The 111,349-nt window shown below is 64.2% G+C and carries 107 protein-coding genes, 3 tRNA genes and 1 pseudogene (1 of these 111 cut by a window edge); 47 read left to right on the top strand and 64 right to left on the bottom strand.

The genetic code is table 11. The features are described from left to right. Positions 1–184, bottom strand: the beginning of a protein-coding gene (locus AC3WOB_RS17400) for an arabinose transporter (RefSeq protein ID WP_492275712.1). It extends 1,016 nt beyond the left edge of the window; 184 of the gene's 1,200 nt are visible here — the first part of the coding sequence; its start codon is at positions 182–184; the stop codon falls past the left edge of the window. 149 nt (positions 185–333) lie between these two features. Here AC3WOB_RS17400 and AC3WOB_RS17395 point away from each other — a divergent pair, with 149 nt between their 5' ends. Next, positions 334–999, top strand: coding sequence for a TetR/AcrR family transcriptional regulator (locus tag AC3WOB_RS17395; protein ID WP_492275711.1), 666 nt, complete (start codon positions 334–336; stop codon positions 997–999). Between the two features lie 65 nt (positions 1,000–1,064). Here AC3WOB_RS17395 and AC3WOB_RS17390 read toward each other — a convergent pair whose 3' ends face one another. The 7 genes from AC3WOB_RS17390 to AC3WOB_RS17360 form a co-directional block, all read right to left on the bottom strand. After that, the gene (locus tag AC3WOB_RS17390) at positions 1,065–1,574 is read right to left on the bottom strand and encodes a nucleoside 2-deoxyribosyltransferase (protein ID WP_492275710.1); all 510 of its coding nucleotides are present in this window, start codon (positions 1,572–1,574) and stop codon (positions 1,065–1,067) included. Positions 1,575–1,579: 5 nt separating this feature from the next. Then, positions 1,580–2,149, bottom strand: coding sequence for a flavin reductase family protein (locus AC3WOB_RS17385; protein ID WP_492275709.1), 570 nt, complete (start codon positions 2,147–2,149; stop codon positions 1,580–1,582). A 10-nt stretch (positions 2,150–2,159) separates the two neighbouring features. Then, on the bottom strand, positions 2,160–2,618 hold the full coding sequence (locus tag AC3WOB_RS17380) for a nuclear transport factor 2 family protein (RefSeq protein ID WP_207467113.1): 459 nt from the start codon (positions 2,616–2,618) through the stop codon (positions 2,160–2,162). Between the two features lie 134 nt (positions 2,619–2,752). Continuing rightward, positions 2,753–3,364 (bottom strand): NAD(P)-dependent oxidoreductase, encoded by a 612-nt coding sequence (locus AC3WOB_RS17375; RefSeq protein ID WP_013390814.1) that lies wholly within the window; start codon positions 3,362–3,364, stop codon positions 2,753–2,755. A 265-nt stretch (positions 3,365–3,629) separates the two neighbouring features. Further along, positions 3,630–4,559: a 2-dehydropantoate 2-reductase gene (gene panE / locus AC3WOB_RS17370; protein ID WP_207467115.1), complete on the bottom strand. Its 930-nt coding sequence runs from the start codon at positions 4,557–4,559 to the stop codon at positions 3,630–3,632. A gap of 50 nt (positions 4,560–4,609) precedes the next feature. Continuing rightward, positions 4,610–5,539, bottom strand: coding sequence for a DedA family protein/thiosulfate sulfurtransferase GlpE (locus AC3WOB_RS17365; protein ID WP_492275708.1), 930 nt, complete (start codon positions 5,537–5,539; stop codon positions 4,610–4,612). A 134-nt stretch (positions 5,540–5,673) separates the two neighbouring features. Then, positions 5,674–6,315 carry a hypothetical protein gene (locus AC3WOB_RS17360; protein WP_207467119.1) on the bottom strand — a complete coding sequence of 214 codons (642 nt, stop codon included), beginning with the start codon at positions 6,313–6,315 and terminating at the stop codon, positions 5,674–5,676. A gap of 730 nt (positions 6,316–7,045) precedes the next feature. Here AC3WOB_RS17360 and AC3WOB_RS17355 point away from each other — a divergent pair. From AC3WOB_RS17355 to AC3WOB_RS17335, 5 genes are all read left to right on the top strand, one after another. After that, a complete protein-coding gene (locus AC3WOB_RS17355; protein WP_207467121.1) occupies positions 7,046–8,077 on the top strand; it encodes a BMP family protein in 1,032 nt (343 codons plus the stop codon). After that, on the top strand, positions 8,074–9,603 hold the full coding sequence (locus AC3WOB_RS17350) for an ABC transporter ATP-binding protein (RefSeq protein ID WP_492275707.1): 1,530 nt from the start codon (positions 8,074–8,076) through the stop codon (positions 9,601–9,603). The genes AC3WOB_RS17355 and AC3WOB_RS17350 overlap by 4 nt, the downstream gene beginning before the upstream one ends. 49 nt (positions 9,604–9,652) lie before the next feature. Further along, the gene (locus AC3WOB_RS17345) at positions 9,653–10,726 is read left to right on the top strand and encodes an ABC transporter permease (RefSeq protein WP_013390808.1); all 1,074 of its coding nucleotides are present in this window, start codon (positions 9,653–9,655) and stop codon (positions 10,724–10,726) included. 10 nt (positions 10,727–10,736) lie between these two features. Then, complete coding sequence (locus AC3WOB_RS17340; RefSeq protein WP_013390807.1) at positions 10,737–11,687, top strand: ABC transporter permease; 951 nt, start codon at positions 10,737–10,739, stop codon at positions 11,685–11,687. Positions 11,688–11,898: 211 nt separating this feature from the next. Then, on the top strand, positions 11,899–13,179 hold the full coding sequence (locus tag AC3WOB_RS17335; RefSeq protein WP_013390806.1) for an amidohydrolase family protein: 1,281 nt from the start codon (positions 11,899–11,901) through the stop codon (positions 13,177–13,179). Between the two features lie 30 nt (positions 13,180–13,209). Here AC3WOB_RS17335 and AC3WOB_RS17330 read toward each other — a convergent pair whose 3' ends face one another. The 4 genes from AC3WOB_RS17330 to AC3WOB_RS17315 all read right to left on the bottom strand — a co-directional run bounded on the left by AC3WOB_RS17330 (position 13,210) and on the right by AC3WOB_RS17315 (position 17,566). Beyond that, on the bottom strand, positions 13,210–14,043 hold the full coding sequence (locus AC3WOB_RS17330; protein ID WP_013390805.1) for an AraC family transcriptional regulator: 834 nt from the start codon (positions 14,041–14,043) through the stop codon (positions 13,210–13,212). Between the two features lie 79 nt (positions 14,044–14,122). Continuing rightward, a complete protein-coding gene (locus tag AC3WOB_RS17325; protein WP_013390804.1) occupies positions 14,123–15,196 on the bottom strand; it encodes an extracellular solute-binding protein in 1,074 nt (357 codons plus the stop codon). A gap of 104 nt (positions 15,197–15,300) precedes the next feature. Then, positions 15,301–16,464, bottom strand: coding sequence for an alpha-hydroxy acid oxidase (locus tag AC3WOB_RS17320; RefSeq protein WP_492275706.1), 1,164 nt, complete (start codon positions 16,462–16,464; stop codon positions 15,301–15,303). 205 nt (positions 16,465–16,669) lie between these two features. Then, complete coding sequence (locus AC3WOB_RS17315) at positions 16,670–17,566, bottom strand: phytanoyl-CoA dioxygenase family protein (protein ID WP_207467133.1); 897 nt, start codon at positions 17,564–17,566, stop codon at positions 16,670–16,672. Positions 17,567–17,725: 159 nt separating this feature from the next. Between AC3WOB_RS17315 and AC3WOB_RS17310 the strand changes: the two genes are divergently transcribed. Next, entirely contained in the window at positions 17,726–18,022 is a 297-nt protein-coding gene (locus AC3WOB_RS17310; protein ID WP_013390801.1) for an acylphosphatase, read from the top strand. 78 nt (positions 18,023–18,100) lie between these two features. Here AC3WOB_RS17310 and AC3WOB_RS17305 read toward each other — a convergent pair whose 3' ends face one another. The 6 genes from AC3WOB_RS17305 to AC3WOB_RS17280 form a co-directional block, all read right to left on the bottom strand. Further along, a complete protein-coding gene (locus tag AC3WOB_RS17305; protein ID WP_492275705.1) occupies positions 18,101–19,006 on the bottom strand; it encodes an EamA family transporter in 906 nt (301 codons plus the stop codon). 42 nt (positions 19,007–19,048) lie between these two features. After that, positions 19,049–20,104 carry a threonine aldolase family protein gene (locus AC3WOB_RS17300; RefSeq protein WP_492275704.1) on the bottom strand — a complete coding sequence of 352 codons (1,056 nt, stop codon included), beginning with the start codon at positions 20,102–20,104 and terminating at the stop codon, positions 19,049–19,051. 5 nt (positions 20,105–20,109) lie between these two features. Then, positions 20,110–20,844 carry an amino acid ABC transporter ATP-binding protein gene (locus tag AC3WOB_RS17295; protein WP_492275951.1) on the bottom strand — a complete coding sequence of 245 codons (735 nt, stop codon included), beginning with the start codon at positions 20,842–20,844 and terminating at the stop codon, positions 20,110–20,112. Positions 20,845–20,901: 57 nt separating this feature from the next. After that, positions 20,902–21,591 carry an amino acid ABC transporter permease gene (locus AC3WOB_RS17290; protein ID WP_013390797.1) on the bottom strand — a complete coding sequence of 230 codons (690 nt, stop codon included), beginning with the start codon at positions 21,589–21,591 and terminating at the stop codon, positions 20,902–20,904. Between the two features lie 9 nt (positions 21,592–21,600). After that, complete coding sequence (locus tag AC3WOB_RS17285; protein ID WP_492275703.1) at positions 21,601–22,347, bottom strand: amino acid ABC transporter permease; 747 nt, start codon at positions 22,345–22,347, stop codon at positions 21,601–21,603. A gap of 93 nt (positions 22,348–22,440) precedes the next feature. Further along, positions 22,441–23,352 (bottom strand): amino acid ABC transporter substrate-binding protein, encoded by a 912-nt coding sequence (locus AC3WOB_RS17280; protein WP_332014460.1) that lies wholly within the window; start codon positions 23,350–23,352, stop codon positions 22,441–22,443. Positions 23,353–23,523: 171 nt separating this feature from the next. On the opposite strand from AC3WOB_RS17280, the gene AC3WOB_RS17275 reads away from it, so the two are divergent. After that, entirely contained in the window at positions 23,524–24,456 is a 933-nt protein-coding gene (locus AC3WOB_RS17275; RefSeq protein ID WP_013390794.1) for a LysR substrate-binding domain-containing protein, read from the top strand. An 18-nt stretch (positions 24,457–24,474) separates the two neighbouring features. Here AC3WOB_RS17275 and AC3WOB_RS17270 read toward each other — a convergent pair whose 3' ends face one another. Then, positions 24,475–25,149: a flavin reductase family protein gene (locus AC3WOB_RS17270; protein WP_013390793.1), complete on the bottom strand. Its 675-nt coding sequence runs from the start codon at positions 25,147–25,149 to the stop codon at positions 24,475–24,477. A 17-nt stretch (positions 25,150–25,166) separates the two neighbouring features. Further along, on the bottom strand, positions 25,167–25,649 hold the full coding sequence (locus tag AC3WOB_RS17265; RefSeq protein WP_013390792.1) for a VOC family protein: 483 nt from the start codon (positions 25,647–25,649) through the stop codon (positions 25,167–25,169). A gap of 164 nt (positions 25,650–25,813) precedes the next feature. On the opposite strand from AC3WOB_RS17265, the gene AC3WOB_RS17260 reads away from it, so the two are divergent. From AC3WOB_RS17260 to AC3WOB_RS17250, 3 genes are all read left to right on the top strand, one after another. Next, positions 25,814–26,737, top strand: a complete 924-nt coding sequence (locus AC3WOB_RS17260; protein WP_013390791.1) for a LysR family transcriptional regulator — start codon at positions 25,814–25,816, stop codon at positions 26,735–26,737. A gap of 96 nt (positions 26,738–26,833) precedes the next feature. Then, positions 26,834–27,679 (top strand): urea carboxylase-associated family protein, encoded by an 846-nt coding sequence (locus tag AC3WOB_RS17255; protein ID WP_013390790.1) that lies wholly within the window; start codon positions 26,834–26,836, stop codon positions 27,677–27,679. A gap of 53 nt (positions 27,680–27,732) precedes the next feature. Then, the gene (locus AC3WOB_RS17250; RefSeq protein ID WP_013390789.1) at positions 27,733–28,407 is read left to right on the top strand and encodes a GntR family transcriptional regulator; all 675 of its coding nucleotides are present in this window, start codon (positions 27,733–27,735) and stop codon (positions 28,405–28,407) included. Between the two features lie 18 nt (positions 28,408–28,425). On the opposite strand, the gene AC3WOB_RS17245 is transcribed toward AC3WOB_RS17250, so the two are convergent. The 4 genes from AC3WOB_RS17245 to AC3WOB_RS17230 are packed head-to-tail and all read right to left on the bottom strand — an operon-like array spanning position 28,426 to position 32,572. After that, positions 28,426–28,827, bottom strand: a complete 402-nt coding sequence (locus AC3WOB_RS17245) for an ectoine synthase (protein ID WP_013390788.1) — start codon at positions 28,825–28,827, stop codon at positions 28,426–28,428. A gap of 29 nt (positions 28,828–28,856) precedes the next feature. Then, a complete protein-coding gene (locus AC3WOB_RS17240) occupies positions 28,857–30,206 on the bottom strand; it encodes an amidase (protein WP_013390787.1) in 1,350 nt (449 codons plus the stop codon). Then, positions 30,190–31,698 carry an amino acid ABC transporter permease/ATP-binding protein gene (locus tag AC3WOB_RS17235; protein ID WP_013390786.1) on the bottom strand — a complete coding sequence of 503 codons (1,509 nt, stop codon included), beginning with the start codon at positions 31,696–31,698 and terminating at the stop codon, positions 30,190–30,192. The genes AC3WOB_RS17240 and AC3WOB_RS17235 overlap by 17 nt, the downstream gene beginning before the upstream one ends. Positions 31,699–31,720: 22 nt before the next feature. Further along, entirely contained in the window at positions 31,721–32,572 is an 852-nt protein-coding gene (locus tag AC3WOB_RS17230; RefSeq protein WP_013390785.1) for a transporter substrate-binding domain-containing protein, read from the bottom strand. A 436-nt stretch (positions 32,573–33,008) separates the two neighbouring features. On the opposite strand from AC3WOB_RS17230, the gene AC3WOB_RS17225 reads away from it, so the two are divergent. Beyond that, on the top strand, positions 33,009–34,133 hold the full coding sequence (locus AC3WOB_RS17225) for a hypothetical protein (protein ID WP_148260572.1): 1,125 nt from the start codon (positions 33,009–33,011) through the stop codon (positions 34,131–34,133). A gap of 66 nt (positions 34,134–34,199) precedes the next feature. On the opposite strand, the gene AC3WOB_RS17220 is transcribed toward AC3WOB_RS17225, so the two are convergent. The 6 genes from AC3WOB_RS17220 to AC3WOB_RS17195 all read right to left on the bottom strand — a co-directional run bounded on the left by AC3WOB_RS17220 (position 34,200) and on the right by AC3WOB_RS17195 (position 40,183). Further along, positions 34,200–34,670 (bottom strand): DoxX family protein, encoded by a 471-nt coding sequence (locus AC3WOB_RS17220; RefSeq protein ID WP_013390783.1) that lies wholly within the window; start codon positions 34,668–34,670, stop codon positions 34,200–34,202. An 11-nt stretch (positions 34,671–34,681) separates the two neighbouring features. After that, entirely contained in the window at positions 34,682–36,568 is a 1,887-nt protein-coding gene (locus tag AC3WOB_RS17215) for an amidohydrolase (protein WP_492275950.1), read from the bottom strand. Between the two features lie 128 nt (positions 36,569–36,696). Next, positions 36,697–36,960 (bottom strand): XapX domain-containing protein, encoded by a 264-nt coding sequence (locus tag AC3WOB_RS17210; RefSeq protein WP_492275702.1) that lies wholly within the window; start codon positions 36,958–36,960, stop codon positions 36,697–36,699. 41 nt (positions 36,961–37,001) lie between these two features. Beyond that, on the bottom strand, positions 37,002–37,706 hold the full coding sequence (locus AC3WOB_RS17205; RefSeq protein ID WP_492275701.1) for a pirin family protein: 705 nt from the start codon (positions 37,704–37,706) through the stop codon (positions 37,002–37,004). Between the two features lie 81 nt (positions 37,707–37,787). Then, positions 37,788–39,380, bottom strand: coding sequence for an MFS transporter (locus tag AC3WOB_RS17200; RefSeq protein WP_492275700.1), 1,593 nt, complete (start codon positions 39,378–39,380; stop codon positions 37,788–37,790). 116 nt (positions 39,381–39,496) lie between these two features. Beyond that, the gene (locus AC3WOB_RS17195; protein WP_492275699.1) at positions 39,497–40,183 is read right to left on the bottom strand and encodes a hydrolase; all 687 of its coding nucleotides are present in this window, start codon (positions 40,181–40,183) and stop codon (positions 39,497–39,499) included. A gap of 319 nt (positions 40,184–40,502) precedes the next feature. Between AC3WOB_RS17195 and AC3WOB_RS17190 the strand changes: the two genes are divergently transcribed. Then, positions 40,503–41,426: a LysR family transcriptional regulator gene (locus AC3WOB_RS17190; protein ID WP_492275698.1), complete on the top strand. Its 924-nt coding sequence runs from the start codon at positions 40,503–40,505 to the stop codon at positions 41,424–41,426. Between the two features lie 72 nt (positions 41,427–41,498). Here AC3WOB_RS17190 and AC3WOB_RS17185 read toward each other — a convergent pair whose 3' ends face one another. Genes AC3WOB_RS17185 through AC3WOB_RS17150 form a run of 8 tightly spaced genes read right to left on the bottom strand, consistent with a single transcriptional unit; the run spans position 41,499 to position 48,067 of the window. Next, complete coding sequence (locus AC3WOB_RS17185; protein ID WP_237709964.1) at positions 41,499–41,924, bottom strand: RidA family protein; 426 nt, start codon at positions 41,922–41,924, stop codon at positions 41,499–41,501. After that, positions 41,902–43,128: a pyridoxal phosphate-dependent aminotransferase gene (locus tag AC3WOB_RS17180; RefSeq protein WP_013390775.1), complete on the bottom strand. Its 1,227-nt coding sequence runs from the start codon at positions 43,126–43,128 to the stop codon at positions 41,902–41,904. Before AC3WOB_RS17180 ends, AC3WOB_RS17185 begins: the two co-directional genes overlap by 23 nt. Further along, positions 43,125–44,249, bottom strand: a complete 1,125-nt coding sequence (locus AC3WOB_RS17175; protein ID WP_492275697.1) for a threonine ammonia-lyase — start codon at positions 44,247–44,249, stop codon at positions 43,125–43,127. The genes AC3WOB_RS17180 and AC3WOB_RS17175 overlap by 4 nt, the downstream gene beginning before the upstream one ends. A gap of 23 nt (positions 44,250–44,272) precedes the next feature. Further along, the gene (locus tag AC3WOB_RS17170; RefSeq protein WP_492275696.1) at positions 44,273–45,001 is read right to left on the bottom strand and encodes an amino acid ABC transporter ATP-binding protein; all 729 of its coding nucleotides are present in this window, start codon (positions 44,999–45,001) and stop codon (positions 44,273–44,275) included. Between the two features lie 26 nt (positions 45,002–45,027). Then, entirely contained in the window at positions 45,028–45,690 is a 663-nt protein-coding gene (locus AC3WOB_RS17165; RefSeq protein WP_013390772.1) for an amino acid ABC transporter permease, read from the bottom strand. Beyond that, entirely contained in the window at positions 45,687–46,403 is a 717-nt protein-coding gene (locus AC3WOB_RS17160) for an amino acid ABC transporter permease (RefSeq protein ID WP_492275949.1), read from the bottom strand. Before AC3WOB_RS17160 ends, AC3WOB_RS17165 begins: the two co-directional genes overlap by 4 nt. A gap of 22 nt (positions 46,404–46,425) precedes the next feature. Next, the gene (locus AC3WOB_RS17155) at positions 46,426–47,313 is read right to left on the bottom strand and encodes an amino acid ABC transporter substrate-binding protein (protein WP_013390770.1); all 888 of its coding nucleotides are present in this window, start codon (positions 47,311–47,313) and stop codon (positions 46,426–46,428) included. 16 nt (positions 47,314–47,329) lie between these two features. Beyond that, complete coding sequence (locus AC3WOB_RS17150) at positions 47,330–48,067, bottom strand: HAD family hydrolase (RefSeq protein WP_013390769.1); 738 nt, start codon at positions 48,065–48,067, stop codon at positions 47,330–47,332. A 101-nt stretch (positions 48,068–48,168) separates the two neighbouring features. Between AC3WOB_RS17150 and AC3WOB_RS17145 the strand changes: the two genes are divergently transcribed. Beyond that, positions 48,169–48,864, top strand: a complete 696-nt coding sequence (locus AC3WOB_RS17145) for a GntR family transcriptional regulator (RefSeq protein ID WP_013390768.1) — start codon at positions 48,169–48,171, stop codon at positions 48,862–48,864. 197 nt (positions 48,865–49,061) lie between these two features. Here the strand turns inward: AC3WOB_RS17145 and gyrB are convergent, their stop codons facing one another. The 3 genes from gyrB to dnaA all read right to left on the bottom strand — a co-directional run bounded on the left by gyrB (position 49,062) and on the right by dnaA (position 54,180). After that, positions 49,062–51,509, bottom strand: coding sequence for a DNA topoisomerase (ATP-hydrolyzing) subunit B (gene gyrB / locus AC3WOB_RS17140; RefSeq protein WP_013390767.1), 2,448 nt, complete (start codon positions 51,507–51,509; stop codon positions 49,062–49,064). A 95-nt stretch (positions 51,510–51,604) separates the two neighbouring features. Next, positions 51,605–52,714: a DNA polymerase III subunit beta gene (dnaN, locus tag AC3WOB_RS17135; RefSeq protein ID WP_013390766.1), complete on the bottom strand. Its 1,110-nt coding sequence runs from the start codon at positions 52,712–52,714 to the stop codon at positions 51,605–51,607. Between the two features lie 2 nt (positions 52,715–52,716). Further along, complete coding sequence (gene dnaA, locus AC3WOB_RS17130; protein ID WP_013390765.1) at positions 52,717–54,180, bottom strand: chromosomal replication initiator protein DnaA; 1,464 nt, start codon at positions 54,178–54,180, stop codon at positions 52,717–52,719. Positions 54,181–54,575: 395 nt separating this feature from the next. Here dnaA and rpmH point away from each other — a divergent pair, with 395 nt between their 5' ends. The 5 genes from rpmH (at position 54,576) to AC3WOB_RS17105 (ending at position 58,831) form a co-directional block, all read left to right on the top strand. Further along, entirely contained in the window at positions 54,576–54,710 is a 135-nt protein-coding gene (gene rpmH, locus AC3WOB_RS17125; protein ID WP_003816025.1) for a 50S ribosomal protein L34, read from the top strand. 49 nt (positions 54,711–54,759) lie between these two features. Further along, a complete protein-coding gene (locus AC3WOB_RS17120; RefSeq protein WP_013397083.1) occupies positions 54,760–55,131 on the top strand; it encodes a ribonuclease P protein component in 372 nt (123 codons plus the stop codon). Continuing rightward, complete coding sequence (gene yidD, locus AC3WOB_RS17115) at positions 55,128–55,400, top strand: membrane protein insertion efficiency factor YidD (RefSeq protein WP_013397082.1); 273 nt, start codon at positions 55,128–55,130, stop codon at positions 55,398–55,400. Before AC3WOB_RS17120 ends, yidD begins: the two co-directional genes overlap by 4 nt. A gap of 48 nt (positions 55,401–55,448) precedes the next feature. Beyond that, positions 55,449–57,125: a membrane protein insertase YidC gene (gene yidC, locus AC3WOB_RS17110; RefSeq protein WP_013397081.1), complete on the top strand. Its 1,677-nt coding sequence runs from the start codon at positions 55,449–55,451 to the stop codon at positions 57,123–57,125. 257 nt (positions 57,126–57,382) lie between these two features. After that, on the top strand, positions 57,383–58,831 hold the full coding sequence (locus AC3WOB_RS17105) for a catalase (RefSeq protein WP_013397080.1): 1,449 nt from the start codon (positions 57,383–57,385) through the stop codon (positions 58,829–58,831). An 81-nt stretch (positions 58,832–58,912) separates the two neighbouring features. Here AC3WOB_RS17105 and AC3WOB_RS17100 read toward each other — a convergent pair whose 3' ends face one another. The 14 genes from AC3WOB_RS17100 to AC3WOB_RS17035 form a co-directional block, all read right to left on the bottom strand. Beyond that, positions 58,913–59,791: an ABC transporter permease gene (locus AC3WOB_RS17100; protein ID WP_013397079.1), complete on the bottom strand. Its 879-nt coding sequence runs from the start codon at positions 59,789–59,791 to the stop codon at positions 58,913–58,915. Positions 59,792–59,802: 11 nt separating this feature from the next. Then, the gene (locus AC3WOB_RS17095) at positions 59,803–60,636 is read right to left on the bottom strand and encodes an ABC transporter ATP-binding protein (protein WP_013397078.1); all 834 of its coding nucleotides are present in this window, start codon (positions 60,634–60,636) and stop codon (positions 59,803–59,805) included. Position 60,637: 1 nt separating this feature from the next. Beyond that, positions 60,638–61,681: an ABC transporter substrate-binding protein gene (locus AC3WOB_RS17090; protein ID WP_013397077.1), complete on the bottom strand. Its 1,044-nt coding sequence runs from the start codon at positions 61,679–61,681 to the stop codon at positions 60,638–60,640. Between the two features lie 50 nt (positions 61,682–61,731). Next, entirely contained in the window at positions 61,732–62,637 is a 906-nt protein-coding gene (locus tag AC3WOB_RS17085) for a TauD/TfdA dioxygenase family protein (protein WP_013397076.1), read from the bottom strand. Between the two features lie 146 nt (positions 62,638–62,783). Beyond that, positions 62,784–63,458: a GntR family transcriptional regulator gene (locus tag AC3WOB_RS17080; protein ID WP_492275695.1), complete on the bottom strand. Its 675-nt coding sequence runs from the start codon at positions 63,456–63,458 to the stop codon at positions 62,784–62,786. Positions 63,459–63,541: 83 nt separating this feature from the next. Further along, positions 63,542–64,498, bottom strand: coding sequence for a Bug family tripartite tricarboxylate transporter substrate binding protein (locus AC3WOB_RS17075; RefSeq protein WP_013397074.1), 957 nt, complete (start codon positions 64,496–64,498; stop codon positions 63,542–63,544). A gap of 45 nt (positions 64,499–64,543) precedes the next feature. Continuing rightward, positions 64,544–65,395: a fumarylacetoacetate hydrolase family protein gene (locus AC3WOB_RS17070; protein WP_492275694.1), complete on the bottom strand. Its 852-nt coding sequence runs from the start codon at positions 65,393–65,395 to the stop codon at positions 64,544–64,546. Positions 65,396–65,399: 4 nt separating this feature from the next. Next, positions 65,400–65,795, bottom strand: coding sequence for a RidA family protein (locus tag AC3WOB_RS17065; RefSeq protein ID WP_013397072.1), 396 nt, complete (start codon positions 65,793–65,795; stop codon positions 65,400–65,402). Positions 65,796–66,152: 357 nt separating this feature from the next. Next, entirely contained in the window at positions 66,153–67,352 is a 1,200-nt protein-coding gene (locus tag AC3WOB_RS17060; RefSeq protein WP_492275693.1) for a M20 aminoacylase family protein, read from the bottom strand. 42 nt (positions 67,353–67,394) lie between these two features. Beyond that, positions 67,395–68,411: an ABC transporter ATP-binding protein gene (locus tag AC3WOB_RS17055; protein WP_492275692.1), complete on the bottom strand. Its 1,017-nt coding sequence runs from the start codon at positions 68,409–68,411 to the stop codon at positions 67,395–67,397. After that, positions 68,408–69,415 carry an ABC transporter ATP-binding protein gene (locus AC3WOB_RS17050; RefSeq protein ID WP_492275691.1) on the bottom strand — a complete coding sequence of 336 codons (1,008 nt, stop codon included), beginning with the start codon at positions 69,413–69,415 and terminating at the stop codon, positions 68,408–68,410. Before AC3WOB_RS17050 ends, AC3WOB_RS17055 begins: the two co-directional genes overlap by 4 nt. Positions 69,416–69,426: 11 nt before the next feature. Then, a complete protein-coding gene (locus AC3WOB_RS17045; RefSeq protein WP_013397068.1) occupies positions 69,427–70,347 on the bottom strand; it encodes an ABC transporter permease in 921 nt (306 codons plus the stop codon). Next, on the bottom strand, positions 70,344–71,318 hold the full coding sequence (locus AC3WOB_RS17040; protein WP_013397067.1) for an ABC transporter permease: 975 nt from the start codon (positions 71,316–71,318) through the stop codon (positions 70,344–70,346). The genes AC3WOB_RS17045 and AC3WOB_RS17040 overlap by 4 nt, the downstream gene beginning before the upstream one ends. Positions 71,319–71,325: 7 nt before the next feature. Then, positions 71,326–72,912: an ABC transporter substrate-binding protein gene (locus tag AC3WOB_RS17035; protein WP_013397066.1), complete on the bottom strand. Its 1,587-nt coding sequence runs from the start codon at positions 72,910–72,912 to the stop codon at positions 71,326–71,328. 115 nt (positions 72,913–73,027) lie between these two features. Here AC3WOB_RS17035 and mnmE point away from each other — a divergent pair, with 115 nt between their 5' ends. Next, positions 73,028–74,380: a tRNA uridine-5-carboxymethylaminomethyl(34) synthesis GTPase MnmE gene (gene mnmE / locus AC3WOB_RS17030; RefSeq protein ID WP_013397065.1), complete on the top strand. Its 1,353-nt coding sequence runs from the start codon at positions 73,028–73,030 to the stop codon at positions 74,378–74,380. Between the two features lie 38 nt (positions 74,381–74,418). On the opposite strand, the gene AC3WOB_RS17025 is transcribed toward mnmE, so the two are convergent. Further along, complete coding sequence (locus AC3WOB_RS17025; RefSeq protein ID WP_013397064.1) at positions 74,419–74,775, bottom strand: hypothetical protein; 357 nt, start codon at positions 74,773–74,775, stop codon at positions 74,419–74,421. 42 nt (positions 74,776–74,817) lie between these two features. Here AC3WOB_RS17025 and AC3WOB_RS17020 point away from each other — a divergent pair, with 42 nt between their 5' ends. Then, on the top strand, positions 74,818–75,375 hold the full coding sequence (locus AC3WOB_RS17020; RefSeq protein WP_013397063.1) for a hypothetical protein: 558 nt from the start codon (positions 74,818–74,820) through the stop codon (positions 75,373–75,375). A 24-nt stretch (positions 75,376–75,399) separates the two neighbouring features. Here AC3WOB_RS17020 and AC3WOB_RS17015 read toward each other — a convergent pair whose 3' ends face one another. Further along, positions 75,400–75,735 carry a hypothetical protein gene (locus tag AC3WOB_RS17015; RefSeq protein ID WP_492275690.1) on the bottom strand — a complete coding sequence of 112 codons (336 nt, stop codon included), beginning with the start codon at positions 75,733–75,735 and terminating at the stop codon, positions 75,400–75,402. A gap of 184 nt (positions 75,736–75,919) precedes the next feature. Here AC3WOB_RS17015 and AC3WOB_RS17010 point away from each other — a divergent pair, with 184 nt between their 5' ends. Further along, entirely contained in the window at positions 75,920–76,372 is a 453-nt protein-coding gene (locus tag AC3WOB_RS17010) for a GNAT family N-acetyltransferase (protein WP_492275689.1), read from the top strand. Between the two features lie 56 nt (positions 76,373–76,428). On the opposite strand, the gene AC3WOB_RS17005 is transcribed toward AC3WOB_RS17010, so the two are convergent. After that, entirely contained in the window at positions 76,429–77,796 is a 1,368-nt protein-coding gene (locus tag AC3WOB_RS17005; protein ID WP_492275688.1) for a ClcB-like voltage-gated chloride channel protein, read from the bottom strand. 489 nt (positions 77,797–78,285) lie between these two features. On the opposite strand from AC3WOB_RS17005, the gene AC3WOB_RS17000 reads away from it, so the two are divergent. The 5 genes from AC3WOB_RS17000 (at position 78,286) to AC3WOB_RS16980 (ending at position 83,629) form a co-directional block, all read left to right on the top strand. Continuing rightward, complete coding sequence (locus AC3WOB_RS17000) at positions 78,286–78,963, top strand: response regulator (protein WP_013397059.1); 678 nt, start codon at positions 78,286–78,288, stop codon at positions 78,961–78,963. Then, a complete protein-coding gene (locus AC3WOB_RS16995; protein WP_085947823.1) occupies positions 78,953–80,437 on the top strand; it encodes a sensor histidine kinase in 1,485 nt (494 codons plus the stop codon). Before AC3WOB_RS17000 ends, AC3WOB_RS16995 begins: the two co-directional genes overlap by 11 nt. Before the next feature lie 120 nt (positions 80,438–80,557). Further along, a complete protein-coding gene (locus AC3WOB_RS16990; protein WP_013397057.1) occupies positions 80,558–81,556 on the top strand; it encodes a Bug family tripartite tricarboxylate transporter substrate binding protein in 999 nt (332 codons plus the stop codon). Positions 81,557–81,668: 112 nt separating this feature from the next. Then, a complete protein-coding gene (locus AC3WOB_RS16985; RefSeq protein WP_013397056.1) occupies positions 81,669–82,106 on the top strand; it encodes a tripartite tricarboxylate transporter TctB family protein in 438 nt (145 codons plus the stop codon). Next, entirely contained in the window at positions 82,103–83,629 is a 1,527-nt protein-coding gene (locus AC3WOB_RS16980) for a tripartite tricarboxylate transporter permease (RefSeq protein ID WP_013397055.1), read from the top strand. The genes AC3WOB_RS16985 and AC3WOB_RS16980 overlap by 4 nt, the downstream gene beginning before the upstream one ends. 222 nt (positions 83,630–83,851) lie before the next feature. Here AC3WOB_RS16980 and AC3WOB_RS16975 read toward each other — a convergent pair whose 3' ends face one another. Next, on the bottom strand, positions 83,852–85,018 hold the full coding sequence (locus tag AC3WOB_RS16975; RefSeq protein ID WP_013397054.1) for a pyridoxal phosphate-dependent aminotransferase: 1,167 nt from the start codon (positions 85,016–85,018) through the stop codon (positions 83,852–83,854). A 76-nt stretch (positions 85,019–85,094) separates the two neighbouring features. Between AC3WOB_RS16975 and AC3WOB_RS16970 the strand changes: the two genes are divergently transcribed. The 8 genes from AC3WOB_RS16970 to AC3WOB_RS16935 all read left to right on the top strand — a co-directional run bounded on the left by AC3WOB_RS16970 (position 85,095) and on the right by AC3WOB_RS16935 (position 95,347). Further along, positions 85,095–86,165 (top strand): AbrB family transcriptional regulator, encoded by a 1,071-nt coding sequence (locus AC3WOB_RS16970; RefSeq protein WP_492275687.1) that lies wholly within the window; start codon positions 85,095–85,097, stop codon positions 86,163–86,165. Positions 86,166–86,397: 232 nt separating this feature from the next. Beyond that, on the top strand, positions 86,398–86,604 hold the full coding sequence (locus AC3WOB_RS16965; RefSeq protein WP_006216596.1) for a cold-shock protein: 207 nt from the start codon (positions 86,398–86,400) through the stop codon (positions 86,602–86,604). Between the two features lie 2,539 nt (positions 86,605–89,143). Then, on the top strand, positions 89,144–91,063 hold the full coding sequence (mnmG, locus tag AC3WOB_RS16960) for a tRNA uridine-5-carboxymethylaminomethyl(34) synthesis enzyme MnmG (RefSeq protein ID WP_492275686.1): 1,920 nt from the start codon (positions 89,144–89,146) through the stop codon (positions 91,061–91,063). Beyond that, positions 91,060–91,749 (top strand): 16S rRNA (guanine(527)-N(7))-methyltransferase RsmG, encoded by a 690-nt coding sequence (gene rsmG, locus AC3WOB_RS16955; RefSeq protein ID WP_492275685.1) that lies wholly within the window; start codon positions 91,060–91,062, stop codon positions 91,747–91,749. Before mnmG ends, rsmG begins: the two co-directional genes overlap by 4 nt. Further along, on the top strand, positions 91,746–92,546 hold the full coding sequence (locus AC3WOB_RS16950) for a ParA family protein (protein WP_013397050.1): 801 nt from the start codon (positions 91,746–91,748) through the stop codon (positions 92,544–92,546). The genes rsmG and AC3WOB_RS16950 overlap by 4 nt, the downstream gene beginning before the upstream one ends. 9 nt (positions 92,547–92,555) lie before the next feature. Further along, positions 92,556–93,380: a GNAT family N-acetyltransferase gene (locus AC3WOB_RS16945; RefSeq protein ID WP_492275684.1), complete on the top strand. Its 825-nt coding sequence runs from the start codon at positions 92,556–92,558 to the stop codon at positions 93,378–93,380. 43 nt (positions 93,381–93,423) lie between these two features. After that, a complete protein-coding gene (locus tag AC3WOB_RS16940; RefSeq protein ID WP_492275683.1) occupies positions 93,424–94,350 on the top strand; it encodes a ParB/RepB/Spo0J family partition protein in 927 nt (308 codons plus the stop codon). Further along, positions 94,343–95,347, top strand: a complete 1,005-nt coding sequence (locus tag AC3WOB_RS16935; RefSeq protein ID WP_492275682.1) for an asparaginase — start codon at positions 94,343–94,345, stop codon at positions 95,345–95,347. Before AC3WOB_RS16940 ends, AC3WOB_RS16935 begins: the two co-directional genes overlap by 8 nt. On the opposite strand, the gene AC3WOB_RS16930 is transcribed toward AC3WOB_RS16935, so the two are convergent. Continuing rightward, positions 95,301–96,233, bottom strand: a complete 933-nt coding sequence (locus tag AC3WOB_RS16930; protein WP_013397046.1) for a LysR substrate-binding domain-containing protein — start codon at positions 96,231–96,233, stop codon at positions 95,301–95,303. The two genes, AC3WOB_RS16935 and AC3WOB_RS16930, sit on opposite strands and share 47 nt — an antisense overlap. Positions 96,234–96,349: 116 nt before the next feature. On the opposite strand from AC3WOB_RS16930, the gene AC3WOB_RS16925 reads away from it, so the two are divergent. The 4 genes and pseudogenes from AC3WOB_RS16925 to AC3WOB_RS16910 all read left to right on the top strand — a co-directional run bounded on the left by AC3WOB_RS16925 (position 96,350) and on the right by AC3WOB_RS16910 (position 100,885). Beyond that, a complete protein-coding gene (locus tag AC3WOB_RS16925; RefSeq protein ID WP_492275681.1) occupies positions 96,350–96,937 on the top strand; it encodes a cysteine dioxygenase family protein in 588 nt (195 codons plus the stop codon). Between the two features lies 1 nt (position 96,938). After that, a pseudogene (gene metC / locus AC3WOB_RS16920) lies at positions 96,939–98,081 on the top strand (cystathionine beta-lyase); the annotation flags it as partial. 39 nt (positions 98,082–98,120) lie between these two features. Beyond that, on the top strand, positions 98,121–99,719 hold the full coding sequence (locus tag AC3WOB_RS16915; RefSeq protein ID WP_492275948.1) for a rhodanese-like domain-containing protein: 1,599 nt from the start codon (positions 98,121–98,123) through the stop codon (positions 99,717–99,719). Positions 99,720–99,883: 164 nt separating this feature from the next. Next, positions 99,884–100,885 (top strand): Bug family tripartite tricarboxylate transporter substrate binding protein, encoded by a 1,002-nt coding sequence (locus tag AC3WOB_RS16910; protein ID WP_013397043.1) that lies wholly within the window; start codon positions 99,884–99,886, stop codon positions 100,883–100,885. A gap of 15 nt (positions 100,886–100,900) precedes the next feature. On the opposite strand, the gene AC3WOB_RS16905 is transcribed toward AC3WOB_RS16910, so the two are convergent. The 4 genes from AC3WOB_RS16905 to AC3WOB_RS16890 are packed head-to-tail and all read right to left on the bottom strand — an operon-like array spanning position 100,901 to position 105,458. Then, on the bottom strand, positions 100,901–101,662 hold the full coding sequence (locus AC3WOB_RS16905; protein ID WP_013397042.1) for a DeoR/GlpR family DNA-binding transcription regulator: 762 nt from the start codon (positions 101,660–101,662) through the stop codon (positions 100,901–100,903). 17 nt (positions 101,663–101,679) lie between these two features. Further along, complete coding sequence (locus tag AC3WOB_RS16900; RefSeq protein WP_492275680.1) at positions 101,680–103,362, bottom strand: ABC transporter permease subunit; 1,683 nt, start codon at positions 103,360–103,362, stop codon at positions 101,680–101,682. Between the two features lie 31 nt (positions 103,363–103,393). Next, positions 103,394–104,401, bottom strand: a complete 1,008-nt coding sequence (locus AC3WOB_RS16895; protein WP_492275679.1) for an ABC transporter ATP-binding protein — start codon at positions 104,399–104,401, stop codon at positions 103,394–103,396. A gap of 49 nt (positions 104,402–104,450) precedes the next feature. Further along, a complete protein-coding gene (locus AC3WOB_RS16890; RefSeq protein WP_013397039.1) occupies positions 104,451–105,458 on the bottom strand; it encodes an ABC transporter substrate-binding protein in 1,008 nt (335 codons plus the stop codon). Positions 105,459–105,652: 194 nt separating this feature from the next. Here AC3WOB_RS16890 and hisN point away from each other — a divergent pair, with 194 nt between their 5' ends. The 8 genes from hisN to AC3WOB_RS16850 all read left to right on the top strand — a co-directional run. Continuing rightward, a complete protein-coding gene (gene hisN / locus AC3WOB_RS16885; protein WP_492275678.1) occupies positions 105,653–106,459 on the top strand; it encodes a histidinol-phosphatase in 807 nt (268 codons plus the stop codon). Between the two features lie 57 nt (positions 106,460–106,516). Next, a complete protein-coding gene (locus AC3WOB_RS16880) occupies positions 106,517–107,902 on the top strand; it encodes a glutamine synthetase family protein (protein ID WP_013397037.1) in 1,386 nt (461 codons plus the stop codon). A gap of 31 nt (positions 107,903–107,933) precedes the next feature. Beyond that, positions 107,934–109,322: an aldehyde dehydrogenase family protein gene (locus AC3WOB_RS16875; RefSeq protein WP_492275677.1), complete on the top strand. Its 1,389-nt coding sequence runs from the start codon at positions 107,934–107,936 to the stop codon at positions 109,320–109,322. A 24-nt stretch (positions 109,323–109,346) separates the two neighbouring features. Then, positions 109,347–110,510, top strand: coding sequence for an iron-containing alcohol dehydrogenase (locus AC3WOB_RS16870; RefSeq protein ID WP_492275676.1), 1,164 nt, complete (start codon positions 109,347–109,349; stop codon positions 110,508–110,510). 113 nt (positions 110,511–110,623) lie between these two features. Then, positions 110,624–110,710 (top strand) — tRNA-Tyr (locus tag AC3WOB_RS16865). A 147-nt stretch (positions 110,711–110,857) separates the two neighbouring features. Beyond that, positions 110,858–110,931, top strand: a tRNA-Gly gene (locus AC3WOB_RS16860). A 12-nt stretch (positions 110,932–110,943) separates the two neighbouring features. Then, positions 110,944–111,018, top strand: a tRNA-Thr gene (locus tag AC3WOB_RS16855). Positions 111,019–111,074: 56 nt separating this feature from the next. After that, positions 111,075–111,349: GTP-binding protein (locus AC3WOB_RS16850; RefSeq protein ID WP_492275947.1), on the top strand; the 275-nt coding region annotated here is incomplete at its 3' end.

The following is a 111,349-nucleotide window of genomic DNA, read 5'->3' as shown; positions in this document are numbered from 1 at the left end:
CGCCAACGACCAGCGCCCCCAGCGCCAGCGTTCCATCCACATACAGAGGCAGCACCGGCATGGGCAGGCCGATCATGAAGAACCCGACGAACACCGCCAGCGCCAGCGGCAGCACTTGCGCAAAGACGGAGCGCACGGGCCCCTGGGCCGCGGGCATGGCCCCGGCCGTCGATGAATGCGACATTGAATTTCCTTAAGTGAGAGATGCGCAATCCGGAACCAGTTTGAAAACCGTCGATGGCATAATCGCCGGGTGCGGGCGATGAACCGGATTGCCTGCCGGAAATTTTATGAGCCATTGCTCATATTCGATACTCGCCTTTCACAGTACCCATGACCGCCATCCCACAGCCCCGGAAATCGCCGCGCCAGCTCAGATCCCAGCACACCGTAGAGACGATTCTGCAAGCCACGGCTCGCGTTCTGGCCACCCACGGCTACGCGGGCACCAACACCAACCTGATCGCGGAGACGGCCGGCGTCAGCGTCGGTTCGCTATACCAGTACTTCCCCAACAAGAACGCCTTGATCGCGGCGCTGCATAACCGCCACGACAACCAGATGCTGGACGTGATCGACGGGGTCCTGGACAGCAATCCCGCGGCCACGCTGCGCGAGCGCGTCGCGGCCATCGTCGAAGCGATGCTGCATGCCCACATGCTGGAGCCAGCGCTGCATCGCGTGTTGGAAAGGGAGTTCCCGCTGTTCGACCAGCCGCATGAGCACAGCCGCGCGGACCAGGATATCCACCGGCGCATGCGCCATCTGCTGGAACTACATCGCGCCGAAATCGCGCAGCAGGACCGCGACCTGGCGACCTATGTGGTGTTGCGCATCATGGAGTCGCTGGTGCACGCTGCAGCGCTGGAGCCACCCGCGGGATTTTCGACGCCGCAGCTGGAACAGGCGGTGGTCGACGCGGTGATGGGATACCTGGGTGCACCGACGACGGTCCCCCGCCCGACGCCGCGAAAGACCGCAAAATCCGTGCGCCGCTAACCGCGCATTTCGGGCCGGCGGCGATTGGCCCAGGCTGATGGCGGCATGCGGCCGATGCTGGACAGCTAGCGGCCCGGAGCCCGGGCCATCTCGGCCAGACAATCGGCGGCGCTGCCGGTAACGATGCGGGCGCTGCACGCCAGCATCAGGTTCAGGTTCAGGCCAAAGTCTTCCACGGTGTAGCCCTCCGCATCGACCATGCGCGACATGCCGTCATCGGCCGCGGCGCCCACCGCCACCTGATCGATCAGCGAACCCGCCTGGCCGGTGTAGCCCCATACAGTCTTGCCGCAAGCGATGGCGTAGCCGACTTCGAAGGCCGTGCCGGAATCGGATTCGGCGCCGCGAAACGGATTCAGGTTCGCCATCACCATGTCCGCGCGCCGGATCAGCGCGATGTTCTCACGGTAGATCCATCGCGCCAGCGCCTGGCCCGACAGGTCCCGCGGCGCCTCGTTGTCCAGCGGGAACAGGCCGTCGAACCCGTATGTGGCGCACAGCGCCTGCAAGCGTTTGCCGTGCGCCGCCGCATCGGGCAGGAACACGTCGAAACCCGCCAGATATACGCTGCGCATGATGATTACTCCGGATCGGAAACGTTGAAGGCTTCGCCGGTGGCAAAGAAGGAGCCGCCGGCCACGTAATGCACCGAGCGGCGCTGGGCGTCGGGGAAATGCCAGCGGTTGCCGGAAAACGCTTCCGGCTCGGCCCATGCGGCCACGACCTCGCCGATGAAGAGGTCATAGGCCTGCTGGTTGTGCGGCTCGGGCACGACTCGGCATTCGAGCCAGCCCAGGCAGCCGCTGATGAGCGGCGCGCCAATCTTGCTGGCGGGAAAGGTCGTCAGGCCGCTGGCCTGGAACTTGTCTTCGTCGCGCCCGGAATCGGTACCCACCCGCAGCGTGGCGCGGGCTTGCGCGCGCGACGGGATGCACAGCGCGAACTCGCCCGACGCTTCGATCAGGCCGCGCGTGTAGGTGTTCTTGTCCACCACCACCAGCATCTTGGGCGGGCTGAAATCCAGGGGCATGGCCCAGGCGGCCGCCATGACGTTGCGCGCATCGCCGTGGGCACTGGTCACCAGCACCGTGGGGCCGTGATTCAGCAGCAGGTAGGCGCGGGACAGGTCTACGGGTTCGATGGGGGACATGCGGCGCTTCCTAGAACATGCCGTTCTTGTTGGCGGGGTTCTCGGGGATTTCCTGGCTCACGTCCCAGTGTTCCACGATCTTGCCGTCTTCCACACGGAAGATGTCCATCACGGCCTGGCCGCGGTCTTCCGGCGAATCGCGCCACAGGTTGTGGATAAGCACCAGGTCGCCCTCGGCGATCACGCGCTTGATCTCGACGATGGACTGCGGATGCTGCTCGAAATAGGCGGGAAAGAAATCCACCAGGGGACCGACGCCATCCTGCATGTAGGGGTTGTGCTGGATGTAGTCCGGGCTGACGTACCGGCGCACCGCCTCGTCGATGTCGCGGTCCTGGAACATCATGCGGAAGAACGCCACCACCAGGTCCTTGTTGGATTGGGGCGCGGCTGCGGCGGCGGGCACCGCCGCCAGACAGGATGCGGCAACCAGCATGCAGAGGGCCAACGATTTCAACTTCATACGCATACAGGGCAAACTCAGGGGTTGGAACGCCGGCTGGCGGTGCGCCAGTTTACAAACAAAAACATCGGTTCCGGTCTGTGTCCGGAATGAAAAAGGGGCCTCTCGTCGAGGCCCCTTCAGTCCGTCGACAGTCGGAATCAATAGCCCACGGTGTAGCGGCGGCGCGAATGCTTGGGCGCTTCGAGCTCGTCGACCAGCGCGATGGCGTAGTCTTCCATCGAGATCCAGCTCTTGCCTTCGTCATCGGCCAGCAGCGTATCGTCGCCCAGCCGGAACTTGCCGGTGCGCTCGCCCGGCTCAAACAGCGCCGAGGGCGACAGGAAGGTCCAGTTCAGCACCTTTTCATGGCGCAGCGTGTCCAGGAACACCACGCCGGCGCGCGCCTCAGGCTTGTAGGCGTCGGGGAATTCGGGGGTGTCGATCAGCATCTTGCCGGGCGCAACCAGCAGGCTGCCCGCGCCCCCGACCACCAGCAGGCGCGGCACGCCCGCGTCCTTCACGGCACTCAGGAGCGGCTTGGCGTCCGACGACACGAAGCGCGATGCGCTGATCACGGCGTCATGGCCGGTCAGCAACGAGGTCAGCGCTTCCGGATCAGTGGCGTCGCCCTGCTTGATGGTCAGGCCGAGCTGCGGGTTCACGTCGGACAGGTTGCGGGCGATGCCCGTGACCTGGTGGCCACGCTTGAGCAATTCGTCAGCCACGCGCGAACCCACGCGGCCGGTAATTCCGATCAATGCAACTTTCATGGTCTTGCTCCTTGGGGTAGGGGAGCCAGGGCCGCCGCAACTTGCGGCGCTACGCGCTTTGGCTCAGGCAAAGCCATACTATTCGTTCAAATTCGATCAAAAAACCCGTAAAACCGGATGAGTTTTTTGCATTTTTTGCACCAATAACCAGGAAACCCGGTTGGAACGGGCCGACGGACCCACCCGTCGGACTCCCGGAACCCGCCCTGCCAGTGTGCTCCCGGCGGCCCCGCTTGAACAGGGGCCGCCCCAGGGGCAGAAGCGCTCAGCCAGCGGCGGCGCGCTGCGCCTGGTAGACCTGCAGATGCGCGTAAGCCGTGCGCAGGTAGGTCGCGTCCACGCCCAGGGTGCGGGCGCGCCGCACCATGTCACCGACGATATGATCCGCCTCGACCGGCAGGCCTTGGCTCAGGTCGCGGAACATCGACGCGGTAACGGGCTGGGTACGGTCCGTAATCAGCTTGCGCGCCGACGCGTCGGCCTCCGGCCGCACCGCGTGGCCCGAGGCGGCGGCAACGGCTTGCGATTCTTGCAGCAGCCCGCTCATGATGTCGATGCCGTCGTCGGTAGAGGCAATCTGCCCGACCGAGCCGCGCATCAGGCAGGTAGCGGCGGCCAGCGTCGTCAGGAACACGTATTTTTCCCAGATGTCCTGGTAGATGTCGGTGCTCAGGCGACTGACGTACTCGCCGCCGGCCAGGGCCTGTTCCAGCGCGACGCAGCGGTCGCTGCGGGCAGGGCCGGCACGTTCGCCGAAGACGATGTTGGCGTACTTGCCCAGATGAATCACTTCGCCCTCGGGACCCAAGGTGGCGTTGATCTGGCACAGCCCGCCCAGCACCCGGTGCGGCTCGAACTCGCGGTCCAGCACGTCGTACTGCAGCACGCCGTTCATGATGGGCAGCACCGCGGTATCGGGTCCGACCGCGGGGCGGATGGCCTCGATGGCGCTGGCCAGGTCATAGGCCTTGCAGCTCAGCACCACCACGTCGTAACTGCCTTGCAGGGTTTGCTGCGTGACCAGTTGCGGCTGCAGCGTGGCGTCGCCCAGCGGGCTCTTGATGCGCAGGCCCTGTTCGCGGATCCGTGCGGCGCGCGGTTCGCGCACCAGGAAGGTCACGTCCGCGCCCGCCTGGGCTGCCCGTCCGCCGAAGTAACCGCCGGTGCCGCCGGCGCCCAAGAACAAAATCCGCATGCCTGTCTCTCCTGTAGGCTGCCCGCCGTCTGCGCGGGCTCATGGCGGAATTATGCGCCTTGCGGGGGTAGCGGGTGCTCGTGCTCCTGCCAAGCCTGATATCCGCCGCGCAAGGCCCAGGTCTTGGGATAGCCGGCGGCGCGCAACCTCGACGCCAACAGCGCGGCCGAGGCTTCGTTGGGGCAGGCGCAGTACACGACGATGTCGGATTCCAGCGCCCCGGCGTCCAGCCGGGGCAAGGGCGCCTTCAGGTCCACGGCGATCGCGCCGGGGATGCGCTGCTCTTCGCGCAGCGCTTCGGGACGCACATCGAAAACCAGCGCATTGCGGCCGGCTTGGCGCCACTGCATCAACTCGTCCACCGACAGGCGCGGAATCACGCGCAAGCTGCGCAGCAGGATGCGGCGCCGCAGGAAGCGCGCCAGGATGTACAGCGCCAGCACCGACGCCAGCACGCCCAGTCCCATGGCGCCATAGGTGCCCAGGATTTCCAGGAAGTCGTTCACCACGTTGTGGAACAGGCCGCCCAGCAGCAGGGCCGACCCCGACCAGATCAGCGAACCCACCAGGTCATACCCCAGGAAGCGGCGATAGGGCGTGCCCGTCAGGCCCGCCATGACGGTGGACAGCGCGCCCGCGCCCGGCAGGAACTTGCACACCAGCAGCGCGCGCACGCCGATGCGCAGGTACAGGCGCTGCGTCTGCCGGATGCAGGAATCCTGCGACAGCGACATCTTGCAGATCACGCCCAAGAGGCGCGAACCATAGCGCTGCCCGGCCGCGTACCAGAGGCTGTCAGCCAGCAGGCAAGCGACCGTAGCCGCCATCCAGGGCACGAGCCACCCGCCCGCACCGCCCAGCGCGCCGGCGGCGATCAGCATGGGATAGGCGGGCACCGGCAGGCCGGCCTGCTCGACCAGCACGTTGGCGAACACCAGCCACCCGCCGTACTGTTCCAGCAGCAGTTGTATATCTTGCATGGGGTCTTCCAGCTTGCCGCGCACGCGCGCGGTTCATGCAGGTGATTTTAGGCTCGTGAAACCCGGATCGGCACGCCTGCAACTGCAACGGCCCGTTCCATGCCTCGAATTTCATCGAGCCTGGGCTGCGGCATTCAAATCGCCGCGCATTCAGCCCATCTCGCTGGCAGGGAGTCGTGATGGACGAGCCAGCGGTTGATGCCCGGATCGATCCAGTCCAGGACCTCCTGGATATCGTCGTGAATATCCTTCACCGAAGGCGCTACCCACAGCAACGGTTCATGGTGCATGACTCGGTTTCGCAAGTCGCGAATGCGGTTCAGGGACGAACTGATCGGGCCGCGCTGACGCTTGGCTTTGGGACAGGTGGGAAAGGCCAGGAGGAGACGCCCCCATAACGTGCGCCCATGTTGGGCATTGAACAGCCGCGTCCAAGATCCAAAAGTCAACTCGGCAACAATCTTATCGGTGGTGACGCGTTCCCGGCGTCGTTGAATCTTGCCCCCTGCGTCGCCCACCGCCCTTTGCAACCACTCGAACTCAGGGGAGGGCAAACCATTCCACCTGTCGACGCTTCCCATCGACCTGCTCAAACTTCGATGGATGGCGTTTCGAAGGACTATTTCCATCGTCTGCAAGGCAGGCATCAGCGCCTGCGCCAACAGGACATTGTGATCGTAGGCAACGGCCGCCCGTAACACGTCTCCGCCATAGCTGTTCAGGTAACGCCCCATTCGAGGGGCGGAGAACGCCGTTTCACGCAGTTTCCATTCCATTGGTCCTATTTCTCCTTCCAAGAAGGGCACTCCTGCACGCACCGCCGAAAACTTGGTTGAAAGCCATGCTCAAAAACGCTACAGTCGGCACGCTGCCCTAGAAAAGCCACTCCCAGATGTGAATGCTGGTGATGCAACTAGGTCCGAACGATGGCCCCACCCCGGTGGGGCCTCCCTATTTGAGCAACCGGTTCATCAAATCGGCCCGTGGCGCCCGCCTATCCTCAGACTGGCCCGCACCTGCCCGTTCTGTTTGCTGCGCACCAATACGCGGACCAAATTCAAGTCTCAATGATGCAGCGTCCGCAGGGCCGGCGATCCGTGCCCAGGTGAAATTCAGACACACTGAACTTCGACCTGACACGCGGTCTGTCCACCCCTTGAAACGCCGCGCACCGTCCTGGTGCCACCAATCCCCGCCAGGGTGCCTATAATCCTGCCCGGCCATCAGGTTTCCCCGACTTGTCGCGGGAACGCCCCATGGCATACAAATTGCTTCGCCAGGACTGGCTGCGAACCCGACCATTCGGAGGGGTGCGCCTCCTGGCGCTCCCATCCGATGACCGATCCCAAGCCCTCGTTTCCGTACGCTAGTCCCGGCACGCCTGCCGGCGGCCGCCATATGGAACCGGGCCGCGGCAGCGCGCGCTCCAGGCGCGCGCGGGCCCGTGTGGGACGCGCATCGCCTCCCATCCCCATCCCCTTCCTTCCCTGCGCAGGAGTCACCCGCATGAAAGCCTTTTCCACCCCGTCCGTCGCCGGCATCGCCCGCCGCGGCCTGCTCAAGCTGGCCGCCGCCGCTGTCGGCGCGCTGCTGTTCTCAGGCGCCGCCCAGGCCCAGGCGCCCGCCAAGACCAAGGTCGCCGCCATCTACACGGTGCCGGTCGAACAGCAATGGGTGTCGCGCATCCACAAGGCGCTGGTCGCGGCGCGCGATCGCGGCGAGATCGAATACACGTTCTCGGAAAACGTCACCAACGCCGATTACGAGCGCGTGATGCGCCAGTACGCCGAGCAGGGCAACAAGCTGGTGGTGGGCGAGGCCTTCGCGGTGGAAGCCGCCGCCCGCAAGGTGGCCAAGGACTATCCGCAAACCGCCTTCCTGATGGGTTCCTCGGGCAAGCCGCAGCAGCCCAACTTCTCGGTGTTCGACAACTACATCCAGGAACCCGCCTACCTGACCGGCATGATCGCCGGCGGCATGAGCAAGACGGGCAAGATCGGCCTGGTGGGCGGCTACCCCATTCCTGAGGTGAACCGCCTGATGCACGCCTTCATCGAAGGCGCCAAGGAAGTGAACCCGCAAGCCGAATTCACCGTGACCTTCATCGGTTCCTGGTTCGATCCCCCGAAGGCCAAGGAAGCCGCCTTCGCCATGATCGACAAGGGCGCCGACGTGCTCTATGCCGAGCGCTTCGGCGTGTCGGATGCCGCCCGCGAACGCGGCAAGCTGGCCATCGGCAACGTGATCGACACGCAGCAGCAATATCCGGAGACCGTGGTGGCCTCGGCGCTGTGGAGCATGGAACCGACCATCGACGAAGCGCTCAAGCAGGTGCGCGCCGGCACGTTCAAGGCGGATGACTACGGCCAGTACTCGCTGATGAAGCACAAGGGCTCGTCGCTGGCGCCGCTGGGCACCTTCGAAAGCAAGATCCCGGCCGACCTGATGGCCAAGGTGCAAGCCAAGCAGAAGGCCATCCTGGACGGCGGCTTCAGCGTCAAGGTCAACGACAAAGAACCCAAGTCCTCGGCACGATGAAATCAGCGCCTCTCGCCCTGCAACTGACGGGGATCACCAAACGTTTTGGCAGCCTCACGGCCAACGACGACATATCGCTCACGCTGCGCCAGGGCGAAGTGTTGGCCTTGCTGGGCGAGAACGGCGCCGGCAAATCGACCCTGGTGTCGATCCTGTTCGGCCATTACGTGGCCGACGCAGGCAACATCGAAGTCTTTGGCCAACCCTTGCCCGCCGGCCGGCCCGACGCCGCGCTGGCGGCCGGGGTCGGCATGGTGCATCAGCACTTCACGCTGGCCGACAACCTGACCGTGCTGGACAACATCATGGTTGGTACGGAATCGCTGTGGAAGCTGGCATCCGGCCGCGGCAAGGCGCGCCAGCGCCTGGTCGAATTGGGCCAGCGCTTCGGCCTGGGCGTGGACCCGGACGCACGCGTCGGCACGCTGTCGGTCGGCGAGAAGCAGCGGGTCGAGATCCTGAAGGCGCTGTACCGCGGCGCGCGCGTCCTGATCCTGGACGAGCCCACCGCGGTGCTCACGCCGCAGGAAGTGCAGGACCTGTTCGCCACCCTGCGCGGCTTCGTCGACGAAGGCCTGGCCGTGATCTTCATCTCGCACAAGCTGGACGAAGTGATGGCGGTGTCAGGCCGCGTGGCGGTGCTGCGCCAGGGCAAGCTGGTGGCCGAGCGCGAGACCGCCAGCACCAACCCGGCCGAACTGGCCGAGCTGATGGTGGGCCGCAAGGTCGTCATGCCGCACGCCGAAGCCGTGGCCGCCGCCGAGCAGGCCGCGCCCGTGGTGACGCTGTCGCAAGTGACGGTGCGCGACGGCCGCGACGGCGCCACGCGCCTGGACAGCCTGGACCTGGTGGTCCACAAGCACGAGATCGTCGCCATCGCGGGTGTGGCCGGCAACGGCCAGCAGGCGCTGGTATCGGTGCTGACCGGCCTGCGCCAGCCCACGGACGGCACCATACGCCTGGGCCCCGAGCATGCGGCGGCCCCCACGACGCCAGCCGGCTGGACTGCGGCCCACGTCGGCCGCATCCCGGAAGACCGCCACGGCGAAGGCGTGATCGGCGACAGCCCCTTGTGGGAAAACGCCATCGTCGAAGACCTGAAGGACCCGCGCTTTGCGCGCTGGGGCCTGATTCGGGCGCGCGCCGGCAAAGCGTACGCACAAGCCTTGGCCAAGCAGTTCGACGTGCGAGCCGCGTCGCTCGACGTCCGCACCCGCAGCCTGTCCGGCGGCAACATGCAGAAGCTGATCCTGGGCCGCACGCTGGCGCGCCAACCGCGCTTCATCGTGGCCGACCAGCCCACCTGGGGCCTGGACATCGGCGCGGTCGCCTATGTGCGCGAGCAACTGCTGGCGGCGCGCACGCGCGGCGCGGGCGTGCTGCTGGTATCCGAAGACCTGGAAGAAATCTTCGCGCTGGCCGACCGCATCGCCGTGCTGTGCAGCGGCAAGCTGATCGCCGTGAAGCCGGTGTCCGAATGGACGCCCGCCACGGTGGGCCTGGCCATGACGGGCACGCAGGGATGACAACCCGCTCCCTTCCGCGCGACTCCACCCCCTACCGAGCATTACTCGCATGAAACTGATCCTGGAACGCCGTCCGGAACCCAGCCGCCTGGCGCTGGCCCTGGCGCCTTTCGCGGCCATCGCCTTCACGCTGGCGGTTTGCACCTTGCTGGTGGCCTGGGCCGGCGCCCCCGTGGGCCGCACCTATGCCTTGCTGTTCGAAGGCGCGTTCGGCTCGCGCTTCGCGCTGTCGGAAACGCTGACCCGCGCCACGCCGTTGATGCTGACTGGCCTGGCCTGTGCGGTGGCGTTCCGCGCGCGCTTCTACAACATCGGCGCCGAAGGCCAGCTGTACCTGGGCGCGCTGGCCGCGGTGGCGGTGGGCGGCCTGCATGACGGCACCGGCTTCGACCTGCCGGTGCCCGCGCTGTTTGCCGGCATGATGCTGGCCGCCGCCCTGGCTGGCGCCTTGCTGCTGCTGATTCCCGCCATCCTCAAGACCCGCCTCGGCGTGGACGAAGTGGTGACCACGCTGCTGGGCAACTTCATCGTGCTGCTGTTCGTGTCGATGATGCTGGACGGCCCCATGAAGGATCCCATGGCCATGGGCTGGCCGCAGTCCGTGGCGCTCAACGGCGACCTGGAACTCGGCAAGCTGATCGAACGCACCCGCGCTCACACCGGCCTGCTGTGGGCCGCCGGCCTGGCGCTGGGACTGTGGCTGCTGAACCGCTACACCGTATTCGGCTTCCAGATGCGCGCGGTCGGCGCCAACGCACACGCCTCGCGCTTCCTGGGCCTGCCGGTGAGCCGCGTCATGCTGGGCACCGCCATGCTGTCCGGCGCGCTGGCCGGGTTGGCCGGCGCGATCGAGGTCGCGGGCCGCACCGGCTACGTCACGCTCGACATGTCGCCGGGCTATGGCTACACCGGCGTGGTGGTGGCCATGCTGGCCGGCCTGCATCCGCTGGGCGTGATCCTGGCCAGCCTGTTCGTGGCCGGCATGCTGGTGGGCGCGGACAGCATGAGCCGCGCCATCGCAGTGCCGAACTACATCGCCGACGTCATCGTCGCCACATCGTTGCTCGCCATGCTGGTCGCGACGCTATTCGCGCAGTACCGCCTGCGCCGCAACCGGGCCTGAGGAACACGCCATGGAATGGATGGATCTGATGAGTTCTTCGGCGTTCTGGGTGGCAGTGCTGCGCCTGGCGACGCCGCTGATACTGGGCACGCTGGGCGTGCTGCTGTGCGAGCGCGCGGGCGTGCTGAACCTGGGCATCGAAGGCATCATGGCCGCTGGCGCCTTCACCGGCTGGCTGGTGGTGTACCTGGGCGCGCCGCTCTATGTGGGCGTGCTGGCGGCCGCCTTTGCGGGCGCGGTATTCGGGCTGCTGCACGCAGTGCTGACCGTGCCACTCGGCCTGTCGCAGCACGTGTCCGGCCTGGGCGTCACGCTGCTGGCCACCAGCCTGAGCTATTTCGCCTACCGTGTCACCTTCCCCAGCGTGACCACGCCGCCCACCATCACGCCGTTCGCCGAGATGAAGTTCCTGGACGGCATTCCGTTCATCGGCCCGGTGCTGGCGGGACAGACGCCCATGACCTTGCTGGCCTTGGCCGCCGTGCCCATCCTGGCCTGGGTGCTGAACCGCACGCCGGTCGGCCTGGCGATCCGCATGGTGGGCGAGAACCCGGCTGCGGCCGAAGGGCAGGGCCTGTCGGTGACGCGCCTGCGCATGGGCGCCATCGTCGCGGGCTCCGCGCTGATGGGCGTGGCCGGCAGCTTCCTGACGCTGGCGGCGTTCAACGCTTTCTTCTTCAACATGGTCAACGGCCGCGGCTGGGTCTGCGTGGCGCTGGTCGTGTTCGCGTCATGGCGGCCCGGCAAGGCGCTGCTGGGCGCGCTGATCTTCGCCTTCTTCGACGCGCTGCAACTGCGCATGCAGCAAGGCGGCGCGGCCTTGCCCGGCCTGCCGGAATTGCCGTACCAGGTCTATCTGATGCTGCCCTATGTGCTGTCCATCCTCGCCCTGGTGGTGATGGCGCGCCGCGCCGCGTATCCGCAGGCGCTGATGAAGCCCTATCGCAAAGGCGAAAGGTAGGGGGCCCCCCCGAGCGCTGCGCGCTTCCCCCAGGGGCGTCGCGATGGACCGGCAGAGCCGGCTCCATGCGACCCGGATGGGGGAGCACCAGCTTCATGCCGCCAATGAGCATCGCTTCGGACCGGCTGAGCGTCCCGGATAGGGCGGCGCCGGTTTAATGCAACGAGGGGCGCAGTACCATGAACCACAGAAACCTTCAGCTAGGAACACCATGCTCGACCTGATACTCAGACACTGCACGCTGCCCGATGGCCGCCAGAACATCGACATCGGCATCGCCAACGGCCGCATCGTTGCGCTGGAGCCGGCGCTGAAGGCCGAGGCGGCGCAGACCGTGGACGCGGCGGGCCAGTTGGTGGCGCCGCCTTTCGTCGATGCGCATTTCCATATGGACTCCACGCTGTCCTTCGGACTGCCACGCGTGAACCAGTCCGGCACGCTGCTGGAAGGTATCGCGCTGTGGGGCGAACTCAAACCGCTGCTGACCCAGGAAGCGTTGGTCGAGCGTGCGCTGGCCTATTGCGATTGGGCCGTGGCGCGCGGCCTGCTGGCCATCCGTTCGCACGTGGACGTGTGCGACCCGCGCCTGCTGGCGACCGAAGCGCTGCTGCACGTGCGCGAGAAGGTCAGGCCCTACCTGGACCTGCAGCTGGTGGCCTTCCCGCAGGACGGCGTGCTGCGCGCCCCCGGCGCCCTGGACAATCTCAAGCGCGCGCTGGACATGGGCGTGGACGTGGTCGGCGGCATTCCGCACTTCGAACGCACCATGCAGGACGGCGCGGAATCGGTGCGCATCCTGTGCGAACTGGCTGCTGAACGCGGCCTGCGCGTGGACATGCACTGCGACGAAAGCGACGATCCGCTATCGCGCCATATCGAGACGCTGGCATACCACGCGCAACGCCTGGGCCTGCAAGGCCGCGTGACGGGCTCGCACCTGACGTCCATGCACTCCATGGACAACTACTACGTCTCCAAGCTGATCCCACTGATGCGCGAGGCCGGCGTGGCCGCCATCGCCAACCCGCTGATCAACATCACGCTGCAAGGCCGCCACGACACCTATCCCAAGCGCCGCGGCATGACTCGCGTGCCCGAGTTGCTGGCGGCCGGCGTGCCGGTGGCCTTCGGCCACGACTGCGTGATGGACCCCTGGTACAGCCTGGGTTCGGGCGACATGCTGGAAGTCGCGCACATGGGCCTGCACGTGGCCCAGATGACGGGCCAGGACGCGATGCGCGCCTGTTTCGAAGCCGTCACCACCACGCCGGCCAAGATCCTGGGTCTGGACGAAACCGGCCTGGCGGTCGGCAAGCGCGCTGATCTGGTGCTGCTGCAGGCGCGCGATGCCGTCGAAGCGCTGCGCCTGCGCGCCACCCGCCTGATGGTGCTGCGCGCCGGCCAGGTGGTGGCGACCACGCCGCCCGCCACCGCGACCCTGAACCTGCCCGGCCGTCCGGCCTCGGTCAGCTTCCAGACGCCAGCCCGCTGAGCGCGCAAGGCGCGGCGGCGGTGCCGCGCCTTACTTCAACGGCAGGCAGATGCGCGTTTGCAGCTGCGCCGGCGGCGTGGTGCGCGGATCATTCAGATACTGCTCGAACATCGGAAAATCCGCCGGCACCTCGCCGCTGCCGGGCAGCCATTCCGAGAACATCCAGTTGTAGGGCTTGTCCATCTCGTTGTAGGGCCCGGTGTAGGTCAGGATGGCGCAGCGGCCTTGCGGGATCTCGAAGCGTTCCAGCTCCGCGCCCAGGTCGGCGTCGGGCGCCACCGACATGCCGGCCATGGAACGCAGCTGGCTGGCCGGCACCTGCTCGGGGTCGTCGAAATACACGCCATAGCCAATGGAATCGGGCTGCGCAATGCCGCGGCTCACGGCCAGCATGAAGGCGCGCGAGAACAGCGGGCCGATCTCCTGATAGCTGCCGCGATGCGGCAGGACCGCCAGCGTCGCGCCGGGAAAAGTTTCGATCTTGATGGGATACATGCCTAGCTCCTGGGGGTCGAAGGGACGGGAGCGGACAGCCCGGTATCGCCCCGGCGAGATGCCGAAGGTCGCGCCGAATGCCCGGTTGAACGCCGCGTCCGACTCATAGCCGGCGCGCTGCGCCACCTCGCGCAAGGAAGCCTCGGAATTCCCCAACGCCACCGCCGCGCGGTGCATGCGGATACGCTGCACGGTGGCGTTCACCGTCTCTCCCATCATGGCGCGGTAGACGCGATGGAAGTGATAGGGCGACAGGCAGGCCAGCTCGGCCAGCCGGTACAGGTCCGGGTCGGCGTCGGGGTGGCTTGCCAGCCAGCGCAGGACGGGCTCCAGGCGCTGGCCATAGTGGTTCAGGGTTGCGGGCTTCATGCGGTCTCCTTGGAGAGCAATGTAGCGGGCCGGCCTTTGCAGATTTTGCGCTTTTTTGGCCCACCCGGGACAGAGGCCGTCAGCGCCCGATCTCCCGGTTCCAGCGGGCGTTGAACGCGGGCCGGGTCTCGTTGATCTGGTCCCAGTTCGGTATCTTGGCGTTCGACATATAGCCCTGGAAACGTTGCAGCGCATCCGCATGGTCGGCGGGAGCCAGCACGTTGCGGTTGGACGGGAAGTGCCCGCCCATCTCCAGCGCCTTGGTCTGCGCCCGCTCGGACAGCAAATACAGCGCCAGCTTCTGCGACAGCTCCGGCTGGCTGTTGCCGGCGACGACGCATTCGCCCACCATCAGGATCATCGATCCCTCCCTGGGTTGCGCGTATTCCACGTGCACGCCGCGCTTCTTCAGGCGAGTGATGGCGGTGGGTGTCCAGGGAAACAGCGCCGCTTCGTCGGCCTGCACCATGTCGGCCAGGCGCGCCGAATCCGGCAAGTATTCGCGCACGTTCGGGCCGACCACGGTCGGCCAGTGCGCGAAGCCCGGTCCGTAGTTCCGGTCGTCGCCGCCCAGGATGCGGTTGATCATCAGGAACGTATGCAGGCCAAAGGTGCTGCTCGAGGCCGACTGGACCACGACCTGGCCCCTGTACTTCGGATCGGCAAGGTCCATCCACGAAGTCGGCGGCGCCCAGCCCCGCTCGGCGAAGACCTTGGTGTTGTAGCCCAGGCCGGTCATGCCGATGTCGATCCCCGCGGCCATGCGATCCTTCTTCACCGCGGTGGGGTACAGCTCCTTCAACACCGGATCGTCATTGAGTTGCGCGCACAGCCCCATGGATATCGCGCGCGCCATGACGCCGTCGTCCAGGAACATAAGGTGCAGCCGCGGCTTGTCCTTTTCCGCTTGGGCCCGCGCCAGCACCTCTGTCGATATGCCCGGCTCCACCACAATCCGGACGTTATGGGCGCGCTCAAAAGCCGGAAACACATGCTGCGTGAACACCCGCGCCATGTCGCCGCCGTTCATGCCGACATGCAGCGTGGTCTGCTGCGCCGCGGCCCCGGCCGACAGCAACGCCGCCACCGCCGCGCCCAGCAGCCGCTTGCCCGCGCCCGGGTGGCGTGCCTTGTCTTGTTTGTTACGCGTCATGATGGCTCCTGCGTTTGCTCATGTGCCCTCCCAGAGCGCGCGCCAACGAAAAAAGCCTGGCACGCTACCGTATCCAGGCTTTTTCTCATGGGCCGCCGAACCGTTCAGTTCGGGTAGGTGCCGGGCAGCAGGATGCTGCGGTCGCCGGGCTCGATAGAGCGACGGCCGCACAGCGCCATCGTCGTATCCATTTCCTTGTACAGGATCTCCAGCACGCGTTTCACGCCGGCCTGGCCGTAGGCGCCCAGGCCGTACAGGAAGGCGCGGCCGATCATGGCGCCGCGCGCGCCCAGCGCCACGGCCTTCAGGATGTCCTGGCCGGAACGCACGCCGCCGTCCATCCACACTTCGATCTTGGAACCGACGGCATCGGCGATCGAGGGCAGGGCGGCGATGGACGACATGGCGCCGTCCAGTTGGCGTCCGCCGTGGTTGCTGACGATGAGCGCGTCGGCGCCGCTATTGGCGGCCATCTGCGCGTCCTCGACGTCCAGGATGCCCTTGATGATGAGCTTGCCGCCCCAGCGCTGCTTGATCCATTCGACGTCGTCCCAGCTCAGGCGAGGATCGAACTGGTCGGCCGTCCAGGACGAAAGCAAGGACAGGTCGTCCACGCCCTTGACGTGTCCGACGATGTTGCCGAAGGTGCGGCGCTTGGTGCCCAGCATGCCCATGCACCAGCGCGGCTTGGTCGCCAGGTTGATGAGATTGCGCAGGGTGGGCTTGGGCGGCGTCGACAGGCCATTCTTGATGTCCTTGTGGCGCTGGCCCATGATCTGCAGGTCCAGCGTCAGCACCAGCGCCGAGCAGCCGGCAGCCTTGGCGCGGTCAATGAGGCTGGCGACGAACTCGCGGTCGCGCATCACGTAGAGCTGGAACCAGAAGGGCTTCTTGGTCGCTTCGGCCACGTCTTCCAGTGAGCAGATGCTCATGGTGGACAGGGTGAAGGGCACGCCGAAATCCGCCGCCGCCTTGGCCGCCAGGATTTCTCCATCGGCGTGCTGCATGCCGGTCAGGCCGGTAGGCGAAATCGCCAGCGGCATGATGACATCGTGGCCCACCATGGTGGTGCGCAGCGACCGGCCTTCCATGTTCACCGCCACGCGCTGGCGCAGCTTGATCTTCTGAAAATCGCTTTCGTTGGCGTGGTAGGTGCCTTCGGTCCAGGCGCCGGAATCCGCGTAGTCGTAGAACATGCGCGGCACGCGTTTCTGCGCAATGGCGCGCAGATCTTCGACGCAGGTGATCTTGGAAAGGTTAGCGGTCATGAAGTGGTCTATGGAGTGATGGGGCGCCAGCTGCGGCTCGTTATTGTTAGACGCCGGGCCGCCAGCTGCGGGCAGCTCCAGCGATTGCGCGGGCCCCCCAGGGCCCGCAACGCCGCCCAGTATACGCGCCGAGGCCGGCAAGCGTTGCTTGCCGGCCTCGTTCGCCCCCCTTATCGCAGGGACTCTTGCGGCCCCTGCGCCCCCGTTATCGCGGCCAGACTTTGGACACCGCCCGGATCGTGGCCCAGGCCACCCAGCGCGGGCTGGTCAGCCGCGCGCCCGGCAAACGGCGCATCACGTCCACGGCCAGCCCGCCGCGCTTGTGCCACTGCTTCTTGCGGGTCTGGCTGTCGGTCCAGCGGCCTTCCAGCCACGGGAACTCGCGGCGTCCAGGCTTGTAGACCGGCGGCGTGTTGTAGATCAGGATGTAGGCCAGGCGCGGCGACTGCGAGGTGTTGGGTCCGGTGAAGTGCAGGGTACGGGCGTCGTGCACCGTGATGCCGCCCGGGTCCAACGGTTCCGGCACCGCCTGGTCGCGCGCGAAATCGCCGCAGCATTCCAGCGGATGCAGGGTCTTGTCGCCGCCCGGCGATCGATGCTCCAGCACGTCCCACTGGTTGGAGCCCGGGATGAACTGCATGCAGCCGTTTTCTAGCGTAGCCGGCTGCAGCGCCAGCCAAATGCTGAGTTCGTTGTAGATGAAGTCCGGCGAGCGGAACGCTTCGTCCTGGTGCCACGGGGTTTCCGGTCCGTGCGGGCCAGGCTTGAGCAGGGCGTGCTCGCCGTACAGGGCGGCCTCGGGGCCCAACAGCTGGCGCGCCAGTTCCAGGGTGCGCTCGTGATACTCGGTCTTCAGGAGGCCCGGGGCATAATGGCGCGGATCGTGCAAACTGGGAAACTTGGCGGGTTTGGACGGGTCGTCACGGCTCACAAAGTCATACTGCGCACCCTCGTTGTAGCCGGTCTTGTTCGCAAACAGGTCGAGCAGCGTCCTGCGGATGTAACCCACCTCGTCCTGCGGGCACATGTCGTTCAGGGCCAGGTAACCTTGCTCCCTGTAGCGCGCTGTCTCAGCTTCCGACAACAAACTGGTCTCTTCCATAATGGCTTCTCCAAGCTCTGGTAACGGTGTTCCCGTTGGCACGTTTTGACATGAGCTCTAACGTATCGCCAGGCGACCCCCGGGCCTATAGACCATCCGCCGTAGTCACTACCGTCTACGTACATCGCCGAGCGCGGCGCCTCATCCAAGAGAGAAACAATGCAAGACCCTAAAGCCGATACCCATATCGAGACCGTGCACGTCACGATTACCGGCACCGTGCAGGGCGTGGGCTACCGCCACGCCACGGTGCGGCGCGCCCACATGCTGGGCGCCAAGGGATGGGTGCAGAACCTGCCGAACGGCACGGTCGAAGCCCTGGTGCAAGGCACCGCCGATCAGGTCGACCACATGCTGGAATGGCTGCGGCGCGGTCCCCCGGGCGCCAGCGTGGAAGAGATCACCACCCGCCGGGAGTACACCGATAAGCGTTACATCCGTTTCGAGCAACTCTGAGGCCGCCGGGTCTGCTCGCCGTTACGGCTTAGTCCGCACGGGCGAGGCGGCGCGGGGTAGGGTTCTGGGCAGCCCGAATCAGCGTGTGCGCAGCCAGCGCCCGCCCAGCTGGTTGAAAAGCAGGCCGGCCAGGACGCAGGCCACGCCCAGCCATTGCAGCGGCTCCAGCCGCTCGCCAAAGGCCATCGACGCGGCCCACAGCCCCACCACGGGAACCAGCAGCGAGAACGGCGCGATCTTGGCGGCGGCGTGGCGCGTCAGCAATTGCGTCCATAGCGTGTAGGCCACCAAGGTGGCCAGCACCGCCAGGTACAACACCGACAGGATTTCGCCCCAGCCCATGCCCAGGATCATGCCGGCCACCGGCTCCCAGCCGTCGATCAGCACGGCCAGCAGCAGGAAAGGCAGCACCGGTGCGGCGCTGCTCCAGGCGATGAAGGCAAACGGGTCGTAGCCGGGCGCCTTGCGGCTGGCCAGCCGCACGATGATGTTGGACACGGCCCACATGAACGCGCCGCCCAGCGTCAGCGCAAAGCCCAGCATGGTCATCTGGCCCGGTCCTTCGCCGCGGCCGCCAGCGATGACCGCCAGCCCCAGCGCCGCCACGCCCAGCCCGATCCAATGATGGCGCTGCGCGCGCTCATGCAGCAGGGGCGCGGCCAGCAGCAGCGTGAAGAAAGCCTGCGTCTGGATCACCAACGACGCCATGCCGGCCGGCATGCCGAACTTCAAGGCGGTGAAGAGCAGCCCGAACTGGCCCAGGCCCTGCACCAGCCCATAGGCCGCCACCCAGCGCCAGGGCAAGCGCGGCGCGCGCACGAAGAGAATCAGGGGGAAGGCCGCCAGCGCGAATCTCAGCGCGCCCAGCAGCATGGGGGAAAGACCCCGCATGCCGACTTTCATGGCGACGAAGTTGGTGCCCCAGATGACCACGACCGCCAGTGCGCAGAGATAGTCTTTTCGGGAAAGATGGGTCGTGGTCATGCGGCATTATCGCATCGCGACCGCCCCCCGAAACGGAGCAGATCAGCCGGCGTTCAGCACCGTTTCGAAAGCCCGCACGGCCGCGTCGATGTCGGCGTCGCCGATGTGGCGGTGGGTCACGCAGCGCAACCGCGTACGGCCCCAGGGGCGCACCAGCAGGCCCGCTGCCTGCAGCGCCGCGACCCACTCGGTATTGCTCATGCCGGTGCCGGCCGTCTCTACCTGCACGATGTTGGTCTGCGGTTCAGTGGCCGAGATCGTCCGCCCCAGGCAGTTGATGCCGGCGCTCAGGCGGCGCGCGCGGACGTGGTCCTCGGCCAGCCGCCCGCTCATTGCCTGCACGCCTTCCAGGCCGGCCGCGGCCATGATGCCCGACTGGCGTTGCGTTCCGCCCAACATGCGGCGCAGCACGCGCGCGCGGGCCATGACAGGCTGGCTGCCGACCAGCACCGCGCCAACCGGCGCGCTCAAGCCCTTGGACAAGCACAGGGACACCGTGTCGGCATGGCGGGCGATCTCGCCCGCCGCCACGCCCAGCGCCACGGCGGCGTTGTACAGGCGCGCGCCATCCAGGTGCACGGGCGCGCCTGCCGCTCGCGCCAGGGCGTGCACCGCCTGCATATGGTCCAGCGGCAGCACCGCCCCGGCGGCATTGTTGTGCGAGGTTTCCATCGTCACCAGCGCCGTTTTCAGCCGGTGGCCGCCGGACAGCAGGGCTTCCTCCAGGCGGTTCAGGTCCATGGCGCCGTCAGTGCCGGGCACGCCCAGGTAGAACGAGCCGGTGAACGTGGCGGCGCCGCGCTCGGACGTGTACATGTGGGCAGCCGACTCCAGCACCACCTGTTCATTGCGCTGCGTCTGCGCCAGCACCGCCAACAGGTTGGCCATGGTGCAGCTGGGCACGAACAGCCCGGCTTCCTTGCCCAGCTGCGTGGCCACGTAAGCCTCGAGTTCGCGCACGGTGGGGTCGCCGTCCAGGCCGTCATCGCCGATGGGCGCGGTGCGCATGCGTTCGTACATGGCCGCGGTGGGATGGGTGACCGTGTCGCTGCGCAGGTCGACGGGTGCGCGGGCGGCGGCGGGGTGGGTCTGGGTCATGGCTATCAGTGCTGCAGGATTTTGGAAAGAAACTGGCGCGTGCGCGGCGCACGCTCCTCCACATCGCCGAAGAACTGCTCCTTGTCGCAGTCTTCCACGATCTTGCCGCCGTCCATGAAAATCACACGGTCGGCGACGCGGCGGGCAAACCCCATTTCATGGGTCACCACCATCATCGTCATGCCTTCGGCGGCCAGGTCGGTCATCACGTCCAAGACCTCGTTGACCATCTCCGGATCCAGCGCCGAGGTCGGTTCGTCGAACAGCATGACCACCGGGTCCATCGACAGCGCGCGCGCTATCGCCACGCGCTGCTGCTGGCCGCCCGACAGTTCGCCGGGATGCTTGTCCTTGTGCGCCGACAGGCCCACACGCTCCAGCAGGGCCAGCGCGCGCTGGCGGGCCTCTTCCTTGCCACGCTTGAGCACCTTGAGCTGGCCCAGGCACAAGTTCTCCGTCACCGACAGGTGCGGGAACAGCTCGAAGTGCTGGAACACCATGCCGGCCACCGCACGCAGCTTGGGCAGGTTGGTGCGCGGATCGCCCACCGAAATGCCGTTGACCTGGATCTCGCCCTTCTGGAAGGGCTCCAGCGCATTCACGGTCTTGATCAGCGTGGACTTGCCCGAGCCAGACGGCCCGCAAACCACCACCACCTCGCCGCGGCCCACGGTGGTGGAGCAATCGTCCAGTACCTGGAAGTCGCCGTACCACTTGCTGACCTGCTTGATCGCTATCATCGGGGGCTGGGAAGAGAGTTGCATTGTTGGAACCTGTGGATAACTGGAAGGGCTGCGCTAGCGCAGCACTCGCGTGCGCTTTTCCAGCAGCTTGACCAGGCGGGACGCCGTGAAGCAGATCACGAAATACACCACCGCCACGAACAAATAGAGCTCCACCAGACGGCCGTCGCGCTGGCCGATCTTGGCCGCCGCGCCGAGGAAGTCGGTCAAGGACAGCACATACACCAGCGAGGTGTCCTGGAACAGGATGATGATGCGCGTCAGCAACGCCGGCAGCATGTTGCGGAAGGCCTGCGGCAGCACCACGTAGCGCATGCCCTGCCAGTGGTTCAGGCCCAGCGCCATGCTGGCCGACACCTGGCCGCGCGCGATCGACTGTATGCCCGCGCGCATGATCTCGCAGAAGTACGCGGCCTCGAACAAGGTGAAGGTGATCACCGCCGAATTGAACGCCCCCACGCGCAGCGGCGTGGGCGACCCCACCACCCAGGCGGCGATGTAGGGCACCAGGAAGTAGAACCAGAAGATCACCAGCAAGAGCGGTATCGAACGCATCACGTTGACGTAGATGCCCGCTGGTACCGACAGTATCTTGAAGCGCGACAGCCGCATCATCGCCAGCAGCGTGCCCAACGCCAGGCCCATCACGCCCGCCAGCGCGGTCAGCGTCAGCGTGAACGTCATGCCCGTCTTGAATAGATAGGGCAGCGCCGCCCAGATCACATCGAAATCGAATTTGCCCATGGTGTCGTCCTAGGGCCTTTTCGCCGAACCGATCAGTCCGGGAACCGCAACATGGCGTTCGAGCAGGCGCATGCCCAGCACCACTATGCCGTTGATGATCAGATAGATCACCGTGGCGGCGGAGAACGCCTCGAAAATATGGAAGCTGAACTCCTGCATGGAGCGGGCCTGTCCCGTCAGTTCCAGCAGGCCGATGGTCAGCGCCACCGAGGAATACTTGATGGTGCCCATGAACTCGGAGGTCAGGGGCGGCAGCACGATGCGGAAGGCTTCGGGCAGGATGATGTAGCGGTACACCTGCGTCTCGGTCAGACCCAGCGCGGTGCCCGCCTGGAACTGGCCGCGCGGCAGCGACTGTATGCCCGCGCGCACCTGTTCGGCCACGCGCGCCGATCCATAGAATCCCAGGCACAGCACCGCCGGCACGAACTGGCCCCAGGGCTGCGGCATTTGCTTCATCGCCAGGCCCCAGGCATGCGGCAGCAGCTCGGGCAGCACGAAATACCACAGGAACATCTGCACCAGCAGCGGGATGTTGCGAAACACCTCCACATACGTCGCGCCCAGCGCATTCAACAGGCGCGAACTGGCGGTGCGCATCACGCCCAGCCACGCCCCGAACAATAGCGAGAACGCCCATGCGGTAAGGGCCAGCGCCAGGGTCCAGCCCACGCCGATGAAGATCGTCTCCAGGAAGGTATGCACGCCATCCGGCGACATCTCCAGGAAGACGCTCCAACTCCAGTTGTAGTTCATGCCCGTCCCTTGATGGCGATGCCGGCCGCGCCTGGCGGCCGGCGTCCTTGCACGGCGGTGCGCGGGATGCCCGGCATCCCGCGGACAACCTGCTTACTCGTAGGCCTTGGGATCGCCGGAATCGGTCGGATTGGCCAGCGCGCGCTTCAGGGCATCGCTCATCGGGTACTTCAGGTTGATCTGCTTGGGCGGGATCGGCGCATTGAAGTACTTGTCGTAGATCGCTGCCACCTTGCCCGTCTTGATCAGATCGCGCACCGCGTCGTCCACCACTTTCTTGAAGGCCGGATCGTCCTTGGGCTCCATGATGCCGTAGGGCGCCATTTCCAGGCCCTTGGTACCGATCACGAAGGCGTCGGGATTCTTCGACGAAGCCACCGCGCCATAGGCGATGCCGTCGTCATTGGCCGACCCCGCGGCGCGGCCCGATTCCACCATCAGTATGGTTTCGGCGGTGTCCTTGGTAGGCGCCATGGTGATGCCCAGGTTGCCCTTGGCGTTCAGCTGCGAGATCAGCCGGAAGGTCTGGCCGCCGGCCTGCGCGGCGATGGACTTGCCGCGGAAGGACTCCAGATTGTTGGGATCCACGCCGCCGTCCTTGCGCGCCACCAGCACCACCTGCGCCACGAAAGTCGTGGGCGCGAACGACACCAGCTTGTGGCGGTCCAGGTTGTTGGTGGTGTTGCCGCATTCCAGGTCGATGGTGCCGTTGGCCAGCAGCGGGATGCGCGTGGCCGACGTCGTCGGGTTGTAGCGCACTTCCAGCTTGGGCAGCTTCAGGGCGGCCTTCACGTACTGGGCGACTTCCTGGCAGATCTCCACCGTATAGCCGATCGGCTTCTGGTTGCCGTCGAGATAGGCGAAGGGGACCGAGGTCTCCGGGTGGCCCAGCGTGATCACGCCGGTTTCCTTGATCTTGTCCAGGCGGCTGGGGCCTTCGGCGTGGGCGGAGGCCGCACCACCCAAGAGGGCCACGGCGGCGGAGATCGCAGCAAGTGCTTTCATCTGATTCCCTTGGCGCCGTTCGAGCGGCGCATGCTTATGTTCACGATCGACGGCGCCAGCCAGGCTGACAGCCGCCTCGTCCCGCGATGAGCCCCGCGGCTGGCGAAAAGTATCAACTAGCGGTATGGTTTTATCCAGTTCCAATCAAGTATTCCTCTATACGGATTTGACATGGCCATTCCACGGATGGGCCTGAGGCACATCGAGGCGTTCCGCGCCGTCATGATGACCGGCTCAATGACCGCCGCCGCGCGCCGCGTGCACACCTCGCAGCCGCACGTTAGCCGCTTAATTGCGCAATTGGAAGCCATTACCCAGTTCGCCCTGTTCGACCGCAACGGCAGCCGCCTGAGCCCGACGCAGGACGGCTCGCGCTTCTTCCAGGAAGTGGAGAAGACCTTCATCGGCCTGGCCGGACTGGAGTCAGCCGCGGCCAGCATCCGCTCGTTCAGCGCCAGCCGCCTGAGCGTGGCCGCCATGCCGCGGCTGGCCGGCGGCCTGTTGGCGCGCATCGTCGCCGCCTTCAAGACGGAATACCCGGACGTGATGGTGTCCATCCATTCCGGCAACGCCAGCACGGTGCACAACTGGATCAGTTCAGGGTTCTGCGACACCGGGCTGGCCATGCTGTCGGGAGACTCCCCCGGCATCCAGGTCGAACCCGTGCTGACGATGAGCTGCGTAGCGGTGGTGCCCAAAGGCCATCGCCTGGCCAAACTGAAAAAACTCAAGCCCGCGGACTTCGCCGGCGAGCCGTTCGTGGCCTTCACCAGCGGCACGCCGCTGCGCGAAAAGATCGACGCGGTGTTCAGGACGGCCAAGGTCGAACGCCAGACCGTGGCCGAGGCCGGCCTGGGCTCGTCCATCTGCGCCCTGGTCGGCGCGGGCCTGGGCGTGGCCCTCATCAACCCGCTGGCCGCGCGCGAGGAGTACGCCGCCCACAATGTCGAGATCCGCCCCTTCAGTCCCGCCGTGCCGGTGACGGTGGCGCTGCTTTACCCGCCGTACCACACGCGCACGCGGCTGGTCAGCGTGTTCTCACGCTATGCGCACCAGCTCATGCTAGAGGAGATGGGGGATCTGAAGGCGCGGACGGGGCGGTGACGCCGCGCGCTGGTTCCATCAGCGCTCTCCGGCGCCTTGCTCCAGATACCGCTCGGCCTCGCCCGACTGCTTCAACGCCTCCCACTGCGCCAGCGTCAGCTGGGGCATCTGGAAGGCCGCCTGCGGCCTGCAATACCAGCCCGGGTTGTGCAACCGCGCCAGCAGATCCATCGCCGGGCCATCCAGATACAGATGCTCCCGGTCCGCCACCACGTCGTCTCGCACGTGCATGGCCGCCACTTGCGCCACGATCAGGCTGCGGCGGTCGATGCGCATCAGCTCATGCACCCGGCACTCGAACGCCACCGGCGATTGCGCCACCCAGGGCACCTCGATGCGCCGCGATGGCGACAGCTCCAGGCCGGCTTCCCGGGACTCGTCCACGCCCGCCGGAAAATCCACCGCGGTCACATTCATCCGCCCGGCCTGCGGCGCGGACACCAGGCTGACCGTGAACTCGCCACGCTCGGCGATGTTGCGCGCGGTGTCCTTGGGCGCATCGCCGCGCACGCCGATGCCGACGCAGATCAGCGGCGGATCGCCCGACATCAGGTTGAAAAACGAGAACGGCGCCACGTTCGTCGTCCCTGCGGCGTCACGCGACACGATCCAGGCAATGGGCCGCGGCACGATCGCCGCGGTCAGCAGCTTGTAGCGCGCCGGGCCCGCCAGGTCATTCAGATCGATGAACATGGCTTATCCCCAGCCCCTCAGTCCCGGCCCTGCGACGGCGCGGCGCCTTGCGCGGCCTTCGCGTCGGCGAAGGCGCGGTCGCTGCGCTTGCAGCGGCAGCGGCCGATCTGATGCAGCTCAATCAGGTTGCCGACCGGGTCGCGCAGGAACAGCTGCATGAGTTCGGGCGCCGCCACGTTGTCCAGCTTCCAGTAGTCCACGGCCAGGCGCTGCAGTTCCGCCTCGGCCGCCGCGATATCGCGCACCGCCAGCGCCACATGGTTTTCCACAGGATCACAGCCCGGGCCTTGGGAATAGGGCGACGGCCCGTCGCTGCCCAGCAGATGGATCTGGCAGTCGTTGCCCATGTCCAGGAAGTACCCGGCGATGCCCGGAATCTCCCAACGGCCACGGTCCGTGTCCAGCCCCAGCACGTGTCCATAAAACGCGCCCATGGCCGCGACCTTGTCCAGCGGCATGCGCACGGCGTGATGATGCAGCTCCAGAACTTCCAGCGCCATTTGTCTCTCCTTGGTTTTCATCGGCCTGCGCCCACGCGCGGCCAAGGCTGGAATGTTGGTCCCGGTCCGAACGCCGGGGAATGCCGTCCCGAGCAATCGAGAAGTGCACCAGACGCAACCCTGGAACGCCCGCCGGGTTTGTCCGCCGCGCTATGCTTGGACGCATGAAACCGCTAGACCTGAATCTGCTATTGACCCTGGACGTGCTGATCCAGGAAGGCAGCGTCGTCGGCGCGGCGCGCCGGCTGAACCTGAGCACTCCCGCCATGAGCCGCAGCCTGGCACGCATCCGGGAAGCCGTCGGCGACCCCGTGCTGGTGCGTTCCGGCCGGGGCCTGGCGCCCACGCCCCGCGCGCTGGCCCTGCATGAACAGGTGCGCCACGTGATCGATCAAGCGCAGGCCGTCTTCACGGCCTTCGGCGAAGACGTCAATCTGGCGACCTTGACCCGTGTCTTCACCTTGCGCGCCAACGACGTGTTCGTGGGCGGCTACGGCGGCCGGCTGCGCGAACACTTGCGCCGCTATGCGCCGCGCGCCGTGCTGCGTTTCGTCTCCGAAGGCAATCACGACGCCGACGCGCTCAGCGGCGATGCCGATCTCTATATCGGTTCCTCGCAGAAGTTCGGCGCCGATATCAAGGTGCAGACCCTGTTCACTACCGCCTTCTGCGGTCTGGCGCGCAATGAACACCCGATCTTCAAGGCGCCCATCACCCCGCAGCGCTTTTGCGCCTACGACCACGTCAGCGTCTCACGTCGGGGACGCGCGCAAGGACCTATAGACGACACCCTGGAAGAACTCGGGTTGGCGCGCCACGTCACGCTGATCACGCCCACCTTCCACGCCGCGATCTTCGCCCTGGCCGATTCCGACCTGGTGCTGCCGTCGATGCCCCAGAACCTGATGCCCGGCGTCGAGCGCCTGGGCCTGAAGCTGCGCGCCTTCGAAGTGCCGGTGTCCATGCGCCCGGTCACGGTGGTGCAGGCCTGGCCGCCTCGGCTGGACAGCGACCCGGCACACCGCTGGCTAAGGCAGACGATCAAGCAGGTCTGCGGTACGCCTGCGGAAGCTTCCCCGACCCTGTAAAAATAGGGCTCCAGGCCTTTTCCTCTCCTGTATACTGCCCCACAATTGTTCAACAATCCTGGCGTTGGATCCAGGAGCGTTTCCAGGAGGCAGGCCATGTCGAATTACCCCGCGGCGTACCAGGTGAGCAAGGGTTCGGTATTGAATGTGGACCGGGATTTCTACCGGACGCTCATCGCCGACCCGGCGCAGCGCAAGCTGCTTGAAACGCACGTCGTTCCCATCCGCAGCGGCTTCGCCTGGAAGGTTCCGGCCGGCCACGTTTTCCGTATCGTCACGCTGGAAGGCCCGCAAGTGGCGGACTTCAATATGTGGAACCTGCACAATCCGCGCGAACGCATGTGGGCCTCCCGCACCCGCCAGCTGCAACAGGCGCATGTGAGCACCCACGACCGCATCTGGTCCACGCTGCCGTACCTGCGCCCCATGGTCACGATCACCGATGACACGCTGGCCGGCTACGGCACGGACAGCGACGGCGGACGGGTGCACGATCTACTGGGCACGCGCTGCGATCCCTACGTCAACAAGCTGCTCAGCGGCGAGGACTTCCACTTCCATTGCCATTCCAACCTGACCCGCGCCGTGGCGCCGCACGGCCTGACGGAATTCGATGTCCACGATGTTCTCAACGTGTTCCAGGTCACAGGGCTGAACGACGACGACAAGTACTTCATGAAGGCATGTCCAGCCAAGCCGGGCGACTATCTGGAGTTCTTCGCCGAAATGGACCTGCTCTGCGCCTTGTCCACCTGCCCCGGCGGCGACCTGTCCGTGCCGATGTGGGGCCCCGATGCGCGCGATCCCATCGACGTGTGCCGCCCCCTGGGCGTGGAGGTCTATGCGCTGGATCCGGCCCTGCTGCAAGGCTGGACACCGCCCGAGGTTTCACCGTATAAGGGCGTCCACGGACTGCACCCTGAAAAGGTCGAGTGGAAATAACAACAACAGGCGCCCGGCCACGCCGCGGCGCCTTGCCAGGAGCCCATGCCATCATGCCCGCCGAACGCGACAGCGGAATCTCGATCGCCGAACGCATCAGCCATCAGCTGCGCGACGACATCATGGAAGGCAAGCTGCCCCCCGGCACGCAACTGGTCGAAGTCGATCTGGCCGCTGACTATGGCGCATCGCGCAACACGATTCGCGAAGTCCTGCATCAGCTGGGCCGTGAAGGGCTGGCCACGTTCATCCGCCACAAGGGAGTCGTGGTCCGCCGCATGGAACGCAAGGATCTGCGCGAGATCTACGCGGCGCGCCGTGCCCTGGAGCTGCAGGCCATCGCCGGCAGCCTGCCGTTGCAGCCCGCCTTGCTGGACAAGATGCTCGCGGCCATCGACGCTGCGGAGCGCGCGCTGTCCAAGAAGAAATGGCGCAATGTCGGCACGCTGAGCCTGCAAGTGCACCAGCATATCGTCGCGCAGCTGGGCAGCCGCCTGCTGGACGAGTTCTTTCTTACGCTCTGTGCGCAGCTGCGCCTGGTGTTCGCGTCCGAGGTCGACGAAAGCCTGATCCAGACACCCGATTGGATCGAGCGCGAGCGCCGCATCCACGGCCTGCTGGTGCAGGGCCGGCGCGACCTGGCCGCACAAGCCCTCACAGACTATCTCGACGATTCCGAACGCACGCTGATGGCCGTGCTGACCCGCCTTAAGCAGCAGGCCAAATAGGGCTGCTGGGCGCGCCGTCTATGCGCGCGCCTGCGCTTCAGGTTCGGCATAGCTGCCGTCCGCACGGTGTGTCTCCTGCCCGCTCAAAGGCGGATTGAAGACGCAGACCAGGCGCAGGTCTCCCTTCACGGCCCGCAGTACATGCTGGTCGTTCTTGTCCAGCGCGTAGAGGGTGCCGGGCCGTATGGCGTGCGTCGCGCCCGTGGCGACGTCCAACACCTCGCCTTCGCCTTCCATGCAGTAGTTCGCCTCGTAGTGATGCTTGTAATGCAGGTGCAGCTCGGCGCCTTCGAAAACTCGGGTTTCGTGCACCGAATACCCGATGCCGTCACGCTTGATGATGATGCGCTTGCTCTCCCAGCCCGGTCCCCGGGCGTGGCGTTCAGTGTCGGTCAGGTCGTCGCTGTGGATAACTATCATGGATGAGATCCGCGAATGGGTGGAAAAAATCAATGCTGGCGGCGCGAGGCCGATCCGAGCGCATCTTCGATCTGCGCGGCGGCCAGCAGCAAGGCTCGGTCACCGCCGCGCAAGCCGGTCGCCATCAGCCCCACCGCTTGTTTCGCGGCCCGATGGCCCGGTATGGAAATGCTGGGCAGGTCCAGGCGATTGGCGAATTCCGTCAGGCTGAATGCCCGGCCGTTCTCGCGCAGATAGCTGTCGTCGTCGTCCAGCTGCGCGACCGGCGGAGGCAGCATGGGCACTGTCGGCGTCAGTACCGCATCCGCGCCCGCGATGGCGCGGTCGTACTCCCGCCGCAAGTCGGCCAGCCGGCGTTGTGCCGCGATATAGGCATGCGCCGGCACCTGCGCTCCCAATAGCATGCGCGGCCCCACGCGGGGATCGTAGCGGGCTGCGTCCGCCGCCAAGCAGGACGCATGCAGGGCATACGCGTCAGCCGCGATGATGCCGCCGTCACGCGCTACCTTGCCGGCCAGCGCCAGGCAAGGCATGGATTCGCGGCGCAGCGCGGCGCCCGCATCCATCAGGCATTCCAGCCATGCGGCGAAGGCGCGCCTGACTTCGGGTTCCAACAGATCCTCCACGTGGTCCGGCACCACGAACACCTTGCTCGCCAGCGGCGTCGCGCCTTGAACGCCCGGCGCCGGCATGGCCGCATCCCAGGGCGCCAGCACCTTATCCACAAGCAGGCACTGCGCGGCGTCCGCGGCGATGATGCCGGGCACATCGAAGGTGGGCGACAGATACATCATGCCCGCGTCCTCATAGCGGCCGCGAGACGGCTTGAATCCGGCGACGCCGCAGAACGCGGCCGGAATCCTGGCCGATCCGCTCGTATCCGAGGCCAGAGCCAGGCTCACCATGCCCTGTGCCACCGCCACCGCGCCGCCGCTGCTGGAGCCGCCCGCGACACGAGGCACGTCGGCCATCAGCGGCGATAGCGGCGTGCCGAAGCGTGCATTCAGCCCCAGCGCGCCGTAGGCAAACTCGGTCATATTGTTCTGCGCCAGCAGCACTGCGCCGGCGCGCCGCAGCGCTTGGACCAACGCAGCGTCCCGCCTGGCGGCGGGCGCGTCGGCCAGCACCTGCGAACCCGCGTGCGTCGTCCAGCCGCGCACGTCGAAGCAAGCCTTCACGCCCAATACCATGCCGGCCAGCGGCTCGTCATCCGGCGCTATTGCGCGCAAGGCATCCCGCGCCCGTGCCTCGGCCAGCGCGTCCTCGTCGCGGCGCGCCACCAGAGCGAGAGCCGCGCTAACAGGGTCCGCCGACGCCCGCTCCAGGCAGGTCGACACCGCGCGCAGGGATATGTCGCAACGCTCAGGAGACATGGACATGGCTCAGGAAATCCTTGACGCGCGGGTCCTCGCTGGCCAGCACATCGGCCGGCGGCGCATCCAGCAGGACGCGGCCGGTCTCCATGAACACCACGCGATCAGACACCTTGAATGCGAACCCCATCTCGTGTGTCACGATCAACATCGTCATGCCTTCGCGCGCCAGCGTTTCCACGACTTTGAGCACTTCGGCCACCAGTTCCGGATCCAGCGCCGACGTCGGCTCGTCGAACAGCATGATGGAAGGGCGCATGGCCAGCGCGCGGGCGATCGCCACGCGTTGCTGCTGACCGCCGGACAGTTGATGCGGATACTTGTGCGCGTGATCCAGCATGCCCACTTTGTTGAGCAGGACCAGGGCTTCGCGGCGCAATACGCCGGCGCTGCCGCGACCGTGGTACTCCGGGGCCAGCATCACGTTTTGCAGCACGGTCTTGTGCGGAAACAGGTTGAAGCTCTGGAACACCATGCCGATATCAAGGATGCGGTCGCCAGGTCCCGCCTGCGCGCCGGTCCCCGGCGATCCCAGGAAGGGTTTGCCATGCAACAGCACCTCGCCGCCGTCCAGCGTCTCCAGGCCGTTCAACGTGCGTATCAATGAGGTCTTGCCCGAACCGGACGGACCGATGATGCTGATGACTTCCCCGGCCTTGACCGTCAGGTCTATGCCCTTGAGCACTTCATGGTCGCCGAAGCGCTTGCGGGCCTGCCGCACTTCCAGCGCGGGCGCGTCGCCGGCGGCGGTCAGCGCCGGTCCGGACTGTCCTTCCTGGATCTCGCGCCGCGCCGATTCGTCCAGGGCCAGGGGCTTGGGCGCGCGCCGCAGGATGTTCATATGCGACTCCAGCCAGCCCAGCAGCTTGTCGAACAGTGTGACGATCAGCACGTAGTACAGCGCTACCGCCAACATGGTCTCGAACACCAGGAAGTTCTGCGTGTACAGGCGTTGTCCGACCAGCAGGATCTCGGCCAGCGAGATCACCGACACCAGCGAGGTCAGCTTGGCGATCGTGATGAACTCGTTGCTCAGGGCGGGCAGCGCGATCCGCAATGCCTGCGGAATCACGATCATGCGTTGGATGCCGGCATAGCGTATGCCCAGCGCCCGTCCGGCCTCGATCTGACCGCGCGGCACGCCCAGGATGCCGCCGCGATGGATCTCGGCGATAAAGGCCGTTTCGCTTACGACCAGGGCGGTCAGGCCGGCGTAGAACGGGTCCGACAACAGCGCGCCCGCCGCGGGGAACACCTGCGGCAGGTTGTAGATGAACACCAGCAGCACCAACAGAGGCAAGCTGCGGAAGAACCAGATGTACAGACCCGCCAGGCGGCTGACGAAGGGGTTCTTCGCCTGCTTGCCCAGCGCCAGCAGGAAACCCGCCGCCACGCCTATCACCCACGTTGCCGTGCTTAGCTTCACCACCACCCAACACGCTTTCCAGAAGTCGGTGTCCCAAAGCAGGCTGACGGCGTAATCCCAATCGAAATGCATGGTTGCGGCTTCCCTCGCGGCCTTATCGCGCCGGGCCTGCCAGAGCGGCCTGGACTTCGGCGGCGGACGGCTCCTCCAACCCGTAGCGGGCCAGCAGCGCCTGGTACTCGCCGCTATCGCGGGCCCGCTGCAGCGCACCGTTCAGCGCGCTCTGCAGTTCTTTCGATTCCTTGTTGATCCCCAGCCCGATCACGATCGGATAGAGCAGAGAGGTGGAGGTCACTTTCAAGCTGTCCTTGGACTGCGCCAGCATGCCGTGCACCACCGCCGCATCCTCGATCATCGCGTCCGCCGCCTGCGAGCGCAGCGCCATCATCGCCTCGGGAGAGGTCGGAAACTCCAGCACCTTGATCTCGCCCTGGCCCTTGGGCTGGCAAGTCTCGCGCGAGACCTTCTGCAGCTTGGGCGTCCATGATGCCCCCTTGATCGACGCCACCCGCTTGCCGCACAGCGCCTCCGGCCCCGTGGGTGCGTACTGGCTGGAAGCCAGCACCAGCAGCGAAGCACCCGTCTTCAGGTACGGGATGAAATCGATCAGCTTGGTGCGCTCGGGCGTGACATAAAGGGCCGACGCGACGGTATCGAAGCGGCGCGCCCGCATGCCCAGGATCAGGTCGGGAAAGCGCGTGTCGACGAACACCGGCGCGAGCGACAGCTTGGAGGCCAGCAGCCGGGAAAAATCCGCGTCGAATCCGGCGGGCTTGCCACCATCCATGTAGGCATAGGGCGGGTAGGTGAGGTCGGACCCGACCGTGAGGCTGTCCGCCTTGATGGTGGCGGCGCCAAACGCCATGGGAGCTGCCGTGCACAACATGAACGCGCCCAGTGCGTGAGCGACGCCGAGACGCGACGCCACCAGAATCTGAGTGAACATGCTTTCCCCTATGGAACGCCCTGAAAGCCGCGGCCAGATTGGGTCTGCCCTATACCCCGAGGTATTTTCGCGCCAGGATTGTTGAACAATTTTTGCGATTTTCCGGCAACGAGGAGATAGCGGATATGGGTATTTTCCCTAGCGCTTTCGCCGGATGCGGTGAACTTCGCGCTGTCAGCCATCGGGCTCGGATCTGGCCATATGCACGGCCTGCGGACCGCCATGCCATCCAAAGAGAGGACAGACGCCACCAGGCCGTTCACCTATAGTTCTTCGCACTCCACCGCCAAGAAAGGCTGCATCTGCTATCCGGACACCCTGCGCCGGACTACATCCGGAGAGCTTGCCCATGCACCATCCTGAACCTGCATATGTCTGCAGGAAAGCGGATCCGAGGGTCTGGCGCCGGCCGCGCTGGCTCCTGATCCTGATTGGCATGCTGGCGGCCGCCAGCGCTTTCGGACAGGATGTCATCTGGATCGGCCAGCCCTCAGCCCGCGACTATTTGGCCCTGAATGTCCAGCGTGCCGTCGAAGGCTACGCCGAACTGCGCCAGCAGATGGCGCAGTTCGAGGCGCGGGTCGGGGAAGCGCGGCGCGCATACTTCGCCGCCGCTCCCGCGGATCGCGCCGCGGCCGGCGACAAGTTCGGCGAGTTGCTGTTCCAGAAGGACCTGATGATTGCGTGGCCGCGCATCAGTGCCGGCGGGGACCAGGCCCAGCGCTTGGCCAGTCTCATGGCGCTCGGAAACAATGGCCGCCCGCTCGACGGCGGCATTCCGCCCAGCGCCAGACAGGCCTTCAACAGCTGGACTTCCGCCGTGGGCTTCAGCGTCGGGGCCGGGCTAGGAATGACCCCGGATCCGATCAAGGCCGCTGCCGCCCTGGCCAGCAGCGGCAGCCTGAAAGAGTACGAAACCTACCGGCGCCTGCGGGATCAGGCTGAGTACGACGACTGGGAAGCCCAGCGCAGCGGCGCGGCCCGCAAACTGATCGAGCCCGGCAGCGTGATACCCGCGCGCCTGTTTTTTGGCGAAACGCCGATGATGCGGGGATTCGATCATCGGGTGGGCAAGCCTGAAAATCATATCCTGCGCTGCATGTACGCGGGCCGCAAGGAAGAGACTTCACTTTTCTATTTCTGGCAGGGCCGGCCGCCGCAGGACATTGCCATCCTGCTTGCGATGAATCCCGGCGGCCTTGCCCGGCTGAAAGACCATGCGGTCGATCAGTGTCCCCCGGACGACAAGCAGGCGCGCGCCATCGAGGCCTCGCCAATCAAGGCGGTCATCACGCCCGAAATGGCTCGCGACGCCCGCGCACAAAGAAATTCGATTCCCCTGGATCCCATCGAAGCGCAGGCGATTCAAGACAGAAACGCCGCGGCACGCCAGAAATTGGATGCACGCAAGGCCCGCGAGGACGAGCGCAACGCGAAGCTTCAAGCCTGCCGCGAGGCGCTGCAGACGGAAGTGCTGGCCGCGCGCCAGGACCGCGACCGGGTCGCGACCGACGCGGCCCGCGCCAAGTACCGGGATTGTTCGCGCAACGCCGGCAAGTAGCCCTATGGCTGCGGCATGCCCCCGGTGTGCCAGTTACGCAGACCTTGGTCCGCCCGACAAGATAGGCTATGTTGCCTGCCCCCAGGACGTCGCCCCGCCAAACTTGGTCTCCCTGAGATCCAACCACGCCACCAGCAGCAACCCGCCCGCCAACCCCAAGTGCTCGAAGAACGAGTTGGCCGCCATGAAGCGTTCCTGTCCCAGCGGCATCTCCCAGAAGCGCAACGCGATCCCGGTCGCCACCAGCGTGAAGGCTGCCAGCGCCAGCGCGCCCAGCCATCGCAGCCGGCCCGTCAGGATCATGAGGGAAGCGACCAGTTCCAGCGCAATCACCAGCGCCGCGAACAAGGGCTCGGGCGACAGCCCGAAATGCGCCATCTCGCGCACCGCACCGGGAAAGTCGAACAGCTTCACCAGCCCGCCCTGCAGGTAGGCGGCACACAGGCCCAGATAGGCCAGGAACCGGACCATCGACGCACCGAACAGCGGGCGGGCCATATCGGCCAGCCGCCGTTCCCATTGAAAGAGCGTACTCATGGCGGGTCCCCTCAAACGGCCCAGCAAGAGCAGCCCAACGCGCCGAAGAAGCCCTGCAGGTCCGAACTGGGCGCATTCGATGCCCACGCGCGGGCATGGTCATGCCCATGCAGGCCGCAAGAGCTGGCGCACGCGCAGGCCGCCATGTTGCGATAGCCCAGCGAGTTGCGGCCGGCGCCCTGCGGATCGCCCCAGGCGCCGTAGCCGCCGAACAGCCGGGTAGGCGACCAGTCGGGCATGGCGGGCGGCAGCGGATTGTCGTCCAGCGGACCGAATTCGCCCGCGCCGTAGACCACGCGGCCGCCCACCACGGTCAGGTCCGAGGTCAGGAAGGAGATCTCGTCCTCCGTGCAGCTGAAATAGTCCTTGTCCGGCACGATGAAGTCGGCCAGCTGGCCGGGCTCGATGCGGCCGCGCTTGCCTTCCTCGTTGGAGAACCAGGCCACGTTCTCGGTCCACATGCGCAACGCGGTCTCGCGGTCCAGGCAGTTGCGCGCAGGGTAGAGGCGGGTGCCGCCCACGGTCTTGCCCGTGACCATCCAGGACAAGGACACCCAGGGGTTGTAGGAGGCGACCCGGGTCGCATCGGTGCCGGCCGAGACCTTCACGCCGCGCTGCAGGATCTTGGCAACGGGCGGCGTGGCTTCGGCCGCCTTTGCGCCATAGCGCTCGATGAAGTACTCGCCCTGGTAAGCCATGCGGTGCTGCACGGCGATGCCCCCGCCCAGCGCGGCGATGCGGTCGATCGATTTGTCGGAGATGGTTTCGGCGTGGTCGAAGAACCAGTTCAGCCCGGTCAACGGCGTGTCGCGATGCACCTTCTCAAACACGTCGAGCGCCCGCGAAATGGTCTCGTCATAGGTGGCGTGCAAGCGCCATGGCCACTTGTTCTGCACCAGCACGCGCACGACCTCTTCCAGCTCACCTTCCATCTCGGGCGGCATGTCCGGACGCTCGACGCGGAAGTCCTCGAAGTCGGCCGCCGAGAACACCAGCATTTCGCCCGCGCCGTTGTGGCGGAAGTAGTCCGTGCCTTGCTTGTACTTCACGCTGGAGGTCCAGTTGAGGAAGTCTTCCTTTTCCTGCTTGGGTTTTTGCGTGAAGAGGTTGTACGCCAGCCGTACCGTCATCTGGTTCTCATCGGCCAGCTTCTGGATGACGGCGTAGTCGTCCGGATAATTCTGGAAGCCGCCGCCCGCGTCGATCACGCCCGTCACGCCCAAGCGGTTCAGCTCACGCATGAAATGGCGCGTGGAATTGAGCTGGTAGTCGAAGGGCAGCTTGGGGCCCTTGGCCAGCGTGGCATACAGAATGGTCGCATTGGGCTTGGCCAGCAGCAGCCCCGTGGGGTTGCCCTGGGCATCGCGCATGATCTCGCCGCCAGGCGGATTGGGCGTGGTCTTGGTGTAGCCCACCGCACGCAGCGCAGCGCCGTTGAGCAATGCGCGGTCGTACAGGTGCAGGATAAACACCGGCGTATCGGGCGCGATGGCGTTGATCTCGTCGATCGTGGGCAATCGCTTCTCGGCGAACTGGTGCTCGGTAAAGCCGCCCACCACCCGCACCCATTGCGGCGCGGGCGTGATGGCGACCTGGCGTTTCAGCATGGCCATGGCGTCGGCCAGCGTACGCACGCCGTCCCAGCGCAGCTCCATGTTGTAGTTGAGGCCGCCACGCACCACGTGGGTATGGTTGTCGTACAGACCAGGCAAGGCTGCGCGGCGCTTCAGATCGACGACGCGGGTGCCTGCCCCCGCCAGCGGCATGATTTCGGCATCGGTCCCGACGGCCACGAACCGGCCGTTCTTGATCGCGACGGCGCTGGCCTGCGGTTTGCTGCGATCCAGCGTGGTGATGCGGCCATTGTGGAAAATGACATCCGGCGTAGCGTTGGACATATTGGGTTCTCCTTTCGAACTGGCAATGGCGTGGCGTCCCAACATCCCGTTGAGCGCCAGGGCGGAAGCAACACCGATGAGATCGCGGCGTGTAGGCATGCAATATCTCCTTTGATGCGGGAACCGGCTCAGCCGTGTTCCTTGTCCTGAGCCTGATGGCGGCCGGGCAATTGGCCGAGCACGTGGCTGACGGCCTTTTCCTTGTCGCAGGCGGCGACAAAGGCGGTTCCGTTGAGCAACTGCCGGCCCACCGGAACGATCTGCTCGCCAACCAATATGCCGAGCAAGCCGATCAGGGCCACAAGGGGCGGGGCGGGCGAGCGGACCTGCAGCAGGCTGTAGACCACGCCGACCAGCAGCCCGGCGCCCAGGGAAAGCAGATAGATCTTCATGTGTATCCTCATTGTGTCGATGGATAGGAAAAGGATGCCGCTCAGGCGTGCGTGTCGGCCAGGAGGATTTCCGCGTCGTCCAGGGCCATCAGGCGCAGCTCCGTTTCGTCGCGGATGGCCGCGCCGTCACCCAGCCCGATCTCCACGCCGTTGACCTTCAATCTGCCCTTGGAGGCAACCAGGTAGCCGCGCCGCGCGCCGCGCGCAAAACGATAGGTGGCGTCCTCGCCCGCCTTCAGCGCCAGCGCAAGCACCCGCGCATCGCTGCGGATGGGCAGCGCGTCTTCGTCGCCGTCCATGCCGCTGGCCAGCGTGATGAACCGGCCCTTGCAGGCTTCGCGCGTAAAGGACTTCCTGCCCCAACTCGGCGGCGCGCCGCGGCGATCCGGCTCGATCCAGATCTCGAACACCTGCGCGGGTCCGCCTTCCATGTTGAATTCGGCGTGCGTCATTCCGCTGCCCGCGCTCATGACCTGCACCTCGCCGACGCCCGTGCGTCCGCGGTTGCCCAGATCATCTTCATGAGTGAGCGCGCCTTGCCGCACGCAGGTGATGATTTCCACGTCCGCATGCAGCAAAGGCGGAAAGCCCGAGCCCGGCGCGATGGTTTCGTCGTTCCAGGCGCGCAGCGCACCCCAGTTCATGCGCTCCGGATCCTGGTAAGCGGCGAAAGAAAAATGGTGCTTCACGTCAAGCCAGCCGCGACGGGCATGCCCCAGGCTTGCAAGAGGACGGCGCTCAACCATGGCGCGCCTCCGCGTTCCGGTTGCCGGCCTGCGCGACAGCAGGCGTCGTATGGTTCATGAGCTGGCTCCCGCTGCTGCCCGTCAGTGCTTCAAGGCCAGGAAGTGATGCACCTCGGGCTTGTCCGGCCCCATATGGAAGCGCAGCGCCTCGGCTTGCAGATCGGCGTCGGCGTGCGACACCCGATGATGCTGACGCAAATGCTCAGCCCAGGATTCGACGAAGAACCACTCGACCACCCGCTGCGGATCGCCGGTATGCTCGACCACGCCCCAGGCATAGGCCCCGTCGCGCAAGCGCTCTTGCGACAGGCGCTTCATTGCTTCGAGAAAGGCGGGCCGGTCTTCCTGGCGGATGCGGTATTCGACCTGCACCAGCACCGGGCCGCGATCATTGGCGACCGGCTCGGCGAGCAGCGGCTCCGGCCAGTGATTCGACGCCTGCAGATCCGCTTCGCCGATCGGCAGGCGCACGCGATGGAACAACAGCGCCACCACCACCAGGCCTGCGGCGCTGACCGCCAGCGCATAGGGCACGCCGATTTCCCGCGCCACCAAACCCCAGCCCAGGCTGCCGGCGGCCATCGCGCCGTTGAAGACCATCAGATATACGGCCAGCCCGCGGCCCCGCACCCAGTTGGGCAGGATGGCCTGGGCCACGCCGTTGAACGTGGTAAGCGCGGTAATCCAGCCCATGCCCAGCACCACCAGCAGCAGCACGGCCAGCCACTGGGGCGGCGCAAACACCAGCCCCGCCATGACCGCCGCACTGGCCACGGAAGCCAACAGCACCAGCCCGTCCGTATTCAGGCGGGCGCTGAGCTTGGGCATGACCAGGGCGCCGATGATCGCGCCCGCGCCCACCGCACCCAGCAGCACGCCGTAGAAGCCGGCAGTACCTCCAAGCATCTGTCGCGCCACCAGGGGCAGCAGCGCCCAGACCGCGCTGGCGAACAGGAAAAAGACGGCGGCGCGCAGCAGTACGCGATGCAGCTCCTTGCTGGCCCGCGTATAGCGCAGGCCCGCGCGGAACGCGCCGAAAAAGTTCTCCGACAGCCCACTGTCGACGGCCACCGGACGTTTCCACCACAGCAAGGCGGCGATGACGAACACGTAGCTCAGCACGTCCAGCCCGTAAGTGACCGCCGCGCCGAAGCTGGCCAGGATCAACCCGCCCGCCGCCGGACCGATGGCGCGCGCGATGTTGATGCCCAGCGAGTTCAGCGCGACAGCGCCCTTGAGCTCCTCGCGGGGCACGAGTTCAGGCACGATGGATTGCCAGGTGGGCCCCATCAATGCCGCGCCGATACCGCCGACAAAGGTCAGCGCGATCAGGTAATCGACGGTCAGCGCGCCGAAGTGCGACAGCAGCAGCAACGTGCCGCTTACCGAGGCCAGCAGCAGCTGCACGAATATCAGGAAGCGGCGGCGATCCAGAATGTCGGAAAGCACGCCGGCCGGAATCGCCAGCAGGAAAATCGGCAAGGTCGCGGCCGTCTGGATCAGCGCCACCGCGGTCGGGCTGGCCGACAGGTCGGTCACCAGCCAGGAGCTGGCCACGTCCCGCATGAAGCTTCCTACATTGCCCAGCACCGTCGCGGCCCACAGGACGGCGAACACGGACTGGCGCAAGGGCGCGAAGGTGCCGCGCGTCGCGTTGCTCTTCTGGTCTGGCATGGGACTCTCCTGGGTCGCGCCAGGCAGCTTTCGGACCCGCAAGTCCCGCCGCCCGCCGTGTTCAAAAGCAGAATGCCGGGTCGACCAGAATCTGTCTGGCCGGCCCGGCTTGCGGTTTACTTGGCGGGGTTGGGGCCGATGCGTTCGCCGTGCTGGACGCGCTCAGCCAGCTTGTGCACGTGGGTGACGGCGTAATCGATGCCCATGCCGTAAGCGCCCGAGTGTTCCTTGACGATGGCGGTGACGGCGTCATAGGTTTCCTTGCGGGCCCAGTCGCGCTGCCATTCCAGCAGCACCTGCTGCCAGGTCACCGGCACCACGCCGGCCTGCACCATGCGGTCCATGGCGTACTTGTGCGCGTCCACCGAGGTGCCGCCCGAAGCATCCGCCACCATATAGATTTCGTACTCGCCTTCCAGCATGGCGCACAGCGCGAAAGTGGTGTTGCAAACCTCCGTCCACAAGCCGGCGACGATGACTTTCTTGCGGCCATTGGCGGCCAGCGCATCGCGCACGTTCTGGTCGTCCCAGGAGTTCATGGAGGTGCGCTCCAGGATCTTGTGCTCGGGGAACACGGCCAGCAATTCGGGATAGGTGTTGCCGGAGAAGCTGTCGGTTTCGACGGTGGTGATGGTGGTCGGGATATTGAAGGTGCGCGCGGCCTTGGCCAGGCCCACCACGTTGTTCTTCAAGGTCTGTCGGTCGATGGATTGGACGCCGAACGCCATCTGCGGCTGCTGATCGATGAAGATGATCTGGCTGTTCCGCGGGGTCAGGACTTCAAGGTACTTGTTGGCGGACATGGCAGGTCTCTCTTTCAGGAAAACGATCAAATGGGGCGGGGGGAAAGAATTCGGTGTTGCTGACAAACCATCCTGGTTCGCGCCGGCTAGTCGGTGACGGAAGCGCTGCTGGAAGCAGGCCGTGCATCTCGTCAGTCGGTATATGCATAGTAGGGAGCGGCCGCGATCCTGAGAACCCGCGGCAAGGAATTCCATCCTTTCCATTTCTTGCATGATGACGATGGCGTGACAGGCATTTGCTGCGCTGCGTTCACCACCATTCTTGTGCGCGCCATAGGCAGGGACTATCATCGGCGCGGGCATTTCCCGAGAACACGAGATGAGCAAGCTGCCGGATTTAGAAGGTTGGGCGATCTTCGCCAAGGTCGCCGAGACGGGATCGTTCGCCAAGGCGGCGGCCGAGTTTTCCCTGTCTCAAGCCACGGTTTCCAAGAGCATCAGCCGTCTGGAAGCCAGGATGAAAACGACCCTGTTCCACCGCACCTCGCGCAGCATGACCCTGACCGAATCGGGCTACGCAGCGCTGGAACGCGCCGCCCGCATCCTCGAGGAAGGCGAGGCGGTCGAATCCGAGGTCACCGAAAAATCAAGCAGCCTGCGCGGCAAGATCAGGCTGTCGGCTCCCATGTCCTTTGGTGTCACCCATCTGGCGCCGATGCTGCCTCCGTTCATGCAGGACAATCCCGACGTCGCCCTGGAAATCGAATTCAGCGACAAGCAGGCGGACCTGGTGTCGGAACGCTTCGACCTGGCGCTGCGGATCTCCAACCTGGTGGACTCGACGCTGCTGGCACGGCGATTGTGCTCCGTGCGCATTCTGTTGGTGGGTGCGCCCAGTTACTTCAAACGCGCGGGCCGTCCCAAACATCCCAAGGACCTGGCGCACCACACCGCGCTGCAATACATGTATGCGCGCAACGGCTCGAGCTGGCGTTTCCGCCATGAAAAGCATGGTGATTTCTCGCAGTCCTTGCCCGTGCACCTGAACGTGAACAACGCCGAAGCCCTGACGCCCGCGCTGCAAGCGGGCATGGGGCTGGCGCTGCAGCCGGAGTTCCTGGCATGGAAGGATCTGCAATCGGGCGCGTTGGAGACCGTGATGGACGACTGGCAGGTTGATCCCATCGCGCTGCATATCGTCACGCCGCCGGGGCGCCGCCGGCCGGCCCGGGTACAGGCTTTCATCGAGTATCTGGCCGAGCGGTTGACGGCGGAGCCTTGGGCCAATGATGTGCATGTGTAGCTGGCCCGCGGCTCCCGGCCTGCGCCAGGGTGGCGGCGCCAGTCGGAACCGGCGCGCGCCATCATTGAATGATTAGGCGAAACTTCGAACGAGTATCGCATCGACCTCGATGTCGAACGCGCTGAAACCGGACTGGATCAAGGTCCTGGCAGGCGGCGGTTCCCCAACATAGGTCGCGTAGATCGCGTCGAATTCCTGCGCATGGGCCAGGTCCCTCAAGAACACACCCACCTTGACTGCGTCGCGCAGGCTAGCCCCTGCCGCATTCGCGGCAGCCTCGAGATTGTCGAGCGCCATTCTTGCCTGGGCGGCAAAGGGCTTGTCTCCATGTCTGACGTTGTCGCGATCGCGCGGTGTCTGGCCCGAGAGAAACAGGAGTTGGCCAGCCTGCATGGCCACGCTGTAGGTGCCGGCCGGCGGCGGCGTCGATTCGCTGGAATACGCTTTTCTGATCATTTTTTCGGGGTGGCTTGGGTTAAGCGAGACGATGTTCTTCAAGGACGGTCGCGATGCGTTTGACGGCGTCGACCGCCGCCTCGTGGTTCTGCGAGAAATTGAGGCGGATGCTGTCGCCGGCGTGCGGGCTGAATTCAGTCCCCGGCGTGACCGTGACGTTAGCCCGCGACCGCAGCGTCCGGATGAAGGTCTGCAAAGTCATGTGTAGCTTGGGCAGCTGCGGAAACAGGTAGCTGCCCGCTTGCGGTGTGCGGACCGCCACACCCTCGATGCCGCGAAACAGCGACAGCAGGTCGTCGCGGATCTGCTGGTGCCTTCCGATGCGGTCGGCCAGCCATCCGGCGGGTTCGGAGAACCAGGTCTGCAACACAGCCTGGCAGTAACCCGGCGCGCGCAACGAGACGATGGCCTGGAGTTTCTCCATGCGCTGAATGATGCGGGCATTGCCAAATGCCACCCCCAATCGATAGCCGCTCAACGATTCCGTTTTTGACGGTCCCATGATGGTGACGACGTTGTCGTCCGCCTGCGGGACGCCTCGCAAATGGACATATGGCTGCCCCGCATACAGCAGACGGGAGTAGAGTTGGTCGACAATGACCGTTGCGCCGAACCTCTCGGCCAGCGCAGCGATCTGCCCGATTTCGTTGCGGGAATACACAGCCCCTGTGGGGTTGTTCGGGTTCGAGAAGAGAAAGACCTTGGCGCCCGCCTTGAATGCCGATTCCAATTGCTGCAAATCCAGGCCGGCATGCGCCGTGTTGTTCAGATAGTCGAGTTGCACAGGGATCATCTCCGCCCCCATGAATTCGACCAGCTTGCGATTGGCGAAGTAGTCGGGCTGCACGATCGCGACTTTTTCGCCGGCAGTCACGGTGCTTGCGACAGCGAGAAACAGTGCGCTCTGGGTACCGGGCGTGATGATGAGTTCTTCGGCACCCGAAACGGGATGGCCCGAAAACGCCGCCAGATCGAGCGCGAGCTTCTCGCGGATGGCCGACTGGCCACGGTATTCGGTATAGGCCTGGGAACCGCCGCGATGAACGCCTTGGACGAAAGCGTCAAGCGCCCCCGGCGTGGGTTCAAACGCACCGGCATTGACGTCGCCGTGCGAGAAATCCACGGCCACGCCCGGAAGGCTTGCGCCTTCATGCAGCAGACGTTCGCCGCCGTGGCTTTCCCGCACCTCCTGGCCCGGCGCGTTATCAATGCCCAGCTTCAGGAACTTTTCTTCAATCGCATTCATGGCGTTCTCGTCGTGTTAACAAAATGGGTGACTTGTGATGGTTCGGCGGCTCTATTCCGATCGATCTCGACCGTGTCATCGTTCTCCTGAAGCAATCGCGCCAGCAACGGCATGTCGATATTGCCGCCGGACAACACGATCAGCATGTCCTTGCCGCCTGACTGCAGCCGTCCGGCCAGTACCGCCGCCAACGCCACGGCTCCGCCCGGCTCAACCACCATGCCCAACTCCGTCAGCGAAAACCGGATGGTGTACGCAATTTCTGCGTCCGTCACGGCCAAGGCTTCATCAAGAAAATGCCGATTGATTTCGAACGGCAGTTGCGCGGGCTTTACCGCTTGCAAGGCATCCGCCAGCGTGGTCGCCGTGGGCGCGTTGACCTCCCGGGTTCCGCTGGCGAGCGAGCGCACGGTGTCGTCGAACCCGCAGGGTTCCACGGCCACCACGCGCAGGTTCGGCAGAAGGGCGTCCAGCACCAGTCCGCAGCCGGCCACCAGTCCGCCGCCGCCGCAAGGCGCGGCAAACGTACCCAGATTTGCCCTGGCCGCGGGCGCAAGCGCATCCAGCGCTTCCAGCGCCACGGTTCCTTGCGCCGCCAGCACGTCGGGGTGATCGCCAGGAGGGATCAGCGTGCCGCCTGACTCCAGCAACAACCGCATGCCGATGACTTCCCGGCTTTCGCGCCGCCGGTCGTAATGAACCACGCGTGCGCCGTGGGCCAGTGCTCGAGCGACCTTGTTGCGAGGTGCGTCGGCCGGCATGACGATCGTTGCCGGAATGCCGAGACAGCGTGCCGCCCAGGCCACGGCCTGGCCATGATTGCCGGTGGAATAGGCAACGACGCCCCGTTGCCGTTCAGACTCGCTCAAGCCCAACAGGGCGTTGAACGCGCCGCGCGCCTTGAAGGATCCCGTCACCTGGAGGTTCTCGGCCTTGATCCAGACTGGCGCGCCCACGATGCAATCGAGGGCTGCCGATCGCATGAGCGGCGTCGTGACCACATGAGGCCGGATGCGTTCGAGCGCTGCGCGGACATCGTCAAAAACGGGCACGCGCATCTTGCCGAGTGATTCGTGTGCGATGAACGCGCCAGGTCTGGTCTTCGGTCTGTTTCGTGTCATGGGGATTTTCGGATTCGATAGCTTCAATGGGAGACCAGCCGCGACAGAAAGTCCTGCGCGCGCGCGGAACGGGGCGATGCGAAGAACATGTCCGTCGGCGTGTTCTCCACGACTTTCCCGGCATCCATGAAGATGACGTTGTCCGCGGCGCGCCTGGCAAAGCCCATCTCATGCGTGACAACGGCCATCGTCATACCGTCCTGGGCAAGCTCCAGCATCACGGAAAGCACCTCGCCTATCATCTCTGGATCCAGCGCCGACGTGGGCTCATCGAAGAGCATGACGATGGGGTCCATTGCCAGCGCCCGCGCAATCGCGATGCGCTGCTGCTGGCCGCCGGAAAGCTGGGCCGGATACGCGTCGATCTTTCCAGGCAGCCCGACACGGCCCAACAATTCCCGGGCCTTGTGGTGCGCAGCCTCCCGCGTTCGCCCCAGCACCTTCATGGGGGCAAGACAGAGGTTGTCGAGCACGGTCAGGTGCGGATAGAGCTCGAAATGCTGAAACACCATGCCGACACGGCTGCGCAGATCGCTCAGATTGGAGGCAGCGGCGCCCACATCGACGCCGTCGACCCGCACGCTGCCGCGTTGGAACGACTCCAGACCGTTGAAGCACTTGATCAGCGTGCTTTTGCCGGAGCCCGAGGGTCCGCAGATCACGGCCACCTCGCCGCGGCGGATCGCCATGTCGCAACCATTGAGCACGGGGGTCGCGCCATAGGATTTGTGCAGTCCGGATACTTCGATCATGGGCGCTTCTTCTCGCTGTTCTGATGTCATACGGCGCTCCTGCGCTTGGCAGCCAGGTGTGCCGCCAGTGAAAGGGATGCGCAGAGCACGAAGTAGACGAGCGCTGCGAACAGGTACATCTCGATCAATCGGTTGTCCCGGTTGGCCACGATGCTGGTGGACGTCATGAAGTCTCGCAACGAGATGACGTAGACGAGCGAGGTGTCCTGGAACAGCACGATCGCTTGCGTGATGAGCACGGGCATCATGTTGCGCAGCGCCTGTGGCAGCACCACGAAGCGCAATGCCTGCGCACGGCTCAGGCCCGACGCCGCAGCAGCCTGCCATTGCCCCGAACGCACGCTCTGCAGGCCCGCGCGGATTATTTCCGAGTAGTAAGCTGCCTCGAACAGCGTGAAGGCAATCAACGCCGAGGGTAGCGCTCCCACGGGCTTGCCGACGATCAGCGGCACCAGGAAATAGAACCAGAAGATGACGAGGATCAATGGCACGGCGCGGAAGCCGTTCACATACACGGCAGCGGCTCCCGCGAGCAGCGCATGCCTGGAGAGGCGCGCAAGCGCCAGCAGCAGGCCAAGCACGAGGCCGCCGGCCATCGCCACCAGGGTCAGCAGCAGACTCAGCCCCAGCCCCTCCAGCAGAAACGGCCACGCCTTCACGATGACCGAGACGTCGAATACGCCATTCATATCCGTCCTCCTTGGGTGCCTGGGATCAGCAGCTTCTTTTCCAGGCTGCGCATGCCTGCGGTGACGCATAGGGCGATGGAGAGGTACACCAGGGTGGCGGCGGTAAATGCTTCAAAGCCGCTGAAGGTATAGCTCTCGATCTGGCGGCTCTGCGCCGTCATCTCGAATACGCCTATGGTCAGCGCCAAGGCGGAGTTCTTGAAGACCGTAAGAAACTCCGAGGTCATCGGCGGCAGGACCAGCCGCAGCGCCTGGGGCAGCAGGATGTAGCGATAGGCCTGCGCCAGCGTCATGCCGCTGGCGTAGGCCGCGAGCCGTTGTCCGCGCGGCAATGCGGCGATGCCGGAGCGGACCTGTACCGCCACGCGCGCGGCGGTGAACAAGCCCAGGGCGGCAATCGCCGTCCAGATCTCCGGCATCGGCAGATCACGCTTCAGCCATCGACCGACCTCTCCCGGCAGCAGTTCCGGCACCACGAAGAACCAGATGAACAACTGAACCAGGAGCGGCACGTTCCTGAATACCGAAACGTAGACCGTCAACAACCACCGTATGCGGCCGGGCAGCGAGCCCAGCACGCCCAGCGCCAGGCCGATCACGACGGCGATGGCCCAGGCTGCGAGCGAGATCAGCACCGTCGCTTGCAGCCCGGAGATCAGCCAGCCCGCGTAAGGCTCCTCGAAAAGGACATTCCAATTCCATGCGTAGTTCATCATGAGCCCCGAGCGGATCGCGTCATTCCGGGAGTGCGGCCAATTTGAATGCCGCTGCCAGGTCCTTAGACAGCGGAACGCCCATGGGCGCGAACCACTTGTCGTAGGAAGCGTTGAGTTCCCCGGAGCGCACACTGCGCGCGATGGTGGCGTTCACCAGGCTGAGGAACACGGTGCTGTTCTTTTGCAGCATCAGGCCGTACGGATCGAATGACAGGGGCCGGCCGACCACTTCGAAGTCGACGGGCGTCGGCGCGCTCTTGCGCAATCCATAGAGCAGGATGTCGTCAGTGGAGAAAGCGTCGGCCCGGCCCGTCGAGAGCGCCAGAAAACCCTCGGAGTTGTCCCTCACAGGAACGATGCGGACCTGCAGATTCTTCGCTTCGATCAATGCCTTGATCAGCCGTTCGGGAGTGGTGTTGATCGGCAGCGCCACAGCCTTTCCGTTGAGGTCCTCAACCTCCTTGATGTCCGCGCCCTTGCGCACCAGCAGCCGGGTGGTCGAGATGAAGTGCGGGGCGCTGAAGTCAACCTGGGCCTGGCGGCCGAGGGAGTTGACCGTCGAGCCGCATTCGAGGTCGACGGTGCCGTTGGCGACCAACGCGATCCGGTTTTGCGGGTTCACCGCGATGTAGTCGACCTTCAGTGCCGGCATCTGCAATCGCTGCCGGACCGCGTCCACCACCTTCATGCACAGGTCCATGGCGTAACCCACAGGCTTCCTGGCGTCGTCCAGATAGGAAAAGGGAATCGACGATTCGCGATAACCCAGCGTGATGGTTCCCTTTGCCTTGATGCGCTCCAGGATGGGATCAGTACTCTGCGCCATCGCCGCCACGCTGCCTGCGAGCAGGACTGCGCCTAGGGCGCCGCGCAGGACGCGGGGCACGAAATGGATGGTGGTGGTCATGGGGTCACTCCTCTTGTCACACCAGCGTTGGGGCGGGTTGATCGGCGCCGGTCAGGGCGGCAACCAGTTCTGCGAGGCTGGAAACCGTCAGGTCGGGTTTCGCCTCGGCCGCGCCTTCGCCCGACAAGCCCAGCAGCCTGCCCGGGCGGTTGACCCAGGCGCAACGGACGCCCAGCCGGTTTGCCGGCGTGATGTCGGCCCGCAAGCTTTGGCCGACGTGCAGGATCCGTTCGCGCGGGATGCCCATGCGCATGAGATCGCCTATGCCCGTGTCGAAGTGCGGCCAATCGGGCTTGTAGGCGCCTACGCGTTGTGCCGTCACCACCAGATCGAAGCGGAAGTCCAGGTTGTCGCACGAGGTATTGAGCGAAGCCTGGTCGATGTTGCTGAACGCGCCCACCTTGGCGGACTGCTGCAGGCGCACCAATCCAGCATGGCTGTCGTCGAATGCCGGCCAGGTGTGCGGCGCGGCCGCGAACTGGCGGCGCAGGTCCGGGTCCACGGCCACCTTGAACTGGACGCAGATGCGCTCGAAGCACTTGGTCAGGACGTCGGGGTAGAGGTGCGCCGGGCGTTCCTTCTGGATCGCCGCGCGGGCGCCATCGAAAGCCATGATCAGGGTTTCGGCGTCGGCCTCGATGCGGTTCTCGCGCGCCCAGCGCGTCAGAAACTTGGCGATCGAAGGCTCCCAGTCAATCAACGTGCCATACACGTCGAAGGTCACGGCATCGAAATCGGAAAGGCGGAGCGTCATATGCAACCTTGATGAAAAGTGAGGGGTCCGTGAACTATAATCGATAATCGATAATCGGCAATACCTGATCAGTCCGTATAATCCCTAAGAGGAGGAAATCTATGGACTACAGTGAAGCGTCGCCGGTGGCGCAGGCCCTGGCGGATCGTTCGATCGCTGGCGCGGTGGTAGACGCCCTGCGCGGAGAAATCATCCACGGCCAGCTAAAGCCAGGAGAACGCCTGCGCCAGGATGCCGTGGCCTCGCGTTTCCGGGTCAGCCAAACCGTCGTGCGAGAGGCGTTCAAGGACCTCATCCGCGAGTGCTTCCTGGTCTCGGAGCCTCGTCGCGGCGTCAGCGTGGCGACCATGTCGGCCGACGAAGCCGAAGAAATGACGACGTTGCGCAGCGTGGTCGAGCCGCAAGCCTTGGCTTGGGCCATCCCCAAGCTGACAGAGGTTCAGTTCGAAGCAGCCGAGCGCGTGCTCAAGGAGCTGGACAACGAAACCAGCGTCGATCAAATCATCCTGCTGAATGCCCGCTTTCACCGGGGGCTATATGCCGCTGCTAACCGCCCAAGGACGCTGACGATGGTCGAGACATTGCGTCTGGGCTTCGAACGCTATTTGCGTTACACGTGGGAGTTCACGACCCACCGGGATCGCTCGCAACAGGAGCACTGGGAACTTCTGGCGATGTGCAAGCAGGGTGAAGTAAACAACGCCTGCAGCCTCCTGACGCAGCACATCCGTGCAACGGGAGACTTGCTCGTCGAATGCCTCGCGAAGCGGCCGATTGAACAAACGTCCAAGCTTTGAAGCACTTGGAGCCAGGGCTGGCGCGCATCCCTGACGGGCTAGGGCACCGGCGCAGCCTGGCAGTTCACGGATAGGCTGGGAGCCCAAAGCCCGGCGCGTTTGCGCCAAGAAAAAAGGGGGGCTGCGATGCAGCCCCCCTTTTCACACAATCCGGAGTTCCCAGGAAGAATCCAGATTTTCGCGGGATCGCGCGCCGATCAGGCGTCGATATTCCCCGCCGACAGCGCATGCGTCTCGATGAAGTTGCGGCGCGGTTCGACGTCGTCGCCCATCAGCGTGGTGAAGACCTCGTCGGCCGCGATGGCGTCCTCGATCTGCACGCGCAGCAGGCGGCGCACCTTCGGGTCCATGGTGGTTTCCCACAGCTGTTCCGGGTTCATTTCGCCCAGACCCTTGTAGCGCTGCTTGGAGATGCTGCGGTCGGCTTCGCTGCGCAGCCATTGCATGGCTTCGCGGAAGTCGGACACGGTCTGTTCCTTGCGCTTTTCGCCTTCACCGCGGGCCGCCAGCGAACGCGCGCTGACCTTGCCGGAGAAGCTCTTGGCGGCCTTGGATAGCACGGCGTAGTCCGACCCGTTGACGAAGTCCGCGTCGATGATGCTGACGCGCACGTTGCCGTGGTGCATGCGTTGCACCGACAGGCGATGGCGTTCGGTGGCCTCGTCGAACTGCGGCACCACTTCGACGCCGTTGCCGCTGACCGGATCGCGCATGGCATCGGCCAGCCGGCGGGCGGAATCGGCGGTGGACTCGGCAGATTCCAGATTGATCTCCACGCCTTCGGCCATGGCCGACAGCGCGCCCACGTCGAACACGCGCGACAGGCGCGCGATGACGCCGTCGGCCGCCACGTACTGGCGCGCCAGGTCGCTCAACTCGTCACCACGGATGATGTTGCCGCCCGAGATGATCTCGGCATCCTTCAGCGCCAGTTGCAGCATGAACTGCGCTTCTTCCTGGTCGTCCTTCAGATACCGTTCTTCACGGCCGACCTTGACCTTGTACAGCGGCGGCTGCGCGATATACACGTAGCCGCGCTGCACCAGCTCGGGCATCTGGCGGTACAGCAGCGTCAGCAGCAGGGTGCGGATGTGCGCGCCGTCCACGTCCGCGTCGGTCATGATGATGAGGCGGTGGTAGCGCAGCTTGTCGACGTTGAAGTCGGGACCGATGCTGGTTCCCAGCGCGGTGATCAGCGTGGCGATCTGTTCGCTGGCGATCAGGCGGTCGAAGCGCGCCTTCTCCACGTTCAGCACCTTGCCGCGCAGCGGCAGGATGGCCTGGAACTTGCGGTCGCGGCCCTGCTTGGCCGAGCCGCCTGCGGAGTCACCCTCGACGATGTAGAGCTCGCACAGCGCCGGATCCTTTTCCTGGCAGTCGGCCAGCTTGCCGGGCAGGCCGGCGCCTTCCAGCACGCTCTTGCGGCGGGTCATCTCGCGCGCCTTGCGCGCGGCTTCGCGCGCGCGGGCGGCTTCGACGATCTTGGCGCACAGCGCCTTGGCGTCGATCGGGTTCTCGAGCAGCCAGGATTCCAGCGTGCGGGCCACGGCTTCTTCAACCGCCGGGCGCACTTCGCTGGAGACCAGCTTGTCCTTGGTCTGGCTGCTGAACTTGGGTTCGGGCACCTTCACCGACAGCACGCAGGCCAGGCCTTCGCGCATGTCGTCGCCGGAGGTTTCGACCTTGGCCTTCTTGGCCAGTTCGTTATCGGCGATGTACTTGTTGATGATGCGGGTCATCGCCGCGCGCAGGCCGGTCAGGTGCGAGCCGCCGTCGCGCTGCGGGATGTTGTTGGTGAAGCACAGCACGCTTTCGCTATAGCTGTCGTTCCACTGCATCGCCACTTCGACGCCGACCGGCACGCCGCCCGCCGAGGACTCGGTGGTGACCGAGAACACGTTCGGGTGCAGCACGGTCTTGCTGCGGTTGATGTATTCGACGAAGCCCTTCACGCCGCCGGAGAACGCGAAGTTCTCTTCCTTGCCCTGGCGCTGGTCGATCAGGCGGATCTTCACGCCATTGTTCAGGAACGACAGCTCGCGCAGGCGCTTGGAGAGGATCTCGTAGTGGTACTCGATGTTGTTGAAGATGATCGGGTCGGCCAGAAAGCGCACTTCGGTGCCGCGCTTGTCGGTCGTGCCGGTCACCGCCAGGGGCGCGACGCGCTCGCCTTGGCGGAATTCCATCTGGTGCACTTCGCCGTTGCGGCGGATGGTCAGCCGCAGCCATTCGGACAGCGCGTTCACGCAAGACACGCCCACGCCGTGCAGGCCGCCAGACACCTTGTAGGAGTTCTGGTCGAACTTGCCGCCGGCATGCAGTTCGGTCATGACGATTTCCGCCGCGCTGCGGTGGAATTCGTCGTCCTTGTGGATGTCGGTGGGAATGCCGCGGCCGTTGTCGGTGACCGAGATGGAGTTGTCGGTGTGGATCGTGACGACAATGTCGTCGCAATAGCCGGCCAGGGCTTCGTCGATGGCGTTGTCGACGACTTCGAACACCATGTGGTGCAAGCCGGTGCCGTCGGACGTGTCGCCGATGTACATGCCGGGGCGCTTGCGCACGGCCTCCAGCCCCTTGAGCATCTTGATCGAGTCAGCGCCGTAGCCGCTGTTCTCGGGAGTGGTGTTCTGCTGATCTGACATGTCTGTATCGATAACGCTTTAAAGAACGGCCTGGCGGCCGGACCGCGGACGCAGCACGAGGCTGCGCCGCGGCACAAACCCACAAGTGGCGCGGATCAGATCCGCATGGGCATGACGACGTACTTGAACTGGTCGTCTTCGGGCAAGGTGATGAGCGCCGACGCGTTGGCATCGGGCATGACCGACCACTGGATGTTGTCCACCTTGACGTTGGCCAGCACGTCGAGCAGGTAGCCGACGTTAAAGCCCACATCCAGCGCTTCATGGCCGTAGTCGATGTCGATTTCTTCCTGCGCCTCTTCCTGCTCGGCGTTGGAAGACGAGATCTTCATCTGGTTCTGCGCCAGTTGCAGGCGCACGCCCTTGAACTTGTCGGTGGTCAGGATGGCGGCGCGCTGCAGGCTGCCCTGGAGCGCTTCGCGGTTGACCAGGAAATGGCGCGTGTAGTTCGTCGGGATCACGCGGGTGAAATCGGGGAACTTGCCTTCGACCAGCTTGGACACCAGTTCCACGTCGCCGAAGCGGAAGCGGATCTGGCCCGGCGCCACGTCGATGGAAACCGGCTCGTCGGAGTCTTCCAGCAGGCGCTGCATTTCCAGCACGGTCTTGCGCGGCACGATCACTTCATGGCGTTCGCTGATGCCGTCGGCTTCCGTCGAGCAGTGCGCCAGGCGGTGGCCATCGGTGGCGACGGCGCGCACGCGGCCCGGTTCGAACACCAGCAGCATGCCGTTCAGGTAGTAGCGGATGTCCTGTTGCGCCATGGCGAAGTGCACCATGTTGAACAGGTGACGCAGCGTGCGCTGCGGCATGGTCAGCGACACGTCCCACTGCTCGGGCTGAGCCACGGTGGGGAATTCGCTGGCAGCCAGCGTCTGCAGCGCGAAACGGCTCTTGGCCGACTGTACCGACAGCTTGTTGCTGGCCAGCGCCAGGCGCACGTCGCCGGTGTCCGGCAGGGCCTTCAGGATGTCCAGCAGCTTGCGCGCGGCGACCGTGGTGGATTCGTTGTCTTGACCCACGCCGAAATCGGCATGGGTGGTGATCTGTACTTCCAGGTCGGTCGCAATGAAGGCAACCTTGTTGCCTTCCTTGCGCATCAGGATGTTCGCCAGAATGGGCAGGGTATGGCGTCTTTCGACGATGCCCGCCACAGTCGATAGCGGTTTCAGCAATGCATCGCGTGTGGTTTGTACGAGTTGCATGTTCATCCTTTTAGAGTTTGTTCCAACACGTGCAGGGTATGGTTGAGCTCCGCTTGCTTGGCGCGGGCGTCGGAAATCTTGCGTACGGCATGCAGCACGGTGGTGTGATCACGACCACCGAACAGATCGCCGATTTCCGGCAGGCTTTTCTGGGTCAGCTCCTTGGCCAGGTACATCGCGACCTGGCGCGGCAAAGCGATATTGGCGGGCCGGCGTTTCGAGTACATGTCGGCCACTTTGATCTTGTAGAAATCCGCCACCGTCTTCTGGATGTTCTCCACGGTGATCTGGCCGTTGGATACCGACAGCAAGTCCTTCAGGGCTTCCTTGCAGACATCCACCGTCAGCACGTCGCGGCCGTGGAAGCGGGCGTAGGCCAGGACCTTGCGCAGCGCGCCTTCCAGTTCGCGCACGTTGCTGCGCAGATGCTTGGCAATGAAGAACGCCACTTCCTCGGGCATGGGCACGCCTTCGGATTCCGCCTTGCGCAGCAGGATCGCCACGCGCATTTCCAGTTCCGGCGGCTCGATGGCCACCGTCAGGCCGGAATCGAAGCGCGAGATCAGGCGGCTGTCGATGCCCGACAGTTCCTTCGGATACGTGTCGCTGGTGATGATGATCTGCTTGCGCTGGGCCACCATCGCTTCGAACGCGTAGAAGAATTCTTCCTGCGTGCGGTTCTTGCCGGAGAAGAACTGGATATCGTCGATCAGCAGCAGGTCGAGCGAATGGTAGTAGCGCTTGAAATCGTCGAACGCCTTGCGCTGGTACGCCTTCACCACGTCAGACACGTACTGGTCGGCATGCACATAGCGCACGCGCACACCGGTGCCCGCCGCCACCATGGCATTGCCGATGGCGTGGATCAGGTGGGTCTTGCCCAAGCCCACGCCGCCGTACAGGAACAGTGGGTTGTAGGACGTGCCGGGGTTCTCGGCCACCTGCAGCGCGGCGGCGCGCGCCAGCTGGTTCGCCTTACCCGTCACGAAGTTCTCGAACGTCAGGTCGGTGTTCAGGCGCGAGCGCTCGTACACGATGTTGGCTGCGTCCGCGTTCACCGCTTGCGCAGCCGCCGTCGTCGCGGGCGCAGGAGCAGGCTGGGCGGGCGCTAGCGCGGGTCCGGGCGGCGGCGCGCCGCCTGCAGGGGAACCACCGGACGGGTACGTTTGCGCGGGTTGCGGAGCGCGCACGGGCGCGACCGGCATACGCGGCGCAGTGCCTTGGGAGGGCAACTCAAACAGTACCTGCACCGGACGCTCGAACCACTCCGCGGCCAACGCTTCGATCTGGTGGGAAAAGTTCTTTCGCACCCAATCCAGCTTGAAGCGGTTGGGCGCGGCAACGCGCAGCACCGCCTGCGTTTCGTCGTACGCAAGCGGGACCAGCGGTCGTATCCACGCGCTGATTTGTTGGGGGGGGAGTTCCTGCTCAAGACGACTGACGCAGGTCTGCCAGAATTCTTTCATGTCGCTCTTATTCAAACCTCGATTCTACCTTGCCTGGGCTGGGGTTATCCACAGGGTAGGGCATAAGTGTCTGCATGGCCCAGGCTTAACTGTTTGACAAGACAGGGAAAACTTGCTGAAATGGTGGGCTTTTCCGAATTCTGTCTGTCAGAAGGTTCCACAGAGAGCTTAGCCGCGCTTTGTTGCCGGTGGTGTCTAACGATGCCTACGCCCATGCAACTGCCTGGTTTTAGCTTCTATAAGTCGCCCGGGGTTTCCCCGGTCAGAGCCCCGTCTACGAGTTGTTTTTTGCACCTGTTGCAAAAATGCTCATTAGATACCCGCTTCCTGAATGCGCGACCAGGAACCCTTCCGGGCAGGTCCCTTCTGACTTTTGTTCTTTTTGTGGATCGTCCATGAAACGTACCTACCAACCTTCCGTTACCCGCCGCAAGCGCACCCATGGCTTTCGCGTGCGCATGAAAACCCGCGCTGGCCGCGCTATCCTGAACGCTCGCCGCGCCAAGGGCCGCAAGCGTCTGGCCGTCTGAGTCCTGGTTTTCCGGTTTTTCCGGAATCCTGACGCCTGACCTGCAGTCCATGCCGCGCTCCACGCTTCCGCCGGAGGCGCGGCTGCATCGCCCCTCCGAGTTCGCCGCCGCCCTCAAAGGCCGGCGTCTTGCCCGAGGGGCGTTCTTCATTGTGAGCGCCGCTCCCAATGATCTGCCTCCCGGCCAGGATGCCTGTGCGCGCCTGGGCCTGGTGATCGCCAAGCGGTTCGCCGCCCACGCCAGCACGCGCAACGCCATCAAGCGGGTCATCCGCGAGGCGTTCCGCCATCGGCGCCTGGGGTTGCCGGCAAAAGATTACGTCGTGCGCCTGCATAGCAAGGTTGCGCCCGCCACGCTCACTGCGCTGAAACGCGCGGCCAGAGCCGAAGTGGACGCTCACTTTGAGCGGATCGCGCGATGATCAAGGCTTTACTCATTGCCCCGATCCGGTTCTACAGGTTTTTCCTGAGTCCCTGGATCGGCCGGCAGTGCCGCTTTACTCCCACCTGCTCGGCGTATGCGATCGAAGCGATCGAGCGCCACGGCGCCTGGCGCGGCTTCTGGCTGGCGGTCCGGCGAATAGGGCGCTGCCACCCTTGGTCGCCGGGCGGATTGGATCCGGTTCCGCCGGCCAAGGGAACCAATGGCCCCTCGTGCTGTTCCCACAGCCACCGCACCGAGCACGATTGACGCTAAACTGGCGGGCTTTGCTGGCCCGTATTCACCTCAGTAGGCACCATGGATATCCGACGAACCGTCCTCTGGATGATTTTTTCCTTCTCGCTGTTGCTCCTATGGAACAACTGGCAGATCCATAACGGCAAGCCGTCGCTGTTCGGCCCCACGCCGGCCGCCACCACGAGCGAGCCGCAGGCTGCCGCGAACAACGCGACGCCCTCGGTGCCCAGTGCGCCTGTCCCCGCGACCGCCGCGGCATCCGCCGTGCCCGGCGCTGCGGCGCCCGTTGCCGCGCGTTCGGAAGAAGTCGTCATCACGACCGACGTGCTGCGCCTGACGTTCGACACCATGGGCGCCCAACTGGTGCGCGCCGAGCTGCTGAAGTACCCGGCTACCGGCCAACCGGACAAGCCCACGGTGCTGCTGGACCGCGCCGCCGGCCTGAACTACGTGGTGCAGACCGGCGTGGTCGGCGCCCCCAACGGCCAGAGCTTCCCAACGCACCAGACGCCTTTCCGTATCGTGTCCTCGGAGCGCCAGCTGACCGGCGACAACCTGGTGGTCGCCTTCGAAGGCGAATCCGGCGGCGTGAAAGTCACCAAGACCTTCACCCTGCACCGCGGCCGCTATGACGTCGACGTGCGCCACGACCTGGCCAACGTAGGCGCCGCCCCCGTGTCGCCCGCCCTGTACCTGCAGCTCGAACGCGACGGCAACGACCCCGCCGACACGTCCAGCTTCTATCACACCTTCACCGGTTTCGCGGTCTACTCGGAACAGGACAAGTTCCAGAAGATCACCTTCAGCGACATCGAAAAGAAGAAGGCCAGCTACATCAAGCAATCGGACAACGGCTGGATCGCCGTGGTCCAGCACTATTTCGCCACCGCCTGGGTGCCCCCGCAGGGCAAGCAGCGCACCAACGAACTGCTGGAAGTGCAGAAGAACCTGTACGCCGCTCGCAGCATCGAAGCCGTGGGCGAGATCGCCCCTGGCGCCGCCACGCGCGTCGACTCGCACCTGTGGGTCGGTCCGCAAGACCAGAAGGCCATGGCGGCCCTGGCCCCCGGTCTGGAACTGGTGGTCGACTACGGCTGGCTGACCATCATCGCCAAGCCGCTGTTCAAGCTGATGACCTGGCTGCACTCCCTCCTGGGCAACTGGGGCTGGACGATCGTGGCGCTGACCGTGCTGATCAAGGCCGTGTTCTACCCCCTGGCCGCCGCCAGCTACCGCTCCATGGCCCGCATGAAGCAGGTCGCTCCGCGCCTGCAGGCCCTGAAGGAAAAGTACGGCGACGACAAGCAGAAGCTCAACGCGGCCATGATGGAGATGTACCGCACCGAGAAGATCAATCCGCTGGGCGGCTGCTTGCCGATGGTGGTGCAAATCCCGGTGTTCATCTCGCTGTACTGGGTGCTGCTGGCCAGCGTGGAAATGCGCGGCGCGCCGTGGATCCTGTGGGTGCACGACCTGTCGATCCGCGACCCGTACTTCATTCTGCCCGCCATCATGATGGCCACCATGTTCCTGCAGATCAAACTGAACCCGACGCCTCCGGACCCCATCCAGGCCAAGGTCATGATGATCATGCCGCTGGTGTTCGGCGGGATGATGTTCTTCTTCCCGGCCGGCCTGGTGCTCTACTGGTGCGTCAACAACACCCTGTCGATCGCGCAGCAGTGGTCCATCACCCGCGCCATGCAGCGCAAGACGGAAGCTGCAGCCAACCGCTGATATCCGCGCTTGCTCAAGAAACCGGTCCCATGCGGACCGGTTTTTTTTCGCCCCGGCAGGATGCTCCATGCCAATCCGCGACTTTCTTGATAGTTATTCTTTATCAAGTTTTATAGATCAATCAACTTCACACAGTAAGGCAAGACCCCTATGATGTGTCGGAGATAGCCCCTGGCCGGCAATGCCGGGGTTGTCCCAGACACGGCGCGGGGCCCACAGTGGCTCCCCGCATTCCAGCATTTCATAGGGAGTGTGCTATGACCGACAAGAAGACGCATCTGACCACCGCCGCAGGCGCGCCCGTGGCCGACAATAACAACACGCTGACCGCCGGCCCGCGCGGCCCGGCGCTGTTGGAAGACTTCTGGCTGATAGAAAAGCTCGCCCATTTCGACCGCGAGCGCATCCCTGAACGCGTGGTGCACGCCAAGGGCTCCGGCGCCTACGGCACCTTCACCGTCACCCACGACATCTCGCGCTACACCCGCGCCAATATCTTTTCCCAGGTCGGCAAGCAGACCCCGCTGTTCCTGCGCTTCTCGACCGTGGCCGGCGAGCGCGGCGCGGCGGACGCCGAGCGCGACGTGCGCGGCTTCGCCATCAAGTTCTACACCGAGGAAGGCAATTGGGACCTGGTGGGCAACAACACGCCGGTCTTCTTCATCCGCGACCCGCTGAAATTCCCCGACTTCATCCACACCCAGAAACGCGACCCCAAGACCAATCTGCGCAATGCCACCGCCGCCTGGGACTTCTGGTCGCTCAACCCCGAATCGCTGCACCAGGTCACGACCCTGATGAGCGACCGCGGCATTCCCGCCAACCTGCGCCAGCAACACGGCTTCGGTTCGCACACGTTCAGCTTCATCAACAAGGACGGCGAGCGCTTCTACGTGAAGTTCCACTTCAAATCGCAGCAGGGCATCGCCTGTCTGAGCGACGAGGAAGCCGCGCAAGTGGTCGCCCATGACCGCGAAAGCTCGCAGCGCGACCTGTTCGACAACATTGAGCAGGGCAATTTCCCGAAGTGGACGCTGAAGGTGCAGATCATGCCCGAGGCGGAAGCCGCGACGTATCACATCAACCCCTTCGACCTCACCAAGGTCTGGCCGCACGGCGACTATCCGCTGATCGAAGTGGGCGTGCTGGAACTGAACAAGAATCCCGAGAACTACTTCGCCGAAGTGGAGCAGGCCGCCTTCACGCCAGCCAACGTGGTCCCGGGCATCGGTTTTTCGGCCGACAAAATGCTGCAGGGCCGCCTGTTCTCGTATGGCGATACGCACCGCTACCGCCTGGGCATCAACCACCATCAGATCCCGGTGAACGCGCCGCGTTGCCCGTTCCACAGCTTTCACCGCGACGGCGCGGGCCGCGTCGACGGCAACGCCGGAGCGACGTTGAACTACGAGCCCAACAGCGCGGGCCAGTGGAAGGAAACCCCGTCCGCGGGCGAACCGCCCCTGCCGTTGGACGGCCAGGCCGCGGCGCGCTGGAACCATCGCGTGGACGATGACTACTACTCGCAGCCGGGCGCGCTGTTCCGCCTGATGACGCCGGCGCAGCAAGAGCTGTTGTTCGGCAACATCGGCCGCCACATGGCCGGCGTGCCGGAAGAAATCCAGCGCCGCCAGCTGGAACATTTCCGCAAGGCGGATCCCGCCTACGCCGCCGGCGTTGCCAAGGCGCTGGGACTGAAGCTGTAAAGCGCGACGCGCCCATGCATAAGGCGGCCCATCCGGGCCGCCTTTTTTTGTGCTCGCAACCCCGCTCTGCGTGGCGGGCAATCAGCGCTGCATGCCCCAACGCCTGACCGTCACACGCTCCACGGTATCGAACACCAGGTTTTCCACAAGCAAGCCGATGATGACGACCGCCGCCAGCCCCGCGAACACCCGGTCTGTGTATAACTCGTTGCGGTTCTGGAAGATGTACCAGCCCAGGCCGCCCTTGCCGCTGGAAGCCCCGAACACCAGTTCCGCCGCGATCAGCGTGCGCCACGCAAACGCCCAGCCTATCCTCAACCCCGCGAGGATGGCCGGCAAGGCGGCGGGCACCAGGATCTGCAGCACATAGCGAAGACCGGTCAGGCCGTAATTGCGACCCGCCATGCGCAGAGTCTCCGACACCCCCAGAAAGCCCGCATACGTGTTCAGCGCCAGCGCCCACAACACCGAATGGATCAGCACGAACACCAGGCTGCCTTCGCCCAGCCCGAACCACAACAACGCCAGCGGCAATAGCGCGATGGCGGGCAGGGGGTTGAACATGGCGGTCAAGGTGGACAGCAGATCGCGCCCGAAGCGCGTCGACACCGCCAGCGTGGTCAGCACGAAGGCCAACGCCACGCCGGCCGCATAGCCCTGCGCCAGCACGCGCAACGACTGCCCGGCGCGCGCCAGCAGCTCGCCGCCGGCGATGCCCTGCACGAAGGCCACCGCCGTCTGCGTGGCGCTGGGTAGCAGCAGATCGTTATCGGTATAGCGCGCCGCCAGCTCCCAGATGCCGGCCAGCAGCGCCAGGATCGCCAGCTTGCGCAGGCTGGCGTGCTGCCATAGGCGCTCATGCCAGGGCAGGGACGCCTCAGCCGCTTGCGGCGGAAGAGGCGGCAGTTCGTACTCCACTTCGGGGCGTACGGGCACGGCGCCCGCGTAAGCAGTACTCATGCATGTTTCCTTCAGGCCGCAGCCCGTTCGGCGGGCGCTTGCGCCGGCGCGACATCGAACAGCAGGTCATGAATGCGTCTGGCAGCCGACTGGAAGGCCGCGGAGCCCTGGCTGTGCAGCCCGAAGGCATGCGCGTTCAGCTCGGCGCGCACGCGCCCCGGATGCGGCGACAGCAACAGCACGCGGCTGCCCAGCACCAATGCCTCTTCGATCGAATGCGTGACGAACAGCAGCGTGAAGCGCTCGCCTTCCCACAATGCCAACAGTTCTTCCTGCATGCGCCGCCGCGTCAACGCGTCCAGCGCCGCGAAGGGTTCGTCCATCAGCAGTACCCGCGGCTGCATGGCCAGGGCGCGGGCAATGGCCACGCGCTGCTTCATGCCGCCAGACAAGGTGTGCGGATAGGCATCGGCGAACGCGGACAGCCCGACCTTATCCAGGTAGTGCATGGCGCGCTCGTCGGCCTCGCGCCTGCCGAGCTTGCGCGAGGCCACCAGCGGAAACGCCACGTTCTGGCGCAGCGTCTTCCACGGCGGCAATTGGTCGAATTCCTGGAACACCACGATGCGGTCTGGCCCGGGGCCACGCACGGTCTTGCCGTCGACGGCGATGCGGCCTTCGGTCGGCTCGATGAAGCCCGCGATCGCCTTGAGCAGCGTGGACTTGCCGCAGCCGGATGCCCCCAGCAGGATAAAGCGCTCCGCATCATGCACGTCGAAACTGACCTGATGCGTGGCGCGCACGCGCCGTTCGCGCGTCTTATATTCGATCGACACCTTATCCACAGCCAGCAAAGGCGCGGCCTTTTCGGTGTTATCCACAGGGGCTGCGGCGCTCAGCCCCATATCAGCTGCCTTGCGCGATGATGGCATCGTCAAAGAAATAGTCGCGCCAGCTTGCCGGCGCGTTCTTGATCGCGCCGACCTTGTGCATGAATTCGGCTAGCGCGTAGGTATTCTGCGGTTCCAGCTTGAATTGCACGTCGGGATTCTTGATCACCTTGATCAGGAAGTCGCGGTCCAGCTTGGCGCCGGTGACGCGCAGATAGGTGTCCGCAGCCTGTTCCGGATTGGCGGCGGCAAACTGGGCGGCTTCCTGCAATGCGGCCTGGAACGCCTTGTAGGTCTTCGGATTTTCCTTGCGGAATTTCTCGGTGGCGAACAACACCGTCGACGAACTGGGTCCGCCCAGCACGTCATAGGATTTGAGCACGATGCGCGCATTGGGATTCCCGGCGAGTTCCTGCTCCTGAAAGGGCGGGTTGCCGAAATGCCCGGTGATTTCCGTGCCGCCCGCGATGATGGCAGCGGCCGCGTCTGGATGCGGCAGCGCGACGGAAATCTTGTCCAGCTTGTTGAACTGCGCATCGCCCCACAGCTTGGCCGACGCCAGCTGCAACACGCGCGATTGCACCGACACGCCCACCGCCGGCACCGCGATGCGATCCTTGTCGGTGAAGTCGGCAATCGTCTTCACGTTGGGATTGTTGCTGACCAGGTAGTAGGGAAAGTTGCCCAGTGAAGCCACGCCCTTCACGTTCTGCTTGCCGCGCGTGCGATCCCAGATCGTCAGCAGCGGTCCCACGCCCGCCCCCGCGATATCCACCGCTCCCGACAGCAGCGCATCGTTCACCGCCGAGCCGCCAGACAGCTTGGCCCACTCGACCGAGATATCCACACCATCGGCCTTGCCGTGCTTTTCGATCAATTGCTGGTCACGCGCCACGTTCAGCAGCAAATAAACAATGCCGTACTGCTCGGCGATGCGGATGCGGCCTTCCGCCATGGCCGGCGTGGGTGAAGCCAGCGCCAGCACGGCAAGTATCAGCGCTAGGCCTGCGCCGGTAGCGGCCTGGACCAAGCGATCACGTAGAGCGGAGGAAAAACCCATGGCGGTCCCTGTGGATAAATGGTTTGCGCGAAATTGCGGCAGGCTGACCATCAGAAAGGCAGGTCGCCTTCGATGGTGGTGCGGTACAGCTTGCGGCGCAGATGGTCCGGCGTGCCGCCGGCCAGGTGGATCAGGGAACGGTTGTCCCAGAACACCAGGTCATGCGGCTGCCATTGGTGGCGGTAGATGTGTTCGGGCCGGATGCTATGGGCGAACAGCTCGTCCAGGATCTGGCGGCTCTCGTCTTCGGGCAGGCCTTCGATACGGGTGGTGAAGCCCTCGCTCACGAACAGCGCGCGGCGGCCGGTTTCGGGATGGGTGCGCACCACCGGATGAATCACTTCCTGCACCTGCGCCACCTGCTGCGCGCTGAGATTGGGGCGCCACGCGCCTTCCTTCTGCAATTGGCCGTATTTGGCCAGATAGGAATGCACGGCGCGCTTGCCTTCGATGGCGTCGCGCAAGACGGCCGGCAGGGTGTCGTACGCCACATGCATGTCGGCGAACAGCGTGTCGCCCCCTTGCGCAGGCAGCTCCTGCGCGTGCAGCAGCGAGCCCAGGCTCGGCAGTTCCTTGTACGAGATGTCCGAATGCCAGTACTTGCCGGCATCGCCCAGCCCTATCGGCTGGCCGTCTTCGACGATGTTGGAGACGATGAGGATCTCGGGATGCCCAGGCAGATGGAATTGATGCAGCACATGGATCATCAGGCGGCCGAAGCGGCGGCTGAAATCGATGTGCTGTTTCGGCGTGATGCGCTGGTCGCGGAACACCAGCAGGTGATGGTCCAGATGCGCACGATGCACCTGGGCGAAATCGGCCGGGGCCAGCTCGCGCGACAGGTCGATGCCGACGATTTCTGCGCCTGTCACGGCCGCCAGAGGGCGGATCGAAAAGGCTTGCGTCGCGGGTTCGGCATACGCCTCGGACAGGCGCAACGCGTTGCTCTGGGACATGGATCGCTCCTTGCGCGAATGCCGCCGGCCAGGCCGGCTCAGGAACGATCCATTATGAAAACGGGCAACCCCTACGCAAACGAATTATTCGGCCTTTGTTCAAGCCTGCGCGTCATATGGCGCGCCCTCGCGTTGCGGCTATAAGCTTATTCGCGCGAAAGGAACTTGCCGCGCACGGAGCCGATATGCTGCTCCATCTTGCGCACCGCGGCCTTTTTATCGCCGCGCTCGACCATCTTGTACAGGTCTTCCAGTTCCGCCACATTGGGCTTTTCGGCCTTGCCCGCAGGCGGTCGGAACCACAGGCGCATGGAACGGTCCAGCAGACTGCCCGCAAACTCCGCCAGGATGTCATTGCGGGCGGCTTCGTACAGCGTCTGGTGGAATCTGCGGTCGATTTCCATGCTGCCCAGGCGGTCCTGGCGTTCATGGCATTCCCAACCTGCCGCTACCAGCGCTTGCAAGCGTTCCAGCAGCGCCGGCGTGGCATTGTCCACAGCCAGGCCGGTCAGATGCGGTTCAACCAATAGGCGCGCCGCAATCAGTTCGAGGAAGCTGTCTATGGTTTCCGCTTTGACCAGAATGCCCTTGCGCGGCAGGATGTCGACCAGGCCCTCGCGGTCCAGCCGGTGTATGGCCAGGTGGATGGGGCTGCGGCCAAGCGACAGCTGTTCGCTCAGTTGCGCAACATTGATCTGGTCCCCCGCGCGCAGCTCCTGCGTCAGGATCATGCGCTTGATCGCGATATACGCCTGTTCGCCGAGCGAAGCCGCCGGCGCGGTGTCTTCCTGCAGTCGCTTGGGGGTAAGGGTTTTGGGCATGCGGTGATGGTTGCTGACCACGCGCCGCTACCGGCGCAGACCGCTGCGATTATAGCGACCGGTGCGGGCGGACCAGCGTTTCCTCAATCGATGCGCACGTTGCCATCCTTGATGGCCTGCCCATATTTGGCGGATTCCGCTTTCATGAAGGCCGCAAACGTGTCCGGGGCGGAGGCCGCCGCCACCATGCCCTGCTGTGCCAGGATCTGGCGCACGTCGGCGTCCTGCAGCGCTGCCGAGTACATCTGGTTCAGGCGCTGCACCCGTTCCGCGGGCACGCCGCTACGCGTCAGCAGCCCCATCCAGGTTTGCGATTCGAAACCCTGCAAGCCGGCCTCGGCAAAGGTCGGCACATCGGGCAGCGCTGGCGTGCGTACGCTTCCAGCCACCGCGAGGGCGCGCAGCTTGCCCGCCTGGATATGCGGCGCGACCACGCCCACGTCCCCCAGGGTCGCATCCACTTCGCCGCTCAGCACCGCCATGGTGGCCGGCGCCGCGCCCTTGTATGGCACGTGCATCATGCCCAGGCCGGCCTGCTTTTTCAGCATCTCGAAGCCCAGGTGGCCCGATGAACCATTGCCGAACGAAGAGAAGGTCGCCTTGTCGCCCTGTTCCTTGGCCCACGCCAGAAACGCCTTCAGATCGCCGGCCGGGACCTTGGGTCCGACCACCAGCACATGCGGGTTGGACGCCAACTGCGTGACCGGCTGGAAGTCCTTCACGCTGTCATAGGGCAACTGGTTCAGCAAGTAGGGATTGATGACGAAGCTCGCCGCGATCAACAGGACGGTGTTGCCGTCTGCGGGCTTGCCCAGCAAGGTCTGCGCGCCTATCACGGTGCTGCCGCCAGGACGGTTTTCGACAATGATGTTGGCGCCGTTGTTCTTGGCAATGGCCTTGGCCAGCGCCCGCGCCAGCGCGTCCGAGGAACCGCCCGCGGTGTACGGCACGATCAACGTCATGGGCTGCGACGGGAAAGTGTCGGCGGCGGCGTTCACGCTGGCCAGCCCCAGCGCGACTAACAGTACGGTTTTCTTCATGATATCTACCCCTTGATTTTTCATCGGTGCCGAACGCTCGTCGGCTTATTCCGCGTAGCGCAGGCCCGCTCGCACGACGTTGCGCAATGAGCCTATGCCTTCCACCCAACATTCCACGACGTCGCCGTCAGCCAGGAACACGGGGGGTTGGCGAGCCGCGCCTATCCCCTCGGGCGTGCCGGTCAGGATGACGTCGCCCGGCAGCAGAGTGAGTCCTTGCGACAGCTCGGCGATCACACGCGCCACGCTGAAGATCTGGTTGCGTGTGTGGCCATGCTGCATGCGCACGCCATTGACCTCGCAGCCCAGGGCGAGATTCTGCGGGTCGCCGATTTCATCCACGGTGGTCAGGACCGGCCCCATCGGGCAGGTCGCGTCCAGGCTCTTGCCCTTGAACCATTGCGCGCCGTGCGCGCGTTGCAGATCGCGCGCGCTGAGGTCATTGGCTACCGTATAGCCGAACACATGGCTGAGGGCATCGGCTTCGGCGATATCGCGTCCCTCCTTGCCGATCACCACGGCCAGCTCGACCTCCCAGTCCAGCTTGGCGGTATAGGCCTCGTGCAGCGGCACGCTGTCGCGCGGCCCCACGACCGTGGTGGGCAGCTTGCTGAAGAAGGTAGGGCGCTCAGGCAGTTCGACCTCCTGCCCTTCGCGCTTGCCTTTGCTTTCGTCGTAGTGCTTGAGATAGTTCCAGCCCACGCAGAACACATTGCGCTGCGGGATGATGGGCGCAAGCAGACGCACCGACTCCAGCGGCACCGCCGCGCCGCTGGCCTGCACGACATTGCTTAGCAGCGCCTGTACGTCTGCCACGCCCTGGAAGGGCGTAATGGCCTGGCCATCCAGCCGGCCCAATACCGGGCCGGACTCGCTGGCATAGCGAACAATTTTCATGGTGTCAGTCCGCGAGACGCGCCTGGCCCTGGATTTCCACCAGGATCTCGGGCTTGGCCAGGGCGGATACCTGCACCAGTGCGCAGGCGGGGAAATCACCGCTGAAGAATTCGCGGCGCGCCTTCCACACCTGCTGGTTGTCCGCCATGTTGGTCAGGAAGATCGTCATCGTCACCATGTCGTCGATCTGGCCGCCTGCGGCTTCCAGCAGATGCTTCATCTTTGCAAAGATGACCTGGGCCTGTTCATAGGCATCCGCGCCCTGGATCGTCGTGCCGTCGTTGGCGCGGGCGGTCAGCCCAGACAGATAAACCGAATCTTTCACGCGCAGGCAGTTGGACCACAGGCCGGGTTCGGCTTCGGCGACGTGGGGGCTGGTGATGCGTACTTTGTGGACCATGGGATTTCCTGTTCAAGGTAGGGTGGGAACGGCCAATTAAAATAACAGTGATATTTCACAGTTATATCAATGCTAGGCTGGCGCGCCCAAATGAGTCAAGGCCGAGCCGGACTCGCGGACATACGCATTTACCCTTGGAACGGGAGAATTTCGCCGGTGTAGCGCGCGGCGAAGCCTGTGGATAAGTCTTGGGATAAGCCTGGTGGCAAGCTCGGGAAAAGCGGTGGATTGCCGGGGGATATCCCGGTGGATAGGCGGTGAATAGCCAGTGGACAGGCTGTGCACAACTCGGCCACGCCATGAAAAAGGCGCAGACCTTTGAAAGTCTGCGCCTTTTAAATCAATGACTTGCGTGGGTCAGGACTTCGGCAGAAACGCCTGCACCAGTTTCACCCAATAAGTCGCGCCCACCGGCAGCAGGGCGTCATTGAAGTCGTAATTCGGATTGTGCAGCTGGCACGGACCCATGCCGTGATAGGTTTCCATGCGGTGGTCGCCGTCGCCATTGCCCAGGAACAAGTAAGTCCCCGGCACCGCTTCCAGAAAGAAGGAGAAGTCCTCCGCACCCATGAAGGGGGGCATTTCGCGCTGCACATTTTCAGCGCCGAAGGCGTCTTCGGCCACCTGGGCGGCGAAGGCGGTTTCCTTTTCCCAGTTGACCAGCGGCGGATACGCGCGCACGAAATCCAGTTCCCCTGTGCCGCCATATACCTGCGGCAAGGTGGTCGCGATGCGGCGCATGTCGGCCTCGATCTTGTCCAGGGTCTCTACCGAATACGTGCGCACGGTGCCGCGCAGCACGGCTTCGCCGGGAATCACGTTGTAGGCGTCGCCCGCGTGGATCTGCGTGATCGACAGCACGGCCTGATCCAGCGGATTCTTGCCGCGCGAGATCACCGTCTGCAGGGCGTGCACCATGTCGGCCGCGACGATGATGGGGTCCACCGATGCGTGCGGCTGCGCCGCGTGGCCACCCACGCCCTTGATGACGATGTCCCAGCGGTTGCTGGAGGCCATGGTCGGTCCTGCGCGGAACCCAAACTGGTTGACCGGCATGCCGGGCATGTTGTGGATGCCGAATACCGCGTCGCAGGGAAATTTCTCGAACAGGCCGTCCTGCATCATGGCGCGCGCGCCGGCGTTGCCGCCTTCTTCGGCCGGCTGGAATATGAACACCACCGTGCCGTCGAAATCGCGATGGGTGGACAGGTACTGCGCCGCCCCCAGCAGCATCGTCGTGTGCCCGTCATGGCCACAGCCATGCATGCGTCCGCTGATGGTGGACTTGTGCGCGAAGCGGTTGTGCTCCGGCATGGGCAGCGCGTCCATGTCGGCACGCAGGCCTATCGTCTTCTTGCCGCTGCCGCCGCGCAATATGCCCACCACACCGGTTTTCCCCAGCCCGGTGTGGACTTCCAGGCCCCAGCCGCGCAAACGCTCCGCCACCAGCGTCGACGTGCGCGTTTCCTGGAAGGCGAGTTCAGGATGGGCGTGGATATCGCGGCGCAAGGCAGTGAGGTCGCCGTGGGCGCGTTCGATTTCGTCTATGGTTTTCATGGCTGTGGATAAGGCGTAATAGTTGGGTTCAAGTATTTGGTTTCACGCATCGTTCAGATGGCAGGCGCTGAACTGTCCCGGCGCAACTTCCCGCAACAGCGGCCGCTCCGTCTTGCAGCGCGGCATGGCATGCGGGCAGCGGGGGTGGAACGCGCAGCCCGCCGGCGGATCCAGCGGCGACGGCAGCTCACCCTTGATGGGCTGGTAAGTGCGCCGCCCCGGCTGCAGCGTCGGCAGTTCCTTCAGCAAGGCCTGCGTGTACGGATGGTTGGCGCGCCGGAAGACCGTGTCGGTGGGCGCCAGCTCCACCACGCGGCCCAGGTACATGATGGCCACGCGGTCCGATATGTGGCTGACCACGCTGAGGTTGTGGCTGATAAAAAGATAGGTCAGGTCCAGGTCGGCGCGCAACTGTTCGAACAGATTAAGCACCTGGGCCTGGATCGAAACGTCCAGCGCCGCGACCGCCTCGTCGCAGACGATGACCGAAGGCTTGAGCGCCAGGGCCCGCGCAATTCCTACGCGTTGCCTCTGGCCGCCGGAGAATTGATGGGGATAACGCTGTGCAAAAGCCGGATCCAGCCCGACCTGGCGCATCAGCCCGGCCACATATTCAGCCTTGTCGCGCGCGCGGACCAGGCCGTGCGCCACGGGCGCCTCGCCGATGATCTCGCGCACGCGCATGCGCGGATTCAACGAGGCATAGGGATCCTGGAAGATCATCTGCACGCCCAGCTCATAGGCGCGCCGCTCCGGGCCCGCCATGGCCTTCACAGCCTTGCCCTTGTAGCTGACCTCGCCCGCGGTCGGCGGCAGGATGCCGGACACGATGCGGCCCAGCGTGGATTTGCCGCAGCCCGATTCGCCGACGATGCCTATCACTTCGCCTTGCCGCACATCCAGGTCGACGCCGGCCACCGCATGCACGACCTGCGTCTTCAAGCCGGCGCCCAACAGGTTGGCGATGCGGCCTGCCAGGTCCACCGGCTGCACGAAACGCAGCTCGACCTCGCGCAACGACAGGATGGGAACCGCGGAATCGCGTTCTGCTGCGCTCATTTGATGTCTGGTCCTCCGGCATGCCAGCAACGCACCCATTGCGCCGGGCGCACTTCCACCGGCTGCGGTTCGACCAGACAGGCGTCGGTAGCGCGCGGACAGCGCCCGCGGAACGCACAGCCTTGCGGCAGGTTGAGCAGCGACGGCGTCATGCCCGGAATCGGAACCAACGGCTTGCCGCGGGATTCGGGCGTGGGAATGGAAGCGATCAAGCCATGCGTGTAGGGATGCATGGGATGGCTGATGACGGCCTGCGTGCTGCCCGTTTCCACCACGCGGCCCGCATACATGACCGCGACGCGATCCGCCAGGCCCGCCACCACCGCCAGGTCATGCGTGATCCAGATGAGCGCCGTGCCGGTCTCGCGGCACAGCTTCTGCACTTCGAACAGGATCTGCCCTTGTATGGTCACGTCGAGCGCGGTGGTGGGCTCGTCGGCGATGATCATGTGCGGCGAATTCAACAGCGCGATCGCGATCGCCACGCGCTGCCGCATGCCGCCGGACAACTGATGCGGATAGGTGCGCAGCCGCTCCTCGGGCGAAGGGATGCCCACCATGGCCAGCGTCTGCACGGCGCGCTGGCGCGCCTGCTCGCGCGATACCTTGCCATGCGCCTGCACCGCCTCGATCATCTGCGTATCGACGCGCAGCACCGGATTCAGGGTCATCATGGGATCCTGAAAGATCATGGCGATCTCCTGGCCCCTGATCGCACGCCAGCGCGCGGGCGTTGCGGTGCGCAGGTCTTCGCCGTTGAACCGCAAGGTACCGTCGACAATGCGGCCCGGCTCATCCAGCAGCCCCATCAGCGAAAAGCCGGTGATGCTCTTGCCCGATCCCGATTCGCCTACCAGCCCCAGGATCTCGCCTTCAGCCAGCGTCAGGTCCACGCCATCCACCGCCTTCACCACGCCGTTGCGCGTGAAGAAATGCGTCTTCAGGCCATGCACCTCAAGAATGGGCGTGGGTGCCGACAAGGACTTTTCCACAGGAGTCTGCATCGCACCCGCCCTCAGTTCGCGTGGCGCGGGTTGAGCACATCGCGCAGATGGTCGCCCACCAGGTTGATGGCGACGATGGCCAGCGCCAGCGCAATGCCCGGGAAGAAGGAAATCCAGTACTGGCCGGACAGCAGGTACTCGAATCCGTTGTAGATCAGCATGCCCAGCGACGGCTCCGTCACCGGCACGCCAACGCCCAGGAATGACAGCGTGGCTTCGAGCGCGATAGCGTGCGCCAGATCGATGGTGGCGATCACGATCAAGGGCGGCATACAGTTCGGCAGCACATGGCGGAACAGCACGCGCCCCCAGGACAGCGACATGCAGCGCGCTGCCTCCACGTATTCCTTGCCGCGTTCGACCAGCGCCGCGCCGCGCGCGGCGCGCGCGAAGTACGCCCACTGCACCACGATCAGCGCGATGATCACCTTATCCACACCCTTGCCCAGGATCGCCAGCAGCATCAGTGCAACCAGGATGGCGGGGAACGACAACTGGATATCCACAATCCGCATCAGCAAGGCATCGATGCGGCCGCCGAAATAGGCCGCCACCAGACCCACCGTGGCGCCGATGCCGAATGCCGCGAGCACCGACACGCTGGCCACCAGCAGGCTGGTGCGCATGCCGTACAGAATCGCCGAAAACAAGTCGCGCGCCAGGCCGTCGGTGCCCAGCCAATAGCGCATGCTGCCGTCGCCGCTTTCGCTGCCCGGCTTGAGCTTGGAATCCATGATGTCCAGCGTCGCCAGGTCATAGGGATTCTGCGGCGCGATCCACGGCGCAAGCAGCGCCGCGCCCACGATCAGGACCAGCATGATCAGGCCCAGCGTGGCCAGCTTGCTGGCGAAGAAATCCGACAGGAAGCGGCGCCAGGGTGTTTGCTCCTTGGCCTGAACCGGCGGCGCGGCGGCGGTGGCGGGTGTGTTCATCGGCGGCTATCCAAGCGTACGCGGGGGTCCAGCACCGTGTAGATGATGTCCACCACCAGATTCAACATGACCAGGAAGAACACGATCAAGAGCAGGTATGCGACCACCACCGGACGATCCAGATTGATGATGGAATCGATCAGCAGCTTGCCCATGCCCGGCCAAGAAAACACGGTCTCGGTGACGACGGCGAACGCCATCACCTGGCCGAATTCAAGGCCTGCCACCGTCACCACCGGGATCAGAATGTTCTTGAGCAGATGCACGCCCAACACGCGCTTTTCAGACAAGCCCTTGGCGCGCGCGAACTTGATGTAGTCCATGGGCAAGGCTTCGCGCGTGGCCGCCCGCGTCACGCGGATGATCATTGCGCACTTGGCGATTGCGATCGTGGCCGCGGGCAGCGCCAAGCTCAGCCAGCCGTCAAAGGTCAACACGCTGAGCTGCAGCGAGCCGATGCTGACGGTCTGGCCGCGCCCGCCCGCCGGCACCCAGCCCAGGATCACCGCGAACACCATGATGAGCATCAGGCCGACCCAGAAGTTGGGCAGCGAAAAGCCCAGCACCGAGCCTGTCATGATGGCGCGCGAACCGACCGCCTTGGGCTTCAGGCCCGCCAGGATGCCCAGCGGCACGCCGATCAGCACCGACAGCAGCATGGCCACACAGGCCAGCTCCACGGTGGCCGGCATGCGCTCCAGGATCAGCCTCATGGCCGGTTCGCCCGTCAGGAAGCTATTGCCGAAATCGCCGCGCACCGCCTGGCCCATGAAGATCAGGTATTGCCGCCAGAGCGGCAGGTCCAGGCCCAGCGATGCGCGCACCGCGGCGCGTTGCGCCTCGGTGGCCTCGGGGCTCGCCAGCATCGACACCGGATCGCCCACCATGTAGATGCCGGCGAAGACCAGCGCCGACATGACGAGCATGACGACGATGGTCTGCAGCAGCCTTCTTACGATTGTTGCAAGCACTAGCGCCTTACTTCTTCAGCGTTGCAAACTGCGCGAGCGTGACCTGGTCGGGACGGCCCTGATAGCGGATGTCGCTCTTCATCGCCCATACCGACAGTTCAAAATGCACCGGCAGCATGGCGTAGTCGTCCATGGCGATGTTGCTGGCCTTGGACAACAGGTCCGCGCGCTTGGCGTCGTCCATGGTGGACGAGGCTTCCTTCACCAGCGCGTCCATATTGGGGTTGGAATAGCGGCTGCGGTTGGTGGTGCCCAGGCCCGCTTCCGGATTGCGCGTCACCAGCAACGACGTCAGCGCGTTGGACATCTCGCCGCTGGTCACGGACCAGCCCGCCAGATAGGCCGAGAACGCATAGCTGTCGCGGTTCTTGAAGAACACCGGGGGCGCCATTGCATCCACGCTGGTCTTCACGCCGATGCGGGTCCACATCGACGCAATTGCCTGCGCCACCTTCGAATCGTTGACATAGCGGCCCGACGGCGAACCCAGCGTGATGGAGAATCCATTGGGATAGCCCGCTTCCTTCAGCAGCGCCTTGGCCTTTTCCACGTCGGCCTTGGGCGCCTTGGAATGTTCCTTGCTGGAACCGAACATGGGGTAGGGCAGCAGATTGCCTGCGGGCAGCGCCACGCCGCCCATCACGCGCTCGACCAGCGCATCGCGGTTGATCGCCAATGACAGCGCCTCGCGCACGCGCTTGTCCTTCATGGGGTTCTTGTCGGTGCCTTGCACGCCGGGCGACGGTTCGGCGAACTGATCCAGCGCCAGGTACACAACGCGTACCGACGGCGTTTCTTCCACATATAGCTTCTTGTCGCCCTTCAGCTTGGGCAGGTCATCGGTCGGAGGATCCTCGATCATGTCGACGTCGCCGGCAAGCAGCGCGGCCACGCGCGCCGCCGCGTTGCTGATGGGGCGGTAGACCACCCGATCCCATTCGGGCTTCTTGCCCCAATAATTGTCGTTGCGCGCCAGCACGAATTCAGCGCCACGCTTCCACGACACGAACTTGTAGGGACCGGTGCCGATCAGGCCGTCGCCGCTATTGAGTTCGGTGGTCGTCTTGCCTTCCGCGGCCGGGCCGGACGCCGCCTTCTTCGACATGATGGGCAATTGCGCCAGGTTCACCAGCAGGTTCGGCGCCACGTCCTTGGTGGTGATGCGCACGGTGCTGGCATCGACCGCTTCGGTCTTCTCGACCGAGCCCAGATACAGCGTGAAGGGCGAAGGGCTGTTGGGCACCTTGGGCACACGCGCATAAGTAAAGACCACGTCTTCCGCGGTGAACGGCGTGCCGTCGGAGAACTTCACATTGGGACGCAGTTTGAAGGTCCACACCTTGCCGTCCACGGTCCAGGACTCGGCCAGCGCGGGCTGCGGTTTGAGCTGCGCGTCGGTGGCAACCAGGGTATCGAAAATGGTCTGGGAGATCTGCGTATTGGGCGTGAGCGCGTGATACTGCGGATCCATCGAGGACGGCTCGGTCTTCAGGGCGATCACCAGATCGCGGGCCATAGCCGAACTGAATGTGCCGAAGGCCAATATCACCGCGGCTGAGCCGCAGGCCAAGACACGCGAAAACCGAGATGCCATTGTGATCTCCCTGGATTGTTTCGGGTTTTGAACCTCCAGGCCACATTAACCAGCAAACAAGGGACGGCGCAACAGTTATATTCCCTTATTGTTCTCGCCTCGCCTTGCCCGAAATATGTCCGCCTACGCCCCCATCGCCGCCATCGCAACCGCCCCCGGAAGAGGCGGTATCGGCGTCGTCCGCATCTCCGGCACGGACCTGTCCGAACTCGTACGCCGCCTGTTCCAGCGCGAACTGACGCCGCGCCATGCGCACTACCTGCCGTTCAAATCCGGCGCCGGCGAATTGCTGGACGAAGGCATCGCCATCTACTTCCGCGCGCCGCATTCCTATACCGGCGAAGACGTGCTCGAACTGCAAGGGCATGGCGGCCCGGCCGTACTGCGCCGCGTACTGGAAAGCTGCCTGGCCGCAGGCCGCGACCTCGACATCCGGCTGGCCGAACCCGGCGAATTCACGCGCCGCGCCTTCCTCAACGACCGCATGGACCTGGCTCAGGCAGAAGCCGTAGCCGATTTGATCGAGGCCTCGTCGGTGGCCGCGGCGCGCGGCGCCATGGCATCGCTGTCGGGCGATTTTTCCGCGCGCGTGAACGACCTGTCGGACCGCATTATCCATTTGCGCATGCTGGTCGAAGCAACCCTGGATTTCCCCGAAGAAGAGATCGACTTCCTCGAAAAGTATCAAGCCCGTCCTACCCTGGAAGCCTTGACCGCCGATCTCTCCAAGCTGATCGCGCAGGCGCGCCAGGGTGTGATCCTGCGCGAAGGCCTGCACGTGGTGTTGGCCGGCCAACCCAATGTGGGCAAGTCCAGCCTGCTCAACGCGCTGGCCGGCGACGACATCGCCATCGTCACGCCGATCGCGGGCACGACGCGCGACAAGGTGGTGCAGGAGATCCACATCGACGGCGTGCCGCTGCACATCGTCGATACGGCGGGCCTCAGGGAAACCGAGGACACGGTGGAAAGCATAGGCATCGCGCGTACCTGGCAGGAGATCGAACGCGCCGACGTGATCCTGCATCTGCAGGATGCCACCCAGCCCGGCGACGAGCTCGACGCGCAGATCACCGCGCGCCTGCCGCCGCGCACGCCGGTGCTCAAGGTTTTCAACAAGGTGGACCTGTTATCCACACCCTTTGCTGCCGGCCCTCAGGAACTAGGCATCTCGGCCAAGCGCGGCGCGGGTCTGGACGAACTGCGCGCGGAGTTGCTGCGTATCGCCGGCTGGAATCCCGGGGGCGAATCCCCCTGGCTGGCGCGCGAACGGCATCTGCACGCCCTGCAGGATGCGGCGGAGCACCTGGAACTTGCCGGCGCGCATGCGGAGCAGGACGACCGGGTGCTGGACCTGTTTGCGGAAGAACTGCGGCTGGCGCATGACAGCCTGTCCAGCATCACGGGCAAGTTCACCAGCGACGATCTGCTGGGCGAGATTTTCTCGAGCTTCTGCATCGGGAAATAAGCCGCGCTATCGCGTGTTGCAGTGCCGCAGCCCGGCATTCAGTGCTTGCGCGCCGCTTCCACCAGGCATTCGGACAAGCGGTCGAAATGCGACAGCGCGGCCTGGCTCAATTCAACCTGCTTGCGGCGCGCATCTTCGGTATCGACAAGCAGCACCCAGCCTTTCTCACGCATGGATTTCAAGCGCGCATGCAAAGTCGCGGGCGAGCCTATGCTGTCCACCGCCATCACGTCGCGCACGGACAAGCGGCGCTGTTCCTGCGATGCCCGCGCTATCAGCGTGAGTATGCGTTCTTCCATGGGATCGAGCGACGGCAAGGAAGGCAGGCCGCGCAGCGCATCGGCCAGGCGCAGAAAGCGCAGGTAGATATCGGCAGGTCTCTTTTTTTCTTTCATGGATAATGGACGCAGCGACCGATAAGCGGCGGAATTCGAGGCATGGAGAACATTCTAGATCAGGGCAAATGGGCTCTGGTGACGATGGCACTGTTCCTGGGCAGTCTGGCAGTCAATGAGTGGGTTTTCACCAACCTTGAGTTTGTGCGCGGCATCAACTGGATCTATCTGCCAGCAGGCGTGCGCCTGATATGCACGCTGCTGTTCGGCCTGCCAGCGGCGCTGGGCCTGTTGGCGGGATCCTGGCTGGCCTGCTTTTTCTATTATTTTCCCGACGACGTCCTGCGCTCGGTGGCGGGCGGCATCATGGCCGCCGCCGCTCCCTATCTGGCTTACCGCTGGGCCAGATCGGCGTTGCGGCTGCAGCCGGACCTGGGCAATCTCACCGCCTGGCGCCTGCTGATTTGCGCCGTAGTCTATGCACTGATGAACACGGCGATTCACCATCTCTGGTTCTTTCTGCAGGGAGAAAGGTCCGCGCTCGCGGACGGCTTCATCGCGATGCTGACCGGAGACATTACTGGATCCTTGTTCGTGTTGTACACGCTCAAGATGATCGGGGCCATGGGGCGCTCACTCCTGCGCCGGCGGCCCGCATGACAATACATGGTCCTGCGCTCAGGCTCAGCCCGTCACTGCGGCAGAGTTGTCCTCGGACTCGCTCTCTTCCTTGATCTGGGCGCGAGGCGACGCTTCGGCGTGACCCAACACGCGTTCGGCGCGGTCGGCCAGCTGACGCATTTCCCGCGCTCTTTTGCCATGCAAGACCCGCCCAAACGCGTTGAGGTTGAGCGCCATGGTGCTCAGCTCCGACAACTCACTTTCCGACAAGGCGATGCCGCTATCCCTGTGCTGCTCGACCCGATCCAGCACGCCTGAGCAAGCCTCGTGGAACTTTGCATACTCATCCCACAGGTTGTCGGACGCGCCATTCACCGGGAAAGACGTATTAGGTGCCATTGACACTCCTTTGCGGGATCACTCAGCATTTTCTTCGGTGATCGCACATCATCTTCGGGGTATACACGCGAACTATTAGTTATAAATTTTATAACTATTTGGCAAAACAATCCTGCGACGGTCTTAACGTCCTATATTCCTGGGAAATCCGCCCACGCCGAGCAGCGCACTATCTGGAATTCGCATGCCCCCCGACATACGCCTCGCCACCTCCGAAGACCTGCCCGACATCGAGCGGATCGTGGCGCAAGCCTACGGACCCTATGTCGCCCGCATTGGCGCGATACCCGGGCCGATGCGGGATGATTATCTGGCCCGGGTCGCGCAGGGCTTGGTCCATGTATTGCGGGCGCAGGATGCTGTGCAGGGTGTCCTGGTCCTGATTCACGAAGACGATTGCCTGCTGCTGGACAACATCGCGGTGGCGCCGCAAGCGCAGGGCAAAGGCTATGGCCGCGACCTGATGCTGTTCGCCGAAGACGCGGCGCGCCGGGCGGGGTATGACTGCATTCGTCTGTACACCCAAGAGAAAATGACCGAGAACATCGCTATCTACACGCGATACGGGTATGTGGAGACCCATCGAGCCGAAGAGATAGGTTTGAAACGCGTCTTCATGAAAAAGGCCCTTATTTAAAGGGCCTTTCTCAACAAAATAAAATACGAATATTTGCTCGTATTATTGAAACTTGATCACTCTTCGCGCTCCCTCGCCACGACGCGTTGTGCGCGCCGATTGCTGGCCAGAGATTTCGCGTACACCGATTCCGGCCGTATGCGATGCGCGATCACGTAACCCGTAATGCAGGCCAGCATCAGCGGCAGCATGACTTCATAGCTGAGCGTCATCTCGAAAATCATCAGTATGGACATCAATGGCGCATAGGTGGTGGCAGCCAGCAAAGCCCCCATGCCGACCACTGCATAACTGGATACCGCCGACAGATCGCCCGCGGGAAACAAGGCCTGCAGGCCGGTCCCGTACAGGGCGCCCAGCGCCGCCCCCACGAACAGCGTGGGCGTGAACACCCCGCCCACCGCGCCCGACCCCACGCTGGCCGCGGTGGCCAGCGTTTTCAACAGCAGAATGGCGGCCACCGCCTGCCAGGCCCATTGCGTATGCAACATGCTGTTGACCACGCTGTAGCCATTGCCCCATACCTCGGGATTCACCACCGACAAGGCGCCGACGATCAGGCCGCCCAATGCCATGCGTACCCACAGCGGCGCGGGCACGCGACCGAACGCGGCACGCGCCGTGTCCAGGAAACGCAGGAATTGTGGCGCCGCCAGGCCTGCGATCGCCCCCAACCCCAGATAGTTGATGACTTCCCATCCGGAGACGAAAGTGAAGGGCGGCATATGAAAAACCGCGTCGTAATGCAGGATCTGGCGCGTCACTATGTTCGCCACGACCGACGATACGACCAGCGGCACCAACGTGGCCGAAGCGATCGCTCCAAAAACGATCTCGGAAATGAACAGGGCGCCGGCAATGGGCGCGTTGTAGGCGGAAGTGATCCCCGCCGTGGCGCCGCAGGCGACCAATAAACGCAAATGCCGCGGCGGCAGCACCAGATAACGTCCCGTCAGGGATGACAACATCGCCGCCAACTGCACCATGGGTCCCTCACGGCCGATGGAGGCGCCGGAGCCGATGGAAAAAATCGACGACAGGCTGCGCGCAACCGTCTGGCGGAAACCGATGACCCCGCGGCCGATGGAAATCGCCTCCATATAGTCCGCCGCGCCGCGCTTGGGCAGCCATCTGGCCGCCATCTGCAGGATGAGGCCGGCTACGGCGCCGCCTATGGCCGGCATCAGGAAGCGTTGCCATGGGCTCAGCCCCCGGGCGACTGACACCATGCCATGCGGCGCATCTACGCCGCCGAGCAGCATCTGCGCCCACCCCAGCATTTCCCGGAAGACCACGGTGGCCAGCGCCCCCAACAGGCCCATCAGCGCCGCGGCGCACAGCGTGGCCGGCAAATTGTCCGCCAGCAAACGGCTTCTCAGCCAGATTGCCCAACCCGATTTCTTGATTCTGATTTCTGTCGCCATGGCGGAATTCTACGGCGGAACCTGCTCACTTTTTGTTCAGTTCCCAGTCAAGAATGGCTACGCGTCTCCCCTCGAATCCCGCTTTCCGCGAACGCCTTGGAGCGCCTCCAAACGCCTCCAGAAGGGCAAAAAAACAGGGTGGCAACCGGACGTTTTTCGGGGTAAAAGTGCCGCTTTTGGAGCTCGTCCGGCAGAAAGGCCCTGTGGATAACTCCTAAGTAGCCGCCTTGTGCACATTTTGTGGAGGCAAGTTGAACAAGCAGGGGTTTCGGACAGGGTCCAAAATCTTGTCCAACTTCAGCTTTTTTCCCACACAGAGTTCTTGCACAGGCAAAAACGGCTGCAAGCTGATGAAAAAAAAGAGGTTTTCAAGGTTAAGGTAGTTATCCACAGGCCTTATTAATCATTAGTCTTTATATAAAGAGAAATAAAGGAAAAGCCAAACATGCTCTCCCATTCCGCCCAGCCATTCCCCCCCGGACTCCGTCCATGCGCATCCTCCTGATAGAAGACGAAGCCGAACTTGCCCGCTGGCTTTCAAGAAGCCTGGCGAGACACGCGGGTTTCGTGGTTGAGTGGGCTGATGACGGATTGGTCGCCGAAAGAAGACTGGCGATGGAAGAATTCGACGCGGTCATCCTGGACCTGGGACTTCCGGGCATGGATGGCCATGCTTTGCTGGCGAAGATCCGCGCGCGGGACGACCGTACGCCGGTGCTGGTCTTGACCGCGCGCGATTCGCTGGCCGAAAAAATCGGGACACTCCACCAGGGAGCAGACGATTTCCTGCCAAAACCGTTTGTTGTGGAAGAGTTGGAAGCGCGATTGATCGCACTGATCCGGCGCAGCCGCGGACGCGAACACCCGCGACTCACCCTGGGAAACCTGGTTTTCGAAACTTCCGCTCAAAAATTCACGGTCAATGGACAGCCCTTGCAGTTATCCCCACGTGAGCACTCGGTTTTGCGAGTACTGATCCAGAAAAGCGGTGAACCCATCAACAAGCAGCAGATCCTGGACCGCATCCTGACCGACGATGCGGACATCAACCTGGAAGCCATCGAGGTCGTGGTGCATCGTTTGCGCAAAAAATTGGCGGATACCGGTGTGCAAATCGTGACCATGCGAGGCATGGGCTACTGCCTGGAGAACCTTGTTGACAACTAGAAGTGCGGAAAAAAAGGGATTTTTCGCGTCAAAAAAGCGCAATCGCACCCTGAAGACCCAGCTTCTCTGGTGGCTGATCCCCACGCTGGTCTTCGTGATGATGGGCGCGCTTTGGCTGTCGAACCACCAGTTGCGCAACCAGGTCGACATTGCCTACGACCGCTCGCTTTCCGGAGCGCTGCGCGCCATCGACCACAACATATCCACAGCCAGCGGTGGATTAGCCATGGAGCAGCCGTACCTGATGCTGGAATTTTTCGAGCTGACGGCCAATGGCAGCGTGTTCTACAGGGTCGCCACCGAGGACGGGCTGGCGGAAATAGGCAATCCGGACCTGCCCATGCCTGCCGAACCCCTGGTTTCTGGCGAGCCGCGCTTTTTCTACGCCGATTACCAGGGCACGCCCGTACGGGTTGCGGCCCTGGCCCGGCCGATGGATCCCCCCCTGTACGCGAATAAAGGGGGACGGGTTATCGTGCAGGTGGCCGAAGGCCTGGATACCCGGCAGGCGTTCCTGCACCAGGTGCTGGTGCGCTCGGTGGAGCGGGACCTGGCCGTGATCCTGATCAGCGTCCTGGTGATCATCCTGGGGGTTTTCATGGCCCTGCGCCCCCTTGTGAGGCTGCGTCAGGAGGTGGAAGGCCGTTCTGCGGACGATTTAAGCCCCGTGAGCGCTTCGGAGATGCCAGGTGAGGTCCTACCCCTAGTCTCGGCCGTAAACCTCCACATGGCCCGTTTTGCGGCTCAGGCGAGGGTCCAGAGTCAGTTCCTGGACGACGCGTCGCACCAGTTGCGCACGCCGTTGTCGGTTTTGCGGACCCAGACGGCCTATGCCTTGCGTGAAACAGACCCCCAGGAGGTCCGTACAGCCCTTCTGGCGATGCAAGAGGGCTTGGACAGGGCCACACGCACCACCAACCAAATGCTCGCTCTGGCGCGCGCTAAGGACGCTTCCCTGGCCGAAGGCGGATTCACCCCGGAACCGGTGGACCTGGTCGATCTGGCTGATGGGGTCATCCGTGGCCTGCTTCCGACCGCCCGCGCCCGCCAGCTCGACATCGGCCTGGAAGCCGATATCCGGCCGGTTACTGTGCTGGGGGCGGAGTGGCTGCTTCGGGAAGCGGTCAGCAACCTGGTGGACAACGCCATCCGTTACACCTCGTCCGCGGGGGAGGTCACGGTGAAGGTCCAGGTGGAAGCCGGGCAGGCCAGGCTGGTGGTCGAAGACAACGGCCCCGGCATGTCGGCGGAAGACATTGCCCGCGCCTGCATCCGCTTCCGGCGGGGAGCAGCGGGCAAAAACAAGCCCGGCGCCGGTCTGGGACTCGCCATCGTGGGGACCATCGCCGAGACTCTGGGGGCGCGTCTACAGCTGGAAAACCGGGTCCCGCTGCCAGGCCTGAGGGCGGCATTGGTGTTTACCCTGGAAATCCGGGAGGATGCTGCGCCGCATCAGGAAAACAGCCGGAATTGAAAGCTTTTGGAAAGCTTTGTTTTTGTACGGTTGCGTCCACTGGGGCCGTTATCGCGGAAAGAACCGTCTGAGCAGAGCTTCCAGCCATACCTAGACCTATAAATCTCGGAGACGCAAAAAATGCAGACTAGTCTGAAACTACGCCTGGCCGCCGTCGCGGCGCTGGGCGCGATTACCTTGTCGATGGGCGTCGCCCACGCGGCCGACGAGCCGCGTCGCCCGGAATGCATCGCGCCTGCCCAGCCCGGCGGCGGTTTCGACCTGACCTGCCGCCTGGCCACCGAAGGCCTGAAGCATAGCGGCGCGCTCAAGAGCGCCATGCGCATCGTCTACATGCCTGGCGGCATCGGCGCGGTGGCCTACAACAACATCGTGGCCCAGCACCCGAACGAGCCGGGCACCATCGTGGCTTTCTCGGGCGGTTCGCTGCTGAACCTGGCCCAGGGCAAGTTCGGCAAGTACAACGTCAACGACGTGCGCTGGCTGGCCGCCATCGGCACCGACTACGGCGTGGCCGTGGTCCGCAACGATTCCCCGTACACCGACCTGAAGAGCCTGATGGACGCCTTCAAGCAGGATCCGACCAAGATCGTGCTGGGCGCCGGCGGCACCGTGGGCAGCCAGGACTGGATGAAGGCCGCCCTGACCGCCAAGGCCGCGGGCGTGGATTTCAAGAAGATGCGTTTCGTGGCGTTTGAAGGCGGCGGCGAAGCCGTGACCGCTTTGCGCGGCGGCCATATCCAGGCCTACATGGGCGACGCGGCGGAGGCCTTCACCATGCTGGAAGGCGGCGCCCCTATTCGCGTCCTCGCGGTGTTCAACGACCAGCGCCTGCCGGGCAAACTGGGTACCGTGCCCACGGCCAAGGAACAGGGCTATGACATCGTCTGGCCGATCATCCGCGGCTTCTATGTCGGCCCGAAGGTGTCGGATAGCGATTACCAGTTCTGGGTCGACGCCTTCAACAAGACCACGGCTTCGCCCGAGTTCGACAAGCTGCGCCAGCAGCAAGGCCTGTTTCCCTTCAACAAGACGGGCCCCGAGCTGGACGCCTACGTGAAGAATCAGGTGAAGGTCTACGGCGAGCTGGCCGATTCCTTCGGCCTGATCAAGAAGTAAGCCGAAAGGCGTTTCTCCCTATCGCGTTCATCAGGGTTTCTCCGCCGCCGGCTTTGCCGCGGCGGCTGGGGATCCCTGCGCCGCGCGATGCGACTACAACGGAAAAGTGATCATGAACGATCGAATATTGGGCGTGGGGGCACTTGCGCTTGCCGCCTTCATGACGGCGGCCGGCTGGGGAATCGAAGCCCCGTTCGCCTACGAGCCGGTGGGTCCGCGCGCCTTTCCGCTGCTGCTGGCACTGATCATCGGCCTGTGCGGGCTGTGGCTGGTTTACAAGGGCGGCCATCAGGTCGAGGCCAATCCGCCTGGCGCGAACGGCCGCATCGCGCTGATGATGGCGTTCACGGTGGCTTATGCCTTCCTGTTCCAGTGGCTCGGCTTCGTGATCGCGACGTCCTTGATGACGGTATTCGTCGGCCGCCTGTTCGGAGGTAGCTGGATCAAGTGCGCCATCGGCGGCGTCGTCATGAGCCTTTTCTTTTTCGTGCTGTTCGACAAGGTGCTGGACGTGGTCCTGCCTGGCGGACTGCTGGAGACCCTGATATGAGCGGCATTCTTGATCATTTGGCGATCGGCTTTGGCGTGGCCTTATCGCTGACGAACGTCCTGGTGGCCATGATCGGCTCGTTCATCGGCACCATGGTGGGTGTGCTGCCGGGCCTGGGGCCGGTCAATGGCGTGGCGATGCTGATACCGATCGCTTTCGCCATGAACCTGCCGCCCGAGACCGCGCTGATCCTGCTGGCTGCCGTGTATGTGGGCGCCGAGTATGGCGGCCGGATCACCGCGATCCTGCTGAACGTGCCGGGCGAGGCCAGCGCCATCATGACGACGTTGGACGGCTATCCGTTGGCACGTCAGGGCATGGCGAGCGTGGCGCTGTCGCTGTCGGCCTGGTCTGCATTCTTCGGCGCTATCGTTTCGGTGCTGGGCATTATTCTGCTGGCGCCGTTGCTGGCGAAGTGGGCGTTGGCTTTCGGGCCGGCCGAGTACTTCGTGCTGATGATTTTCGCGTTCTGCTGCCTCACCAGCCTGTTGGGCAAACAGCCCATCAAAGGCGTGCTGGCGGCAATGATAGGGCTGTCGATTTCGGTGGTGGGCGTGGACGCGAACTCGGGCGTTTACCGCTATACCTTTGAATCGGTGCATTTGGCCGACGGTATCGATTTCGTGGTGGTTGTGATCGCGCTGTTCGCGGTCAGCGAGATGCTGGAAATGCTGGAGAAGGTGATGGCCGGCCACAGCGTCGAGGTCAAGCCCAGCGGTCGCAAGCTCTTCAACTTGAAAGAGATGGCTTACACCTGGTGGAGCGTGGTGCGCAGCGCGCTGGTGGGCTTTGGCGTGGGAGTGCTGCCAGGCGCTGGCGCCAGCGTGGCCGCTGCCGTGGCGTACTCGCAGGAAAAGCGCATCATCGAAGCCAAGGATCCGGAAGCCAAGTTCGGCAAGGGCGACATGCGCGGCCTGGTTGCGCCGGAAGCCGCCGCCACGGCCTCAGCCATCGGTTCGTTCGTGCCCATGTTGACCCTGGGCGTGCCCGGTTCGGGCACCACGGCGGTGATGATGGGCGCGCTGACGCTCTACAACATCACGCCGGGTCCGGTGCTGTTCGACACCAAGCCGGAACTGGTTTGGGGCCTGATCGCTTCGCTGTTCGTGGCCAACGTGCTGCTGTTCATCATGAACGTGCCGCTGGTGCGCTTCTTCTCCAAAGTGCTGTCGGTACCGGGATGGCTGATGGTGCCGGGCATTCTGTGCATCAGCTACATCGGCGTCTACGCAATTAATGCGGGCACGTTCGATCTGCTGCTGGTTGCCGGTATCGGCGCTTTGGGATACTTCCTGCGCAAGTTCGGCGTGCCCATGGCGCCGCTGGTGCTGGGTGTCGTGCTGGGCAACATGATGGAGCAGAACTTGCGCCGCGCCTTGTCGATGACCGACGGCGACGTGGCCGTGCTGTTCGCCAGCCCTGTGTCTATCTCGATGTGGGTGGGGGCGGCCGCGGTCGTGATCGTGCCGCAAATCATGCGCCGCATGCGCGCCGCGAAAAAGCTTGCCGCTGGTCCGGTCTGATCCCATGTCGGCGCGGCTGTTGTAAAGGGCAACAGCCGCACTGCGGGATCTTGGCCGGGAACTGCAAAGGGCGCCTTATGGGCGCCCTTTTTTTGTCGATTGAATCACACAGATAGTGAGTTCTATATATACGAGCTTTTACTCATGTTTTTTGCGAAAAGCTCTTTCATATGGCGTCCGCGTGAAATCACGGATCCCTGACGAGTCGATTTGGAAGCGGCGTCAAACTTGCGCCAGGCGTTCCAGGGCGGCATCGAGGGTCGCGTCTTTCTTGGCGAAGCAGAAGCGCACGATGCGGTGGTTCGATTCAGGCGCGTCGGGCTGGCGGTAGAACGCGGATACCGGTATCACTGTGACGCCATGATTCACTGTCAGATCGCGCGCGAAGTCGGCTTCGTTCTGCTTGGATATCTGGCTGTAGTCGGCCAGCAAGAAAAAGGTGCCGGGGCTGGGCAGGGGGCGGAAGCGGGTCTTGGCCAAGCCCTGCGCCAGGCGGTCGCGTTTGGCCTGATAGAAGGCCGGCAGATCGAGGTAAGGCTTGGGGTCGCGCATGAATTCGGCCAGGGCGAACTGCATGGGCGAGGGCACGGTGAACACCATGAATTGATGCACTTTGCGCAGTTCCGCGCTGAGCTGACGCGGCGCGCAGCAATAGCCGATCTTCCATCCCGTGGTGTGATAGGTCTTGCCGAAGGACGAGATCACGAAGGCATGCTCGGCCAGCAGCGGGCGTCGCGCCACGCTGGCGTGTGGCTTGCCATCGAACACGATGTGTTCATAGACCTCGTCGGACACCAGCAGCACGCCGGTATCTCGCACGATGGCTTCCAGTGCGTCCAGGTCGCTATCGTCCAACACCGCGCCCGTCGGATTGTGCGGAAAGTTCAGCATCAGCAGACGCGTCTTCGACGTGATGGCTTCGCGCACGCGCTGCCAGTCGATGCGGTAGTAGGGATCGGCCTCGGTGGGGGCGCGCAGCGGCACCGGCACGGCAGTGCCGCCCGCCAGGCGGATCGCCGGCAGATAGGAGTCGTAGCAAGGTTCGATGACGACGACTTCGTCGCCACTGCCCACGGCGGCCAGCACGGTTGCCATCAACGCTTCGGTCGCGCCGCTGGTGACGGTGATTTCGGTTTCAGGATCGTAGGCATGGCCGTAGAGCTCGCGCGTCTTGGCGGCGATGGCTTCGCGCAGGGGTGCGACGCCCGGCATGTAGGGATACTGGTTGTGGCCGTCGGCCATGGCCTTGGTCACCAGGGCGCACAAGGCGGGGTCGGGATCGAAATCGGGAAAGCCCTGGCCCAGGTTGATGGCTTTGTGCTCGATGGCCAGGCGGCTCATCACGGTAAAGATGGTGGTGCCAACGTCGGGGAGTTTGGATCGGATCATGGTGGACGCGAGAGTGAACGTTGCTAGCAGAGAGAGTTTTCGTAAGTATCCCACTAACTCATAATTCGGTTTTCTCATGAGCTTAAGGCGCGACGGTATCGTGGTTCAGAACATGTTGTTGAGGGTATTGGGCGGTTTGGCGATCGCCTTGGCCGGCGCGTTGTTGGCGGTGTGGGCGCATATTCCGCTGCCATGGATGCTGGGGGCGCTGCTGCTGACGGCTGCGACGCGTATCGCGGGCCTGGGCACAGCGTGTCCCCGGCCGGCGCGCAATGCCGGCCAGTGGGTGATTGGAACTTCCCTGGGCCTGTACTTCACGCCGCAGGTGATAGGCCACATCGGCAGCAATGCGGGCCCCATCATCGTCGGCATGTTGTTCGCCTTGGGCTTGGCATTCATGGGCACGGCGATTCTGCGCCGCTACACCGACGTCGATTTCAAGACTGCCTGGTTTTCTTCGGCGATCGGCGGCGCCAGTGAAATGGCGAACCTCGCCGAACGCCATGGAGCCCGCATAGACCGCGTGGCGACGGCGCATAGCGTGCGCGTGCTGATGGTGGTCGTCGCGGTGCCTTTCATCTTTCAATGGTGGGGCGTGGCGGGCCTGGATCCCACGGTGCCGGGGCCCAAGGTGGTCCATGGCTGGGGACTGGCGCTGCTGGTTGCGTTGACCTGCATAGGCGGCACGGCCTTCATGAAGCTGCGCTTGCCCAATCCCTGGGTGCTGGGTCCGATGCTGATCGCCATGATTCTGACGACCAACGGCATCGAGCTGTCGGCCCTGCCGGACTATGTGCCGAAGATAGGCCAGTTGCTGATCGGCTGGTCGCTGGGCGACCGCTATCGGCCGGATTTCTTTCGTGCCGCGCCGCGTTTCATTGCCGCGGTGGCGGGCTTTACGGTGGCCGCGCTGGCGCTCGCATTCGGCTTGGGCGCATTGCTGTCGCTGTGGTCCGCCGCGCCGATCCCGACACTGATTCTCGGCACTACGCCAGGCGGCATCGCCGAGATGGCCATCACGGCCAAGGTGCTGCAGTTGGGTGTTCCGGTGGTCACCGCGTTCCACGTCATGCGCATGGTTTTCGTCGTGATCGTGACAGGCCCGATCTACGCTTTTATGGCGCGCCGCCAGGGCCGCGCGCCGTAGCGGAACGAGATCCAGTATTAAAAATACGACATTGGGGTAAACAACTATATGAGTCTGTAATGCGTGCTGAGTATGCTGATTACGCAGTTGATTCAAGCAGCGCGCGGACTCGTTCTGCAGCTAGGCGGCAAACGGGAACGCAGCAGCAACGCAGGTACCACTACCGGTCGTTCAGTTCTCACGGCGTCCTTGATTCATTGCATTTCGAGTTAATTACAGGACGCTAGAAAAAATGGCTCAGAAGGGCAAAGTTAAGTGGTTCAACGCTGACAAGGGTTACGGTTTCATCACGCCGGACGTTGGTGGTACCGATGTTTTCGCACACTTTTCCGCCATCCAGGGCCGCGGCTATCGCAGCCTGAACGAAGGCCAGGAAGTCGAATTCGAAGTCAAGGATGGTCCGAAAGGACCTCAAGCGGCCGAAATTCGCCCGCTCTAAATCGGGAAATCCCAATTTCCCGTCTGCCAGGTCCGACCTGGCTACAACGCCCCAAGACCTTCTGGTCTGGGGCGTTGTTTCATTTGGCGGCGCGCGCTTTATCCGTCTGCGCCAACAGAGTAGTTAGTGTTCACTAACATATCCTCCAGCCGTGGATAAGTTTGTGGATAATTATTTTTGGGTATGAGTATTTTCGTGCTCACCAATGAAGCAATAGTCTATCCGCAACGGGGTTTTGCACAGTTATTCCATCTTCCTTGGAACAACAATGTCCGGCCGCCAGGATGTCGGGCCTGTCTAGGTTTGCAGGCACTGTTTATATGTAAACAGGGCGATTCCCTAGGGAATACAGGCATTTAGCGCAGTTTTCTGGCGGTTGCGCGGCCAGGGCGCTTACGCTTCGCGATACTCCCGGCTGGCCATCACGGCCCGTTTTACCTCTGGCGGCGGAGGGTTGTTCACAAAGATATCCCCATCCCGGTTATGCACAGAATTACATCCTTTGGTGCCCCGGGAAGGCCCATCTGCCTGTGGATAGAAATGGGGATAGGCTCGGAAGATAGCGCTCGGGGAGCATCGTCCGGCCCTAATGCCAGCCCGATGACATGGGTTGGGCTTGATCGGCGATGTTGCAAGCGAGCCGGAGTTCTCTGCCGAATTTCAGCCCGGCGGGTTTTCCACAGGGATTCACATGAAAGACAGGCCCTCGCCCAAAAGGATGATGGTGAACCCATCTATGGAGGTGCAAGATACTTGTCTGATCAAGGAATCTGTCCCGGGTCGTTCGCGGCTTTCGCGTAGCGGCGGACCGCAGGATGGATGCGCGTGGATAAACGTGTGGATAATCCGGTCCCGCGATTTTTCGAGCGGCATTTTGACTGAAGCGAGCTGACAGAGTTCCGCGTCAGTTTGGGATCGATGGTCGTCATTCGTCTTTTTCGAAAACTCGTCGGATGGTGGGGCGATCTTATCCACATAGTTGTCCACGTTTTTTGCCACAACGTGGCTTTATTTTGTGGCATGCGTGGTCGCACGCTTGGCAGGCATCCAAAATAGAAATAATCGATTGCTGCCATAGGGAACGGCGTTGTGCATTTGTGCTTTTTCATAGTTCTTGGCACTTTGCTGTTTTGACGGAACGTTCTCTTTTTTCTCCAAGGCTACGCTGTTCTCGGCGACTTATCCCCAGAGTTGTTCCACGTGAAACGGCTGATGCCGTCTGGCTATCGGATTTGCTAGCTGTTGATAACCCTATGCGAGTTCAACGACACACGGTTGGATAGTGAAGGGGTTGATGGGCAACTATCCAATGTTCTGTCTGGCTTGCTATACCCTCAGTTGGCAGGGTGGGTGTACTGCTTTGCTTGTCTGGTTCCGAGGAGCGTTCAACGTTTCAGTTTCCAGCCAGATTTCGATGGAGTTCAAAGTGATTTCTTGAGTCTGACAGGATGGTTTTCCGGGCTGGGAATTGCTGATGGCTTCACAGTTGAAGATCAGGATTTAGGTTGATCACGCGGGGTGAGTGTTGATGTCTATGGTCTTTGTGGTTTCACGTGGAACAAGAAAATGCTCTTTTTTTGGGTAAGGGGTAGGGTAGGGGTCGAAAAATCGCTTTTTTTCGTAGAAACCATCAAATGATCGACTTAGGCCGCGGACAAAGCAGAGCTTGCGGGATTACGGTCCATGCTCGATTCTGTTGCAGTGAAGGCTGATTTTGGGGCGTCGATTTCAAGCATTGCATTCTGGAGTAGCCCGTCCTCTGTTTCACGTGGAACACTTTGGTTCGGCCTTCGGTGTCTGCTTATCGCGTATTCGCTAGCAGGCGTATGTTTCACGTGGAACAGTGCAAGTGGGCGCCGCGAACTCCGATGTTTCACGTGAAGCATCACCGAAAAGTATCCAGTAGAGAGCCTGCAGAACGCGCTTCTCCATTTCCAAGTTCTGCTCAGTTGCTACTACCTGCGAATGCTGGAATGACTTCGGTGCCTAGGGATGCAGCAATGGCGCTGGCTTGAGCTCTAGAAACGTAGCCGTTTCATGTTTCACGTGGAACATTTGCGACCATGTACGCGGAATCGGGAGAGGGGATGCCGACTTTGACGCGGGGGATTGCTCATGCCCATATATGGCATCTCTTCTCTGTCCGAGACCCTGGTGTTGCCCGCGTCTTGTCGCGGCTTGAATTGAGCAAGCATTCGCGTTTGCACAGGTGTTTCACGTGGAACATATAGGGTTCGGGTTGATGTGATGAACACATTTTCCGGATGGACGTACCCCGCCAACCTGTTCAATTCAATGACTATCCGCTGCAAACGGGATGAGTGCGCCGAAGGCACGCGGTGTTTCACGTGAAACCTAATAGGCAAAGCAGTGGCAAATGCCGACATATTCATCAACCGCAGCGCTGTCCCGTTGCCTTTTTGCCTACGACGATAGGCCTTGAATGCACTCATGCTGCGCCGAAGCATGTTTCACGTGAAACATGCAATCCCTGCCTCTATAATGAGCACCGAACGCTCTCTTATCTTTCCCCCCCATCATGGACTATCCCCGCGAATTCGATGTCATCGTCGTCGGTGGCGGCCACGCCGGCACCGAAGCTGCGCTGGCTGCTGCCCGCACCGGCGCCCAGACGCTGCTGTTGACGCACAACATCGAAACCCTAGGCCAAATGTCTTGCAATCCCTCCATCGGTGGGATCGGCAAGGGCCACCTTGTGAAAGAAGTGGACGCCCTGGGCGGCGCCATGGCCTTGGCAACGGATGAAGCAGGGATCCAGTTCCGCATCTTGAATGGTTCGAAAGGCCCGGCAGTCCGGGCCACGCGCGCCCAAGCGGATCGCGTGCTGTACCGCAAGGCAATCCGTGGCCGCCTGGAAAACCAGCCGAATCTTTGGCTGTTTCAGCAAGCGGTTGAGGACCTGATGGTGGAGGGCGACCGCGTGGTCGGCGCCGTTACCCAGATCGGACTGCAATTCCGGGCGAAGTCCGTGGTGCTGACCGCGGGCACGTTTCTCAACGGCCTGATCCACGTGGGCCTGCAGAACTATTCGGGCGGTCGTGCTGGAGATCCTCCGGCCGTCTCGCTGGGTCAGCGGCTGAAGGAACTCAAGCTGCCGCAAGGCCGACTGAAGACTGGCACGCCGCCGCGCATCGATGGCCGCTCGATCAACTACAGCATCCTGGAAGAGCAGCCTGGCGACTTGAATCCGATTCCCGTGTTTTCCTACATGGGCAATGTCGGCATGCACCCGCGTCAATTGCCTTGCTGGATCACGCACACCAATGCGCGCACCCACGACATCATCCGCGGCGGCTTGGACCGCTCGCCGATGTACAGCGGCGTGATCGAAGGGGTGGGCCCGCGCTACTGCCCGTCCATCGAAGACAAGATCCATCGCTTTGCCGACAAGGAGTCGCACCAGGTCTTCCTGGAGCCCGAGGGCCTGGACACGCATGAGGTCTATCCGAATGGTGTGTCGACCAGCTTGTCGTTCGACGTGCAGCTGGCGCTTATCCATTCCTTGCCAGGACTGGAGAATGCGCACATCCTGCGTCCCGGCTACGCCATCGAGTACGACTACTTCGATCCACGTGGATTGAAGAGCACGCTAGAAACCAAGGCGATCGGGGGTCTGTACTTTGCCGGACAGATCAACGGCACAACGGGCTACGAAGAAGCCGCCGCACAAGGCTTGCTGGCTGGCGTCAATGCTGCGCTGTTCGCGCTGGATCGCGAGCAGTGGACCCCGCGCCGTGATGAAGCTTATCTGGGCGTGCTGGTGGACGACTTGGTTACGCGCGGCGTGACCGAGCCGTACCGCATGTTCACCTCTCGGGCCGAGTACCGTTTGAGCCTCCGTGAAGACAATGCCGATCTGCGTCTGACGGAAATCGGCCGCCGTCTTGGCATCGTCGACGATGCGCGCTGGGACGCCTTCAATCGGAAGCGCGACGCCGTGGCTGCCGAAGTCGAGCGCTTGAAATCTTCCTGGGTGAATCCGCGGCTGTTGCCCGCGGAAGTTGCCGAGCCGCTGCTGGGCAAGGCAATTGAACGTGAGTACTCACTTGCAGATCTGCTGAAACGGCCCAGTGTTTCCTATGAAGCCTTGATGGCCGCCCGCAGCGCCGATGGCTCGCTGCTGGCTGGCCCTGGCGTGGTGGCGGACGAGGTGCTGGCCGAGCAGGTTGAGATCCAGGTGAAGTACGCCGGCTATATCGACCGCCAGCAGGTCGAAGTCCAGAAACAGATCGCACACGAACAGCAGGCCATTCCCGCCGATGTCGATTACGACGCGGTGACCAGCCTGTCATTCGAAGTGCGCCAGAAGCTCAAGACCCACCGGCCGGAAACCGTCGGCCAGGCCGCGCGCATCTCCGGCGTGACCCCTGCTGCAATTTCATTGCTGCTGATCCATCTGAAGCGCCTGCATTACGGCTCGCGCAAGCAAGCGGCATGAGCGCACACACCGATACGGCCGGCGCGGACATGGCCGGCCGCCTGTCTCGCGCATGCGAGCAGTTGGGCTTGGAGGCCGATGCCGCCACGATGGCCAAGCTGCTGAATTATCTGTCGCAGATGCAGCGCTGGAACCGCACCTATAACCTCACCGCCATCCGCGATCCGCAGCAGATGCTGATCCAGCATCTGTTCGACAGCCTGGCCGCCGTCGAGCCGTTCAACGAGGCGCTGGGCGCTTCAGGCACGCCGGCCAAGGTCTACGACGTCGGGTCGGGCGGCGGCCTGCCTGGCGTCGTTCTGGCGATCATGCGGCCGCACTGGTCGGTGACCTGCGTGGATGCGGTCGAAAAGAAAACGGCATTCGTGCGGCAGATGAGCGGCGTGCTGGCCTTGCCCAATCTGCAGGCCAGCCACGCCCGCATCGAAACGCTCACGCCTGCCGAGTGCAACATTGTCACGTCGCGCGCCTTCGCATCCTTGGACGATTTTGCGCAACTCGCAGGTCGCCATGTACGCAACGATGGTACCCTCGTCGCCATGAAGGGCAAGGTCCCCGAGGACGAAATACAGGCGCTGCATGCGCGCGGAGAATGGCAAGTCGATCACATCCAGCCGTTGCGCGTGCCTGAGCTAGAGGCCGAGCGCTGCCTCATCTGGATGCGCCGTAGTCAAGGAACCCTATGAAGAACATACCCCCCAGCACCTCCGCCCGCATTTTCTGCATTGCCAACCAGAAGGGCGGTGTGGGCAAGACGACGACCGCCATCAATCTGGCGGCGGGCCTTGCCACGCACAACCAACGTGTGCTGCTGGTGGATCTGGACCCGCAAGGCAATGCCACGATGGGTAGCGGCATCGACAAGAACTCGCTGGAGTCGAACCTGTACCAGGTGCTGATCGGCGAATCGAATATCGAGCAGGCCCGCGTCAAATCCGAATCGGGCGGCTATGACGTGCTGCCCGCCAACCGCGAACTGTCTGGCGCCGAAATCGACCTGGTGCAAATGGACCAGCGCGAACGCCAACTGAAGGCCGCGATCGATACCGTCGCCACCCAGTACGACTTCGTGCTGATCGATTGCCCGCCCACCCTGTCGTTGCTGACCCTGAATGGCCTGGCCGCCGCCCATGGCGTCATCATTCCGATGCAGTGCGAGTACTTCGCGCTGGAAGGCCTGTCCGACCTGGTCAATACCATCAAGCGCGTGCACCGGAACATCAATGACGACCTGCGTGTCATCGGTCTGCTACGCGTCATGTTCGATCCGCGCATGACCTTGCAGCAACAGGTGTCCGCGCAACTCGAGGCGCACTTCGGCGACAAGGTTTTCAAGACCGTCGTGCCGCGCAACGTGCGCCTGGCTGAAGCGCCCAGCTACGGCATGCCCGGCGTGGTGTACGACCGCGGCTCGCGCGGCGCGCAGGCCTATATCTCGTTTGGCGCTGAAATGATCGAGCGCGTGAGGAAGGACCTGAAGTAGGCCGCAACCATGTCCGCCGTCACGCTCTTTTCCCAGACCAAAACGCAAGCCTCCAGTACGCCGCGCATCGACGCGCGCGACAGCTTGCGCACGCGTCTGGAAGAGGCCGCGCTGAATGCCACGGCGGTGGGCGTGCAGCTGCTCTATGATGGCTGGCTGGTGCGCTTTGCGCATTCGCCTGTCAAGCGCGTGCGCAGCATCAATGTGCTGGGGTTATCCACACGTCCGCTGGACGAGCGGCTGGCGTATTGTTCATCGTTGTATGCGCGCCATGGCCTGCCCATGGTGCTGCGCATCACCTCCATCGGTCCCGATTTTTCCCTCGACGCCGAACTGGAGTCCCGCGGTTATACCTTTACCGACGAGACCCGAGTCATGTGCACGCCGCTCGCTCCCAGGGCCCAGGTCCGGGGCGATCTGCATTTCGATTTTGTCGATGCCGGACGCTTCGCGGCGGCGGTCGGGGCGATGCGCAATTCGGAATCCGGACACATCGCTGAACATCGGATGCGCCTGCAAGGACTGGCTGTGGATATCTCGCCGGTGCTGGCAACGGACGCGGCGGGACAGTGCGTAGCCGCGGGCCTGGCTGTCCGCGATGGCGATCTGCTCGGCCTGTTCGACATCGTTACCGACTCGGGGCAGCGACGTAAAGGCTACGCCGCGGCCCTGATTGAACACCTGTTGGCAACAGGCGCCGCCGGCGGCGCCACGACGGCCTATTTGCAGGTCGAGCCGGAGAATACAGCCGCGCGCGCTTTGTATGGCCGCTACGGTTTTAAAGACTGTTACGCGTATTGGTACCGCCTGCCCGCCGAGCAGGCGGACGCCTGAGCCTGGCTCGGGATACAAAAACAGAAGGAAAGAGGATTTAATTATGGCCACCAAGAAACCCAAGGGATTGGGCCGCGGACTGGACGCCTTGCTCGGCGCCGACGCGCCTGCCATCGAAAACATCGGCAAGGCTGCTGCCGCCGCCAAGCCCGAGGGTCCGCCGTCCACCTTGCCCGTCTCGAAGATGCGCGCCGGCAAGTATCAGCCGCGCACGCGCATGGACGAGGGCGCGTTGGGCGAATTGGCCGAATCGATCCGCACACAAGGCATCATGCAACCCATTCTTGTGCGCGCCCTGGGCGAGGTCGCGCCCGGCCATTATGAAATCATCGCCGGCGAACGCCGGTTCCGCGCGGCCCAACTCGCCGGCCTGAAGGAAGTACCGGTGCTGGTGCGCGAAGTGGCCGACGAGAACGCGGCCGTCATGGCGCTGATCGAAAACATTCAGCGCGAAGACCTGAATCCGCTGGAAGAAGCGCAGGGCGTGCGCCGGCTGCTGGACGAATTCGGCCTGACGCATGAACAGGCCGCGCAAGCGATCGGCCGCTCGCGCTCGGCCACCAGCAACCTGCTGCGCCTCTTGAACCTGGCCGCGGCCGTGCAGACCATGCTGTTGGCGGGCGATGTGGACATGGGCCATGCGCGCGCACTGCTCGCCGTGGATGCCGCCACGCAGATCCAGCTGGCCAACCAGATCATTGCCCGCCGCCTGTCGGTGCGCGAAGCCGAAAAGCTGGTCGCCAAGACCGCCAAGGAAGCGGAGTCGTCCAACGCACCCAGGAAGAAGGCCAATGGCGCCTCGCGCGACCTGACGCGCCTGGAAGAAGCCCTGTCCGACCATTTGGGCACGCGCGTTGCGCTGAAAGTGGGCGCCAAGGAAAAGGGTCAGATCGTCATCGACTTTCACGGCTGGGAACACCTGAACTCCCTGCTCGAGCGCCAGGGCCTGTCCGGAGTGGTGGATGCCTGAGCGCGCGCTGCCCGTCATTGCGGTACTGGCGACGGGCGGCACGATCGCCGGCGCCCAGGCCGACGCGACTTCGGCGGGCTACAAGGCGGGTTCGTTTTCTGTCGACGACTTGCTGGCCGCCGTGCCGCAGCTGGCTGGCATCGCCGAGATCCGCGCCGAGCAGGTCGCCAACGTCGGCAGCCAAAACATGACGCACGCCGTGTGGCGCGCGCTGGCCTTGCGCGTGGACGCATTGTGCCGCGACGCTTCGGTGGCGGGTATCGTCATCACGCATGGCACGGATACGCTTGAGGAAACGGCGTACTTCCTGAGCCTGGTCATACGCCACGACAAGCCCGTGGTGCTGGTGGGTGCCATGCGTCCCGCCACCGCGCTGGGCGCCGAAGGTCCGGCCAATCTATACAACGCGGTGGCGCTGGCGCGCCATCCCGAGGCGCGTGGCCGCGGGCCGCTCGTCGTCATGAACGAAGACATGCACTACGCCCGCGAAATCCAGAAGATCGCCAGCGCCGGCCTGTGCGCGTTCGCCTCGCCCAATCGCGGCCGCGCGGGTGTCATGCATGGCGGCGCACCGTTCTTCTATTCGCGCAACACCACCACGCATACCGTGGAAAGCGAGTTTTCACTCGCATTGCTTGAAAAAGCCGGCTGGCCCCGCGTGGATGTCGTCTACGCTCACGCCAACCTGCAGGCAGACCTGATCGATTTTCTCGCTGATGCCGCAGACGGCATCGTGCTCGCTGGTGTGGGCGACGGCAATGCCACCGACCTGGCCATCGAAGGCCTGAGCCGCGCCGCGGCCAGCGGCGTGGCGGTGGTGCGCTCCAGCCGCACGGGCAGCGGCTTTGTCGCGCGCGATGTCGAACTCGATGACGCTCGCCTGGGATTCGTTGCCGCGCGCGACCTGAATCCCCAGAAGGCCCGCATCCTGCTGATGCTCGGTCTTTCGATCACGCGCGATCCGGCGGCCCTGCAGGATCTGTTCGACCGCTATTGATGCGCGGCGGCTGGACCGCCGCATTCTCCTGCTGCGCCAGCCCCAGGCTGGTCCTGAGCATGTCGTAGACCTGCCGCGTCAGCGGATTGATCAGGTCCGGCCTTATCCACAGGAAGTACGTCACGTCGGGCAGGGGCGGCAGCCCTTCCTTTTCGCCCAACACGCGCATCTCCGGCCCCAGTAGTTCCACGCTGCGGGCCGTGACACCCAGTCCGGCGCGCAAGGCGGCCTTTATCCCCACCAGAGTCGGCGCCACATAGTTGGTGTGCCAGCGCACGCGCGCCTGCTCCAGGGCCGTGAGCGCCAGCCGGCGGAAGATGCTGGGCTCGTCGGCCAGCACCAACGGCACCGGCGCATGCATGTCGTGCACGTAGTCGGCGGAGGCCAGCCACACCGTGGGCGAGGTGCGCAGCGCCACGCCCTCGAAGTCCTGATCGAAGCGTGTGGATATCGTCAGGTCAAGCTCGCCGGCGCGTAGGGCATCCATCAGGAAGGGGCTGCGGTCCGTGCGGATTTCCAGCTTCACGCGTGGCGCCGCACGCGCGATGTGCGTTAGCAGCGTCGGCAGGATGGAGTCCGCCACGTCCAGCGGCGCGCCCAGCCGCAGATCGCCTTCCAACGGCCCGTCTTGCAAGGCGCGCAGCGCCTCGTCGTTGATGGCCAGCATGTGGCGGGCGTACTCCACCAGGCGGCGTCCGTGCGACGACAGCACTTTGTTGCGGCCCTGTTTCTCGAACAGAGGCTGGCCGATGAGTGACTCCAGCCGCTGCATCTGCTGCGTCACGGCCGATTGCGTCTTATGCAGCCGATTGGCGGCTTCCGAGAAGGTCTCGTGCCGGGCGATGGCGGTCAGGGTGCGGAGCAGGTCCAGATCCAGGTTGCGCATGGTGGTCTAGAAAGTATTAGAGATGCTAATGGAATCTTAAGGCAATTTAAATTGTTCCACGGGAGGAGGACGGATACAGTCAATTCCATAACTCATGAAAATAGGGAAAATCGAAAGTGAGCACCGCACATCCTCATCAGGCTGGCATCGCCAGCGCCATCGGAAATATTAAAAAAACTGTAGGAAATAAGGGGCTGAACCGCGACAGCCTCCAGACCGTGCTGGATGAGTTGGTCGGCCTGGCCAGCCATACCGACTGGTGGGCCGCCGACCGCTATCCCGCGCCGGAAGACGGTGAGCGCCAGGCCCGCTACCTGATCGCCGAAGAGGCCGACAAGAGCTACGCGCTCTATCTGAACGTCATGCGCCCCGGCAAGCAGATCGTCCCGCACAACCACACCACCTGGGCCTGTATCGCGGCCGTGGAAGGCGTGGAATACAACTACGTCTACGACCGCAGCGACGACGGTTCCGTGCCCGGCGTGGGCCGCCTGGAAAAGACCGGCACCGTGGTGGTCGGTCCTGGCGCGGGCATCGCACTGATGCCGGACGATATCCACGCCGTGGAGATCCAGGGCGACAGCGTCATCCGCCATCTGCACATGTACGGCCGCGCGCTGGAAACGCTGACCGAACGCCTGGCGTTCGATCTGGAAGCCGGCACCTGCAAAGTCATGCCGATCGGCGTGCAAACCCGCCGCTGACATGGACAAGCCCTATCGGTCCGCCACGCGCCTGCTGCGCGCCGGTCGCCCACATCATGGCTGGGTCAATACGCCGGTCACGCGCGCCAGCACCTACGTCTTCGACAGCGTGCAGGCTTGGCGCGATACGCGCAGCCGCCGCGACCAGGAACGCCTGCCGTCCTATGGCGCGCGCGGCACCGATAGCACGCACGCGCTGGAAGACGCCTTGGTGGAACTGGAAGAGGGCTATCGCGCCAAGCTGTATCCCACCGGGCAGGCCGCCATCGCCACCGTGCTGCTGGCCTATCTGCGCGCGGGCGACCACGTGCTGATCACGGATGCGGTGTATGAACCGGTGCGCCGCTTCTGCGCGGAACATCTATCGCGCATGGGGATTGCGTACACGTACTACCGGCCGGACGGCGCGGGCATCGAGGCGCTCATCCGTCCTGAAACCCGCATGATCTATGCGGAGTCGCCGGGCTCGCTGACCTACGAGATGCCGGATTTGCCGGCACTGGCCGCGCTGGCCCGCGCGCATGATTGCTGGTTGGCTGTGGATAACACCTGGGCCTCCGGTTTGGTGCACAAACCGCTCACGCTGGGTGCCGACATTTCGATCCTCGCGGCCACCAAGTACCTGGGCGGGCATGCCGACGTGATGATGGGCGCGGTGATCTCCAATGCGCGCGCCTGGAGTCCGCTGGAACGCGCCACCGTGGATCTGGGCCAGACCGTCGGCGCCGACGACGCCTACCTGGTGCTGCGCGGCATGCGCACATTGCCCTTGCGCATGGCGCAGCACGCCCGCAGCGCCCTGCGCGTGGCCGATTTTCTGTTGGGCCGCCCGGAAGTGGCGCGTGTCCTTTGCCCGGCCTTGCCGGGCGATCCTTCCCATGCGTTGTGGCAGCGCGATTGCAGCGGCGCGAATGGCCTCTTGACGGTGGAATTTTCCGGCGCGGCCGGCATGGACGACGTCGAGCGACTTATCAACAGCCTGCAGCTGTTCGGCATAGGCGCATCGTGGGGCGGTTTCGAAAGCCTGGTGATCCCCGTCAATCTGCGTGCCGCGCGATCCCTGCCGGACTCCACGCCACGTGGCGTCATGCTGCGTCTGCATGTGGGCCTGGAAGACCCCGATGACCTCATCGCCGATCTTGAGCAAGCGCTATCCCAACTCTTTCCGTCCTCTCTGAACACCATGATGCACCCCACCCAAGCCCATCCCGCCGTCGACGTCGATCCGCACACGCTCAAGCAATGGCTGCATGACGGCGCGGAGATCGCGCTGCTGGACGTGCGCGAGCACGGCCAGTATGGCGAGGGGCATCTGTTCTATGCCGCGCCTGTGCCCTATAGCCGGCTGGAAGTGGATATCGTGCGCCTGGCGCCGCGGCGCGATGTGCGGATTGCCGTTTACGACGAGGGCGGCGCCGACGACACGGCGGCGCGCGCCGCGCAGGCTTTGGCCGCGCTGGGATACCGCAACGTGCACCGCCTGGCTGGCGGCATCGCGCAATGGCAGCGCGACGGCTACGCCGTGTTCGCCGGCGTGAACGTGCCCAGCAAAACCTTCGGCGAACTGGCCGAAGAAGTTTTCCACACCCCGCGCATCGGCGCGCGTGATCTGGCCGAGCGCCAGCGCCGCGGAGACGACCTCATCGTGCTGGACGGCCGGCCTTACGCCGAGTACCAGAAGATGAGCATCCCCGGCGGCATCTGCTGCCCCAACGGCGAACTGGCGCTGCGCGCTCACGCGCTGGCGAGCAATCCACAGACGACCATCGTGGTGAACTGCGCCGGCCGCACGCGCAGCATCATCGGGGCGCAGACGCTGATCAACCTGGGCGTGCCGAATCCGGTTTACGCGCTGGAGAACGGCACCCAGGGCTGGTACCTGGAAGACCTGCAACTCGAACACGGCGCGCGCCGCCGCTACGACGACGGCGTCGCGCCGCAGGACCTGCCCGCGCTGGCGCAGCGTTCCTTGCGATTGGCCGAAAGCCATGGCGTGCCCATGGTGAGTGCCGAAGAGGTACAGGGGTGGTTGCGCGACAAGACCCGCAGCACCTTCCTGTGCGATGTGCGCAGCGCCGAAGAGTACGCGCAAGGTTCCTTGCCCGGCGCGCAGCATACGCCTGGCGGCCAGCTGATCCAGGCCACGGACCAGTACCTGGCCGTGCGGGGCGCGCGCATCGTGGTGTTCGACGCCGAGGGCGTGCGCGCGCCAGTGGTCGCCAGCTGGCTGAGGCAGATGGGCTGGGACGCCAGCGTGCTGCGCGAAGGCGTGCACGCGAGCCTGGACAACCCTGTGGAAAAAGCGCTGGTGCCGCAATTGCCCCTGATGACAGATGCGCAGCTTGCCGCTGCGCTCGCGCAAGGTGCGCAACTGGTCGACCTGCGCCCCAGCATGCGCTATCGCGCCGACCATATCGCCGGCGCGCGCTGGTCCATCCGTCCGCGCCTGGCCAGCCTGCGCTTGGACGCCGCGCGTCCCGTGGTGCTGCTGGCCGAGGATGCGGCCCTGGCTGCGTGGGCCGCGCAGGACCTGCGGGCGCAGGGCGTGAGCGACATCCAGGGCAACACCGGCGATCCCGCCAGCTGGCGCGCGCAGGGCATCGCATTGGCGTCCGCGGCGGCCGAGCCCGCCGACGCCGACTGCATCGACTACCTGTTCTTCGTGCATGACCGCCACGACGGCAACAAGGCCGCCGCGCGCCAGTACCTGGCCTGGGAGACCAACCTGGTCAAGCAGATCGATGAACGCGAACTGGCGGGCTACCGCTTTCCGGCGCGCTGATACCGGAACCGCCGTGCCGGCCTGATCCGGTCCCGCGGCACAGCAGACGCATCAATCCGAAAAGTACGCCCCGGCCTTCTTGGCCGGGGTGCGGACGGTTCATGCCGAACCGGAATGCAAAGGACGGCCGAGTATCCGGCTGCCAATCACAAGGGGAATTCCAGATGAAGCACCATGCATCGCACGTACGCAAGGCCGCCGCCGCGGCCCTGGCCGGTCTGCTGTGGGGGACCGTTGTCCACGCCCAGGCGCCCGCGCCCCTGCCGGACTATCCCAAGCAGGCCATCACGGTCGTGTCGCCATTTCCGCCGGGCGGCGGCAATGACGGCGTCGCGCGTCTGCTCGCGCAGGAACTGGGCGCCATCACGGGCCAGAGCGTGGTGGTGGAAAACCGTTCGGGCGCGGGCGGCAATGTCGGCACGGCGCAGGTGGCGCGCGCCAAGCCCGACGGCTACACCCTGGTGATGTCGCAGACCAGCGTGATGGCGGTCAATCCGCGTTTGTATAAGAACGTGGGCTTTGATCCGGTGAAGGACTTCATGCCCATCTCGCAGATCACCTCCGCGCCGCTGGTGCTGGTGGCCCGCAGCGAAAGCCCGTACCGGACCCTGAACGACTATCTGGAAGCCGCGCGCAAGCAGCCCGGCGTGGTGACCTACGCGACCCCGGGCAACGGCACCATGAGCCATCTGATGGGGGCGCTGTTGTCGCAGAAGGCCGGCGTGAAACTGGTGCACGTGCCGTACCGGGGCGCGGCACCTGCCATCACCGACCTGATGGGCGGCACGGTGGACATGTTGATAACTTCGCCGGCCTCGGCCGAACCCATGGTCGCCGCTGGCAAGCTGCGCATCCTGGCGCTCAGCCATGAGAACAGCATCGGCATTTTCAAGGGGGCGCCCACGCTCAAGCAGGCGGGCATGGAGGGCATTACCGCCGATGACTGGTATGGACTGTTCGCGCCCGCCGGCACGCCGCCCGAGCGCATTGCCTACCTGGCGCAAGCCGTGGCGCAGGCAATGAAATCGCCCGCCGTGATCGCCAAGATCAATAGCGGCGGCAGCTGGGCGGTGGGCAGCCAGCCTGCCGCGTTCAAGACGCGGCTGCAGGAGGACACCGTGTATTGGGCCGACATGGTGAAGACTGCCGGCGTGTCGCTGGACTGACGCGGGGGCCTAGCGCTACACCGCCACGACCTTGCCGACCGCGGACTTCAAGGCGGCGTAGGCGGGCGACTTCTGCGCGCTGGTGTTGGTGACCAGATGGTCGATGCGGTCCGCGCTGCAATAGGACACGCGGCTGCACAGGCCGATCTTGCTGAAATCGGCCAGCAGCACCAGCTGCTTGGCGTTGGCGGCCATGGCGCGCGCCACCTCGGCCTCGCGCAGGTCGTAGTTGGTGGCGCCGAACTCGGCGTCCACGCCCACCGGCGACAGCAGCGCCAGGTCGGCGCGATAGCGATGGATCTCGGCGATCGTGATGTCGCCGGCCGTGGCGCATACCGGGCCGCCCACGGATCCGCCCAGCATGATCAACTGGTTGGCGCCGTTGCCGGCCGTGCCCACTTTCAAGGCCACGTCGAACGAGTTGGTAATGACGGTCAGGCCCGACAGTTTGGCCAGTTCGTCGGCCAGCACGCTGGTGGTGCTGCCGGCGTCCAGGAACAGGGTCTGGCCGCTGGATACCAGGCCTGCCGCCGCGCGCGCGATGGCGCGCTTGTATTTGACGCGCGTATGCACGCGTTCCGCGATGGGCGGTTCGCTGTGCACCGGCACGGCGCCGCCGTGCACCCGGCGCAATTCCCCCATCGCCTCGAGTTCGAGCAGGTCACGCCTGACCGTTTCCCGCGAGACCCCCAGTTCGCCGACGATACGGTCGGTCGATACCTGCTGCAATGAAGACAGCAGGGCGCGGATTCTTTGATACCGCTCTTCTTGCCACATTTCCGATGCTTCCTAATCTATGTCCGGCGCCGTGCGGCCGCGGCGATCAGCGCGCGCAATGCCAGCAGGGACCCTCCCACGACCAGCATGATAAGGGTTGAATAGGCCGCGGCCTGCGAGACGAAGCCGGCTTCGTCCAGGCGCAGGACAGAAACCGGCGCTACGCTGACGGAAGGCGTGACCAGGAAGATCACCGCCGACAGGGTCACCATGGACCGCATGAACAGAAAGAAGAACACGCCCAGCACGGTCGGGCCGATCAGCGGCAGCACCGCGTCGCGCAGCACCCGCAGCGTACCGCCGCCCAGGCAGCTGACTGCTTCCTCCAGTGCCTGCGGCACTGCGCGCATGCCGGTCATCATCGTCAGGAAGCCTTGTGTGTGGTAGTGGTAGAAGTTGCACAAGGCGATCAGCGCGGCGCTGCCATACAGCGCATACAGGGGCGTGCCGGGGGCGTTGAAGGCGAAGATGTACGACAAGCCCAGCACCAGGCCCGGAACGCCTACCGGCAGTACCGACACCAGGTACACCAGCTTGGCCCATGCGCGTGGAATCCGGCATACGCCGAAGCTCAGGAAGAACAGCAGCAGCACGCCGCCGCCTGCCGCCGCCAGTGAGAGGTACAGGGACGTCCAGAGCGGCGTGTAGCCGCCGCTGACGGTGATGTCGTAGTGCTTCAACGTCCATTCCATGCGGTACGGCCACAGGCGCATGAAACTGGCGAAGATCACCGTGGCCACCGTCAGGATGATCGTGCCACAGGCAAGCAGTATGCCAGCGGTAAACGCCGCGTCGCGTGCGCGGGCCGGTTGCGGTGAGACCCGCAGGCCGCTGGGCGAGGCCGAACCGAACTGGCGCTGCGAGGCGACGCGCTCGATCTGCACCGATATCAGCGAGGGCAGCAGCAGCAGGATGCCGACCACGGAGCCCATGCCGAAGTTCATCTGCCCCGATACCTGGCTGTAGATCTCGGTGGCCAACACCCGGTAGTTGCCGCCGATCACGGCGGCGTTGCCGAAATCGGTAATGGTGATGACGAACACCACGAAGGCCGCGCTCAGCAGGCCGAATTTGCAGTTGGGCAGGGTGATGTCGAAGAACTGGCGCGTGCTTGAGGCGCCCATGACTTCGGCCGCGTCGTAGTAGCGCGCGTCCATGTTGCGCAAGGCCGCCTGCAGGATCAGCACGGCCTGGGGCAGGGCGTAGAACACGTTGGAGATCAACAGGCCCCAGAAGCCGTAGATGTCGATTTCCCAGCCGGTCCAGCGGTGCACCAGTCCATTGCGTCCCAGCAGGAAGATGAGCCCCAGGCCCTGCACCAGCGACGGCGCCAGCAGCGGCAGCACCAGCGCCAGCCGCACGGCGGCCTTGCCGCGCATGCAGCTACGGTCCAAACCATAAGCGATGGCGAAGCCCAGCGTGACGCTGACCACCGTGGTGGCGGCGCTCATGACCAGGCTATTCAGCGTGGCCGTGAGCACGCCGCGAGTGGCGAAGACCTCGGCATAGTTGCCCAGGCCGACCGAGCCGTCTTTCTCGACCAGGCTGCGCCAGGCCACGGTCGCCAGCGGATAGAGGAAGAACAGCGCCAGGCCCGCCAGGGGGATCCCGACGCAGGTCCACAACAGTACGCGGTCCGCCGACCAGGGGGCGCGGCCGGCGGGCGCCGCGATGGCCGTGCTGGCGTGAGCGGCGCTCAAGCGGAGTCTCCGGTTTGCGCGATGTGATGCGTCATACGCTGACCCAGGCGCATTGACCCGGCTCCATGTCCAGGCGCACGGGCGCGCCGCGCGACAGGCCGGCGGCGCCATGCTGTTCCACCAGAAGTTCGCGCCCCTGCCAGGCGACCCGCAAGCGGGTGAGATTGCCCATGAAGGTCATGTCCTGCACACGGCCCGGACCTTGCTCATCCGCGGCGATGCGCAGGCTTTCCGGCCGCAAGCAGGCCTCGTAGCGTTCGCTGGCGCCCTCGGGCCGCGTGGACAGCAACTGGGGCATGGCTTCGCGCACCCAGTCGGTGGGCAGCAGATTGCTCAGCCCCACGAAGTTCGCCACAAAGCGCGTGCGCGGCCGCAGATACAGGTCGGAAGGCGAGCCGACCTGTTCGATGCGGCCGTCGTTCATGCAGACGATCTTGTCGGCCAGCGTCAGCGCCTCCTCCTGATCGTGCGTCACCATCACGGTGGGGATCTTCAGGCGCCGCTGCACCTCATGGATCTCGGCGCGCATGTCGGTGCGTACGCGCGCATCCAGCGCGGAGAGCGGCTCGTCCAGCAGGATCAGCGCCGGATCCACCGCCAGCGCGCGCGCCAGCGCCACGCGCTGCTGCTGGCCTCCCGACAGCTGGTGCGGGTAGCGTTCGGCATAGTCGGGCAGTTTGATCAGTGTCAGCAGCTCTTTGACACGCATGGCGATGCGTTCGCGAGGTTCACCGCGGATGCGCAGGCCGTAGCCTACGTTTTCCGCCACGGTCATGTTGGGGAACAGGGAATACGACTGGAACACGATGCCGAAGCCGCGCTTGCGCGCAGGCAGCGCGCTCAGGTCGCGTCCGCCCAGCGTGATGGTGCCGCGGTCAAAGGGCAGCAGGCCCGCCACGATGCGCAGCAAAGTGGTTTTGCCACAGCCGCTGGGGCCGAGCAGGCAGACGAATTCATGCTCGCCCACGGACAGGTCGATGTCTTGCAGCGCTACCGACGCATCGAACGTCTTGCGTATCCCGCGCAATTCCAGATACATGGCGTCTCCAGGACGGGCGGCGGCCGGCTTGCCACCGGCCGCCGGCCCATCAACGCTTGATGGTTTCCTGCCAGGTCTTGATGGTGGCGTCCCGTTCCGCGGCTGACTTGGGGAAGTCCACGGGATACAGCACGGCGGTCAGGTCCTTGGGCAGGCCCGCGGCCTCGGCGGCCTTGTTGGGCGTGGCGCCGGGGATGGTCACCAGTTCCTTGTACTTGCTGTACAGGCCGCCCGCTTGTGCCGACAGCGTCCAGTCGAGGAAGCGCTTGGCGTCGGCGGGATTCTTGGCCGTCTTCATCAGGCCCGAGGCTTCCAGCTCGTAGCCCACCCATTTGGACGGAATCACCATCTTGATGGGAAAGCCTTCCTCGATGGACTGCATGGCGGGGAAGGCGAAGGACACGCCGATGGCGTACTCGCCGGCACGCGCCATTTTGCAGGGACGCGAGCCGGACGGCGTGTATTGCGCCACGTTCTTGTCCAGGTCCTTGAGCAGCGCCCAACCCTTTTCCTTGCCCATGCCCTGCAACAGCGCGACGATCTGCAGATAGCCGGTGCCGGAGGCCGCGGGGCTGGGGATAACGATTTCGCCCTTGTAGACCGGCTTGGTCAGGTCTTCCCAGGACGTGGGCATGGGCAGGTTCTTGGACTTGAGCCTGTCCGTGTTGACACAGAATGCGGCGACATAGCCGGTGGCCGCGAACCACTTCTGGTCGGCGCCCTTGTACTGGGCGGGCAGGGCGTCCATGCCCTTGGCCGCGTACGGCTCGAGCAGGTTCTGCAGGCGCGGGTCCAGCATGTTGCTGACGGCGAAGCCCCAGATCACGTCCTGCTGCGGGTTGGAGGCCTCGGCGATCAGGCGGGCGCCCAGGTCGCCGGTGGACAGCCGCAGCACATTGACCTTTACATCGGGCATGGCGGCGTTGGCGGCCTTCAGGTAGGCCGCGATCTCGTCTTCTTCGAGGGCGGTGTAGACGGTGATGGCGCCGGCATGGGCCTGCGTCCAACCTAGGGAAATTACTGCAACCACAAGGCCAAGCTTCTTCATACATTGCATGATGGGACTCCGGTTGGAATACACGGCAACGGTGGCGAGCTACGTAGGCGGGCAGTCTTCTGCAACCCATCCGGCAGGTTGCAGTTTTATGTATGTTTGCAAATTTGTGGCAACGTGTCTAGACTGGAAAAACCTGTATTCAAGGGTTTTTTTGGCGTAGGCGCATCCTCCCGCGCCACGCCTGGAGCTCATCGATGCAAACTTCACCGCCGTTATCCGCGCAGCAGCTGGCCGCGTACTCCTCGTTCGCCCAGACGCTGGCGGACCGTGTGCGCCCCTTGTCGCGCAAATGGTTCCGGCACCCGCTGGACGTCGACACCAAGGCCGACGCAAGCCCGGTCACGCAGGCGGACAGGGAGGTCGAGGCCGCCTTGCGCGAGGCCATCGCCCAGCACTATCCCGACCACGGCATCTTTGGTGAAGAGTTCGGCGCCTCGCACGCCGAAGCCGAGTTCGTGTGGTCGCTGGATCCCATCGACGGCACGCGCGCCTTCATTTCCGGCAACCCGCTGTGGGGCACCTTGCTGGCGCTGCTGCACCGGGGCAAGTCCGTGCTGGGCGTGATCGACATCCCCATGCTGGACGAACGCTGGATCGGCGCGGCCGGTGCAGCCGCGCAGCTGAACGGTGTTGTCTGCCGCGCCAGCGCCTGTGCCGAGCTGCGGCAGGCCATTTTGTACGCCACCTCTCCCGACATCTTTGTCGGCGCGGAACTGGCCGCTTTCGAGGCGCTGACGCAGGCCGCGCGCATGCGCCGCTACGGCGGCGATTGCTATAGCTACGGCCTGCTGGCCAGCGGGCACGTCGACCTGGTGGTCGAGTCCGGCCTGCAGCCGTATGACTATCTGGCGCTGATGCCCGTGATCGAAGGGGCTGGCGGCGTCATTACCGATTGGTCGGGGCAGCCGCTCAGCCTCGAATCGCAGGGCCGCGTCGTCGCGGCCGCCACGCCGCAGCTGCATCGCCAGGCGATGCGGGTGCTGGGGGCGGCCATGACCTGAACGCCGCGTCGCCCGCCCGCAGTTCAACGCAACGCTTCAGCCACAAGGTGAAAGAGCATGCATGCACTAGGGGTAGCAACGGTAGAAGACGCGGAGCGGCTGGTGCAAGCCAGCCAGCTCTCGCACATCAAGGTAGGCTTGTCCGACGTCGACGGCGTCATGCTGGGAAAATACTTGCGGCGCGACAAATTCCTGGGCGCGCTGCGCTCGGGGCTGGCGTTCTGCGACGTGGTGTTCGGCTGGGATCTGGACGACCAGCTCTACGACAACACCAAGTACACCGGGTGGCACACGGCCTATCCCGATGCCAAGCTCAGGATCATCCCGCAAAGCGGCCGCCGGCTGCCGCTGGAACAGGGGCCGGGCGGCGAAGACATGCTGCTGTTCCTGGCGGAATTCGAGGGCGACGCCGGCGCCATCTGTCCGCGGCGGCTGCTGCACCGCACCCTGGACCGCGCCGCGGGCATGGGCTACGACGTCTACGCCGCGCTCGAGTACGAATTCTTCATGTTCCGCGAGACGCCGCACTCCGTGCGCGCCAAGAACTATCGCAACATGGAGAACTGGACCCCAGGAAATTTCGGCTACTCCGTGCTGCGCAGCACCGTCGAAGGCGACTTCTACCGCAAGCTGCTGGACATGTGCGAACGCATGGACATGCCCATCGAGGGGCTGCACACCGAGACGGGACCCGGCGTGCTGGAAGCGGCCCTGGCGGTGGATCTGGCTGCTGCCGCGGGCGACAAGGCCTTTCTGTTCAAGACCTTCACCAAGGCGCTGGCGCAGCAGAACGGGCTGATGGCGACCTTCATGGCGAAGTGGTCGCACGATCATCCGGGCCAAAGCGGCCACATCCATCTGTCGCTGCGCGACCACAAGACCAACCGCTCTGTCTTCTACGACGAATCGCGGCCGCATGGCATGAGCGCAACGCAAGCCTCCTTCATGGCTGGCGTGCAGCGCTATCTGCCGGAGTTCATGGCCCTGTACGCGCAAACCATCAACAGCTATTCGCGCCTGGTGCCCGGATATTGGGCGCCGCTGGACGCCACCTGGGGCATGGAAAACCGAACCACTGCGCTGCGCCTGATTCCGGGCAGCGATAAATCGCAGCGCGTCGAGGTGCGCATCGGATCGGCCGACGCCAATCCCTATCTGGCCTTGTCCGCAGCCCTGGCTTCGGGGCTATATGGCATCGAACAAGGGTTGACGCCCGAGCCCATGGTGCAAGGCAATGCCTACACGCAGCAGTTTCCGGCGCATCTGCGCCTGCCCACCACCTTGTGGGAAGCTGCGCAGCGGCTGCGCGAATCCGAAGCCGCGCGCCATCTGTTCGGCGACGCCTTCGTCGAGCACTACGCGGCCACGCGCGAATGGGAAGAACGGCAGTTCCGGCGCCACGTGACCGACTGGGAACTGGCGCGCTACTTCGAAATCATCTGAATCCAAACCAAACCGCTTGCGCAGGGCAGACATGACTCAGGAACTCATTACCATCAGTCCCATCGACGGGCGCGAGGTTGTGCGCCGTCCCTATGCCAGCGAGGCGCAGATCGCGCAGGCGCTTGCCGACGCGCAAGCCGCGCAAGCCGCGTGGCAGGCGCTGGGCGTGGAGGGGCGGGGGCGCATCGTGTCGGCGGCAGTCGATCGCTTCGTCGCCGCGAAGGAAGAAGTCGCGCGCGCCATTACCATCCAGATGGGGCGACCGTTGCGCTACACGCCGGGCGAGGTAGCAGGCTTCGAGGCGCGCGCGCGTCACATGATCGCCATCGCCGGCGATGCGCTGGCGCCCATCCAGGTTCCGGAACAAACCGGCTTCACTCGCTTCATCAGCCGCGAACCGATAGGCGTAGCGTTGACGATAGCGCCATGGAACTACCCTCTGTTGACGGCGGTGAACAGCATCGTGCCCGCGCTGATGGCGGGCAACACCGTCATCCTCAAGCATTCCGACCAGACGCCCTTGTGCGCCGAACTGATCGACCGCGCGTTCCGCGAGGCGGGGGCGCCCAAGGGCGTGTTCCAGTATCTGCATGCCAACCACGACATCGTGCATCGGCTGATCCGCGCACCGGAGATCGGCTATGTCTCGTTCACCGGCTCCGTGCGCGGCGGGCATGCCGTGGAAGAGAGCGCGGCGGGGCGTTTCATAGGCGCAGGCCTGGAACTCGGCGGCAATGATCCGGCCTATGTGCGGGCAGACGCGAAGATCGATCACGCGGTCGAAACCCTGGTGGACGGCGCATTCTTCAATTCGGGCCAGTCCTGCTGCGGCATCCAGCGCATCTACGTGGCGCGTGCGCGGTACGACGAATTCGTCGAGCGCGCCGCCGAACTGACGCGCAGCTATGTCCTGGGGAATCCGCTGCACGCCGATACCACGTTGGGTCCCGTAGTGCGTGCGAAGGCCGCCGCCGAGATACGCGGAATAATCGATGAAGCGGTGTCGGCCGGCGCCATAAATATGATTGATAACTCGCATTTCAAGGAAGCGAGCATAGGCTCGCCTTATGTTGCGCCAGCGTTGCTGACACAGGTCGATCACCGCATGCGCATCATGAACGACGAGTGCTTTGGGCCTGCGGTCGGCATCATGCCGGTGGACAACGATGAGGAAGCCATCGGCCTGATGAACGACAGTCCTTATGGGCTGACGGCGGCGGTCTTCACTCAGGATCAGGAGGCCGCGTTGCATATCGGTGTGCAGGTTCGCACCGGAACGTTCTTCATGAACCGCTGCGACTATCTGGATCCCGCGCTGGCGTGGACCGGCGTGAAGAACTCCGGCCGCGGCGTGTCCTTGTCGGCAGTCGGCTACGAACAACTGACGCAAGCCAAATCCTTTCATCTGCGCAGCGTCTGACAGGACGCCATCAGGAAACCAGCCATGACTCTGCCCTGCGTAAATTGGAACTATCCCACCGCCATCAAGGCCGGCCCCGGCCGCATCAAGGAACTGCCGGAACTGTGCCGCGGGCTTGGCATGACGCGTCCGTTGCTGGTGACGGATCCCGGGCTGGCCGCCTTGCCCATGGTCGCGGACGTGCTGCGCGCATGCGGTGACGCCGGCCTGGAGTGCGGCCTGTTCCACGAAATAAAAGGCAACCCCACGGGCCGCAACGTCGACGATGGCGTGCGCGCATACAAACAAGGCGGCCACGATGGCGTGATTGCATTTGGCGGAGGTTCCGCGCTGGACGCTGCCAAGGCAATCGCCCTGATGGCGGGACAGACGCGGCCCTTGTGGGATTTCGAGGACATCGGCGACAACTACCTGCGGGTCGATGTGGCAGGCATGGCGCCAGTGGTGGCGGTGCCGACCACCGCGGGCACGGGTTCGGAGGTAGGGCGCGCGTCCGTCATCACCGATGAGGCCGCCGAGGTCAAGCGCATCATCTTCCATGCGCGCATGCTGCCGTCCGTCGTGATCCTGGACCCGGAACTGACAGTCGGCCTGCCGCCGAAGATCACGGCGGCAACCGGCATGGACGCGCTGTCGCACAATCTGGAGGCCTACTGTTCGCCATTCTTCCATCCCATGGCGGCTGGCATCGCGATCGAAGGCATGCGTCTGGTGAAGGAATATCTGCCGCAGGCGGTGGCCGATGGCGGGGATCTGCAGGCGCGGCTGCAAATGCTGGTGGCTTCCAGCATGGGCGCGACGGCTTTCCAGCGCGGGCTGGGCGCCATGCATGCGCTGGCGCATCCGCTGGGCGCGTTGTACGACGCGCATCACGGCACGCTCAACGCAATCCTCATGCCCTATGTGCTGAAAGCCAACCAGCACGCGGTGGCGCCGCGCCTGGAAGCGTTGGCGCGTTACCTGGGCCTGCCCGATCCTGGCCCGGGAGCGGTGCTGGATTGGGTGCTGAGCCTGCGCGAGACGCTCGGCATTCCCCACACCCTGGCGGAAATTGGCATCGACGATGCCCAGGCGGAACGAGTCGGGCGCATGGCGGCCGAGGATCCCTCGGCCGGCGGCAACCCCGTCAACTACACGCCAGAGCAGTATTCCGATCTTTTCCGTGCAGCAATTCGCGGAAACCTGTAAGCTTCGCCCCCTCTGCGCGGAAACGCAGCGGGGGTTGAAGAAGGATTTTGAATATTTCGTCCGAAGCGTTTGACAGCGGATTTGAAAGTGTTCATAATCTCGAATTCTCCGCTGGAGGAGTGCCCGAGTGGTTAAAGGGGGCAGACTGTAAATCTGTTGGCCTTGCGCCTACGTTGGTTCGAATCCAACCTCCTCCACCAGAGACCCATACCCAAATCCAGGCGCGGTTGGCCTGGATTTAAAATGTAAGGCCCGGAAAGCCGAACGACCTTCGCAAAGAAGGCTGCAACGTTTTCCAGGGCTTTGGATTGAAAAGGTTTGGGAAAGAGAAGGTGAAAGGGTATGCCGCGGGTGTAGCTCAATGGTAGAGCAGAAGCCTTCCAAGCTTACGACGAGGGTTCGATTCCCTTCACCCGCTCCAAGATTTTTAAATGCCCATGTGGCTCAGTGGTAGAGCACTCCCTTGGTAAGGGAGAGGTCGCGCGTTCGATCCGCGCCATGGGCACCACAAATTTCGAAGTTCTTTTCTTCAGTCTGAAGCGCAATCCAGGTCAGGAGTCAGCCATGGCAAAAGGCAAGTTTGAACGTACCAAGCCGCACGTGAACGTGGGTACGATTGGTCACGTTGACCACGGCAAAACGACGTTGACGGCCGCTATCACGACCGTTCTGTCGAACAAGTTCGGTGGCGAAGCCAAGGGCTACGACCAGATCGATGCGACTCCTGAAGAAAAGGCTCGCGGCATCACGATCAACACGGCACACGTCGAGTACGAAACGGAAGCGCGTCACTACGCGCACGTTGACTGCCCGGGCCACGCTGACTACGTGAAGAACAT

This window comes from Achromobacter sp. FW305-C-30-7, from assembly GCF_058783105.1.
The sequence above is the reverse complement of the archived record's forward strand: the minus strand, read 5'-3'. Positions and strand labels throughout refer to the sequence as shown.

Bases quoted from the DNA above. Each gene is read 5' to 3' on its own strand.
- AC3WOB_RS17395 (WP_492275711.1), top strand. From the start codon at position 334: ATGACCGCCATCCCACAGCCCCGGAAATCGCCGCGCCAGCTCAGATCC.
- AC3WOB_RS17390 (WP_492275710.1), bottom strand. From the start codon at position 1,574: ATGCGCAGCGTATATCTGGCGGGTTTCGACGTGTTCCTGCCCGATGCG.
- AC3WOB_RS17385 (WP_492275709.1), bottom strand. From the start codon at position 2,149: ATGTCCCCCATCGAACCCGTAGACCTGTCCCGCGCCTACCTGCTGCTG.
- AC3WOB_RS17380 (WP_207467113.1), bottom strand. From the start codon at position 2,618: ATGCGTATGAAGTTGAAATCGTTGGCCCTCTGCATGCTGGTTGCCGCA.
- AC3WOB_RS17375 (WP_013390814.1), bottom strand. From the start codon at position 3,364: ATGAAAGTTGCATTGATCGGAATTACCGGCCGCGTGGGTTCGCGCGTG.
- panE (WP_207467115.1), bottom strand. From the start codon at position 4,559: ATGCGGATTTTGTTCTTGGGCGCCGGCGGCACCGGCGGTTACTTCGGC.
- AC3WOB_RS17365 (WP_492275708.1), bottom strand. From the start codon at position 5,539: ATGCAAGATATACAACTGCTGCTGGAACAGTACGGCGGGTGGCTGGTG.
- AC3WOB_RS17360 (WP_207467119.1), bottom strand. From the start codon at position 6,315: ATGGAATGGAAACTGCGTGAAACGGCGTTCTCCGCCCCTCGAATGGGG.
- AC3WOB_RS17355 (WP_207467121.1), top strand. From the start codon at position 7,046: ATGAAAGCCTTTTCCACCCCGTCCGTCGCCGGCATCGCCCGCCGCGGC.
- AC3WOB_RS17350 (WP_492275707.1), top strand. From the start codon at position 8,074: ATGAAATCAGCGCCTCTCGCCCTGCAACTGACGGGGATCACCAAACGT.
- AC3WOB_RS17345 (WP_013390808.1), top strand. From the start codon at position 9,653: ATGAAACTGATCCTGGAACGCCGTCCGGAACCCAGCCGCCTGGCGCTG.
- AC3WOB_RS17340 (WP_013390807.1), top strand. From the start codon at position 10,737: ATGGAATGGATGGATCTGATGAGTTCTTCGGCGTTCTGGGTGGCAGTG.
- AC3WOB_RS17335 (WP_013390806.1), top strand. From the start codon at position 11,899: ATGCTCGACCTGATACTCAGACACTGCACGCTGCCCGATGGCCGCCAG.
- AC3WOB_RS17330 (WP_013390805.1), bottom strand. From the start codon at position 14,043: ATGAAGCCCGCAACCCTGAACCACTATGGCCAGCGCCTGGAGCCCGTC.
- AC3WOB_RS17325 (WP_013390804.1), bottom strand. From the start codon at position 15,196: ATGACGCGTAACAAACAAGACAAGGCACGCCACCCGGGCGCGGGCAAG.
- AC3WOB_RS17320 (WP_492275706.1), bottom strand. From the start codon at position 16,464: ATGACCGCTAACCTTTCCAAGATCACCTGCGTCGAAGATCTGCGCGCC.
- AC3WOB_RS17315 (WP_207467133.1), bottom strand. From the start codon at position 17,566: ATGGAAGAGACCAGTTTGTTGTCGGAAGCTGAGACAGCGCGCTACAGG.
- AC3WOB_RS17310 (WP_013390801.1), top strand. From the start codon at position 17,726: ATGCAAGACCCTAAAGCCGATACCCATATCGAGACCGTGCACGTCACG.
- AC3WOB_RS17305 (WP_492275705.1), bottom strand. From the start codon at position 19,006: ATGACCACGACCCATCTTTCCCGAAAAGACTATCTCTGCGCACTGGCG.
- AC3WOB_RS17300 (WP_492275704.1), bottom strand. From the start codon at position 20,104: ATGACCCAGACCCACCCCGCCGCCGCCCGCGCACCCGTCGACCTGCGC.
- AC3WOB_RS17295 (WP_492275951.1), bottom strand. From the start codon at position 20,844: ATGATAGCGATCAAGCAGGTCAGCAAGTGGTACGGCGACTTCCAGGTA.
- AC3WOB_RS17290 (WP_013390797.1), bottom strand. From the start codon at position 21,591: ATGGGCAAATTCGATTTCGATGTGATCTGGGCGGCGCTGCCCTATCTA.
- AC3WOB_RS17285 (WP_492275703.1), bottom strand. From the start codon at position 22,347: ATGAACTACAACTGGAGTTGGAGCGTCTTCCTGGAGATGTCGCCGGAT.
- AC3WOB_RS17280 (WP_332014460.1), bottom strand. From the start codon at position 23,352: ATGAAAGCACTTGCTGCGATCTCCGCCGCCGTGGCCCTCTTGGGTGGT.
- AC3WOB_RS17275 (WP_013390794.1), top strand. From the start codon at position 23,524: ATGGCCATTCCACGGATGGGCCTGAGGCACATCGAGGCGTTCCGCGCC.
- AC3WOB_RS17270 (WP_013390793.1), bottom strand. From the start codon at position 25,149: ATGTTCATCGATCTGAATGACCTGGCGGGCCCGGCGCGCTACAAGCTG.
- AC3WOB_RS17265 (WP_013390792.1), bottom strand. From the start codon at position 25,649: ATGGCGCTGGAAGTTCTGGAGCTGCATCATCACGCCGTGCGCATGCCG.
- AC3WOB_RS17260 (WP_013390791.1), top strand. From the start codon at position 25,814: ATGAAACCGCTAGACCTGAATCTGCTATTGACCCTGGACGTGCTGATC.
- AC3WOB_RS17255 (WP_013390790.1), top strand. From the start codon at position 26,834: ATGTCGAATTACCCCGCGGCGTACCAGGTGAGCAAGGGTTCGGTATTG.
- AC3WOB_RS17250 (WP_013390789.1), top strand. From the start codon at position 27,733: ATGCCCGCCGAACGCGACAGCGGAATCTCGATCGCCGAACGCATCAGC.
- AC3WOB_RS17245 (WP_013390788.1), bottom strand. From the start codon at position 28,827: ATGATAGTTATCCACAGCGACGACCTGACCGACACTGAACGCCACGCC.
- AC3WOB_RS17240 (WP_013390787.1), bottom strand. From the start codon at position 30,206: ATGTCCATGTCTCCTGAGCGTTGCGACATATCCCTGCGCGCGGTGTCG.
- AC3WOB_RS17235 (WP_013390786.1), bottom strand. From the start codon at position 31,698: ATGCATTTCGATTGGGATTACGCCGTCAGCCTGCTTTGGGACACCGAC.
- AC3WOB_RS17230 (WP_013390785.1), bottom strand. From the start codon at position 32,572: ATGTTCACTCAGATTCTGGTGGCGTCGCGTCTCGGCGTCGCTCACGCA.
- AC3WOB_RS17225 (WP_148260572.1), top strand. From the start codon at position 33,009: ATGCTGGCGGCCGCCAGCGCTTTCGGACAGGATGTCATCTGGATCGGC.
- AC3WOB_RS17220 (WP_013390783.1), bottom strand. From the start codon at position 34,670: ATGAGTACGCTCTTTCAATGGGAACGGCGGCTGGCCGATATGGCCCGC.
- AC3WOB_RS17215 (WP_492275950.1), bottom strand. From the start codon at position 36,568: ATGTCCAACGCTACGCCGGATGTCATTTTCCACAATGGCCGCATCACC.
- AC3WOB_RS17210 (WP_492275702.1), bottom strand. From the start codon at position 36,960: ATGAAGATCTATCTGCTTTCCCTGGGCGCCGGGCTGCTGGTCGGCGTG.
- AC3WOB_RS17205 (WP_492275701.1), bottom strand. From the start codon at position 37,706: ATGGTTGAGCGCCGTCCTCTTGCAAGCCTGGGGCATGCCCGTCGCGGC.
- AC3WOB_RS17200 (WP_492275700.1), bottom strand. From the start codon at position 39,380: ATGCCAGACCAGAAGAGCAACGCGACGCGCGGCACCTTCGCGCCCTTG.
- AC3WOB_RS17195 (WP_492275699.1), bottom strand. From the start codon at position 40,183: ATGTCCGCCAACAAGTACCTTGAAGTCCTGACCCCGCGGAACAGCCAG.
- AC3WOB_RS17190 (WP_492275698.1), top strand. From the start codon at position 40,503: ATGAGCAAGCTGCCGGATTTAGAAGGTTGGGCGATCTTCGCCAAGGTC.
- AC3WOB_RS17180 (WP_013390775.1), bottom strand. From the start codon at position 43,128: ATGAATGCGATTGAAGAAAAGTTCCTGAAGCTGGGCATTGATAACGCG.
- AC3WOB_RS17175 (WP_492275697.1), bottom strand. From the start codon at position 44,249: ATGACACGAAACAGACCGAAGACCAGACCTGGCGCGTTCATCGCACAC.
- AC3WOB_RS17170 (WP_492275696.1), bottom strand. From the start codon at position 45,001: ATGATCGAAGTATCCGGACTGCACAAATCCTATGGCGCGACCCCCGTG.
- AC3WOB_RS17165 (WP_013390772.1), bottom strand. From the start codon at position 45,690: ATGAATGGCGTATTCGACGTCTCGGTCATCGTGAAGGCGTGGCCGTTT.
- AC3WOB_RS17160 (WP_492275949.1), bottom strand. From the start codon at position 46,403: ATGAACTACGCATGGAATTGGAATGTCCTTTTCGAGGAGCCTTACGCG.
- AC3WOB_RS17155 (WP_013390770.1), bottom strand. From the start codon at position 47,313: ATGACCACCACCATCCATTTCGTGCCCCGCGTCCTGCGCGGCGCCCTA.
- AC3WOB_RS17150 (WP_013390769.1), bottom strand. From the start codon at position 48,067: ATGACGCTCCGCCTTTCCGATTTCGATGCCGTGACCTTCGACGTGTAT.
- AC3WOB_RS17145 (WP_013390768.1), top strand. From the start codon at position 48,169: ATGGACTACAGTGAAGCGTCGCCGGTGGCGCAGGCCCTGGCGGATCGT.
- gyrB (WP_013390767.1), bottom strand. From the start codon at position 51,509: ATGTCAGATCAGCAGAACACCACTCCCGAGAACAGCGGCTACGGCGCT.
- dnaN (WP_013390766.1), bottom strand. From the start codon at position 52,714: ATGCAACTCGTACAAACCACACGCGATGCATTGCTGAAACCGCTATCG.
- dnaA (WP_013390765.1), bottom strand. From the start codon at position 54,180: ATGAAAGAATTCTGGCAGACCTGCGTCAGTCGTCTTGAGCAGGAACTC.
- rpmH (WP_003816025.1), top strand. From the start codon at position 54,576: ATGAAACGTACCTACCAACCTTCCGTTACCCGCCGCAAGCGCACCCAT.
- AC3WOB_RS17120 (WP_013397083.1), top strand. From the start codon at position 54,760: ATGCCGCGCTCCACGCTTCCGCCGGAGGCGCGGCTGCATCGCCCCTCC.
- yidD (WP_013397082.1), top strand. From the start codon at position 55,128: ATGATCAAGGCTTTACTCATTGCCCCGATCCGGTTCTACAGGTTTTTC.
- yidC (WP_013397081.1), top strand. From the start codon at position 55,449: ATGGATATCCGACGAACCGTCCTCTGGATGATTTTTTCCTTCTCGCTG.
- AC3WOB_RS17105 (WP_013397080.1), top strand. From the start codon at position 57,383: ATGACCGACAAGAAGACGCATCTGACCACCGCCGCAGGCGCGCCCGTG.
- AC3WOB_RS17100 (WP_013397079.1), bottom strand. From the start codon at position 59,791: ATGAGTACTGCTTACGCGGGCGCCGTGCCCGTACGCCCCGAAGTGGAG.
- AC3WOB_RS17095 (WP_013397078.1), bottom strand. From the start codon at position 60,636: ATGGGGCTGAGCGCCGCAGCCCCTGTGGATAACACCGAAAAGGCCGCG.
- AC3WOB_RS17090 (WP_013397077.1), bottom strand. From the start codon at position 61,681: ATGGGTTTTTCCTCCGCTCTACGTGATCGCTTGGTCCAGGCCGCTACC.
- AC3WOB_RS17085 (WP_013397076.1), bottom strand. From the start codon at position 62,637: ATGTCCCAGAGCAACGCGTTGCGCCTGTCCGAGGCGTATGCCGAACCC.
- AC3WOB_RS17080 (WP_492275695.1), bottom strand. From the start codon at position 63,458: ATGCCCAAAACCCTTACCCCCAAGCGACTGCAGGAAGACACCGCGCCG.
- AC3WOB_RS17075 (WP_013397074.1), bottom strand. From the start codon at position 64,498: ATGAAGAAAACCGTACTGTTAGTCGCGCTGGGGCTGGCCAGCGTGAAC.
- AC3WOB_RS17070 (WP_492275694.1), bottom strand. From the start codon at position 65,395: ATGAAAATTGTTCGCTATGCCAGCGAGTCCGGCCCGGTATTGGGCCGG.
- AC3WOB_RS17065 (WP_013397072.1), bottom strand. From the start codon at position 65,795: ATGGTCCACAAAGTACGCATCACCAGCCCCCACGTCGCCGAAGCCGAA.
- AC3WOB_RS17060 (WP_492275693.1), bottom strand. From the start codon at position 67,352: ATGAAAACCATAGACGAAATCGAACGCGCCCACGGCGACCTCACTGCC.
- AC3WOB_RS17055 (WP_492275692.1), bottom strand. From the start codon at position 68,411: ATGAGCGCAGCAGAACGCGATTCCGCGGTTCCCATCCTGTCGTTGCGC.
- AC3WOB_RS17050 (WP_492275691.1), bottom strand. From the start codon at position 69,415: ATGCAGACTCCTGTGGAAAAGTCCTTGTCGGCACCCACGCCCATTCTT.
- AC3WOB_RS17045 (WP_013397068.1), bottom strand. From the start codon at position 70,347: ATGAACACACCCGCCACCGCCGCCGCGCCGCCGGTTCAGGCCAAGGAG.
- AC3WOB_RS17035 (WP_013397066.1), bottom strand. From the start codon at position 72,912: ATGGCATCTCGGTTTTCGCGTGTCTTGGCCTGCGGCTCAGCCGCGGTG.
- mnmE (WP_013397065.1), top strand. From the start codon at position 73,028: ATGTCCGCCTACGCCCCCATCGCCGCCATCGCAACCGCCCCCGGAAGA.
- AC3WOB_RS17025 (WP_013397064.1), bottom strand. From the start codon at position 74,775: ATGAAAGAAAAAAAGAGACCTGCCGATATCTACCTGCGCTTTCTGCGC.
- AC3WOB_RS17020 (WP_013397063.1), top strand. From the start codon at position 74,818: ATGGAGAACATTCTAGATCAGGGCAAATGGGCTCTGGTGACGATGGCA.
- AC3WOB_RS17015 (WP_492275690.1), bottom strand. From the start codon at position 75,735: ATGGCACCTAATACGTCTTTCCCGGTGAATGGCGCGTCCGACAACCTG.
- AC3WOB_RS17010 (WP_492275689.1), top strand. From the start codon at position 75,920: ATGCCCCCCGACATACGCCTCGCCACCTCCGAAGACCTGCCCGACATC.
- AC3WOB_RS17005 (WP_492275688.1), bottom strand. From the start codon at position 77,796: ATGGCGACAGAAATCAGAATCAAGAAATCGGGTTGGGCAATCTGGCTG.
- AC3WOB_RS17000 (WP_013397059.1), top strand. From the start codon at position 78,286: ATGCGCATCCTCCTGATAGAAGACGAAGCCGAACTTGCCCGCTGGCTT.
- AC3WOB_RS16990 (WP_013397057.1), top strand. From the start codon at position 80,558: ATGCAGACTAGTCTGAAACTACGCCTGGCCGCCGTCGCGGCGCTGGGC.
- AC3WOB_RS16985 (WP_013397056.1), top strand. From the start codon at position 81,669: ATGAACGATCGAATATTGGGCGTGGGGGCACTTGCGCTTGCCGCCTTC.
- AC3WOB_RS16980 (WP_013397055.1), top strand. From the start codon at position 82,103: ATGAGCGGCATTCTTGATCATTTGGCGATCGGCTTTGGCGTGGCCTTA.
- AC3WOB_RS16975 (WP_013397054.1), bottom strand. From the start codon at position 85,018: ATGATCCGATCCAAACTCCCCGACGTTGGCACCACCATCTTTACCGTG.
- AC3WOB_RS16970 (WP_492275687.1), top strand. From the start codon at position 85,095: ATGAGCTTAAGGCGCGACGGTATCGTGGTTCAGAACATGTTGTTGAGG.
- AC3WOB_RS16965 (WP_006216596.1), top strand. From the start codon at position 86,398: ATGGCTCAGAAGGGCAAAGTTAAGTGGTTCAACGCTGACAAGGGTTAC.
- mnmG (WP_492275686.1), top strand. From the start codon at position 89,144: ATGGACTATCCCCGCGAATTCGATGTCATCGTCGTCGGTGGCGGCCAC.
- rsmG (WP_492275685.1), top strand. From the start codon at position 91,060: ATGAGCGCACACACCGATACGGCCGGCGCGGACATGGCCGGCCGCCTG.
- AC3WOB_RS16950 (WP_013397050.1), top strand. From the start codon at position 91,746: ATGAAGAACATACCCCCCAGCACCTCCGCCCGCATTTTCTGCATTGCC.
- AC3WOB_RS16945 (WP_492275684.1), top strand. From the start codon at position 92,556: ATGTCCGCCGTCACGCTCTTTTCCCAGACCAAAACGCAAGCCTCCAGT.
- AC3WOB_RS16940 (WP_492275683.1), top strand. From the start codon at position 93,424: ATGGCCACCAAGAAACCCAAGGGATTGGGCCGCGGACTGGACGCCTTG.
- AC3WOB_RS16935 (WP_492275682.1), top strand. From the start codon at position 94,343: ATGCCTGAGCGCGCGCTGCCCGTCATTGCGGTACTGGCGACGGGCGGC.
- AC3WOB_RS16930 (WP_013397046.1), bottom strand. From the start codon at position 96,233: ATGCGCAACCTGGATCTGGACCTGCTCCGCACCCTGACCGCCATCGCC.
- AC3WOB_RS16915 (WP_492275948.1), top strand. From the start codon at position 98,121: ATGATGCACCCCACCCAAGCCCATCCCGCCGTCGACGTCGATCCGCAC.
- AC3WOB_RS16910 (WP_013397043.1), top strand. From the start codon at position 99,884: ATGAAGCACCATGCATCGCACGTACGCAAGGCCGCCGCCGCGGCCCTG.
- AC3WOB_RS16905 (WP_013397042.1), bottom strand. From the start codon at position 101,662: ATGTGGCAAGAAGAGCGGTATCAAAGAATCCGCGCCCTGCTGTCTTCA.
- AC3WOB_RS16895 (WP_492275679.1), bottom strand. From the start codon at position 104,401: ATGTATCTGGAATTGCGCGGGATACGCAAGACGTTCGATGCGTCGGTA.
- AC3WOB_RS16890 (WP_013397039.1), bottom strand. From the start codon at position 105,458: ATGCAATGTATGAAGAAGCTTGGCCTTGTGGTTGCAGTAATTTCCCTA.
- hisN (WP_492275678.1), top strand. From the start codon at position 105,653: ATGCAAACTTCACCGCCGTTATCCGCGCAGCAGCTGGCCGCGTACTCC.
- AC3WOB_RS16880 (WP_013397037.1), top strand. From the start codon at position 106,517: ATGCATGCACTAGGGGTAGCAACGGTAGAAGACGCGGAGCGGCTGGTG.
- AC3WOB_RS16875 (WP_492275677.1), top strand. From the start codon at position 107,934: ATGACTCAGGAACTCATTACCATCAGTCCCATCGACGGGCGCGAGGTT.
- AC3WOB_RS16870 (WP_492275676.1), top strand. From the start codon at position 109,347: ATGACTCTGCCCTGCGTAAATTGGAACTATCCCACCGCCATCAAGGCC.